The organism is Chryseobacterium sp. AG363 (assembly GCF_003610675.1).
Classification (GTDB): Bacteria; Bacteroidota; Bacteroidia; order Flavobacteriales; family Weeksellaceae; genus Chryseobacterium; species Chryseobacterium cucumeris.
In genome coordinates, this window is sequence record NZ_RAQF01000004.1 from 280300 (window position 1) to 395642 (window position 115343).

The window sequence follows — 115343 nt, forward strand, 5'->3', positions numbered from 1 at the left end:
TTTATTTTCTCACTGTTCTTTCCTGTAGTAGAACTTATTTCTTCACTATTCATCGGTTTTATCCTTTTCTACGGAGGCTATATTACGATCAGTGCCGGTGTGGTGATTGCCTTTATCCAGTATATTTCAATGCTGATCCGTCCTTTGAGACAGATTGCAGACCGTTTTAATAATATCCAGCGAGGAATTGTAGGAGCAGAAAGAGTATTGGGATTAATGGATGAGGAAAACTCAATGCCTAATAACGGAACGGTGAAGAAAGATCATTTTGCCGGAAAAATTGAATTCCAGAAAGTACACTTTGCATATGATGAAAAGCAGGAAGTGCTGAAAGGAATTGATTTCAAAGTAAACCCGGGAGAAACTGTAGCGATTGTAGGAGCAACAGGTGCCGGAAAATCTACTATTATCAGTTTGATTACAAGATTATATGATATCAACTCCGGAAATATTCTGATTGATGATGTGGATTTAAAAGATTATGAGCTTTATAATCTCAGAAGTCATATCGGAGTAGTATTGCAGGATGTATTCCTCTTCCACGGAAGTATTTTTGAAAACCTTGCTTTTGGGGACGACAGTATTACCTTGGAGAAAATAAAAGCAGGAGCCAGAGAAATTGAAGTTGATGATTTCATTCAGCAGCTTCCTGGCGGATATGATTATGTAGTGAGCGAGAGAGGTTCGTCTATTTCTTTAGGACAGAGACAACTCTTGTCTTTTCTGAGAGCCTATTTATCAGATCCGAAAATTTTAATTCTGGATGAAGCTACATCTTCCATTGATCATGAAAGTGAAAAGCTTATTCAGAGAGCAACGGAAAAAATTACTAAAAACAGAACTTCCATTATTATTGCCCACAGACTTTCTACCATTGAAAAAGCTGATAAGATTATTGTAATGGAACATGGTAAAATCGTAGAAGAAGGGAAGCATCTTGAACTTCTGGATAAGAACGGATATTATGCGACGCTTTATAAAGCCCAGCTTCGCCATGAAGTGGAAATGCAAGAAGAAAAAGAGTCATAATCAGAGAGAAACCATTCCTTTGAAATGAGATAAACAAAAAAGAGAGCCAGAAATGACTCTCTTTTTTTTATTTAATTAACTACATACAATTCATTACTGCTTTTTAAAACTGCAGAATACAAAATTTTGAACAGTGTCAAAAGGAGTGGTGTGATCTTCAGTAATACAGTTTACTTTTTTAAAACTTTTTTCAAATTTTTCAGATAATGATTCTTCATCATACTGCTGAATATCCAATCCACTGCATTTGGTGGGACCGTTTTTCGAAAAAGTTCCGAGGATCATAAAGTTATTTACATTCTTTTCTGCAATATCGATGTATTTTGAGACCTGCTCCGAAGTTGTCAGGAAGTGAAAAGCAGCTCTGTCATGCCATATGTCATAGGTTTCTGTAGGTTCGAAGGCCGTAATATCTGTGACAATCCATTTTACTTTAACGGCTGCATCTCCCAGTCTTTTCTTTGCTTTTTCCAGAGATTTGGCAGAGATATCAAGCACTGTAATATTTTCGTATCCTTCTTCAAGAAGAAAATCAACAAGCTTACTGTCTCCACCACCAATATCAATAATGCTGGCATCTTTTCCCAATCCTGAAGAAAGAATAAAGTCAAGCGAGGTCTGTGGTTTTTTCTGGGTCCAGCTTACCTGATCAGGATTTTTGGTTTCATATACATTTTCCCAGTGGTTTTTGTTGTCAGAAGAAATCATGATTCTTTTAATTGATTATTGATCTCTTCAAATTTATTAATTAATTCGTTAAGTTTTCTCTGCTGTTTCTTTATGGTTCGTGGCCTCAGGTAAAACCAGTTGAAAGCGATCCATGCACATGTTATAACATAGGTTAGAATACCAAAACCAAAGGACATCCTCGATGTGTATTCATACATATATAAACAAATTCCCAGAAAGAGCATCATAAAATACAGATTGAGTATCGTAGTCTCTATCCATTTCTGTTTGCTTTTTACCACATATAAACTTTGAAGATATTCACTGTTCGTTTGGGTCTGATCAATCTTATAAAATATCATAAACATTTTGTTATAGGCCAGAAGAAAGATGACCATAGCCAGAATAACAAGTACAATTCCAATTTTTGTAGTGATCATTTGAGGCTGGTAAATGTACCAGATAAAAGCAATTAATATGGAGGTAGTGACTAAAGCTACATTGGCGAGAATCAATTTGCGAAGGTTCTGGTTTCTGAATTTTTTCAGTTTTCCGAGAAGTTCTTCCAGATTGGGTTTGTTTGAAGTTTGCTGCTTCCATATATTTTTGAAATCGATATTAGTATCCATTGTCTTTAAACTTTTGCGTTAGTTTTTCTTTTATCCTGTGAATCTTTACTCTGATATTAGACTCTGAAAGTCCTACTATATGGGCTATTTCAGCCTGCCTTATCTCTTCCAGTTCCAATGAAATAATAATTCTGTCTGTTTCAGGCAACTCTGAAATAAACTGATAGAGCATTTGAATCTGAGGTTCCATAGATTCCTGTTTTTTTTCTTCCAGGTTGATGGGTAAATCTGTTTTGGCAAATTTCTTTTCCTTTTCAATCTGCCGGAGACAGTTGTTAGAAGCTATTCTGAAAATCCATGTCCCTATGCTGGATTCATTCCTAAATTTCGGGAGCTGCTGCCAGACTATAATAAATGTCTCCTGGGCAAGATCCTGAGCGAGTTCAGTATCATTCACATATCCCATACATAACCGGAATATCCTTTGCCAGTAGAATTCGTATATCTCTTCGAAAACCATTATTTCGCAGATAAAAAGTTGTTAAGCTGGCTAAAATACCAATCCTTATCATCGTACATAATGAAATGTAATCCTTTTGAAGCATACTGCATATTGGCATTCTTTAAATTTTTGTATTGCCCTTCAATAGTGGGTTTAAGGTTAACAAAAAAGGATTCCAGAAGAATAAGAGAAGGACATTGGATGGTTTTTATTTTTTCTCTGAGATCGGTATTGTAAAAATCGCAGTACATTTTAGCAAATGTTTTTCGGTCAGATTTCATGCTCCAATTGATCACGGTTTCCTGCATCGAAGTATCTGCTAAGAGACGTGGCATAGCCTGAGCCTGCATTTTTCGGAACTGTTCATCATTCATAGCTGTTAACTGAGTTATAGTAGCCGAGCAGTCATTTTTTTCTTTAGAAGTAAAATTAGGATCAGATAAGGCTGCCAGGCAGGGTAGTGTGTCTACAATAATAATTTTGCCTACAAGTTCGGGATAGTCGGCTGCTATAGCTAAGGCAAGACCGCCTCCCATACTGTGTCCGATGAGAATAGGTTTGTCTATCTTATTATTTTTGATGTAATCAGCTATTTCTTTTTCCCAGTCTTTAAAGCTGGCATCTGCCTGTGGTTTTGTTCCGGCAAATCCAGCCATCGTTAAAGTATAACAGGTGAAATCTTTTTCAAACTTTGCAGTGGTTTCATTCCAAACATCTCCCGAAGATGCAAATCCCGGAATGAATAGTAAAGATTGATTTCCTTTTCCGGTTTTCTTTACTTCAAAAGGATAAGTTGTTTGTTGACCGAATATATTGCATACTGCTAAAAAAAATAACATGATAATCAAAAGGAATGTGAATTTTTTCATGATTTCTAAAGTTTTAAAGTTTATTTGTCTTTTAGAGACGAACCTTAAAAAAATGTTACACAAGATTTAAATTTTTTTTGAAAAAAATATTTCTCCTCCTTCCAACCCCTTTTGTTTAGGGTAAAATCATATGAAATTTATTTTTATAAAAATTGATATCGGTTATTTTTGAATAGTAAAACGTGATGAAATAATGAATACAATATCAGGAAATTATTAATCTAATATCCTTCCATAGAATCTGCTGATGTCAAAATAAAATCCAGGAACTTTGTATTTGCCCTTTTCAAATTCCTGATAGTCACATTTTCCTTTCAGACTTTGTGATTTTGTTTCCATTTGAAATCTGTTTAAAAGGGCATACTCATCTGTTACGGTAATTACATGAAAGCCTGTTTCACAGGTCAATCCATCACCCGAGGTAAGAATGGCATTTAATAATCCGTGGAAATTTCCTGCAATTTTTTCAGCAGTGGCGTCATCATTGTTTAAATGATACAAATAGGCGAGATAATTCATGGCCCTAAGATCCAGCGGATTTTCATCTAGCGCGCCCAAAAATAACTGGATTCCCTTCGAAAGATCTTTTTGTGAAATACCTTCTCCACGATAATATTTGGCAACTTCTTCAGACTTCTTTCCCATTTTATAAGGCTGATACTCTTTTTGGAAGGTATATCCGAAGTAAAGATGACGGTATTGATTGCTGGTAAGAAGGGTATCGTTCTGTTTTAACCTCTTTAAAAGTTTCGGATAATAAAATTCTGAATTTTTATCCTCAATATTTTTTTGAATTTCTACATAATCCGGTGCTTTAAATTCCATTTTCTGACCATGCAGGAAAGTGAGCAGTAGTAAAAAGAATAAAGAGAAAAATGCTTTATTATTCATGGTTTGTATAAGGTTGTTACAATTTTTTTTGAGATTAAAAATACGAAATATGCATCAATCGAATAATATCGACTTACTATTTGTAAAAAAAATAATAAAATATTATCAAAGTGTTACTTTGTGTCAATAAATTTACTAACTTTATTCGGAATTTGAGAGGTTACCCCTAACATTTGAAGGGGTGAATGGAATTTTTAACTAAAAAACTATAAATATTAATGAGCAGTAGTATCCAAGATGAATTTAAAGTCTTCAAAGACGAATTAAGAAAGTTGAATATCGAAGTACAGAAAGTTGTAAAAGTAGGAAACGGTAGTATGGATTTCCACGAGGTTTTCTACAAATCACCGAGGTATGAAGAGGTAAAAAGTATATACGTCCAGCGTCACAATCTGGATAGTATGATTGAAAAATTTAAACAGGCCTATCATTAAAAAATAAAACGAGCGCTACAGAATTTCTGTGGCGCTCGATTTTTATAGTATTTCTGATATTAGTCTTTATCCAGTGTAGAAGTTGTCTTGGTGTCTTTCATTCCAACATAAACAACCAGAGAAAAAAGAATACAACCGGTAATGTACCAGTAAAAATATTCTTCAGATCCAATCTTTTTAAACCAAAGTGCAATATATTCTGCAGTTCCTCCAAATACAGCTACGGTAATGGCATAAGGTAAACCTACACCCAGTGCTCTGATTTCGGAAGGAAACAGCTCAGCTTTTACGACGGCATTAATGGATGTATAGCCGCTGACAATAATTAATGCTGCCATAATCAGGAAAAATGCAGTCCAAATGGACGTCGTTGCACTCAATGCTGTAAGAAGCGGAACGGTGCATAAGGTTCCCAGAATACCAAAACCTAAAAGAAGCGGCCTTCTTCCGATCTTGTCGGATAATCCACCAAATACAGGCTGAAGGCAGGCGAAAATAAATAACGAAATGAAAGAAACTAAAGTAGACTCTTCCTTGGTAAGATGTACCGTATTCACCAGAAATTTCTGCATATAAGTTGTATAGGTGTAAAATGCCAGCGTTCCTCCTAAAGTCAGCCCCACAACGGTAAGCAGAGCTTTTGGATGTTTCAGAAGTTCTTTTACGGTTCCTTTTTTCTTTTCGCTGACTGTCTTTTTATTTTCAAAAGCTTCTGTTTCGTGAAGATTCGCCCGAAGATATAATGCAATAATAGAAAGGAGTGCCCCAATTACAAAAGGAATTCTCCAGCCCCATTCTTCCAGCTGAGCTTCTGTGAGTAATAGTTTTTGTAAAATAAGCTGAATTCCTAATGCTATAAGCTGTCCGCCAATCAAAGTGACATATTGAAAACTTGAATAAAATCCTCTTCTGTCCTGAGTCGCCATTTCGCTGAGGTAAGTTGCGGAAACTCCGTATTCACCACCCACACTTAATCCCTGAAGTAATCTTGCCAGTAAAAGCAATATAGGAGCAAGAATACCTATAGATTGATAAGTAGGAGTAAGGGCAATCAGTAAAGATCCGAAAGACATCAACAAAACAGAAAGTGTCATAGCTTTTTTTCTTCCGATTTTATCTGCAATACTTCCGAACAGCCATCCGCCGATAGGACGCATCAGAAAACCTACGGCAAATATTCCTGCGGTATTCATCAGTTGTGCATTCAAATCAGAATCAGGGAAAAAAGAATGGGAGAAATAAATGGCAAACGCTGCATATGCATACCAGTCATACCATTCAACAAGATTTCCGATAGATCCACCTATAATGGCTTTGATTCTTTGACCTGTGGTAATAGCTGTTGAGTCCATACAATGTTGTTTTCCTGAAAAGTTTTTTAATAATGGGATCCAAGATACAAATTTCAGGAAAAAGCAAACCGCTCTGGAAAAGAGCGGTTTCATAGTGTATAAAAGTGAGTCTTTAAAATCTATATCCAATCGAAAGCCCGCTTCTGAAGCCTGCCCAAGGTCCGTCTACTTTTATTCTGGCGCCATTGGCATTGGTTTCTACCGTATATTTTACAAAAGGAATATCCAGATTTTCAATTTCTTTTTTAAGCTGTGCCTGCATATCCGGGGTTAATACATAATCTGAGGTCATGGTAAAATCTCCTTTTCCGCTTCCGTAGTGGGCGCCTGCGATCCAGAAATCCAATACAAGATTCTTGCTTCTGGTCAGAAAGAACTGTACACCAACCATTAAACCTCCACTATTTCCTTTGGTATCTCCATGTCCTTTAAGTGGGATTGGATAAGTCACTCCATTCGGACCATTATAATCATAATAAAAATCAAAAGTATTGGAAGTCACACTTGAATACCGGTAATAAGGAGCAAAATAAAAACCTTTTCCATAACCTTGTCCAATATAAAACCTTGGCTCTATGGTAAAATTAGTCGCTTTTACTCTTAGATTCTGGAATCTTTTTTCATCTTCATCTTTCAGAAAAGCATTGATAAAAGGTACTTTTCCTTCTGTCATCGTTCCAAAGCCAATGTTCACAGAAAACCATTGGTTGATAGCTCTTTCATAAGACAGATTGATATTTCTGAATGCATATGCCGTGACATTGGTCTTGATGATATTCATCTTTTCTGCCTGGCTGTTCTGAATTTCCTGAGCTCTCAGAAAAGAAAACAGGAAGCATGGAATTAATAGGACTGCTTTTTTCATGACTCTATATTTTGTGATGTAAGAAATACCAGCAAAAAACGGGCTGAATTTAACATAATAATTAAAGTTTTTTAAAGAAAACAGATTGATCATTTTTTGATCGGTTTGCCATTACAAATGTAACAAACATTGAGAATTGATTGTTTTAATTGTATAATTCATCTTCAGATATGAAAAAAACTATATATACCATTTTCTTTCTTTGCGGCGTCTTTATGTTTTCGCAGGAGAAGAAAAATGATACAGTTGATGCAGTGGCTATTAAAGAGATTCAGGAAGTTATTCTGAAATCACAACGTAAAAAACAGTTTGCAGATAAAGCTGTTTATACCTTTGATAAAGAAGCACTGGAAAAAGCACGATACGCAAAAGACTTGCTCCGTACCCTTCCGGAATTACAACTGGATCCGATAGCTAATACCATTACCAGTACGAAAGGGGGAACTACGCTATTTCTTATCAACGGGATTGAAGCTACTGATATGCAGATCCGAAGTATTGCACCCAGTGAGGTTGTAAAGGTAGAGTATTATGATATTCCACCTGCAAGATGGGCAACAAGAGCAGATACGGTAGTGAATATTCTGACAAGGTCTACAGAAACAGGGTATGTGTTCGGAGCTGATGTTTCCACAGCTTTGAATACAGGATTTGTGAATGGTTCTGCCTATGCGGATTATACAAAGGGAAAGAATAATTTCGGACTGGAATATTCCCTGAATCTTAGAGATTATAATGACAGAAGGGTCAATAGTATCTATGATTACCAGCTGAACGGGAAGCATTATCGGTCTGATGAAAATAGAAAAGATCATTTCGGATATACTTTCCAGAATATTGCGTTACGATATACCAGACTTGTTGCTGATGATTACGCTTTTCAGGCTAAACTGAATATGGATGTCTTCAACAGGTTTTCAAAAGGCGTGGGGCAGAGTGTTTTTACTGAGGATAATCTGAAGGAAGAGCACAATATGTTCAAAAATAATGGTTCAGATTATGTGATTCCTAAGCTGGATCTTTATTATTCTAAAAAGATTGGGGAAAAAGATGAGTTGAGTATTAATGTTGTAGGCTCTCATTATACTGCCAATACTACAGAAACGGCCAGAGAATGGATTGTAGGTTCAGGATTATCGGTATATGATAATGATATGGTATTGAAAGCCAAGCAGACGAGTCTGGTAGGAGAACTGGCACATGCTCATGATTTTACTGCAGGAAAACTTTCATCGGGATACCGAATTTCAAGGTCTTCTATTTCCAATGATCTGAATAACCTTGCCGGATATTCCCAATACAGTGTCAGTTATCTGGAACAGTATTTTTACACCGAATTTGCAGGGAAAGCAGACAAATTAAGCTATCGTATTGGCACAGGCCTTACCAATATTCACAACAAAAGTGCAGAAAATACTTTTGATGAATGGACTTTTACTCCAAAGGTTATTTTAGCTTATCAGATTAAAAATAATCAGAACGTTCGTTTTACAGCAAGTTATAATCCTGTAAGTCCCTGGAGTAACGCTTTAAGTAGTAATGTGGTGCAATTGGCTCCTAATATTGTTCAACGGGGAAATCCCTTTTTAAAATCCCAACAAATCTTTTCTAATAATCTGACCTATTCTTTTAATAATAAGTATTTTGATTTTAATGCAGGTTTATTTTACCGATATACCAACAGGGTAATCAACCAGTATTACGTTCAGGATGAGGCATTGAATGGATATGCACTGACTTATGAAAATGGAAAAAACGGACAGCGATATGGAGTACAGCTTACCGGTTCTTATAAACCTTTTGGGAGCAGTTTATTGGTCATAAAAGCAGTGATCACACCTACTTCTGAAACTGTAAGAACAAGTAAAGGTGCTTTGATAAAAAATAATTATTTAGGAAATTATTTCTCGCTTTCTTCAGAATACAAATCTTTTTCCGTTCAGTATCAGTTCAATATCCCGGTATATAGTCTCAATGGCGCATTCCTTAATACGAATGAAAATCAGAATAATATTTTTGTAAGCTATAAACATAAAAACTGGACATTTTCCACAGGAATGTACTGGATAGGAATGCCTTCAGAATACAAAACGAAAAGTTTGCCGGAAAGTCTGGTAGACTATAAAATTCATACACAGATTATGAACAATAAATCGATGTTTGTATTAGGGCTGAGTTATGATTTCTCAAAAGGAAAAAAGACAGAAATTCAACGAAAGCTTAATAACGAAACTGCTCCCGCAGCTACTTTTTAAGAGTTGGTTTTAGGTGGAAAGAGGGAAGCAGGAGGATGGGAGTATATATCCAACCTCCATCCTCCTGCTTCCTTACAAAACAAATCCCCGCTCCAATGAGCGGGGATTTGTTTGTATTATTTCTTGATGAATTTTGTATTCTTTGTTTCTGCGGCATTTTTTCCACTGATCTCAATGAAATAAGATGCTGGAGGAAGATCTGAGATCTGTATGTTTCCAGATTTTACATCTGAAGTTTTAACCAATTTGCCATCCAGACTGTAAATGTTTGCTTTAGAATAATTATCCGTATTTCCTTTGAAACCGATAAAATCCTGAGCAGGGTTTGGATACACCACTAAGTTTTCTTTTTTCACTGCATTGTTCACGGCCAGGAATGCTTCACTTAATGCAAATGTAGTTTTTACATTCTGGTTGATGCTTAATAGTGGAATGCTGATGTTTCCACTTGTAGAATTAAGCAGTGCATATCTGTGAGAAGCATCGTAATAAGAATAGGCTGTATTGACTATTGCTCCGATAGGGTTAGAATAAGTAACATCCAGTGATGAATATAGATTAAGATTCTGTGTGAATTTTACTCTAAGAACATTGCTGTATGTTTGATTACCTATAATTAAAGTTCCGTATGCATCAGCAATGGCAGTCATTGTACCGCTAAACAGTCCACTCGCAGAAGATGAGGAGAAAGTACCTTTGGCAGTATCGTTTTGAGCCGGTCCGTAAGTTGTTGGGTAATTAATATGAGTACCGTTGTCCACACTAAAGTTTAAAGTTGCCTGTGGATTTACCATTCCTGTGATTTCCAGTTTAGCTGAAGAGGCTTTATAGTAAACTGTTGTTGCGCCATCTACCATTTTAAGAGTAGAACCCGGGAAAGTTGCTATTTCAGTGGCAGTAGGAGTTGAATAGGTTGTTTGTGATGCTGCTCCCATCGTAAGACCTCCATTTGAAAATGTTGTGTTTGGTCCTGTTGCAGAGTTGTCTACGGTGCCAGCTGTGTTATTATAATTGACAACGTTTCCTGAAATAGGGTCATTGGCTGTTTTTGTAAGTGTGATCTGCGCAGAAAACATCGCAGATGCTCCTAATAAAAGGAATAAAGATTTTTTCATAGTCAAAATTTTTTGTTAAAAGTAAATAAAAAATAGTATTCAATTATCAAATTAATGAGTTTTTAGTTAAATTTTTAATAAAAACGCCTATTGATCGGATCAACAGGCGGTCTGTGCGTTAAAAATGTTTATGTTTAATTGCTTATTGCCATTTTACGGTAAGCGTAAATATCTTCGATAGTCACTACACTCATCTCTTTTTTGATGGCAAAATCAACAATCTCCGGAAGTCTTGCCATAGAACCGTCTTCATTCGTCAGTTCACAAAGTACAGCATCGTCACCCAGGTTGGCCATTTTTACAAGGTCTACGCTGCCTTCAGTATGGCCGCGTCTTTCAAATACTCCACCTTCTCTTGCAATCAGTGGGAAAACATGTCCGGGGCTTGCAATATGCTCTGCCTGTGCACCTGATGCTACAGCTGTTCTGATTGTTGTTACACGATCTTTTGCAGAAACACCTGATTCCACCCCTTCTCTGGCTTCAATGGAAATGGTGAATGCGGTTTGATTTTTTGAATTGTTGTTTTCCACCATCGGACGAAGGTTGAGGTGCCGGCTTTTTTCCTCAGAAATACACAAGCATACGATACCGCTGCATTCGCGGATAAGAAGTGCCATGTCCTGTTCTGTAATAGTGGAAGCGGGAAAGATGATATCGCCTTCGTTTTCGCGATTTTCGTCATCTACTAAAAGAATACCTTTTCCCTTTTGTAATGTCTGAAGTGCTTTTTCTACACGTTCTCTGGAGGTAGCTCCGAATTGTTCTAATAATTTTTCCATGTTATTTTACTTTTAAAAGTTAAAATACTCTTCGGTACATGGAAATGAAATACAACACAACAAGAGTCCATAAGGAATCTTATTGGTCATCTCATTTTCTTCTCCCATCCAGACTTTAACTGTCGGTTCCGGAATTTCACCAGATCAGTCCTTTCATAAGAAAGGAGTCGCGGACTGTAACCGCCGGTAGGGAATTTCACCCTGCCCCGAAGAAAACTTATACTAAGTTTTGCTGTATGTTCTAATTTAAATTTTTATTTCATTGAATAGTATTTAACGCACAGACCGCTAATTTCGGGAAGTTTTTTGAAATGGGGAAGTGTTTCAGTCATATTTATAAAATGATTCTTTTTGAATTGATATCTTTAGGTTGTTCTTAGTATTTTTTCCATCTTCTTCCCTTTCGCTAATTCATCGATCAGTTTATCCAGATAACGGATATTTCGCATTAGTTCGTTCTCTATTTCTTCCACACGATATCCACAAATGACACCTTTTATCAAAGCTACATTGGGGTTGATCTGTGGAGCCTGCTCAAAGAAAGTTTTAAAATCAGTTTTATTGTTTAATATTTCCTGTAATTCTTTTTCTTGATATCCGGTGAGCCAGAATATGATTTCATGTACCTCTTCTTTGGTACGTCCTTTTTTTTCGGCTTTTTGAATGTAATGGGGATAAACACTGGAGAATGCTGTTGCAAAGATTCTGGTATTCTGCATCTTTAAATATTATATTAGTTTTTGGATAACTCCATCAAGAATAGTATTGAATTCAGCAGGATTTTCCAGCATAGGATAATGTCCAACACCTTCAATGGTCACATAATCATAGTCTTTTAAATATTTGCGGTTAGCTTCAATATCAGTAGGAGAAGCATCGGAATTGATGGCTATAACGGGCACTTGAACCTGTTTTGCAAAAGCTTTGAAGTCTGTTTTATATAAAGGCCGGAGCGCATTGATTGCCAATTCAGGTTCGTTATGAAGAAATTCATGCTGTACCCTTTCTTTTACAGCACTAGGTGTTCCTTCAACAAACAAAAATTGAGGCAAAAAGTTTTCAACAGTGTATTTGAAATCCTTTCTGTATTGGGAAAGTACCTCTTCGGTTTGTTCCTTGGTAAAGGATTCGTCCAGGTTTTTCAATGTATCGATCAGAATTATGGCTTTTACTTTTGGTATTTTCAATGAAGCTTCCAGAACATAAGCTCCGGACATGGAATGTCCTACAAGGATTATTTCATTTGAATCGATAGCATCAGCCACAGCTTTGATGTCGTCTGCATATTTTGCACTCGTCCATTCCTGCCTTGAAGCATCTGATTTTCCATGCCCCGCAAGATCCAATTGTACAATATGATATTGACTGCTGAAATATTTTTGCTGGCCTGCCCACCATTCTGTATTCCCGAGCCATCCGTGGATGAAAATTAACGTAGTACTTCCACTTCCGGATTCTTTATAGTGAATTTTCTGACCGTCCGATGATATTGTGTATTTTTCCATATGAAATTGAGTGTATTGGTCTATTGTATTGTAAAGTCTAATGTACGAAAAGGCTTATAAAGACAATGTTTTTATCAGTCATAAACGACGAATAAGTAAACACTACCATGATGCAGTTTTACCTGATAGTTTATTTTTTCGATTTGATAGTAAAAATAACCACTCCATACGGATTTCCGGAAGTGTCGCTGACCTCACATTTGAAATAAAAAGATTTTTTAAATATCGTTGGTGAAAGACTTCGGTCAGGAAAATGATTCCTGTTGGTAGTGCATTAGAGGCGTACCCTTCAAAACTTTCTATTTCGTATGACATTTCATTACCTAGAAAATTAAATGTTTCATTTAAAATACATTGAGTTATAAACACAAATGGTACAATAGGGTGATTTTCAAAATGCCCTTTGCATTGATTAGGAGTAAAAGGTTCTGTTAAAATCGTAAAATGATGAGGCTTTCTGTATTGATTATTTTACTCTCGGGAAGATTTTTGTCATGATATTCTACCGGAACCGTACTAAGCAGATCTTTATAAAAAAGTTCGAATGCTTCACGGGTGATAATATAGTAATCCAGCTCTGCAGAATAAAGCAGCTCTTTGGAATAGTTGTCTCTTATATGAATGTGAGATTTGCCTTTTCTATCAGATTCAAGAATGCTTTCGCTGGCGATAATTACTGATTTTGGTTCATCATATGATAATTTTCTGATCCTGATTTTTTCGCCAAGGAAATAAATTTTTTCTTTACTCTCATCATTAAGAGCTTTATACAGGCTGAGACTTCCTAATGAAAATAATAATTTGATCAGTTGGGCATAATTTTCATTCTCAAAATTCCATTCACTTATTTCTGTCTCGATCTTATGATTTCTGAAAATACAGTTTTCAGGAATTGAAATGTACGGTGCTGCTTCCCCAAGGTAAGGGATGATGTTTTCCATGATGTCTGTTGTTGTCATTTGAATGAGGGTATTGGGTTATTGTATTTTTCATTGTGGATAACTTTTTCATCATGATGTATAATACTATTTTCATGTTTATACTTTTTTGTGTTTGTTGATTTTTAAGTGAGCATTCAGAAATGGTAGATTATATTTTCATTATATTAATGTTGTTTTTTGTAAATATGTTTTTAATTTACTGAATTTAATTCACTTATGTAAATTATTTCTTTCATTGGTGATTTGTTTATAATGCAATTTATAAAAAAATATTCATAATAATTGATGAATAAATATTTGTTATTTAGAATTATTGAGATGAAATTAATGAAAAGTAAGACCTAAAAATTGTGGATAACTTATCCACAGAACTTATCCACATGGTTTTCTATTGTGGAAACCCCTAAAAAATAAATAAGTATTGTAAATTATAGATATATAGATAGTTATAAGCTTTTTTACTAGCTGAAAAAACTTATCCATACTTTATCCACAAGGGTAAATTGGATTGTTAAAAGTTATCCACAACTATTTAAAGATGTGGACAACTGAATGATATTATTTTAAATTATTTAAAATCAATAATTTAATAGTTGTTCTGTGGATTCTCTGAAATACAGTATAAGACTTATCCACAAAATTTAAAATTCCAATGGATTAATGATTATAAATGATTTTTTATAGACTTGGTAAAAACATCCATTTTCAGTAGGCTGAGCATTTTTAAATTCAGAACTTATTTGACTGAGCTCCCCCGAATGTAGATTCCAGACAAGAAAACTAGTTTTGTCTTTATAGGTTGAATGAAATACAATATTGTCCGCTTTTGCAGATACAGATTGAGCACCTATGCAAACAGATGGAATTTCATAACTGACAAGATTGAAAGTGCTTACATCCAATTCCTGCAAAGAAAAATTTCCATAACCATTAAAAACTATTTTCCCATTTCCCAAATTGGCAACACAATAGCAATCGATAAGCTGGTCTTGTAAATTACTTGAATTAAAACCAAAAACCTGTTTCCCATTAAGATTGAATACAGCCAATGCATCACAGTCAGGTTTATCACCTTGTAAAACACCTTCATCAAAATACGAGACTATTATTTTTTTACCATTTATCTTAATATCGTTAATTGAAGTTCCAATATTAAATTTTACAAAAGGCTTCCCTGTATAATCAATGATTAAAGCATTTTCTATAGAGGTTGGACGATCAAGTACAATTAAAATTTTTTCTTCATCAATGATTCTAGCCATTAAGATATCAACTCCTGGCTCTAATGGTGTTTCTGCGCCAGAGATTATAACTCTGTTCCTGGAGGTGATAGCAATAAAATTTCCGATCTCATTAGTTGAAAGGTGTTTGATGTTCTCCTGAAATAAATCGAGTTCTATGGTTGTAGTGGTCATAATGACGGGGTCAAACTATACATTTTTATCTTTTTAAGTGACAGAAAAGATATAGCTTTATTGTTTGTCTTTATAAATATTCCAGAAATTAAAATCCGTCATAGGAGCATCAGTGATTCCTATATTTCTTCCCATTGTTACGATCTGTCCTCTGTGATACGTTCCGTGAAGAATAGCATGCTGGATATACTCGTATTTCGAAAAATCACACTGAAACCATTGGGATTCTATCTTTACATTTTTTGAAAGATCTTCTTCAGATAAACTTTCCACATAATCTACAAGTTTCTGCGAATTGTTTTTTATGGCATTGAAAACATCCTCTTTGCTGGTAGTTTCTGCTGTTTTTACAAAATCAAAATCATCTTTTTCTGAAATGTGGCTCCACCAATATTCCTGAGTTTGCCAGATGTGGTGTAGTGTTTTTAAAATAGTCGGAAAACTGGAAATAGTTTCCTGGTTAAGCTGCTCATCAGACTTTGTGGATAACCAGTCGATATATTTATTGACTACCCAATTGTTGTACTGCGCACTTTTGCTGACTAATGTTTTTAAGCTCATATTATTAATGTTTAGTTGTGTGTGTAAAGGTGAATGTTATAAACCAAAATGCCTGTCCTGGTCTGAATTTTCAGGATTAATGAGTGCTTTGTTGCTGTATGTCGCTGCTTCGAAATCATTGATATTGACAGAAAGAAAAGAAATATCAGGCAGCAATTCTGAAAGCTGGTTACAGATCTGCTTCGAAAGATCTGCTTTTTGTTCTGTATTGCGCCCCTGCATGATATACCCAAACACATGTAGAAAATTTTTCTTACCTGTGCCTAATTTGTAATACTGATAGGGTTGAAGTCTTACTTTGATGTCATTGGGGGCAAACAATCCTGTTCCGTCTGCCGCTTCATAAACTGCATCCATCAATTCATCGGGTGTTCTCTGCTGAAGAATATCCTGTGAACAATCTATTATAAAATGGGGCATAGATTCTATTTTGTGTTTGATTTTGTGTGAGATAAAAATAATAAAAAATAGTAATGGAAATTAAAAATAAAAACCGTTTTGAAAACAAAACGGCTTTAAAATATGTATTTTTTACTTTGTGAATACTGGTTTTATAGATTTGATTTTTTAATGCTGTATTGTGGTTGTACAGCGTTGGTCATGTCAAGAACAATATCATAAATTCCATCTTCATGGATTGGGAAATCATAAGCATCGAAGGCAATACTTTTATTGTCATTATTCAGACCGAGGTTGTATCCCCAGTCATTATTAAACCTGAATTTTAAATTACCTTTTTTTAATGTATAGTTTTTCAGAAAATAAATATTCGGATTTTTAGGATCTGTTTGTAGCAGTATATCTTTTCCGTCCCAACCATTCGGAGTAGCATTTCCAATAATTCCCCACGCAAGATTATTGGTCTTTCTTTTTGCTGTTTTTACAGTTCCATCCCAGAAATGAATGACAAGAGTATTTATTTTTCCGTCTTGATCCCGTTGAAATGTACAGGTGAATTTTTCATCCAGCTGGAAAGATGTTTTGCTTTTTGGTAACAACGCATTTCTTGGATAGCTGCCCTCTTTGAAAACAAGTTGTCCATCGTTACTGGTGATATAAAAATTTGAATTTTCTGTAGAGTAAACACCTTCCAGCTTTTTTAAATCCTCTGCACTCACTTTTGCAATGGACGGAATGCTATAAGGTTTATTGTACAGTATTTTTTCTACTTGAGGAATAATAAAATCGGAGTGAGAAAGCTCTGAATTGGAAATTAGAATCACACAAATATCATCATCCAGAACTCTGTAATATCGGCTTCTGTAGCCAGGTCCGCCACCATCATGGCCAATCCTTTTTTTATCAAAATCCATAGAGATCTGGAAACCTAAGCCATAATGATCTTTAAGATAAGGTGTAAAAGCTTTGTCTGTGGTCTCTTTTTTAAGAAGGGTATAGTTTTTTAACGCTTCATTAAATTTAAAAATATCTTCCACCGTAGAATACATCGCTCCCGCAGCAAAAGGATGATCGGTTTTGAAACGCAACGCTTCGTTCGACCTTTTAGCTGATAAAAATTCATATCCAAATGCCTTGTTTTCATCCGTTACATTATTGAAGTTGAATCCGCTGTGATTCATTTTCAGAGGTTTCAGGATATTATTTTCTATGACCTGATCATAATTCAGGCCTGTAACTTTCTTAATGATATAGCCGAGAATATAATATCCTGAATTGGAGTAATCCCAATCTTTACCAGGGGAGAAATTCAAAGGTTTTGCAGCAATATATTTTAAAAATGTTTCTTCATTTAGAGTGTATTCAGAGTTGGTATCATTGGGAATTCCTGAAGTATGGGAAAGCAGCTGGGCAATGGTAATGCTGTCACCTTTCGGAAAGTCAGGATAGTATTTGGAAAGTTTGTCATTCAGAGATAATTTTCCCTGTTCTTCCAACTGAAAAATAACAGTTGCCGTGAACATTTTTGTGGTGGAGAAAACTCTGTAAAGACTGTTATTGGTATTTTTCTCTTTTTTAGGAGCATTTCTATAGCCATAGCTACTTTCAAAAATAATTTTTCCTTTTTCGGCAATCAAAACAGAACCACTGAACAATCCTGCTTTTTCATACGTTGAAAATAACTGTTCCAGTTTTTGAGATTTTTGTGAAAAAAGAGGATGTATCGCAAACATTAAAACGATACAGGTGAGAATAGATTTCATGTAATTTTTTTTAAATAAGACACTTTTGAGTGTGATAATATTACATGGAGTTTAAAAAATATTTTTATTGAAGAAGGGTAGAGGATTATTTAATTTGAATTAAAGTCTTAACACCATAAATCTATTATATTTTTTCAAAGTACTTCCCTTTGAACTGATAACGGATTTTCTTTTCTGTAATCTTAGAATCATCAAGAATTAAAGGAATACTGATGATTTTCTTTTTAGGATCATATTGAATATCCAGGTTTTCAAATGTTTTGGTTTTGATTGAATTACTGGTGTTAGAAGAAGCGGTAAAATCTAATTCATAACTTAGCTCATTCTGGATTCCGGAAGCGGTTTTTATAAGTTTAGCATTGCTGTTCAATTTTCCATTGTCAATAGAAAAAACTTTTACTCTATAGTAATAAAGGGCAGTGCTGTATACAGAAATGTTTTGGGCCAGATAATACTTTTTATTCTGTGATACAATATCATTAATCTGATAATAATTGGATTCTGCATTTTGCTCCATATCGCTTTTCAACGTTTCACTCTGTACTTTTTTACCGGATTCATACTGGAAAACACTTCTGTAAAAACGCATTGTTCCTCCGGTTAGCGTATTCCACGAATAGATTCTAAATTTACCATCTTCCGAGGAACTGATAGATAACCCATTTTTCGTAAGTGATTTAAAATCATGTTTTAAGGTTTGAGGATTGGATGATGTATAGTGATGTAATAATTTTTCAAACTTTCTATTGGCTGCGTAAAGAGAGTCCTCGGTGAGGATATTCTTGCGGCTTGTATCATACCAGTATTGAATCCTTTGAAAAGAACGGTTAAGTTTTTTTTCAATGACAGAAATATTTTGTCCGGACATCGTACAGGAAGTCACCAGACAAAAAAAGATTCCTATTATTTTTTTCATGATTTGTTTGATTATTTTTATTTAAACCTCATAAATAAGCTGTACTACACCGGATTTGAAAACATTGGTTTTGACCAATTTTAGATTCAGTCTTTCTTTTAAATCTTCAAAAAGAGGCTTTCCTTTTCCCAGAGCAATTGGGTGAACAGATATTCTGTAGGTATCAATAAGATTCTCCTGAATAAATGTTTTAATAAGACTTGCTCCTCCATACAACCAGATGCCTTTTCCTCCCTGTTTTTTTATTTCTGAAACTTTTTCCACAATATCAGAACTGATAAAAACGGCATTCTCATCTTCTCGGTTCTGACTGGAAAAGACAAATTTATTCTTTGAGTGAACTGCTTCCCAAAGTTTTTGCTCTTCTAAACCTGCATTTTCTTCCGGTTGATAATTTCCCCAAGCGTCATAACTTACTCTTCCGTAGAAAATAGTGTCTATGCCGGAAAGAAACCCATCAAAATCCATATCATCATCCATGATACACCAGTCGGTTTCTCCGTTGGGTCCTTCAATAAATCCGTCTAATGTAGTGGCAAGGTCTAGTATTATTTTTTTCATGTTGAATAAGATTGATTTAGGCGTTGAGTTTCTTAAAATGAGAGGAAAGATAGGTATATTTTACCTCTTCATTATGAAATGAGGATAACTTTTATTTTTTAGATTCCGTGACTCCTATCATTATACCGAAGTTTCCATCTTTCTGGATCCATTTTTTTTCCGGAAGATAAGTTCTTGAAACATATCCATCAAGATATAGAGCGTCTTTACAACCCGAATTTTTGAAAAACTCTGCCAGATTATAAAAATTGATTTCTTTTTTAGACATCACAAAAAGGAGATCCCCATTTTTCAGAATTCCTACGCCGTTTCTGATATTCAGATTTTTAGAATTTTCCTGAAAGATCGGGTTGATTTTTCCATTTGTTATAAGCATGGGGCCAGATTGTGTGGCATATCTGACCTCTTTATTTTGTACGTATTTTTTAGTTTCTACGATTCCTGCCCGGTTATTTCGGGTTAAATAAAATATTCCATTAGGCTTAAGATAAAAGTTCCCGCTGCCCTGCAATGTATCTATGGATTTTAGTATTTTAAAATCTTCAATATAAAGACCTTTTGGAGAGTTGTCGGGTTCAAACATTCCTCCGTTCATAGCGAATACTAATTTTTTATTTTTGTACTGAACATCAGTAATCAGATGATCCAGACTTTTCAGGAGCTCACCTTTGTCATTTTTCCAATACAGCTGTGTGTTTTTTTCTGAGGATTCACCTGATAGGTTATAAAATGACTGTTATCCTTTACTTTTTCTTTACAGCAAAAACTGCAGAAGAGCAAAATGAAAAGAAGAAAATACCAGATTGTTTTTAAACTACTGCGTGGGCTTTTTATTTTGGGAAAGAAAATATTAATCATGATGTAGTTTTCAGAACAAATATATTGCTTTCTTCTTATTGATTTCAATGCTGTGTTTTTCTGCGCAGGAAGATTAGAGTTATAAGAAACATAACGATCACAAAAATAGAAATATAAATAATGATTTTATATCTATTATTTTGTTGGTTGAGTGATGATATTTCTATTTTTTGCTCATTGACCTTTCTATCGGAATAGTTGAAATCATCCACAATCAAATCTGTAAGTTCAGGATTACTGGATGTATCAGAGTTTTCAGATAATTTTTTATACTGAGAACTTAAAGATTCCAGTTCTTTTAATTCTTCCGGAGAAAGCTCATCCAGTTTTTTTTGAATAAAACATTGGTCAGAGTAGAGAAATCCGGTATCTTTTTCATCATATGCAAAAATCAGATATTCCCCTTTCTGGGTAAAAAGAACATCACAGAAATGCAGCGGAGATCCGAAAAGGGTAGCATTGTGTGTATAAAATCCATCATAGGAATCCGATTTGTAGGTCTTATTGATTTTTACTTTACTTAGAATATTCTGGACCGTTTTAAATCCAGATGGAACTTCTGTAATATCATATACTTCCCCAATAAAAACAAAATCAGCATTTTCAAAAGAAGATTTTAAAGTAGGAGTACCATTGCATTTACAGGCAGCAATTTTCACAGAAAATAATACTAGAAAAAGTGAAAAAAGCCTGGATTTTACAAGAATTATAAATTGAAGCTTGTTCATCAGCTTAGCGATAATGCAGATTAATTTCTTCAATTTTTTTTCTCAAATCTCCAATAGTGAAGGTTTCTGAATTACATTGAAATTCAGGAAGGTCATGTTTGGATAGAAAGTCATTTAAATCATCACAGTTTTGCAGAATATTGAATTCTTTATTGTCTAAATCTAAAACAATTCCTTTGGTTTTTCCATTGATAGAGTAGGCTAGAGGAGTTAATGCTCCTAAGAGTGCCTTCGACCATAAGCCTTTCATGTTTTCTTCAAAATAAATGAATCTTCCATAGTTCAAAACTTTGCAAAATCTCGAATACTGGTCAGGATCATATCCATTGTCTTTCTTATTGGTATATTTTCGATAGGTCTGAAAATACATTTCTCCTTTATGCGAAACAGCTAATGGAACTTTTACCCTTTTATTTTTTTGTTTGAAATAAAAGAATGCTTTTTCCGGCATGTCAAGAGAATCACATTTTTCACAGGCTCTGAAATAGACCTCTTCGGTTGAAGATGGTTTTTTATTTAAAACATCTTCCAGAGTCATATAAATGCCTTCCGGAAAATCTCCTTTTTTGATGGATGGATATTCTTTTTCTTGTGCGGTTACTATGCTGGAAATAAAAAGAAGAGCAAATAAAATATACAGTTTCACGGGTGTTGTTAATTTTTTGGCAGAGCAAAAATATAAAAAACTTAATGGGAAATCCTTATTAGAGAGATTTTATTCAATACCATAGAAAATAATTCTCAGTTATATTATTTTCTAAATTGTAATGTCTGAATTGCTTTTAAAAGTTCTACCTGACTTTCTTTCTTCAGATTAATGCCATATAAATTGAACTTGATATTTCCTATTGATTCAGTTTTAAGGCTGTCGATATAAACTCCTGTCATTCCTTTGCCTACTTGTTTGGGCTCTACTATTTTTGCTTTATATCCATCAATTTTTTTATAGGATATTTTACTTTTGATGAAATCTTCTCTACTAGCATTTTTATCAATGACAATAAATTCTGTTGTATCAGCCTTTGGATTCACGGTTAGAAGTTCGTTGAGATCTTTTCTGTTAATAATCGTTACATTTTCTTCTAATGAATAGGAATAAGGTCCGTAATCGTAGAAAATCGAATCATTATTTTTCGTGATGATAATTCCGGCATTACTATCACAAGCTTCCGGTTTCAATTTTTTCCAACTTCCTGGAGCCTTTAATCTAAAATCACCAAAATCTAGTGACCGTATTGAATTCTCGGAACAGCTCAATAGTATAAATGAAGCGAAAATGAATAAAGATGCTTTTTTCATAGCTTTATTGGAACATGTTTTATAAAGGGTTGTTATTCCTTTTTTAGCGGTATTTTATTTTTTGTAAATCCTATTAATACATTGTGTTCAATACTATACCGGGTAGAATCTGTTTTTAAAATTATTTTTCCGTTTTCATAGTTGCAAACTCCTTCCAGAAATGAAGTCGAACTTCCTGGATTTACAGATTCTGTCATCATAAATGTATGATCGGGTTTGTGAATACTAATATTGTAATTTTTTGCATTGTGATGAAAGCTATAGCTGATCCAAATTTGATTTTGGTGTCTTCTGATAGCATTTGGCCAAAGAAAACTGGCGATCGCAACAGAAACAACAGAATTGATGATAAACAACCTAGATAAATTTTTTTTCTTTGTTATCCACAAAATACCTCCGGCCAGCAGATTAATAAAAAATAATAAAGGATACATTATTACAACAGCAATAGAAATACTGGGATCAGGATCAATATCGTAGAACCAGATCCAGATGACTAGAAAATCAATGATGAATAAAATTAAAATTTGCAGGATTCGTTTCATTTTTAAAGATAATATTACTTTTTATTGGACTGTTAGGTTCAGAATGACATACTGAATTTTCCTGTTCTTATAAAGAGTACATAAAAAACTTCCGGTTTTAAAATAAAGGCTCCCCATTCATATCCGTGGTCAGAATTTCACTCATATAATCAAAAAAAGGTCGCATGGCGATTAAAGTCAGGAGGACTTCTTTTTGAAAATTGTCTGATAAAACCTCCGTATCTGTAAATTTCCGCATCACAAGGAATTGTTTTTTCCTGATCAGATCAATAGCCGGATGATTTTTATCAAAACCTCTCGGTGCTGTTTTTACAGAGTCTCCTTTAAGTTCTCCGAAATATTGTATAAAAGTTTTATCAGCAATAATTTTTTCAATTTCTGTGCTGCTGATTTCAAATTCTTTACGGATGCGAAGTAAATCTTTGGCTTCAGGCCCCCAGAATCCACCACCTACAAAACTGTTGCCTGGTTCCAGTTGAATATAATATCCGCCTCTCAACATGGGCTTCGAGCGGGAATATCCAACGCCAAAATTGGTTTTATAAGGCGTTTTGTTTTTGGAAAAACGTACGTCATTGTAAATTCTAAAAATGTGAATTCCTTTAAGCTGATCATACTCCTGAAGTTCCTGATAGATCTGATTAAAAAAAACTTTATTTTCTTTTACAATGATATCGTATTCAGATTTATGCTGAGTAAACCATTCCCGGTTGTTATTTTCTTTTAAATGGGTGAGAAATTCAAATGCTTTTTTCATGTTGTATAGATGTTTTTTACTTCTGAATATTTACAGAAATTTTCCGGCTTCTTGTAATGTAATGATTTGAGTAACTAAGTAGAACTATTGAGTTAAATTACCCAATTTTTTTGTTCCAGAATGAGCTTGTATCAATTTTCTTTTTTTCAGCATGACGAATTGGAAAAATATCTTGTGCAATTCCTTTTGCTAAATTGCCACCCCAGAATATAATGTCACTACCAAACATTGAAAGAACATTTTCTTCATGATCCAGTATTAAAAACCGATGTCCTAAATAGGGGATAATTGGAGGTACACTTTGGTTCTTCATAATATCTTCCGTCACACGGTTGGCTTCCATGGTCAGTTTAATTCTTGCTTTTATAGTGGGAATGTCATCAGGATAGGAATAAAATATAGGACCAAAATCAATTTCTCCTTCACCACCATTATTATCTATTCCCGGTTTATCAAGACCATTCATCGTTCTGTAATAGTTTTTTAATGAGTCCGGAAAGGTGATGTTCAGTTGTTTCTGGAAATCTTCTAATTCAGACTCTGACAATCCTTTTTTCCATTTGCTTCCTTCCTGAATCTGGAATCCCCAGCATTCCATCATATCTACTTTCTGCCAATATCTTTCACTTTTCTTTTTTATCCATTGAAAGCTTGAAATTGAATTGTCCAGTTTTTTAAATTGCCTTTTTTTCATAACATTTCTTCTAATATTGATACAAGGTCCGGGGTTTAGAGCCGTGGGTTATTATTCTTATTATCGATCAATCTTTGTTTTAAACTTTCAGATAATAAATTGTTTTCTAGTAAGTAGTGGGTCATCATTTTCAGAAAATACCGGCATTTCTTTAAATAATCTTTATCCGGTAAAACATTATCGGTGTCATTTAAATAAGTGTTCGCTCTGTTGATAAATACTCCGGCCCCTTCAAATTCTTTGCTGATGAAGAGTGTTCCAATCAGAGAGATGTAAGAAACAAATTTATATTCACTGTGGTTTCTACGTAAATATTGAGGAGGCATCTTTTTATTCATCTCCTGAAAATAGGATATGATTCCAATATCTTTCAGGTATTTTTCCTTCTCAATTACAAACCAGTCGTCCACTATTTCGCCATCAAAATCCATTTCAAGATCATAATACCCGATGGGTTCTAAATTTTCAACATACGTTTCCTTTTCCACACAAAGACTTATTCTTGCCCGGATAATGGGTTCCTGGTATCGCTGTTCAATCAGATATTGGTATCCCTCAAATACAAAAGTAATTTCATGGCGGGCAAAGCCTCCTATCAATTCTTCAGGATCTTCTGAAAGTATTTTTTGGAGCGTGTGAAACGCTTCATTTTTGAGATGAAATTTTTCTGCTCTTTCGGTGAGTAATGTTTGAAGTTCCTGAGCGTTCATAGTATGGTTATTGGTTTTCAAATCTACGAATTAGCATAATATCTTATCCATGCCATGCAGCTTACCTTAATACGGTACATTAGTATGTGAATTGATAGGAAGGGATGTTGCAGAAAAGTATGTAATTGCTGCCTATTTTTACATCATTGGAAGTTATTAAAAATATCCGCCAACCAATTTTACAAATACTTCTCTGTCTCCAATTTTATAAATGGTTAGAATGCTTCCGTCTGAAAGTTGTCTCATTTTTTGACTAAAGTCTGCTCTCGGTCCTTCGGTAACGAGATTTTCAAGTTGTTGTAAAACTTCTCCAGGAGTTAAAACACAAATGGCGGTCTCTTCACTTTTTCCGTCACCACTTTTTTCTATCGTTTGAATGATGAGGTCTTTTTGCTTGGCGCATAATTCTCTTTTTTTATGGTCATCAAGTGCACTATAAATATTCATCATATCATCCAGTAAATCTTTGTTGAGAGGATTGATGGCGTATTTTGATTCTGCTTCAGCCACCATTTTTTCTGCTTTACTTTTTGACAGTCTTTTTTGGGCAGGTTTCCAGAATGTTCCGGATTCACTGTTATAATTTCCAATGGTGTAATCAATTTTTATGAATTTACTTCCGTAATACAATTGATTCAACTGCTCCTGCGTCAGTTCAGAAGGATTTACTTTGAATACGTCTAAAAGTTTATAAAAATTTTCCTGCGGGTTTTCAGAGACATTCTTTTTAATAAGGTCAGTGTTTATCTGTGCGGAGAATGCCTGGAATATTAGAATTAGAATCCCTGAAATAATATGTTTTCTCATTGTTTTTTATTTAAATTTGATTGTCAGCCTGTGTTAGTTATTGTTTTTGTTTATCATAAGGAATTCCATCTTTTCTGATTTTTAATTTTTTATTCGTCTTTTGTTTTCCAAAGTAGTATTTCCATATCATTCAATACTTTATATTGATAATCTATTTCATTCCAGAAGTTGATGATGATATCTTGTTGTTCTTTGTTTTTCAAAACAGCTATAATATGAATTTCTACATCATAGTCTTTAGAATAATACATGTCAAAATCAACACTGGCCCAACCATTAGTTATAATTTGGCATAATCTGTCAACATCATCAGTATTTACATACTTTCTCCTTACAATTCCGGCTTTAATGCTTTCAAAAGTATTGATGATTCTGTATTCATCAAAGAGATTGTCTGGCAAATGTTTGTAATAATGCGCATTGTTTGATCCGGAACCCAAAATGGTATAATTCTTTTGTGATTTATCAAAAACAATAGGTCCGACTCCAATTAACTTTCCTCTTTCATCATCTTTATCATATTTTTTATGCTTCCAGAAAATAAAAATATAAGGATCTGTTTCATAATATTTGAAGATGGTATAATCAGGATGAATTTCATCTTCAATCATTTTTTGTACTAAAATTTCGTCTATCATCAAGTGTTTTTATTTTGAGAATGTTGTGTACTTAATTTTCTTTTGTATCCTGTGCACTTTCAGTAATATCAGCTGCTTGTAAGCTTTTAATAGCTGATTTGGTGGATGACGTTGTACTTCCGCCGATGATGTATAATTTATTGTTATATACCTCTGCAGCAGCATGTCTTCTGGGAATCATATTAGAGGATAACTGATGGAATTTGTTGGTTGTCGTATCAAAATAGGCCAGAAAAGCCTGATTATTATAACCTCCTGCCATAAAAATCTTATCACCGGATACCGCTAATGAATGTCCGGATATTCCGGCAGGCATTATAAATTGATCGGTCCAGCGATTAGTATTGAGATCGAAAACATTGATCAGACGGGATGAAGTACCGTTAAAACCACCAATGACATACAATTTATCATTCACAATTTTACCTTTTGCTTCTCTGGCGTTGGGCATATCCGGTAGTGGATGCCAGGTATTGGAAGCAATATCATAATATTGAAATCTGTTAGAAAATACAGTGGTTGCAGCATTGTTGAGTCCGCTGCCACCGAACACATATATTTTTCCGTTATGGATAGCAGAACCAGCATTTCCAGTATAGGAACGGTTAACAGCTCCCTTCGTTACTTTCTGGGTTTTAAGGTCTACAATTTCAAGATGGCTGTTTCCCCAGCCGTTAAAAATATAAATCTTATGATCGTACGTCTCCGAATTTGCAAATTTTTTGGGACTTAGAGTCGCATTGAGAACACTCCATTTATTATCGGTAATATTATATTTTTCAATAAAATTGGCATTGCCTCCGTTTTGCTGATATCCATTGCTCACATAGATATTATCATCCACGATGACACTTGTTATGGCACCTCTGCCTGCAGACATATTAGCGAGAGTTTTAAACTGAAGCGTTTGTGCATAGATGAACAGTGAGCCCAAAAATGAAAGGAATAATAATTTTGTTTTCAATGGTAGTAAGATTTCGTGTTTGTTTTACCTATTTATAGAAACAAATATATGTAAAAGCTGAATCTGAAGTGGAAGACTTCGAATTTTATTTTTTGATGGCGTCAGGTCTCCCGACTTTGCGGAGCTGGGTACTGATAGTTTTGTCGTCTATGGAGATAACGGGATATTCAGATTGAACATTATTTCATTAATCTCTGCAACTTGTGTACTTTTAATAGAGGAAGAGGGTAGAGTACTTGTATTTCCTCCAATGATATATAATCTGTTGTTATATACTTCTGCAGCTGCGTGTCTTCGGGGACTCATATTGGATGATAGCTGGTAGAATTTATGGGTAGCAGTATCAAAATAGGCCAGAAAATCCTGATTATTATAATCACCTACAATGAAAATCTTATTATCGGCTACTGCCAATGAGTGGCCGGATATCCCAACAGGCATTTTATACTGATCGGTCCAACGATTCGTAGTAAGGTCGTAAACATCGATCAGATTAGAAGAAGCTTCGTTAAAACCACCAATGACATACAGTTTATTATTAACAATTTTACCTTTTGTTTCTTTGGCTATAGGCATATCCGGTAATGGATGCCATGTATCTGAAGCAATGTCGTAATACTGAAATTTATCAGAATATATAGGCGCGCCGTTTAATCCGCTGCCTCCAAACACATATATTTTCCCATTATATATGGCAGAACCGGAACCGCCGGCATAATAAGGATTAATGGCTCCTTCGGTTACGGTATTGGTTGCAAGATCTAAAATTTCAAGATGACAGTTCCCCAAACCGTTAAAAATATAGATCTTATTATGGTAAGCCTCAGAATTAGCAAATCTTTTGGGACTTAGAGTAGCATTGAAAATACTCCAGCTGTCATCGGTAATATTATATTTCTCAATATAATTGGCTTCTTTATCTGCTGTATAGCCATTGGAAACATAAATATTATCATTCACTATTACACTTGCTATGGCCCCTCTGCCTGCAGACATACCGGCGAGCTTTTGAAAATGAAGCGTTTGTGCATGGGCCAGCAAGGAACCCAAAAATGACAGGAATAATAATTTTGTTTTCAATGGTAATAAGTTTTAGTGTTTTTGTTTTATAGGCTTAAAATCAGGAGGTATAAACTTGTGTAAAACTCATCAGGATTTTCCTTCGTTGATATATTCCAGATAATCCTGTTCTAAATTATTAATTTCTTCAATTAGAAAATCGTAAATATTTCCTTCAAATACTTCATAATCTTCCTCATCGTATTTGTCATACTCAATTTTTATGATTCCGTTGTCGGTATAGGCTCTGTAGAGGTTTCCACTGCGTTTAAAAAATAGTTGTCCCAGTGGCTTTTCCTTATATTCAAGGGCTTCCTGATGTTTTTCTTCAAACCCCATCCATGAAGGCATCTCTTCATCCTGCGAAAGTCCGTACACAAAAAAGCCATACCCGAATTTCCAGCTTGGAAGAATGTCAAACTCCTGAGGACGTTTCCAGATCTCTTCCTTGACTTCAAAAAGTAGGGAACCAAATGAGGTCAGAAAATCCTTAACATCTTCACTGAAGGTAAACCCTGTGCTTTCTTCATATTTTTTAATTTGTTCTTCGGTCGCAGGTTTGGCCACAGAGCCCATGACGAAGAAATCATCATTTAATTTCTTTTTCCTGTCCCAGAATTCTTCTTTTGTTGCCATATTTTGTTTTGGTGTTACATCGTCAGCATTGTTCAGATCGTTATTGAAACAAAGATAAGAGAAAGTTTGGGGATAAAAATTAGAGTGTGGGTGGATTTTGTTTTATTTCCCCAAAGTCGGGGGAGTTTGGGGAACGGGGAGAATTTCTAAAATGCTTTTAGTTAAGCAAAGATATTTTTCTACAAAATTATTATCTGCTTGTCTGTCTGCAAAAGATAAGTTGTTTTTTTGGTAAGTTATTGAAAATTAAATACTAAAGTTAGAAGTTTCTTTGAAAAATTACAAAAATGAAACCATGATATTTAACATATCATACAGCGGAGAAAATTGATAAATATCAGCTGTAATAGTATGATGAGGCGGGTGTTTCTTCGCTAACTTTGAGTATGAAAAAGGAATTTATGGTTCGTTTTTCATTGTTAATTTTCACAATAATCTAAACAAAAATGCTATGAAACAAAGAGTTCCAATTTCCCAAATTATGACTAAAGACCTGATTACACTCAATCTTACACAATCATTGTATGAGGCTGAAAATTTATTTAAAAAAAATAAAATCAGGCATATTCCGGTTGTCGAAAATCAAAAGTTATTAGGCGTATTAAGTTATAGTGATTTATTAAAAATCAGCTATGCGGATGTAGAACAATCGGATGATGCGGAGGATGTTCCTGTGTCAGCAGTGGTATACGACGTATTTACTATTTCGCAGGTGATGACAAAAGCCCCTCTCACTGTAAATCCTGAGACCACCATAAAAGAAGTGGCAGAGATTTTATCCGAACATAGTTTTCATTCTGTTCCGGTGGTAGAAAATGGTGACCTAAAAGGTATTGTAACTACTACAGATATTTTAAAGTATTTATTGCAGCAGTATTAAATGGCCCAATATTCACTTTAAATGCCCATTTATACTGAGTTCCTTACATTTTCCAAATTCAGAGTAATTGGAGATTATATACGTATAAGAAACCCGAAGTCTGGACTTCGGGTTTCTTTATTTTTTTAGAGGCTGCTGAATGTCCTCCGATACTGCAAGAATTCTTCTGTGGTTATAATATTATCAATTAAAGATTCTTATAATATAAAATCAAAGCCACAGGATACAATTGTACGGCAGCAGGCGAGGAGCAAAGTCGGGAGACCTTGTGGAGCAAGGTTACTGTCTTCTACAATGGTTAAAACTCACGTTAGCAACAGTTATTATTTTATTTGAATTTCAATCTTTTTATCTTCCATAAATAACTTTATCCAATTCGGAAGTTCATTATTTCCTGGAATGCATTCGATTAAACTTTTATTATTTTTATAATTTTCTATAGCTTTTTTTCCGAACTTGATTTTCATTTCATAAATTTCATTGCCACCATATCCAATCCAGGCTTTTGTTATTATTTGCCTTTTTTTTTCAATATTATGATAAAGTAGAGATTTTGAGTCTTCTGGTAAATGACTTATACCATCACACCAAAAAGACTTAGCATAATATTTTATCTTTTCATTTTCAATGTTTTTAAAATCCAGAGACCATTCTAAATGACTGCAAAATTCTAAATTAAACACGGGTTCATTAAGATTATAATTAAAAGCACCACAATTGGGACATTCAATATATTCTCCATTCAATTTTTCAAACTCACATGCTGCACATCTGCCATTTCTATTGTTTACATGTTGAATAATAATTTTTGCTTCATTTTTGTCTACATTGAATTCGTCAATTAATTTTTTTTCAGCAAATACTTTTAAATCGTTTTGCATCAAAATATAAAGATCAAGTTTTTGTTCTTCAGAAAAGTTTAGAGTAATCACTTCATTTTTACATTTGTTGCAATTCATTTTCATTCTTAATTTGTTTTTTTTGTTACAAACATCCAAATTTAGATATTCAATTAACATTTGAGAACATCTATATGTTCAAATTTAAATAGGGAGCATACAATCGTGCTAGAGGGGATGAAAATATATAAAGTTTTACTTAATATAATCCCCTGCAATAATAGATTTTTCCATTGTACTTACAATCTCAGAAACAGGAATCGTAAATATCCCGGCATTGCCATTATCAAACTCTTTTTTCCAGTAAGAATATCCATCCATTTCAAGGGAGTCCGGTTTTTTGTAGGCTTCCTTTTTCAAGCTGGTTATACTTTTGTTCAAAGCTTCTTCTGATAGGGGAAGATGGCTGAGGTTTTCTGCATAACCAGTAGGGCTGGCAGGGTTTTTCATCTTCAAACCGCTGACAGAAATATGAATTACTTTTCCGGTTTCAGGATATTCTTCAATTTTTAATATGGTAAGGGTAGAACTTTTTTCGGTAGGACGGGTTTTGTAGTTCCATTGCTGGCCGACACTGTATTGGTCTTTTTTTGCACAGCTGAAGGACAGCAAGAATAATACTGCTATGAAAGTATAGAGTTTCATGAAGGGTTGGTTATTAGTTTTGTTTTTTTATTTCTGAATCAACTGTTCCAGTCTGGCCATCATTTCATCTTTTTCTTTCAGCATTCTTTCGTACAACTCCATTTTTTCTTTATGTAGTTCTAATACTTGTTCAAGTGGATGAAAAGTAGGTTTTATATTTGCGGTATAAGCAAAAGCAGAAGAATCATGAAAAGTATTAGCAATAATATTAACTGCTTGTTCTTCATCCATATTCTCAATAGCTTCCACGGGAACTTTCAGAATCTGGGAAATCCTTTCTAAAATATCCTCTTCTACAGTTTCCTTCTGCTCCAAAAGCGAAATCTTCTTCTGGTTCCAGTCTTCCCCAAGATCAAAAGCCAAAGCCTCCTGCTTGATGCCCAACATCTCCCGAAAACGCTTGATATTTCTCCCCTGATGTATTTTTTTGTTTTGCATATTTGTGTACGTTATAGAAACAAATATAAGTAAAAGTTGGGGGATAGGAAATGGGAGAGTGAGGTATTTTAGATGAGGTGAGAATATAAAGAATCCGAAGTGGGAGACTTCGGATTTTGTTTTACTTAAATATTCTAATAGTATGATCTAAAGGCTTATGCCACACGATGCAATCCTTGCGGTAGCGGGGAATTCTTTCAACTATACAATTTGTTTAGTTGGAAGTAATCATATTGAATTTAGACATAGTTAAATGAAAACTCTTAAAAACTAGGCAATTGATTTATCTATTTGTTCAAGATAGGTAAAGCATATCTTAATAAAGTAATCTGTATAAGACATAATCATTTTATCAAAATCGACATTTTTATAGTGTTCTTTAATCTCGGGAGGTTGTCCCGGTGAATCCAGAGGCTTAAATACAATTTGTAGATTTTCTTGTAATGTTTTACCAATTATAAAAAGCATTTCAGATAGTTTTTTATTGTCAGAGCTATTATTGGCAAATGTAATGAATTCTAAATATGCTTGATGAACAAAAGTTAAAGCTTCTATATTAAAGACTTCAAAACTTTTTAATAATGAATTACTCATAGAATTATTTTAGTTATATTTCATGCAAATTAAGGTTTCATAATCTCTCTTCTTTACGGGAAACCATATTTTAATAGAAAAACTGTCACTGCTGCCGCATGAATCCTTTCGTGTGGTTATAATATTATAAATTAAACATTTCAATAATATAATTTAAATCAAAGCCACACGATATAATCGTACGGTAGCGAGGGACTTTTAATATGGGTAATAGATACTAATTCTGTTGATATTTTTTATTTAATTTTTCAAAGGCATTAATAACATTTTGACTATAACTGATACACATTTCTAAGAATTCTTGATAATTTTCTTCTTTCAAAATTTCCGATGGTAGATCACCATAATAATCAGATATATCAAATAGGTTTTTTTCTAATGGTAATTTAGGAATTGAAAATAATTTCTTGTCAATATCTCTTATAAATGGAGCAGGGAAATATGCCACTATTTCAGATAATTCTAAAAGTTTATTCTTAATATTATTATATATTGCTTTGTCTGATGGAGTTAGATCATCAAACCAATCTACCCAATAATAATCTTTGTTAATTCTAAGACCGTTGTTAAGTTCATTGTAAAAATATTTTGAATACCAACTTTCAAAGAAAGTCTCTTGAAAACTTTCCCAGGTTAGTAGAATTAAATTGGTATTTGCAGAGGCTTCTTTTGCTCCAGATTGGAAGTTACTTGTCGTAATTACATATCCAATATTTGCACCAATTTCAGATATTACAGTTCTAAAACCATGAATGGTTGTTTGTGGTATATTTGTGCCCCAATATTTACACTCACATAATATGACATAATTCCTGCCATTTATAATTTCATCGGCATAAACGTCAACTTCTACCGTACCACGTACAGTTTTTATTTTTTTTTCAATTGTGACTTCAAATCCACATCTTTCTAAAATTTGAGCAACTTTTATTTGTAAATCTTGCCAAGAGTTAGGTTTTGTTCTTGTTATTTGCATAAAAATGTAGTTACTTTATAACTGTACTAGGAATTTAATCGTTATTCTGTATACCCAAAATTCTTCTCATTTTTCTAATAGTAGTAATTAGAGTTTATTAATTTTTATATCAAGATCAGATACAAATTTTTCAGTTATGTCAATCAATTCTGTGATGTCATTTTGAGTAATAATTATAAGTTCATTATCCTTTGTAAAGCCATTTCTGTGAACAATATCATGTCTAATTTCTATTGATCTTGTTAATTTTGAGAAATCTGGAAGTGGGATCGCAAAAGTATCCTTAAACATTGCGTTTACTTTATCTAGATTGTGATAAAGTACTTTATGCATCGCTTGTTTTGCAATTTCCTCAGTTTGGTCCTTTAGTTCATATAGTTTTGATAATGTAACTTTTTCTTTTTGAAATTCTAAAAAGGTTTCGTAGAATTTTTTTAGATTTTGAGGCTTTGAAATTACAGTATTAATGTATGCACTCGATAAATAAGCTTCTAGGCATGTAATAACATTTGTATATAATAATTTTCTTAAAGTCTCAATTAGTTCGTCTGGTAGTAACATCCCATAAGCACTAACAAAAGAATCTCGTTCTTTTTTGCTATCCTCTTCAGAAGTTATATTTAGATCATTTAGATCACTGATTTTATTTATTTCATTTTTAAAATTTTCATAAAAGTGATTATTACTTAAAATAGCATCTAATTCATAGTCATAATTCTCTATTATTTCAAGCGGGGTTTCTTCGTCTAATTCTTGTATGTAACCATCCCCCCCAGAAAAAGAAACATAAATGGATATTTCATAATCTTTTTTACATTTAGAGCAAACTGCATAGCCATCTTCGTCGGCTTGGCTCTCTCTTGAAGTATCTGCAGAATAATCTGGTGAAGGAATATATATATTCTCACTTTCTACTTCATTATTACAATCAATACAATTAAATTTTAATTTTATTGATTGGATTCCAAATGGATTAAAATCGAAATATCTCATATTATTTAGTTTATCGGTAAAAATAATGTTTTGGGTAAATAAGATATAATACAATGTCAATAAAAGCTTTATTTATGGATTGATATTTCAATATTTGAATAAACATAATTAATTTTATTTATAGTAATTTTGATTTGTCCTTTGTTAGATTTCAAAATTATTGTTTCACCAACTTTTTTGTTATCAAATATGTTATTTAAATTGTTTCCGTAGCTTATATTTAAATAAGTACCATAATTAACCGAAACGTCTTTTAATCCAATAATTAAATCTAAATCTTTGTTAATGTAACTTTCAGATTTATTTATAATAATTTTTTCTAAATTTGATTTTGCTAGAATGTTTGTTTTCGTTGAATCAATTCTAGATAAAATTGTTTTTTCATATTGCGATTTATAAAAAAGTGTAGGGTTTTCAGACTTAGAGTTCCATTCTTCAAAATCTTTCAATTCAGATTTAAATCTAATATTTTCCTCTTCAAGATACTCAATTCTAGCTTGATATTGACTTATTGTTGCTTGTTTAGTTTCTATTTGACTTTTGTAATTATCAATTTTACTTTCTTCAAATGTAAATTTATAAAATGCCCATGATGCTCCAATTATCAATAACGTATAACCAATAATACTTTTTGTTGGATTATCTTCAAACCAATTTGACATGTTCCTAATATAAAATTTATGTTGTTTCTCAAATATACAAACTCGTAATAAAAATACGCAGATGATAGGTTTGTTTTCTTATTGTTATAATGTTTTGCTAAATTAAAACTTGTAGATAATATATTCTTACGGGAAACCATAAGAACAAAAAAACCGCCCTACAAAAGCAGAGCGGTTTATATATTAAATTTGTCTCAACGACACACTATTATATCATTTCTGGCATTCCACCACCCATTGGCATAGCTGGTTCAGCGCTCTTCACTTCAGTGATTACACATTCTGTTTTAAGAAGCATTCCAGATACAGAAGCTGCATTTTCAAATATATTTCAGCAGATCCTTGTCAAGGTTTTAAACCTTGACAAGGATGCCAATCCAGGTACCTTTGTTTTAAAATTTACAAATAAAAAAACCGCCCTACAAAAGCAGAGCGATTAGTATATTAAATTGTCTCGGTGACATGCTTTTGCATCATTCTTGGTATTCCACTTACAATTGTCGAAGTTGGAAAGAATAATAAAGATTAGTTACCGTATTTATATTGATCATAGCATTGGACCAAGATATCAAAAATAAAAGTAATTTCTTCATCAAAATTTAAGGTTTCAACATTTTCACTTGACAATTGGTATAGAAATTTTTTGTTACCAGCGTCTGAAACAATATCTAGAACAAGGTCTGATTTTTGTTTTTTTGTTGATAAATATAAGATATGAAGTATATTTTCAACAGAGATTCCTATTCTTATTGAGCAAGATTCGTCATCATTAAGTTCAACCCATTCTTCCACAATATTTATGTTTTTATTTGTCCCTTTTTGATATTTAATAAGCCCACCATCTGGTATTTTTCCTTTTTCACCTAATTGCTTCATAAAATTTAAATAAAATTTATGATTTAATTCAAGATATTTATTTCTTCTTTCAACAAAATTAGTTTGTGCGCTTAAAATGTCATTGTATGTTTTCATATTTTTAACTGAATGTTAATGATATTCGATTTACAAATTTAAATTGATTGTACGTTAAGTCCTTACGGGAAACCGTATCCAAACAAAAACCGCCCTACAAAAGTAGAACGGTTAGTATATTAAATTTGTCTCAGCGACACGCTGTTACATCATTCCTGGCATTCCACCACCCATTGGCATAGCTGGTTCAGCGCTCTTTACTTCAGTGATTACACATTCAGTGGTAAGAAGCATTCCAGATACTGAAGCTGCGTTTTCAAGGGCAACTCTTGTTACTTTAGTTGGGTCAATGATCCCTGCTTCAAGCATGTGAACGTACTCATCAGTTTTCGCGTTGTATCCGAAGTCTCCTGAACCTTCTGCTACTTTAGCAACAATTACAGAACCTTCACCACCTGCGTTGGCAACGATTTGTCTTAATGGCTCTTCGATGGCTCTTTTCACGATTTTAATACCTGTAGTTTCGTCAGCGTTAGATCCTGAAAGATTGTCAAGTGCAGAGATGGCTCTTACTAAAGCAACACCACCACCAGCAACGATACCTTCTTCAACAGCAGCTCTTGTAGCGTGTAGAGCATCATCTACTCTGTCTTTTTTCTCTTTCATTTCTACTTCAGAAGCAGCTCCTACGTAAAGAACAGCAACACCACCAGCTAACTTAGCTAATCTTTCCTGAAGTTTCTCTCTGTCGTAGTCAGAAGTTGTTGTTTCCATCTGAGCTTTGATCTGAGCTACTCTTCCTTTGATTTTCGCTTCGTCACCACCACCGTTTACAACTGTAGTGTTGTCTTTGTCGATGGTTACTTTCTCAGCAGTTCCAAGCATATCTAAAGAGATGTTTTCCATAGTGAAACCTTGCTCTTCAGAGATCACTTGTCCACCTGTAAGGATAGCGATATCTTCTAACATTGCTTTTCTTCTGTCTCCGAATCCTGGAGCTTTTACAGCAGCAATTTTAAGAGAACCTCTTAGTTTGTTTACTACCAAAGTAGCTAAAGCTTCACCTTCAACTTCTTCAGAGATGATCAATAAAGACTTACCACCTTGTGCAATTGGCTCAAGAACCGGTAACAATTCTTTCATGGAAGAAATTTTCTTCTCTACTAAAAGGATATACGGGTTTTCTAGTTCAGCTAACATTTTCTCAGGATTCGTCACGAAATATGGTGACTGGTATCCTCTGTCGAACTGCATACCTTCTACAACGTCTACGGTTGTATCAGTACCTTTAGCTTCCTCTACAGTGATTACTCCTTCTTTACCTACTTTTCCGAACGCTTCAGCGATTAAAGAACCGATGGTATCATCGTTGTTAGCAGAGATAGAAGCAACCTGCTTGATTTTTTCTGAAGAATCTCCAACCTCCTGAGATTGAGATTTAAGGTTTTCCACAACAGCCGTTACTGCTTTGTCGATCCCTCTTTTAAGATCCATAGGGTTAGCACCTGCAGCTACGTTCTTAAGACCTTCTCTTACGATAGCCTGTGCCAATACAGTAGCGGTAGTAGTACCGTCTCCTGCGATATCGTTGGTTTTGGAAGCCACTTCTTTTACCATCTGAGCTCCCATGTTTTCTACCTTATCTTCAAGTTCGATTTCTTTTGCTACAGAAACACCGTCCTTAGTTACGTGTGGAGCACCGAACGATTTTTCGATTACTACGTTTCTCCCTTTAGGACCTAAAGTTACTTTTACTGCATTTGCTAATGCATCAACCCCTCTTTTTAGAGCGTCTCTTGATTCAATATCGAATTTTATTTCTTTTGCCATTTTTGATTAGATATTAGATGTTAGATGTCAGATATTAGACAACTAACAAAAGTTTTTTTAATTTGATTTTTAATCTGAAATCTGATGTCTGTGATCTGAAATCTTAGCCAATAATTCCCAATAAATCAGCTTCTCTTACGATCAAATAATCTTTACCTTCCAACTTCAATTCAGAACCTGAATATTTACCATAAAGTACTTTGTCACCTACCTGAACCGTTGTAGGCTCGTCTTTTTTACCAGGACCTACTGCTACTACAGTACCTTCTTGCGGCTTTTCCTTTGCAGTGTCCGGGATAATGATTCCTGAAGCTGTTTTAGTTTCTGCTGCGATTGGCTCTACCAGAACTCTGTCTGCCAATGGTTTAAAGTTTACTGACATAATATATTTAATTTTTTAATTATTTCTGTGTTGTAAGTCTCTAAATGTATGCCATGAGACGCTGATGGCTGAAATGGCAGATTTTTATTTTTGAATGTGAAAATTTGGCAGAAAAATTATTTTTTGCGGGCCGGAAATCCCAAAAGATAACTGGTTGTTACCGGTACTACAAACAACAGAACGGTAATGACGGAAACTAAAATTTCCATGGTATGGCTGCCTAAGAAATGAGCGAATGCGGTAGCAGGGTAGAAGTGCTCGTATAAGGACAGACTTAATTTAATTCCTAAGATGGCAATGACAATAAAAGCTGCCGTTTCCAGGAAAGGAAATACCTGCATCAAACGGACAAACCACTGCGCAATAAATCTCATCGCTAAAATTCCAATAAAAACCCCCAGTGTAATTAAAAGTAAATTATCTGAAAAAGCCACTGCTGCAAAAACATTATCTATAGAAAAAGCAAGATCCATCACTTCCACAATAGCAACCGTTGCCCAGAATTGACCTAGCAATCCGATGGAATTTTTATACAGCCAGCTGGATTCTTTGTTCGGGCTTTCCTCAGGATTTTCTTCATCATTTGTGTTTTTAATTTTTTTGATGAACCAGTCAAAGGAAATATAAATCAGATAGAATCCTCCCAATGGTTTCAGCCACCAGACTGAAATGAGTACGGAGGCAAAAATAAGAGCAAGCCCGCGAAATACATAAGCTCCAAGGATTCCGTATTTCAGGGCTTTTTTTCTTTGTTGTTCGGGCAGGTCCATGACGATGGTTGCCAATACGGCCGCATTGTCTACGGAGAGAAGGCTTTCGATAAGGATCAGATTGCCGATAATGGCTATCGATTTTGCAGGGTTTTCTAATATGTCATTGAAAAGGTGTGTAAAATCAGGAAATATCATTTTTTAAGGGAATAGAATTTTGATTAAGTTTTGAAATAATGGCAGCCGAAACTGAAATGCCGATGAAATTGGTAACCGATCTCGCTTCGTTCATAAAGCGGTCTACACTGTACAACAGCGCAAGATCCGTGGTGGGAATTTTTCCAAACCTGCTTAAGGTAAACATCAGCGCAAGGAAGCCTGATCCTGGAACCCCGGAAGCTGTTTTGGAAGCAATGGAAATCGTGATAAAAAGCCAGAAATAATCCATTGGTGTAAGGGAAATATTGTAAAGCTGAACGAGGAAAATACATGAAATAGAAAGATAAATACAAGCTCCTGCCAGATTGAAATTGTATCCAAGAGGAATAATAAGACGAAGAATTTTCCGGTCATAGCCCTGTGATTCCATTTTGTCAAAGATCATTGGGAATGCCATCTTGGAAGAAGAAGTGGCCACTACAAGAATGATTTCTTCTTTGATGCTGATCAGAAAATCCCAAAGATTAATTTTAAAGTAAGCTGTTATAACACCTAATATACCAAAAATGAAGAATACACTGGTAAGATATACTGTAGCGACAATTTTACTTAATGGCAGTAAAGTATTAATTCCATATACCGAAATGCCATAAGCGATGTTACAGAAAATGACTATTGGCAGAAACAGGTACACATATTTGATGAGCCTGAAAAACAGATTTCTTCCTGCGTCTAAAGCTTTAAAGATGTTATTTCTCTTCTTCGAAATACCAATCACAACTCCCGCAGATATGGATATGAAAAGAAAAAGCACGTAGTTGCTGATATGTAAAGGGTTGGTAGTTGTTGTTAAAAATCTTTCCGGAAGTGCCTTGTGCGAAGAAATAATAATTCCCGTGTTGGCTCCCGGCTTTAAAAGAAGACCGGACCCGATTCCCAATACAATGCTTATGGAAGTGATGATTAAAAAATACAGAACCATCTGGATTACAATTTTAAAAGCATTTTTAGTGCTGAAAATATAGCTTACGCCATAGGTCACCGCAATGAAAATAACAGGAATGATCAACACTTCAAGAAGCATAAAAAAGTAACTGCTTACCTTTTCCAGCTGTTTACCGACTTCCGGAAAATAATAACCCGTTAATGCGCCACAGATAATAGCTGTGAAAACATACAGAGTAAGGTTTCTTAAATACGAGTCTGTAAATGTTTTTTGCTTAACAGTTTTCATCATTCACTTTTTTATAGATAATAAGATTACGAAATTCAAAGATATAACCTTATATAATACCAAGAACCAATGCACTCAGCAACATGATAACTGATGATCCTAAGGCCCACTTTAATGTATATTTCAAATGATCTGAAAACTCCACACCCGCCAGCGATACCAACAGATAAGTAGACGGAACCAATGGACTGAGAAGGTGAGAACCCTGCCCGATAAGACTTGCTCTTCCCAATATTTCCGGTGAAATTCCCAATTGGTGACCGGTAGCAACGATAATGGGCAATATTCCAAAGTAGTAGGCATCATTAGACAGGAAAAAAGTAAACGGGATACTGAATAAGGCTGTCACAATATTCATATAACCGCCCCAGCTCTTAGGAACTATTTCTATCATACTGTTTCCCATTGCCTGCATAATACCCGATCCGTTCAGGATTCCTGTAAAAATTCCGGCCCCAAAGATCATTCCGGCCACTGATAGGGCATTTCCTGCATGTTTGGAAATGATTTTCTGCTGGTCCTTTAATTTGGGATAATTGATGATGGAAGCGATACAGAAAGCAATCATAAAGGCAATCCCTAAAGGAACAATATCAAGAATCATGACTACCAAAAGGGTAATGGTAAGAGCAAGATTGATCAGAATCAGTTTCGGGCGGCGGAGTGAAGGATCTGCTTCGCCAATAATATCATTGCTGTTGTAGCGTGTAAACTTACCATGTTTTGCAATTCGTATTTTTTCTCTTCTGCCCAAAATATAGGCAACAAATATAACCCACAGAATCCCTATAGCCATAATAGGAATCATAGGCACAAATATTTCAGTGTGGCCAAGCTTCAGGGAACTCATTACCCTTGCTGTTGGTCCTCCCCAGGGAAGAATATTCATAATCTGCCCGGCAAGCATAATAATACAGGTAAGAATCAACGGATTCATTCCTTGTTTTTTATACAACGGAAGCATAGCAGCCACGACAATTAAATAGGTGGATGAACCATCACCATCCAATGAAACCAATGCTGTAAGAACAGCAGTTCCTATTGTTGTTTTGATGGGATTGTCTCCAACTGCTTTTAAAATTATATTCACTAGCGGTTCAAAAAGTCCCGTATCTATCATTAAACTGAAATAAAGGATCGCAAAGATCAGCATAACACCGGTCAGAGCTATTTCTTTGACACCGTTTTTCATCATGTCTCCCAACTGAGGACCAAAGCCTGCAAAAAGGGCTATGGTTACCGGCACAATGACCAAAGCGGTGAGAGGAGTCATCTTTTTGTTCATGATGAGAATCATGAAGATGAAAATCATTAAAAAACCAAGAAATGTTAGCATAGTTATCTATAAATATTAATGAGGTTATTGTTGTTTCTTTTTTCTCCAGTCAAAACTGTTTCTGAAGCCTATAAATCCGTAGTTACTTGTTTTTCCGGTTTCCATCTGATTGATAAAGGCCAGTTCCAGAGCAGAATTTTTTCCCACTTTTATTCCAAGGCCTGCGGTAATACGATTACTGTCGAAAGGCTCTGTTTTATCCACATTCATTCTTATTTCATTTTTAAGAATACCATAGAGTTTTTCTTTTTCTCCTTTTTTATTGAAGGGAATACGGACAGAGATCAGATACCGGATTCTTACCTCAAATTCATCGGGATTGCTGAGGAAACGTTCTTCCACTCTAAGGCGGTTAGAGATGGAGGTTCTCCCAATGAAATACTCCGCAGTTACCTGCTGGAAAGGTCTTTTTTCATATCTTATCTTTTTAGAATCGTCGGCATTATAAGATTCGAGGATCAGAAACATAGCTCCTGCTGCAGGTCTAATATTTTCAGCTACTTCATAATCTACATAGGCATTTACCAGAAAAAGTCTTGTATCATAAGCCAGATCGAAGGAACGGTACTGGGTAAGTGCAGTTAAAGTACTTTTATCGGTAAGCTTTGCCGACATCAGGTACTGAAACCACATATTGTAATTATCTTTACTCTGACTATAAAGTCCGTTGAATAAACATAATGATAAAATAAGGGTTAATTTTATATTGATTTTCATATAATATTGGGTTAATATTGTACTTTTTCAAATATATTTATTAGAAAGAGCGGCTCTGGAATTTTTCAATCAATGACAGTTTTTCTCAACGAACTGCATTTTGAGGCAAAAAGATATTTATATTTGAGGCGTTTCAAAATAAGGTATGGACTATGTTTTTAATCATTAATTTTATTATTATATTATTGATTATCAGAATTTTATTTAGTGGTAAGATTCTGGAAAGTCTTATGAAATACCGTTGGAAATTTTTGTTGAGGTTTCAGCACATTTTTTTCCTTTTTATCTTCATTTTGATGACTTATTTCACCGAAAACTACTTCCTGGATTCAAATCAGTTGGTGATAAGTATTATTTTGAACACCATTTTCAATGTGGGAATTTACTATCTGGTGTACTATTATCTGGTTCCCCGGTTCTATTTGTCCAATAAATACCCGGAGTTTATCCTCTATGCTTTGATCCTCTTTCTGGGGTCCAGTCTTTTCAGAATTCTTTGGGAACCTGCCGTTTTTCAGATGGATTTCAGTGGAAAAGGCTACCACGTTGGTTTTTTATATAACGTGTATATCTCACAGGGAATCATCATTCTGGTGGGCTCTTTTTTGGGAATTACCAAAGACAAATTTTTAATAGAACAGGATGTGATCAGCCTTGGAGAAGAAAAAGATCAGCTTTATCTTGATTTGCTGAAGTCTAAACTGAACCCTCATTTTTTGCTGAATACCCTTAATAATATATATGCCAACAGTTTTACCCATTCAGAGAAAACATCTGATTCTATTTTGCAGTTGAGCAAGCTTTTGAAATATATTATTTATGACAGCGGGAAAGAAAAAGTAACCGTTTCTCAGGAATTTTCTTCATTAAAAGCACTTGCTACGTTGTATCAGCTTAAATATAATAATCAGCTTGATATTGTCATGGATATTGAAGATCAGGAAGAATTTGACATTGCGGAAATCCCGTCCGCTATACTCCTTACATTATTTGAAAATGCTTTAAAACATTCAGCAATTGGAGAAGATGCTCACGCTTTTATAAAATTATTCTGTTATATTGAGCGCTCTGAACTGTATTTTGAAATTATAAATTCTGTCGGGAAAGAGAGAACTCTTGTCGCTGAATCTGATTATCACGGGTTGGGAAATGAAGCCATAATTCATATATTGGAAAAATTTTATCCGGATCAGTATGAGTTTTATTCCGGCCCGAAAGAAAATGATCAATATAAAATAGCTTTAACAATTACTATCAATGGCTAATCTGACTATCGTAAATGTAGATGATGAATATCCTGCATTGCAGCTTGTAAAACAATATTGCGATCAGCTTGAAGAGGTTGAACTGCTGGCTTCATTTCAGAAACCGGAAGAAGCACTGGCATTTCTGAAAACCAATAAAGTAGATCTTGTTGTTTTCGATATTAATATGCCTGGGATTAATGGAGTAGAGCTTTTGCAGCAGCTTCCTGATCCGCCGCTATGTATTTTTCTTACGCTGGAAACAAAATATGCAGTGAAAGCCTTTGAGCTGGATGTTGTTCATTACCTTATCAAACCTGTGGATTTTGAAACATTTAAAAAAGCAGTCCATAAAGCAAAGGATTTTGTTCAGTTTAAAAGCTCAGCCAGCAGTCAGCAGCAGGAAGACTTTATTATGTTCAAATCCAATTATGTGATGACTAAAGTTTTTCTAAAAGATATTCTCTGGATACAGGGATTCGGAGAATATATTGTCCTGATGACGCCGTTGAAAAAGTATATGATTCTGGAGAGAATGTCCAATTTTGAAGAGAAGTTTCAACATTTCGGTTTTATCAGAATTCACAAGTCTTATATTGTGTTATCAGAACATATCAATTCATATAATTCCAGCCATGTTTTTTTGAAAAACGGCGATGAGCTTCCGTTAGGGAGAACTTATAAAAAGAATGTAAAAGAACATTTAAGTTAAAAAATAAAGCCGGAATATTTCCAGCTTTATCTTAAATTGTTATCTAAGGATTGGAACTATGGGCAATATTGTCCAGGTCCGATCCACAGGATACATTGTCCTTTGTAATTGTACTCACAGCAAATACGTCCTGCTGCTCCGCCATTGACTGATTTCTGAGCATCTCTGCTTAATAATTTAGCGTTTTTCATAGTTAATAATATTTTGTTTTGTATATCCCTGAACATTTAAAGTCAATCAGGATTTTGACATTTGGTGTAAAAGAAGTGAATCAAAGATAGTATTTTTCTTTATTTTGTGATATATTATAGTTGATTTTTTTATAATAAAATTTTGATTATCAGGTTATAAGTAAAATATATGATAAGAAAAAAGATAAAGCCGGAAATTTCCGGCTTTATAAAAATTGTTATCAGATAACAGAACTAAGGACAGTTTTGTCCAGGTCCGATCCATAAAGTACATTTTCCGTTGTCGTCGCGTTCGCAGCATACGAGTCTGGCAGCAAGCCCGCCATTGATGGTTTTCTGAACATCTCTGCTTAGTAATTTGGCATTTTTCATAAGTAATATTTTGTTTTTTTGAACCCTGAGCATTTATTGTCAATCAGGTTTTTGACATTTGGTGTATGGTGATTCAAATATAAAACTTTTTAAGTCAGGTTGTTATATTTTTTATAGACGAAAGAAAGGTGTTGGTATTGTAAGGTAGTTCAATGGATGAATGAACTTGGGATAAAAAAGGTTTAAACAAAAAAGTACTTCATATTAAAAAGGTTATAAGAAGTATTCTTTGCCCTTTTAATATGAAGTAGTGCTGTATTACTTAAAAGTTACAACCTTTTTTTTAACTTTTTCCTGCGGCCTGCATTGGATTAACCTTTCCAGTTGAACCTCCTCTTACAGAGCCTCTTCCCTGTTTTTGTTTGAAAAGTTGGAATTTTGAAGTTTCAGTACCCGTTCCGGTGCTGCTCCAGAAATTATTGGTTGTATCAATATCAGCAGTTTCTCTCATTGGATCCAGCTGAATAGATTTCAATTTCTTATCAAAATAATACGTCTTGGAAACTTTTTGTTCGTTCAGCCTCCAGATTTGTGCAGCAGATTTATCATACAATTTTGATCCGTCTTCAAACGTGAATTCAAGAATGATAGGCATTACCAGACCGCCTTTATTCACAAAATCGATCTGATATCCTGTAATATTTTTGAATTTCTCTTTATCCTTTGCATCTAAAGGAAGACCTGATTCTGTTTTGATGGTGTATTGCTTATTATTATCAATCTTTTCCTGACCTCTGTCATATTTGTAATAGAAATCCTGAACATCTTTATCACCATCTACATAGAATTTGATATTCTTATCTTCTCTGTTTCTGATTTTTGAAAGATCCTCAAAACTGTTTACCAATGGTTTTTCAACCTGATATTGTACTTCAGCAGCAGCTTTTGGATCACTCTCAAGATTAGGAACAGCAACCGTTACTTTATCAATAGCAATATCTACAGGATCTGTACCGTAGAACCAGCCTCTCCAGAACCAGTCAAGGTCTTCACCACTGGCATCTTCCATGGTACGGAATAAATCTGCGGGTTCAGGATGCTTGAATGCCCATCTTTTGGCATAGGTTTTAAATGCTTTGTCGAAAAGTTCCCTTCCCATGATTGTTTCACGAAGAATATTCAGTCCTGTAGCAGGTTTTGAATAGGCGTTCGGACCATACTGAACAATATTTTCAGAGTTGCTCATGATAGGTTCCAGCTGATCTTTCGGAAGTTTCATATAATCTACGATCGTCCATGCCGGTCCTCTTTTGGATGGGAATTTATTATCCCACTTTTCTTCTGTAAGATATTCTGTGAAGGTATTCAGGCCTTCGTCCATCCATGCCCATTGTCTTTCGTCAGAATTGATGATCATTGGGAAGAAGTTGTGTCCAACTTCATGAATAATTACTCCAATCATTCCGTTTTTGTTTCCTTCAGAATAGGTTCCGTCTTTTTCGGTTCTGCCAAAATTGAAACAGATCATCGGGTATTCCATTCCGTTGGCTGCTTCTACGGATTGTGCTACAGGATATGGATAAGGAATCGTAAATTCTGAATACGTTTTAATGGTATGAGCTACCGCTTTTGTAGAAAACTTTCTGTAAAGGCCGTAAGATTCTTTTGGATAGAAACTCATAGCCATTACTTTATTGTTGTTTTCAGGAATCGTTACACGCATTCCGTCCCAGACAAACTTTCTGGAAGAAGTCCATGCAAAATCACGAACATCTTTCGCTTCGAAAACCCATGTTTTTCTTTGTTTCGAATGATTTTTCTCCGCTTTTTTAGCTTCGTCTAACGTTACAATTTCTATAGGTTCAGAAGCATTTTCTGCTTTTTTGTATCTTGAAAGCTGATCAGAAGTTAATACCTGATCATAATTTTTACATTCTCCTGTTCCGCCAACAATATGATCGGCAGGTACATTCATGGAAACCTTAAAGTCTCCAAAGACCAAGGCAAATTCACCTCTTCCTGTAAACTGGTGGTTTTGCCAGCCCTGGAAGTCACTATACACGCACATTCTTGGGTACCATTGTGCCATAGTATACAGGTCATTGCCATCTTCAGGGAAGTTTTCAAAACCTCCTCGGCCTCCCATTTTAATTCTGTCAGAGATATTGTAGTTCCAGTCTACTTTGAAAACGAATTTCTCTCCCTTTTTCAAAACTTTTGGAAGATCAATACGCATCATCGTTTTGTTCACCGTATACTTCAATGGATTCCCTGAAGCATCTGTTACTTTTTCAAGACTTACACCATAACCGTTATCTTTTACAGGAAGTTCAGAAACTTTAAGCTGCTGGTCCGTAGTGGAAGAACGAAGTACAGATGAAGTGTCATATCCTGCATTTCTGATGCTTGAGTGTTCGTTTTCATCAAGCTGCAGCCAGATATAATCCAACTCATCGGGAGAATTATTGTAGTAAGTCACCGTTTCTGAACCTTTCAGATTTCTTTTATCTTCATCCAGATAAGCAGTGATGTTGTAATCGGCTCTGTTCTGCCAGTATCCGTGACCGGGAGCTCCTGAAGCTGTTCTGTAGATGTTGGGTGTTGGCAGAATAGTTCCCAGCTGCTCAAACTTATTGCCGTGATTGCTGCCCGGGTTATTCTGAATATTTTGTGCGGTGAAACCTGTATATGCAAATACAGAAAGTGAAAGTATACCAACTTTTAGTTTCATAACCGAAATGATTTTTTAATGATCAAAGATAGTAATTACCTGTTGAATTAATGAGAATATTTAACTTTTAAAAAGGAATTCTTTCCAAAGTCATTTTTAAGGATAAAGCAAATACTCCGGAAGAAACAAAGAGTATCCAGTCTTTTTTATTCACTTTAAAAAGATTGAGTGAAATGAACAGGATGATTAAAATCGCAGCAACAATTACAATCTGGCCAAGCTCCAAACCAATATTAAACCCAAGGAGAGGTAACGCAATACTTTGGCTTTTAGCAATCATTACTCTTGCTGTGTTGGCGAATCCCATTCCATGAACCAGGCCGAAGATCAGTGCAAGATAATAATTAGCCCGCATCAAAGTCTGTTTCTGATTTTTCATGATAATATTATCCATGGAAGTAAGAACAATCGTTAAAGGAATTAAAAACTCCACCCAGTCAGAAGGAACTCTGAAAACATCCAGAATGCTTAAAGCTAAGGTAATAGAATGCCCGATTGTAAATGCGGTAACAAGAATCAGGATTTTTTTCCAGTCACTGTAAGAGTACACAGCTATCAAAGCTAAAACAAAAAGCTGGTGATCCAGTGCATCCAGAGAAATAATATGTTCCCATCCAAGGTTTAAATAAAAAATGAAATCCTGCATTTTGATTAAAAAATTTTATATTTTGAATATATTGTTAAAATATTGTTAATTTTATTATTTGATTTAATTTTTACACTTAATCTTTATTGATATTTTGCATTATTTATGTTTTAAATAAAAATTGTATAATTGTATTGCTTGAAAATGAAATATGGATATCAAAAAATTATTTTTTACAAATGTAAACATTTCACGTGGAGGAGCGAAGCTTCTTAGAAATGCTACAGCAGCCTTTTTGGGATTGTATTCCTACGCTTTTTACGGGCAGGTACAGAAACTGGATTCCCGGTTTGATCTTTTATTGAAAAATAAAGAAAGTATTGCTAACGGAAGAGCTGTAAAAGAACTGGAACGTCCTGATATGAAACTTGATCAGCACCTGGTGGTGACTTCAAAAGGAGCACAGACTATGTATTCATGTATAGTTTATACTAAAGAGCCTGAAAAATTAAAAGCAGACGGATTTCTTATACAAAGCCAATTTCCTGCTTTTTCCACAGCTTTGGTTACCATTGAAGATATTGAAAGACTGACTCAGCTTCCGTATGTAACCTCTGTAATGGGACCGGAGTTTGATGCACTTCATAATGATGTGAGCCGAGCTCAGTCCGGAGCAAGTCTTTTGCAGGATGGTGTTTTCAATAACACAGCTTATAATGGAACAGGAGTGTTGGTAGGAATTTATGACAGTGGAATAGACTGGAAACATCCGGATTTCAGAAAATCTGATGATCAGACCAAGAGCAGAATTGTTTCCATTTGGGATCAGACTTTAACTGCCCAGGCGGGAGAAACAGCCCCGGCAGGGTTTGCTACTGGCGTAGAATATACGAAAGCACAGATCGAAGATGAACTGGATGGGACACCCACGGGGTTTGTTCGTGAAAATGATACCAACGGCCATGGAACCCATGTTTCAGGTACAGCAGCTGGAAATGGTTCTGCTTTTACTGATAAAAGACATAAAGGATTTTCATCGGATGCAGATATTGTTTTTGTGAAAGGAGGAAACGGATCTTTTCCTACAACAAATACCATTAATGCTTTAACCTATTTTAAAAATGTGGCAACGGCACTTAATAAACCTATTGTTGTCAATATGAGTATTGGTGGCCAGAGTAGTGCTCATGATGGAACTTCAAGCCATGAAGTAGCGGTTAATAGCTTTACCACTTCAGGAGCGGGAAGAGTTGTTGTGATTTCAGCAGGTAATGATTACGGAGCTAATCTTCACAGAAAAGTTGATATTGCAGCCGGTGCGGCACAGACATATAACTTTACCGTAGCAAGCAACACTTCCGCAGCTTCAGTATTCTCATTCATTATGTATGCCAATGACAATACTCCCGTTACTGCAAAATTAACCACTCCGGACGGACAGCAGTATACACAGAATATAAGTACAAACACCGCTCATACTATATTAGGAGGAGGTCTTACCGCAACCATGTACAACTATTGGAGTAACGACAACAATAAAAGATATGTACAGTTGGTAATTACCAGAACTTCAGGGACCACTAATGTTCAGGGGAATTATTCATTGGAAATTACCAACAACGGAACCCAGCAGATCACAGCCCACGGCTGGCTGTATAGTCAGGGAGTGCAAACCACCTTACAAAACGGAGATAATGAATATATTGTAGGAAGCCCGGGGAATGCTTCCAACGCCATCACGGTAGCTTCTTATATGGGAAGACCAAGTTGGTATAGTACGGGAGCTTATTCTACCACAACCCCACAGGAATCTATCTCTTCATTCAGTTCACAGGGACCAAGAGTGGATGGGGTTCAAAAGCCGGATATCGCAGGTTCAGGCCAGAATGTTATTTCATCAAGATCCAGCAATTCTGCTCCCGCAGCAACAGACATTATTTCAGGCACCAATTATTACGTGAAAAACCAGGGGACAAGTATGTCTTCACCGGGAGTAGCTGGAGCAGTAGGGTTATTACTGCAGGCTAATCCTTCATTGACGGCAGCACAGGTGAAAGCCCGTCTTACAGCTAATGCAAGAATGGATGGTGCCACCGGTGTCGTTCCGAATATGAGATGGGGATATGGTAAATTGGATATCTATAAAGCTGTTACTGATGAAATAGGATGTGTGAAATCCAATTTTGAAACAGTAAGTTACGATGAGCCATACATTGTAGCCAATACAGAATTTAATTATTATTTTGATAATATGGCTCTTGCGGTAAGATATACGCCTACATTAACAGGGAAACTTGGAGGGTTCTCATTTGTATCAGGATCTTCAATTCCTTCAGATATCCCGGTGGATATTCAGATCAGAAAGGTAGATGCTAACGGAAATCCCGGGGATATTATTGCTACTAAAACCATTACTTCATGGCTTAATAATATTCAGAGATATACCTGGAATTACATCAATCTTTCAGATTTGAATGTACAGATGGTAACCGGAAAAGAATTTTATATTGTTGTTAATGGATTAGGAGGAAGAATTGCCATGAAAGCAGAGAATGCTGTACTGAATAGCAGATCTAAAACTTCTACTGACGGTACTACATGGACTTCCAGAACATTTGATCTTAAAATGAGAGCGGTAATCTATGAAAATGTTGCTGAAGTAAAGAATTTAGCAACTTCTAACCAGACGAAAACCAGTACGGTGGCGAATGGCTATAACTACTTTACAAATTCCTGCCAGCTTATCTCAAGGCTAGAAAAAGAAACAGCCAGTACAGTAACAGGAAATGTAACCTCAAAAGTATGGGTAGATAATGCACAGCCAAATTATGTTGCAAGAAGATATGAAATCAATTCAGATGCAAATACTACTACGGCTACCGGAAAAGTAACTTTATATTTCAAGCAGAGTGATTTTGATGCTTATAATCTGACTAATGGAGTGAAATTACCTACTTCACCCACTGATGTTGCTAACAAAGCCAATCTTCTTATTGAAAAATATAGCGGAACAAGTACTACAGGAACCGTAGCTTCTTTTGGAGGAACCGCCACAGTTATTACTCCTGATATAGCAGATATTATCTGGAATGATACCTACCAATACTGGGAAGTGAGTTTTCAGACGACTGGTTTTGGCGGATATTTTGTTAAAACAGGAACAACATTAGGAACAGCGGATGTTAAAATAAATTCAGAAGTGAACATCACTCCGAATCCTGCAAAAGATTTTGTAAACGTGTCGTTAGGCAGATATTCTAAAGGTGCAGTAAGTGTTTATGATGTTTCTGGGAAACTGATTAAAACCGTTAATGTAGATAAGAACTCCGGTAGAATTGATGTTTCAGAATTTGTAAGAGGAACATACCTGTTTACCATTACATTGGAGGATAACACAAAAATCACAAAAAAAGTAATGAAGCAATAAATCTTCATCTATGATATTCAATGAAAAGCAGCAGTTTTTATAATTGCTGCTTTTTTTATATTTGCTGTAAAATAAGATTCATGTCAGGTAAGTTTTTTTGGAGTTTTCTTTTATTATTAACAATGACTTTTCAAAGTTTTACGGAGCGTGGGACTTTTCACCCCTATCACGTAGGATCTGTTGAAATTAATTATAATTCAAAATCCAGAACCTTTGAAGTAACCGGAAGATTCTTTCTTGATGACATGGAAAATGGCCTAGGGAAAAAATATGGAGGTGCTTTTCATTTTAATGACGAAAAATATAAGGCGAAACTGAATGATGCCCTGCAGAAATACTGTTCAGAATATTTCAGGCTAAAGGCTGATAATAAATTTTTAAAAGTAAATTATATCGGTTATGAAGAAGATCAGGAATCTGTAGATATCTTTCTTGAGTCAGAGCCTGTAGCTACTCCTAAAAAAGTAGAAACTGCCGTAAGTTTTCTGTATAATCTTTTTGATGATCAGATCAATATTGTTCATATTATTGTAAACGGACAAAGAAACAGTGAAAAACTTACCTATCCTAACCGCTATCTGTATAAACAGTTCTGAGAATATTAATTTTCCAGCTGAAGCAACATATTAATTCCTTTTGCGTGGGCCAGCAGATCAGGAAAAAAATCATCGTAACACTGCTGAAGATGATCTTTGTTCTTTAAAAAAGCTTCAAAAACGGGAATATCCTTATCGAGGTACTTTGCTTTATTCAAAACATTCTGAATGCTGAATTTAATTCCCCAGTCTTCACGGTAATTATAAAGCCAGTCATCATGCTCCATTTTTACAAGCATCTTTTTGAAATTTTCAGGAAGCCATTGTTCATAGGCATTTAAAACACGATAAACTTTAAGGGAATGCGCTTTCCATTCCGGAAGAGAATTCAGAGAAAGATCCTTGGCTACAAAATGATCCATCGAGACATCTACAAACGCACCTGCATACAGCCTTACCAAAGGAGCGAATACCTTTTTGGCTTCATGAATGGCAGGATGAGAATCAGTGTAAGTATCAATAGCTCTGTGCAGGGTAATTCCGTCCTGAATTTCCTTCGGGAAAGAAAAACGATCTCTGTTGCGGATGAAATCTTCGAGAAATTGCCCCACGATCTGCCCGTCAGTAAAAGAAAGAAAAGAATGAGCCAGATAATTCATAATTTAAAGGTATGAATTAAATGTGGATAGTGAAAGGTGAAAAGTGAATTCGCTTCGCTTGTGAATTTTTTATCGTGATATTAATTGACTATTGACTTGCGAAGCAAAATTGACCATTCACTCTAGAACAGTCTCTCATGAAAATCTTCAATTTTACTCACTTCTTCAATCTTGATTCCAAATTTTCTTTTCGGGATTTTATTAAGATTGGATACAAATATTTTCTCATACCCCAATTTTTCAGCCTCAGTAATTCTCTGCTCAATCTGTGCTACCGGACGGATTTCGCCACTTAATCCGATTTCTCCGGCAAAACAGTAATGTTCAGAAATAGCAATATCTTCATTGGAAGAAAGAACAGAAGCAATGACCGCCAGATCCAGTGCCGGATCATCTGTTTTTATTCCTCCGGTAATATTCAGGAAGACGTCTTTTGCTCCCAATTGAAAACCAGCTCTTTTTTCCAGTACGGCCAAAAGCATATTCAGCCTTTTGGAATCAAAACCGGTGCTGCTTCTTTGAGGAGTACCATAAACGGCAGTACTTACCAATGCCTGTATTTCAAGAAGCATAGGTCTGTTTCCTTCCAGAGTTACCGCAACGGAGTTCCCTGAAAGTTCCTCAAACTTCTTGGTAATCAGTATTTCCGAAGGGTTTTTAATTTCTTTTAATCCCTGAGAAATCATTTCATAAATTCCAATTTCGGAGGTAGAACCAAAACGGTTTTTATTAGCTCTCAATAATCTGAACAGATGATTTCGGTCTCCATCAAAATTCAGAACAACATCTACCATGTGCTCCAGTACTTTTGGTCCGGCAATTTGGCCGTCTTTGGTAATATGTCCTACAAGAAAGACAGGCGTATTGTTTTCTTTGGCATATTTGATGATCTCATTGGAGCATTCCCGGATTTGGGATACGGTTCCCGGGGAACTTTCTATCAATTGAGACTGCAGCGTTTGAATGGAATCAATGATCATGAAATCCGGCTCCAGTTTTTTTGCCTCATGAAGAATTTTTTCCAATGATGTTTCTGTGAAAAGGAAACAGTTCGGATTTTGAATATCCGTAAGTCTGTCTGCTCTCATTTTGATCTGAGAAGCACTTTCTTCACCAGAAACATAGAAAACTTTTTTCTTCATTTTCAAAGCAAGCTGAAGCAGAAGGGTAGATTTTCCGATGCCCGGTTCGCCACCAATCAAAGTTACAGACCCCAAAACGATGCCGCCTCCTAAAACACGGTTCAGTTCTTCAGAAGGGGTTTTTATCCTAGGTTCTTCGCTGGTTTCTACTTCAACAATATTGATAACATGTTGTTTCGTTTTTGAAAAGGGAGGAGTTTTATGAGAAGGTTTCTCTACAACCTCTTCTACTAAAGTGTTCCATTCTCCACAGTTTTTACATTGTCCCAGCCATTGAGGATACTGGGTTCCGCAGTTTTGACAGAAATATGCTGTTTTCAGTTTTGCCATACTGCGAAGTTATAAAAAAGCATTTTTTTTTCAGAATGTAAATGGGTTTAATATAAAAAAACTAATACGTCTGCGATAGAAATATCTTTCATATCTTAGCCTGATTCAATTAAAATATTAATGTAAAATATCATTACAATGAAAAAAGTATTTTTATCTTTCGTGTTTGTGCTGTTAAGTGTTGTAGCTTTTGCACAGGGAACCTGGCAGGTAGACCAGATGCATTCATCGGTTAACTTTAGTATCAAGCATATGGGGATTAGTTTTGTACAGGGAAGGTTTGATAAATTTGACGGAAAAGCAGCCACTGGTGGTGCTAATCTGGATAATGCTGATTTAAACTTTTCTATCAGTGTTCCTAGTATTAATACCGGAGTGGATATGAGGGACAGACATCTTATCAGCGAAGAGTTTTTCGATGTTGCCAAATACCCTACGATTGAATTTAAGAGCTCTTCCGTTACAAAAGATAAAAACAATAACTATATCGTTAAAGGGAAACTAACCATGAAGGGAGTAGAGAAAGAAATCACTGCTCCGGTTACATTGGGTGGGATTACAAAAAATAAAGATGGAAAAGAGGTCATGGGAATTCAGACAAAATTTACAGTAAACCGTCTGGATTATGGAATCAAATATGACCCATCAGGAGCAGGTATCGCGAAAGATGTTGAGGTAACTGCTTATTTTGAGCTTGTAAAGCAATAATATTTCAACGTATAAAATATAAAAGGTTTTCCATGTGAGTGGAAAACCTTTTTTGCTGATAGATGAAAATCCTTTTGGTTATAGCTTTGTTTCATTTGTTTATATCAATCTTAATAAAAATTTTTATCTGGTTTTATAGTTGTTTGAGGGATGTTTTATCATTTTCAAAATGTAAAAGATTGCTTTGTATTTCTTTTTCCCCTAACTTTGCACAAACCTAATCTAATGAGTAAAAAGAATACAAAGTACATCTTTGTGACAGGAGGTGTAACTTCATCTTTGGGAAAGGGAATCGTTTCTGCTTCTCTGGGACTTCTACTAAAATCACGCGGCTTTAATGTAACGATCCAAAAATTAGATCCTTATATCAATATCGACCCAGGAACTTTGAATCCTTATGAGCACGGAGAGTGTTATGTGACTGAAGATGGTGCAGAGACGGATCTGGATTTAGGCCACTATGAGCGTTACCTTGATGCTCCTACATCCCAAAACAATAACGTTACTACAGGAAAAATTTACCAGACTGTAATTGAAAAAGAAAGAAAAGGAGACTTCCTTGGAAAAACAGTTCAGGTAATTCCTCATATTACTAACGAAATCAAACGTAGAATTAAAATCCTTTCAAAACAGAACTACGATATCATTATTACTGAGATCGGAGGAACTGTAGGGGATATCGAATCTTTGCCATACATTGAAACTGTTCGTCAGTTGAAGTGGGAATTGGGAGAGAGCAATTCTATGGTGATTCACCTTACTTTACTGCCTTACCTGGCTTCAAGTGGAGAATTGAAAACAAAACCATCCCAGCATTCCGTTCGTCAGTTGATGGAAAGCGGAATTATGGCTGATGTTTTGGTTTGTAGAACAGAACATAAAATTCCTAAAGATCAGAGAGCAAAATTAGCTCAGTTCTGTAACGTTCCTTTAGATAACGTTATCGAATGTAAAGATCTTGAAACGATTTATGAAGTTCCAATGTATCTTCAGAAGCAGAATTTCGATGATGTAGTTCTGAAAGAGCTGGATCTGAAAAGTGATAAAGATGCTGATCTTAAAGACTGGAAGAGTTTCCTTAAAAAATTCCAGAATCCTAAGAAAACTGTTGAAATTGCATTGGTTGGAAAATATGTTTCCCTTCAGGATTCTTATATCTCTATTGCTGAAGCATTCAAACATGCAGGTGCTGACCTTGAAACTGAAGTAAAAGTAAGATGGGTATACAGTGGAGATATTACGGAAGAAAATATCAAAGATACACTGAAAGGTGTGAATGGTATTCTTGTAGCTCCAGGTTTTGGAGACAGAGGAATTGAAGGAAAAGTTCTTACTGCAAAATATGCAAGAGAAAATAAAATTCCAATGTTGGGAATCTGTTTAGGAATGCAGATTATGACGATTGAATTTGCAAGAAATGTTTTAGGACATACCAAAGCAAACTCTATGGAATTTGATACCGCTACTCCTGATCCTGTAATTTCTTTGATGGAAGAACAGAAAAATGTAGTAGATAAAGGAGGAACAATGCGTCTTGGAGCATGGAAGTGCTCATTGAAAAACGGTTCTAAATTATACGATATCTACGGAAACAAAAATATCTCTGAAAGACACCGTCACCGTTATGAATTCAATAGTGATTATCTTCAGGAATTTGAAAAGAATGGTTTCCTTGCTACAGGTACCAACCCTGAAACAGGTTTGGTAGAAGCGCTGGAACTACCTGATCATCCATTCTATGTGGGAGTTCAGTATCACCCGGAATATAAGAGTACGGTAGCAACACCGCATCCGCTATTCAGAGCTTTCATCAAAGCTTGCGAAAAGAAATAAGGTAAAATTTTATCATAAACGTCTACCCATAAACTCAGGCTGATTATTCTCAGCTTGAGTTTATTATATAGTAACAACGTAAAGCATAGAGTTTTGATAAAAAAACAGTATTTTTGTCAGCTCAAATTATGTACACCCGTACGTACATTTTAAATTTAAAATTTTAATATAAAATAAAATGCAACAAAACAACGGAATCGATAAGAAGCAAATGATTAGTTTCGCGGTTTTATGCCTTGTTCTCTTCGGTTTTATGTTCTATTTCCAGAACAAACAAACAAAAGAAGCGGAGTTGAAAGCTCAGGAGCAGAAAACGGAACAGGCAAAAAATGCCGTAAAGCAAACTCAGGCAAGCAATATCAATCCAAATGTAACTCCTAATGCAATCCAGACAGCAAGTCTTGGAAATAACGAATTAAAACTTGAATTTTCAAGCTTAGGAGGACAGGTTTCCAAAGTAGAACTTTTAAATTATAAAGCCTACAACCACAAAACAGACAATGCAGATCAGCCGCTTTATCTGATCACTAAGAATAACTCAAACTACGGTTTTCAGTTTAAAGATAAAACAGGAAAAATCGTTAATACTAAAGATTTAGTTTTCTCACCAGCTGTTAATGGAAATGCGGTAACCTTAACTGCAGATTACAATGGTGCTGTCATTCAATTCATTTACACGCTATTACCCAAATATACTCTGGATTTTAAAGTAAGAACTCAGGGGCTTTCTAAAATTACTTCTGATAATAAAGCAGATTTTATCTGGGATTATAATGTAAGAAATCTGGAAAAAGGTAGAGCTCAGGAGCAGTCTCACTCAGAATTTTCTTATGCTTTCAATAATTATAAAGATTATGATTATGATGGGAGAACCACAATGGAAGAAGAAAAAGAAACCCTTAACTGGATTGGTGTAAAGCAGCAGTTTTTCTCTTCAGTAATCGAAGCTAAAAACGGATTTACCCAAAGTAAAGGAAACCAGGAAAATGTTGAAGAAGGAGAGTATTTGAAGAAATTCAACTATGAAGGTTTCGTTCAGATGACTGGAAGTGAGCTGAACCAGGATTTCACATGGTATTTTATGCCATTGGATTTGCCATTGCTTAAATCTTACGATAAGAATTTTGATGAAATTCTTCCTTTAGGCTGGTCGTTTATCGGAGCAATGAACCGTTATTTCTTCATGTGGTTATATAGCATTATTGCTGCATGGGGATTATCAGCAGGTTGGGTAATTTTTGTAATGACGATCATTGTGAAACTGATCCTTTCACCAATTATGTATAAGCAGCACAAGCTTAGTGCAATGATGAAGGTGATCCGTCCGGAAATTGACGAAGTGAATGCCAAATTTAAGGATGCAGATCCAATGAAGAAACAGCAGGCCACAATGGAAGTGTACAGAAAAGCCGGAGTGAATCAGATGGCTGGATGTTTACCGGCATTAGTTCAGATTCCTATCTTCTATGCTTTGTTCCGTTTCTTCCCGAACTTTATTGATCTTAGAGGCCAAGGGTTCTGGTTTGCCAAAGATTTGACAGCGTATGATGATTTGATCAAGCTTCCGTTTAAAGTTCCTTTCCTTGGAGACCACTTAAGTATTTTCGCTTTAGCCTGTACAGTTGTTATTTTAATCTATACTGTTATGACTTCAGGAAATATGCAGCAGCCTCAGCAGGAAGGAATGCCAAACATGAAGGTATTAATGTATATCTTCCCGATTACATTCCTGTTCTTCCTTAATACTTCGGCTTCAGGACTTTCATGGTATTATTTTGTATCGAATGCGATTAACATTCTAATCATCCTTGTTATTAAATATTTGATCCTGGATGAAAAGAAAATCCATGCCCAGATTCAGTCTAATAAGGAAAAACCGAAAGCAGAAGGCAAATTCCAGAAGAGAATGAGAGAAATGATGGAGAAGGCTCAGGAGCAGCAAAAAGCTCAGGAACAACAAAGAAATAAGAAGAAATAATTCTTAAACTATAAGCTAAAAAAGAGAAGCAATTTTAATAATTGCTTCTCTTTTTTTTATTTGAAATTTATTTAGAATAGTTTTAAATTCTCAATCAGTGGATGAAAATTTAATAATTGAAAAATCATTTACTTTTAATCATATTTCAGTCTGAAAGACTGTCTGTGATATCGGGTCGGTCCATGTTTAATAAGCGCTTCCTGATGTTTTTTTGTGGCATAGCCAAAATTGGTGTCCCAACCATATTCAGGATGTTCTTGATGAAGTTGAATCATCAACTTGTCTCTATAATTTTTGGCAAGAATAGAGGCTGCAGCAATAGATAAAACCTTGGAGTCTCCTTTGATAATGCATTGATGCGGGATGTAGTTATAAGGATGAAATTTATTTCCATCCACCAAAATAAGCTCAGGAGTTATTGTCAGTTGATCCAAAGCACGGTGCATTGCATGAATACTTGCATTAAGAATATTATGTTCGTCAATAAAGGAAGGTGGTAATTCTGCAATAGCATAGTTTTTCACATTATCTTTGATGTAACTATCCAGTTCCATACGCGTTTTGAACGTTAATTTTTTGGAATCATTCACCAGGTTTTGTTTGAAATCATCATCTAAAATTACCGCTGCAGCTACCACCGGACCACTTAAACATCCTCTTCCTACTTCATCACATCCGGCCTCAATATAAAGATTTGACCAGTTTTTTATTAGCTCCATGAATTGTATCTATACTGCAAAAATATAAATTTTAGAGGAAAGTATTTTATGCGATTTATAATTATCATTATTTCAGTTATTATTTATTTCTATTCGGATTCTGGTAATTAAATATGTTATTTTCTCAATTTCTGGATGATTTATTCTGGTTTTGTGGCAGGAAATATTCTATGTATTGCATTGTATTTTGACTTTTTTTTTTTTTTTTAACTTTTTTATGCTATGTAACTTATTGATAATTATTTGATTGATGTTTTTTATGTGAATTTTTTTATAGATAATATAAATATTTATTATTGTTAATATTTCTTAAAAAAATATAATATCTCAATGTTTTATTTTTGTTAAAAATGTTTTTTTTAACAAAAAATAGTATTTTTTTGTCTGTTTTTTTTGTTTAATATTGAAATATTGACAATTTTTTTGTTTTTTTCTTTGTGTTATTAAGAAAGTTTTACAAATTTGTAGCGTACAAAATTAATTTGATATGAAGAAAATAACAATGAGTCTTCTTGTTGTTGTATTATCTTCTTCCGTTGCGATTGTAAATGCACAGCAGAAGAAAAATGATACAGCTACTCAGACAAAGGAGATTGAAGGTGTGGTGGTAACTGCACTTGGGATTAAAAGAGAAAAAAAATCTTTGGGGTATTCCACACAACAAATTAAGGCAGATGCTATTACTGAAGGAGTAAATACTGGTAATATTGCGAACCAGTTGGTTGGTAAAGCTGCAGGTCTTAATATTTCAACAACAACAAACTTTGGAGGGTCCGCTAACATCGTTATCAGAGGGAATAAGTCAATTGTCTCTAATAACCAGGCGCTGATTGTTGTTGACGGAGTACCGTTGGATAATAGGAATAATTATAGTGACAGATATGATTATGGGAATAACCTATCGGATATAAATCAGGCTGATATCGAAAGTATAAATGTTCTGAAAGGTGCAGCGGCGTCTGCCCTTTATGGTGAAAGAGCTGGAAATGGGGTATTATTGATTACTACCAAAAAAGGTCGTTCAAAACAAGGTAGAGTAGGTGTTACTTTATCTTCTGAAATACAGGTAGGTACTATTGATAAAACTACATTTGCAAAATATCAGGATAAATATGGAGCTGGTTATGGGCAATATTTTGATGAAGATGATGCCGGAAACTTATATGCACCTTTTTATGATGATGCGTCAATAGGGATGCCGTTTGATCCGAAATTAATGGTTTACCAGTGGGATTCATACGATCCTAATTCACCTAACTTTGGAAAAGCATATTCATGGACGGCAGCAAAGCATACCCCTGCATCTTTTTTTGAAACAGCAACAAACTATGTGAATACTGTAAGTTTGGAATCCGGTAGTAACGATTCTAATATTTTAGTTAACTACACCAATTTCCTTTCAAATGGTGTATTACCTAATTCAGAACAAAAGAAGAATACAATTTCTGCAAAATTTAATCATAAATTTAATGATAAGTTTGATGTTACTGCCTATACATCCTTAACGATTCAAAATACAAAAGGTAGAAACTCTACTGGATATGGAGATAATATCATTACTGGATTTAGACAATGGTGGCAGAATAACGTGGATGTTTATTCACTAAGGGACGCTTATCGTAATTCTGGAAGAAATATAACATGGAACAGAACCAGTGCAAATGATGGTAATCCGAAATATTGGAACAACCCATATTTTGACCGTTATGAAAACTACCAAACAGATGATAGAACCCGATTCTTTGGATATGTATTGTTAAACTATAAAGTAAATCCAAACCTTACTATTACCGGTAGAGCTTCTTCTGATTCTTATGATCAAAAGAATCAAACAAGAAAGCAGTTAGGAAGTATGCCAGAATCATTTGGACTTTCAGGAAAATCCGTTTCATCCGGTTATGAGCTTGAAAATCTTAGATCTTCTGAATTAAATTTTGATTTATATGGAGCTTATAACAAAAAATTTGAAAATGAGTTAAGTTTAAATGGATTGTTAGGTGCGAGCTATAGAAGAAATAGTATGGAAGGAGTGCGTAACTCAACTGAAGGAGGGCTAATATTACCCAATGTATGGGCTTTAAATAATACGGCAGAAGCTCCATTGCCTACTCAGGAAGATTTAGCAAAAAGTGTTACAATGGGAGCTTATATCCAGGCTGCCTTAGGATATAAAGACACCTATTTTATTGAAGGGTCATATAGAGTTGACAAATCTTCAAATCTTGGACAAAATAACAATGTATATGGTTATCCTTCTGTTTCTGCATCAATTATTTTATCTAATCTAATTAATCAGGACTGGCTTTCTTTCTTAAAATTAAGAGGAAACTTTGCCAAAGTAGGAAAATCTACAGATAATTACAGATTACAGGACCAATACAGAATCCTAGGTATTTTTGGAAAAATTCCTATGGTTAGTAACAGTACTGTTAAGAATAACCGTGATCTTAAACCTGAATCTTCTAACGAATTTGAAGTAGGTGTAGAAGCAAATTTCTTTAAAAATAGAATTGGCTTTGACGTTGCTTATTATGATACTCGTACTACAGATCAGATTGTAAGAGCTGATGTTTCTACATCTACCGGTTATGCATCAAAATGGATTAATGCTGGAGAAATCCAGAATAAAGGTATTGAAGTTGCCCTTAACGCGACTCCATTCAAATCTGACAATTTTAGCTGGGATATTAATATTAACTGGTCTAAAAACAAGAGTAGTGTATTAAAGCTAACTGAAGGATTAGATAACTTATTATTACAGCAGGTACAAGGAGAGGTTACTTATAATGCATATGTAGGACAGCCTTTTGGAATTATTAAAGGGACTGATTATGTATATGTTAATGGGCAACCTGTTGTAGAAGATGGTGTATATGCAAGAAAAGAAGATCAGGTTATTGGTAATATCAATCCTGATTGGATCGGAGGTATAAGAAATACATTTACATACAAAGGAGTTAGCTTAAGTTTCTTAATAGATGGACAAAAAGGAGGAGATATTTTCTCTACCGACCTTTATTATGGAATGGGTACAGGAATTTATCCTGAAACAGCTTTCCCTGACAGAAATAATATAGTATTAGCGGGAGTGAATCCTAATGGAACACCTAATACAACTCCAATTCCAATAGCAGATACAGGCGAGCTTATGGGAGGAATTTCTGTAATGCCGGCAAAAGCATTTGTTTATGATGCATCATTTATTAAGTTAAGAGAAGCTTCTTTAACATTTAATCTTCCTAAAAAATGGTATGATAGAACATTCATTAATGATATGAAATTCTCTATCATAGGAAGAAACTTATGGATTATCCATAAAAATTTACCATATGCTGATCCAGAGTCTGGATTGAGAGCAGGTTTACTGTCGAGAGGTTACTCGGTGGGAGCAATGCCAACTGTAAGAACGTTTGGATTTAATTTTACGGCTAAATTTTAATAGAAATTATGAAAAAGATATTTTTAATACTTGGAAGTGCTTTATTGATGTTAACTTCTTGCGACGGCGATCTAGAGTCTTTGAATGTTAACCCAAAAGCTCCAATAGACAATCCACCTAGTGGATACTTATTTTCTTCCGGAGTTGTTACTGGGATGAATCAAATGAATACCTTAAATGTTAATAGAAGTGTTTTCAGACATTTGACTCAGCAATTAGCTGATGTAACTTATAGAGAAGGTACAAGAATGAACTTTAGAAGGAGAGATGTTGCAGATGCTCATTGGAATCAGTTATATTATGCATTAAATTCTTTAAATACCTCTAAAATTATAATAGCTAATGAGCCAGTAGATGCTAATGTGAAAAAAAACAGGTTAGCTATGGTAGATGCTATGCAGGTGTATTTCTATCAGATATTAGTTGATAGCTATGGAAACATCCCCTATTCTCAATCATTAAAAGTAGATGAATATCTATCACCAAAATATGATGATGCTAAAACAATTTACTTGGATCTCTTAGCAAGAATTAATGCGGATATTAGTGCTCTTAATACTTCATCCGCAGGATTTGGCTCTGATGATATTATATATGGTGGCGATATTGTTAAATGGAAAAAGTTGATGAATTCTATAAAGCTAAAATTAGGAATGAATTTAGCCGACGTAGATGCTGCACTTTCTAAGAGTACAGTTGAATCTGCTTATAACTCTGGAGTTTTTGCTTCTAATGATGACAGTGCTATAATCAAATACCAGCCTACAGGAGTATTTACATCTCCTCTATATGAAGACCTAGTGCTTTCAGGGCGAGTAGATTTTTGTGCTACAAATACAATTATTACTTATCTGAAAAATAATAATGACCCGCGCATAGGTAAATATTTCACTACTGCAGCTAGTGGTGATAATGCAGGACAATATGTTGGAGGGGTATTTGGATTAAATCCAACTGCAGCCCAAACTTTATCACTGATAAACCCGTCAATATCTGTAGCAGATGGCTTAGGATATTTAACTGATTATGTTGAAATCAAATTTTTATTAGCTGAAGCGGCTGCTAGAGGATATGCGGTGGGAACAGCAGCTATGCATTTTGATCAAGGTATTGCTGCATCAATGGATCATTGGAAAGTAAATACTGTGGATAAAACAGCTTATTTAGCTACACATAATTATTCTGTCCAATCGGCTAGCGGTCAGCCATGGAAAAAAATTATTGGAAATGAAGCTTGGATAGCAATGTATAACAGAGGATTTGAAGCTTGGACTTTTAACAGAAGACTTGATAATATGGCCTATTCACCTCTTCCTCCAGTTAGAGTTCTATACCCTATTAAAGAATATTCTATTAATAGTACAAATGTTGCGGAAGCGGCAACTGCAATAGGGGGTGATAAACAAACTGTAAAACTTTTCTGGGATAAGAATTAAAACGTATTAACAACATTCATATTATACCGCCTTCGGGCGGTTTTTTAATTTCCGTATATTTGTACTTCAAAATTTTGAAATGAAATACGGGCTATCGCATGTGGCCTTTGAAAAAATAAGTATGAACACATGAATATTAAAGATATTATAGAACAAAAACTTTCGGAGGTTATTTTAAATGTATATCAGTTAAAAGACATCAAGCTGGAAGTTCAGGAAAATAAAACGGAATTTGAGGGTGATTTTACCATTGTTACCTTTCCGTTGGTAAAACAATTGAAGAAAAACCCTGAAAGCATTGGGGTTGAATTGGGTGAAGCTTTGACAGAAACGGATCTTTTTGAAAGCTTTAACGTAGTAAAAGGCTTCCTTAATGTGAAGGTGAAAAATCAATTGTTTGTGGATAACTTCAGATCTGTAAGCAAGAATTTCTCCACTATAGAAAAGAAAAATGCTACGGTAATGGTAGAATATTCTTCACCGAATACCAACAAACCATTGCACTTGGGACATATAAGAAATAATTTATTAGGATTCTCAGTTGCTCAAATTTTAAAAGAAGCTGGATATGATGTAATCAAAACTCAGATCATCAATGATAGAGGTATTCATATCTGTAAGTCTATGCTGGCTTGGGAGAAATTCGGGAAAGGAGAAACTCCTGAAACTACCAATACAAAAGGAGACAAATTTGTTGGAAACTACTATGTAGAATTTGACAAAAACTATAAAAAAGAAATTGCAGAGCTTGTAGAACAAGGGGTAGGAGAAGAGCAGGCTAAAAAGGACGCTCCGGTAATGAAGGAAGCTCAGAAGATGCTGTTGGATTGGGAAAATGGAGATGAAACAGTAAGAGCACTTTGGGCAGAAATGAACTCATGGGTTTACAAAGGATTCAATGAAACGTATAAGAGATTAGGTGTTGACTTTGACCAGGTTCAGTATGAAAGCAATACTTATATTTTAGGAAAAGATCTTATTCAGGCTGGGTTGGATAAAGGCGTTCTGTATCAGAAAGAAGACGGTTCTGTTTGGTGTGACCTTACAGATGAAGGGCTTGATCAGAAGCTGTTACTTCGTTCAGACGGTACTTCAGTCTATATGACTCAGGATCTTGGAACGGCAGTTGAGCGTTTTAAGCAAAATGATATTCAGAAACTGATCTATACTGTAGGAAACGAACAGGATTATCATTTTCAGGTTTTATTTAAAATCCTGAAAAAATTAGGATATGAATGGGCAGATCAGTTGTTCCACCTTTCTTACGGAATGGTTGAATTGCCTGAAGGTAAAATGAAATCCCGTGAAGGAACTGTAGTAGATGCAGACGACCTGATGCAGGAAATGTATGAAACAGCAAAATCTAAAGCTCAGGAATTAGGAAAACTAGAAAACCTTTCAGAAGAAGATAAAGAAGTATCTTATGAAACGGTAGGACTGGGAGCATTAAAATATTTCATGCTTAAAGTAGATCCTAAGAAAAAAATGCTTTTCAACCCTGCAGAAAGTATTGATTTCAATGGAAATACAGGTCCGTTTATTCAGTATACCTATGCACGTATTCAGTCATTATTGTCAAAAGCAGGTGCTTTACAGTCCGAAACTGCTGATATTGAATTGAATCAATCTGAAAAAGAATTGATTATGCAGTTGACCAACTTTAAAACTGTAGTGGCTAAATCAGCGGAAACATTAAGTCCTGCTTTAGTTGCCAACTATGTTTATGACCTTGTGAAAGCATACAACTCTTTCTATCAGAATAATCCAATCCTGAATCAGGAAGATGAAAATGTAAAACAATTCCGTTTGAATATTTCAGATATCACAGCAAAGACGATCAAAAAATCGTTAGAATTGCTGGGAATCGGAACCGTAAACAGAATGTAAAAATAGAAAGCCTCCTGAATTTTTCCAGGAGGTTTTTTTATATCAATAATCACGTATCAGGAATATCTCAAAAATCTCGAAGCCCGCAACCCGAATCTACTTTTTATCATTACTTTCACCGTGCATCTGTTTCAAACTATCCGCATACAACTTAGCAGGAGTCCAACGTGCATGTTTGGAAAGAACTACTTTATATCCCTTTTTGTAAGTATATACTTTAGTAAATTCTGCGCCGAAGAATATTAGCATACAGGAATAATTGATCCACATCATAATCAGAATAACTGTTCCGGCAGCACCAAAGGCTGAAGTAGGTTTTACCTGATTGAAATAAAGACTTAATAAAAATTTTCCAAGGGTAAATAAAACAGTAGTTAGAAAAGCTCCTTTCCATACCGGTTTCCAGCTGACCAAAACATCAGGCAGAACTTTAAACATTAAAGCAAATAAGAGCATGACAAGTCCAAAGCCTACAGCGAAATTCACGGTTTCTACCAACATATAGGTTTCAAAGCCAAAATATTGGGTGATAATCGTATTAAACAGACTGATCAGAGAAGATAAAATCATGGTAATCATCAGAAGAAATCCCAGGATAAGAATCATCCCTAAAGAATTGGCTCTGTCCAGTAAAAATTTGAGTAATGCTTTTTTGGGTGCAGCTTCTACTTCCCAAAGTGTATTTAATGAATGCTGAAGCTGAAAGAAGAGCGTAGTAGAACCGAAAACCAATGATCCGACTCCAACCGCCTTCATAAAAATATTCTTTTTATCAATAAGAGCACCAGCGAGCATACCTTCAATGCTTTTCGCTACATCCGGTCCCATAATACCACTGATCTGGCTACTGATTTGCCCACGAATGGCTTCTTCCCCAAAGAAATTTCCAAGAACCCAGATAATAATGATCAATAATCCCGGGATAGAAAAGATGGCATAATACGCAAGACTTGCTGAATCTTTTGATGCAGTAGAATTGTTCCATTCAGTGAATGTGTCTTTCAGAACTTCCCAGAAAAATTTAGCAGTATTGATCATATTAAAATGGATATCCGATGGCAATATTTAAAACAAGATTATCTTTTCTCCAGCTTGAGTCTCCGAAATTGATTTTATCGAAGGCCCATCTGTCTCCTTTCTGATAGTAAGGAACTCTCAGTGGCATTGCAAGATCCAGTCTTAGAATCAGGATTGAAAAATCCAGTCTCAGACCTACTCCGGCACCCACCGCAATTTCATTTAAAAAGTCTTTTGAAAATTTAGCGCCCGGTCTGTCTTTGTCATCGTGAAGCAGCCAGATATTTCCGGCGTCTACAAAAACGGCAGCATTTAAAAATTTATAAAGATTGGCTCTGTACTCAGCATTTAATTCCAATTTGATATCTCCAGACTGGTCAAAATAAGTACCAGGCTCCAGAGTTCTCGGATCAAAACTTCCCGGGCCTAATGTTCTTGCGCGGAATGCTCTGATACTGTTGCTTCCTCCTGAGAAAAATTGTTTAGAGAAAGGAACAAATTCTGAATTTCCGTATGGATAGGCGATTCCTCCGATAAATCTTGTAGCCAATGAAGATTTTTCAGTGAACTTATGATAGAATCTGAAATCATTTTCCATCTTTACATACTGGCTGAAAGGAATACCAAATATTTTCTTTTCCTTATCTTTTTTTACATCTGCTCCTGTTACCAAACCTGTAATATTTCCTGCAAGATCAAGCGTCCCTTTATAATAAATGGTATTGGTCTTTGGCAGCATGGTATTGGTATAGGTATAAGAATACGTTGGTCCAAAAATTAGCTGTTTATCAACAATTCGCTGCATAGCTGGATTTTTGGAAGATTTAACTTTATATTCATCGGTAACATTTGCCGGAGATACCAATGTAATATCAATCACTTTCAGATCATGTTCTTTTCTCGCATTTTCTTTCCATAGATATCCGAATGATCCGGTGAAGTTATTTAAGGTATAATATTTTGTTCTGTTCTGGAATTCATAGCCCAAAGTAATATTCGTTCTCGGAACAAACTCACTTGAAGAATGAAAACGGAAAGGTGCCACAATTCTTGGAATGGAAAGTTGTGCATTCGCTCCAGCACGGAAAATATTATTGGCATCCTGAGCACCTCCCATCTGGAAATCAAAAGCTCCGAAGATCGCTGCTTTGAATTGTTCTGCGCCTCTGAAGAAGTTTCGGTGGGTCCAGTTCAGATTCAGCTCACTACCTGCATAGTTGGCAGAATTGGTTCTTCCCAATGCTTCCAGACGAAGCGACTGGATTTGTCTTGGCGTTAATAAATAATACGCATCAAACTTATGACTTAACGAATCTGATACAATGAATTCATTTTTTACAAACTTGAAAACACCAAGGCTGATCAGTCGGTTTAGCGTAAGATTGTGATTGGAACGGTTGTACAGATCACCTTTTTTGAAATATAATGCTCTGTCAAAAATTTTCGGTTTGAATTTATGCTGAGGATCAATAACGTAAATATCATCAAAAGCATATTTGGAAAGAGAATCTTTATCCATTGGGATACTGTATTTTCCCTCTTTTACATCCTGGATATTATAATTAGGAAATACAATAACGTTATTAATGCTGAATTGCTGCGTTGCTAAATCCGGAGTATTGTCTTTCAGTTTTACGTTAAGCTCTACCTTATGATCTTTGCTTACTGTACTGTCTGCCTGCACGATAATATTATCAGGATGGAAGTAATAAAAACCTCTTTCCTTTAAACCATTATCAATTCTTTCTCTTTCTGCTTTGATGACATCAAGATCAAATGGTCTTCCGTTTTTAAGTAACGTTCTTTTTGTTAGACCCTGAATTTCCTGGTTCACCAATGTAGAATCTTTCTGGAACTTTACCCCGTCAATCAGATATCTGGAACCTGGTCTTAAGGTATAAATAACCTGAGCTTTTTTATTTTTTGAAACCGTATCATAAGAAGCTTTAGCATTGAAATACCCTTTGTTTTCAGAATAATTGACAATGATATCTTTATTGAACTCACGGTCTACATCACCTAACAATACAGGCTTTTCACCTATTTTATATTTAAGCCAGTAATTAAAACCTTTATCCTTTTTCGGCTCTTTAGCGATATTATAAAAATACAGCTTGGGACGCATCCCCAAAAATGTAGAATTGGGTTTTGGCGTAAGGCTCTCTTCCAGCGCCGTCTGAAGATCTTTTTTTTCTTTTTTGGAAATCGTGTCGTTTTCAATCTTTACTTTGGCGCCTGTGTACAGCATCTGGCCTTCTTTCAAAAACCTGGTGTTGCTGCACGAGACTATCGTGGATGCCATTCCGGAAACCAACAGATACTTACAATATATATGGAACTTCTTACTCATTATTTAAATTCTACCACTTGGTTATTTTGATTTTTTTTCGGCTTTTTCTCTTTTGATTTCTGGAAAATCTCCCGGAACTTGTCATAATCCAATGTAATAATGAATCCTACTCCGGTCTCTATGATCTGTCCTTGAAGAGCTACCTGATATTCATCTTTACGGTAAGCACGAAGCATATACCTTCCGTCTTTGGAAAGGCTGTAATCTACAGAAACATTCCCTGCAATATTCGTCATGTTTTCATTCTGACGAGCCTGGCCTTCCAGTCCGAAATTACTTCCTACCGTCACTTTCAGGCGATCGTTCAATAATTTTTTGCTGATATCTACATTCAGATCGGTTCTGGTATTTTTCTCTCCAGTGGAATAATCTTCCGTAGAATCAAGACCGAAGTTAAGATCTACTCCTTTAATCAGTCCGGAAGCAAGGTTATTCAGCTGTTGAGAAAGAATTTTACTTACACTCTGTCTTGCCATAGTCTCCGCAGACATTCCGGCACCGCTTTCAAATGGATTTTCCCCGATAAAACGGTTCAGAAGCAATAAGGCAAATACCTGTTTGTTCATTTCAGACTCCTGGGTTCTGAGCTGGGCAAGTTTCTGATCGACAACATCTTTTACATTCGTGGATACGGAATTATTCTTTTCTTCCGTAGTAATGTCAAACGTAAGCTGAGGTTTCAGAAGCTCTCCTTTCATTTTCAATAAAGCATTGAATGGTATTCTCTGTTTAAATTGATTCATGAGAGAAGTTCCGCCATTTTCTGTGCCCACCTGTTGTTCTACAAGATCAATAGGTGCTGCTTCCGTTTTATAAACTGCTGTAATATCCATTTGGGCCATCGTTGGCTCACCAGTCCAGGTGATCGTACTGCCTTTCTGAATATCGAATTTACGTTTAAGCAAACTTACAGAAAGATCGTAGCTTCCTTTTTCAACTTCATAAACGCCTACTAATGTCATTTTTCCTGAAGGATCAATTCCACCGGTCAATTCTGCTTCTCCCTGAAGTTTGACAAAATCACCGTTTACTTTATCAATAATAATAGAAAGTTTGGCTTCTCTGCTGACTTCAATGTTGACATTCACATCCATTCCTTTGATGCGGCTTTTGGAGTCAAGAGAATCTGCTTTAATTGTTTTATTTAAAACTACCTGATCCTGATCCACAAATTCTACAATTCCATCTCTTTCCTGTAAAGATGGGGAAGATTGAGGAAGTACGAACGTGAAGTCTGTGTTGTCTGCCACATTCAGTTTTCCGTCTACTTTAGGGAGATCCAGATTTCCACGGATATGAAGGCCGGCATCAATAGCCAGAATACCATACATCATCGCGTCATTGGTCTTTTCTGAATTGACAACTTTAAAGTCTTTGGCATTTACATCCAGATTAAAAGCGAAATCTCTGTACGTTTGGGTAAGAACCTGCCCGTCCACAACAAGAGCATTTCCGTCTTTATCTTTGACCTTGAATTGATCAAACTCAATTCCACGGCTGGTAAAATCTATTTCATCACTCAGATGTCTGAAATCACTTCCTGTTTTGGCAATTTCCAACCCTGCATCATTGAATTTTACTTTTCCTAAAATATTTGGTTTATCTGTAGTTCCGGTGATCTTTAAGTTTCCTGAAAGATAACCTTCCGTATTGGTAATGGCATTCATAGAAAACCCTTGGATACTCTTCATCTGAAGCTGGTTGATCGCCATATTCAGGTCGAAAGTACTGGACGAAGTATTGTAATCTCCAAGGATTTTTACGTCATTGTTATTTCCGGAAAGAGCAATATCTGCATTTAAAATCTTCGGTGAGGCATTATTCACTTTTACCGCAAGATTTCCGACAGGACTTCCATACACAATTAAGTCCGAAATATTCAGGTCGGAAGTGAATGTCATATTTCTAGTAACATCACGAAGCTGCGCTGTTCCGTTAATGGTTCCTCTTGCCAGAACCGTATCTTTTTTAATCAGTTCCGTAATGGTTTCGATTTTAAAATCTTTCAACGAAATATTCAAAGGACTGCTTGGATTACTGCTTTCAGACTGAACCGCAATTTGGCTGTTTCCATTGGAGAGAATGAAGTTATCTGCCAGAATACCTTTGTTGCTGACCTGGATTTTATTATTCTCTGCAACATTCCAATCTGTATAATTCAGTTTCAATCCGTTCGGGTTCAGAGATATTTCAGTAATATCATTCAACGATTTTGCACTTCCTGCAATCAGGAACTGGGTAGCATCTTTTTCGTCTTTTGTGGTGACGTTGTATCGGATGGTATTGTCTGCAACATCTCCGTCAATATTGATTTTGTTTAAAGAAAAACTTGAGCTTTTCAAGGCAGCAACATTCAGGCTGTATTGTAATGCCTGATTTTCATTCGTTACTTTTAAAGCCCCTTTTTCAATGGTATTTTCACCATATAATAATCGTGGAATTTGTCCGTCAATTTCAATTTTCTGAGAATCTGCATCATAATTCCCGACAATATTGATGGTTTCAAAATCTTTCAGATCCGGCACAAACTTTCTGATCAGATCATCATTTTTAATTTTTGCTGTAAAAGTAAAATGTTGCCCAGGATCAATCTTCTGTTTTTTATCCGGTTTCTGGAACTGGTAATACTGATTCACGGTTTTCGTTAAAGCACCAAAAATCTGAGTCAATTTATATTTACCTTTCAACTCCACATCTGCAATCTGAGAATTGAAAATAATCTGAGTAGAATCTGTAGTAGAGGAAGCTTTCAGATTGACTTCCTGTACGGGATAAACCTCTTTGTTATCTGAGAAAGCAAAATCTTGAAGGTTTAAATATCCATTCAGATTATTGGGATCTAAGCTGGTGAAATCTCCATCAATTTTTCCGGCAATAATCATCGGTTTTTCGTAGAAGCCAAGTTTGTTGACATCCAGTTTGATAACTTCTCCATTCACTTTTACCGTAGGATTTTTTTCATCATAAACGCCCGAAGCGGTCAATTGTAAACTGGCATTCGGGTCTTTTGAATCCACAATCACATGATAAGCTCCTTTTTTGATCTTTCCGGTAAGGTTCATATTTTGATAACGATATCCTTTGTAAACTGCGGAAGCAACATGACCTTTTAAGTCTGCATTGGCATTTTTAAAATCAAAGCTTTCTCCTTTCGCAGCAATTTGGGCTGTGAGAGGACCAATATCTTTATTCTGAATAATTTTTCCAACCTGTATACCCTGAAGATTGGCTTTTACATCATACAATTCATGATTTTTTCTTCGCATGTCTACCTGTGCGATGATCGCAGCGTTCCCCAAAGTAGAGTAGAGGTTGAGATCTGTATTCACTACTTTCGTTGTTCCTTTCGCATTTCCTTTAATGCTGAAATGGGAAGGAAGGGAAATATTGGAAGGAATTGTATTTTTAGGGATAAGATTAAATATCGTTTTGGCATTGGAAGAAAATTCCCCGATTCTCAAATCATAATACAACTGATCAGGATTCATCGCATTCTTGATTTTTCCGGAAGCCATTACTCTCAGCTGATCAAGCCCGGAAACCTTAAGATCCTGAATTAGAAGATCATTAACACTTCCTTTTACATTTGCATTGACATTGAGAATAGCGTTCGGATATTTGTTGAACGGAACCGTATTTTTTAAAGTCGGAGCCAGATTCAGAATGTCAGAAAACCCTATTTTTGAATCTTTAATATTGGCTGAAATCTTGACTGCACCTAAGTTTTTGCTAAGTTGATCAATGGAGTTATAGTTTAAAATAACCTCATCACGCAATAGCGTTTTAGGAGTTTGAAGATAAAGATCTTTGAGATAGGCTTCTTTTTCTGCGTACACAAAATCCGTATTGAATTTCTGGATATCCAGTCCTCTGCCTTCTTTAATTTCTGCAGAATTCACGGTTCCTGCAAAGGTGTTGTTCTCCATTTTGAAGCTTCTTACCTCAATATTCATTTTTGAAAAATTGAGGTGATTGAAGTCCATTCCCTGTTTAGTTGGAGCAATGGCAGTATTGTTATAATTGACTTTTACATCGTTCAAAACAAGTTTTCCTAAGAGAAGTTTCATGGCTTTATCCTTATCAGAGGTTTTGGAAACTTCAGGTTCTTTTGTTGTTTTAGGATTGGCATTCTGAGCCGGAAGATAAAGGTTGGCATTAATATCTGCGCCGGAAAGGAATACATTGGCTACATTGTAAGCATTGTTTTCAAGATCCAGTTTATTGACCTTTGTACTCAGTTCTTTGAAGATAACTTTTGCAAATGTTTTGGTATTTTCATCACCGTAATCAATGTCGAAATGAGTAAGTTTTATTCCTCTTAAGCCAATATTCATAGGCTTCTTTTCATTGAGAGAATCTACTTTTTTCTCTACCTTTTCTGCAACTTCTTCTACCAGTCCCTGCTTTAACTTTAATTTTAATCCGTCAAGGTTGATATCATTAACGGCATATTTGTTTTTGCTGAGATCAAAAGTTTTGACTCTGGTATCAAACGATTTAAAATAAAGTTGAATATCATTCTTAGATTGCTGGTCGTTAAATGTTACCCCAACATCTTTTAAATTGATTTTATCAAGAGAAATGATAAATGGCTTAGAAGGACTTTCTTCCTTATCGCTGGACGCAAAAGCATCAATGATATAATCAAAATTGAATTTCCCATCCGGTTTCCGTACTACATTAGCACGTGCACCTTCCATATTGACTGAAGTAATATCTGCTGTAGAATTAAGAAGCTTCATCATGTGCAGTCCTACATCCAGCTTTTTGACGGCCAGAAGAGTGTCTACATCCTGTCCTTTGAGGTAGAGGTTTTCCATGACAAGGCTGTTGGGAAATCCTATGTAAACCCTTTCAAGGCTTACAGGAGTTTTGATTTTTTTCTCCAGATAAACAATGAGCTTGTCTTTGATGAAATTTTGGACGGCAGGAAGCCTTAAGCTTAGGATCAACAGGGTAAGAAGAACCAATATTGAAATAAAGGTTATTGCAATACGCCTTAAAAGTTTGGTGGTGTTGATTTTCAGTTTCAAATGCGATGAGGTTTCTAACAAAGATAATAATACTATTTTATTTGGTCTTTGTTGTGGTACCCTTTTGCGAATGCAAAAATCCTGCCTTGGCTGTCTTTTTATGGAATTTCTAGTTTGTAGTTGTCAAGTGAATAGTTGAGTAAGACAGCCAAAGTTAGGATTGTTATTTGTAAAAAACGCCCCCTTTTATCATTTTTTTAATGTTGAAAAGGTTAGTTAGCAAAAATGAAATTCAAATGTTAGTAGTGTTGAAGGGGGCGTGGCATGGTTTATATGATAGATAATAATAATTTAGTTGTTTCCGTTTTCCCATTTCACTTCTTCCCCCTGAGGAGCGGCACCGCCTTGTGCTGTAGTGATAGGAGCAGTTTCCTGGTTGATGTGATAAATATAAGCGGCAATCTTTTCAGCATCTCTTCCGGTAATGGTTCCTTCCTTGATGAAAGGTCTCATGGTAGGGTTATTTGGTGAGCCGTTTTCAAGCATCCAGAATACATTTTTAAATAAGCTTTTTTCTTTAATATTAATCCAGTGGGTATCGGTAAGGTTAGGACCTATACCACCTTTTCCTCCGTCACCGTGGCAGGTAACGCAATTTGTTTTAAACAATTCTTGTCCTTCTGCAATATTATCAGCACTGTATTTCGCAGATTCCAGATTGATTTGAGGTGCAGTTTTCTCATACTCAGCAATGGAAGCTAACATCGTTTTTGTCTCTTTGGTGTATTCTGCTTCCGGATGAGCATAATCTGTGAAAGAAAAAGCAAACAGGTACACGGCACAGAAAATACATCCGAACCAGAACAGACCGATCCACCATTTCGGAAGGGAGTTGTCAAGTTCTGTAATGCCATCAAAACCATGGTCGATAAGAATATCTTTTTCTTCCGTAGCGGTTTGTTTTTTGAAGGCTGAATTCCATAATTTCTGGTAATAAGGAACTTTCTTTTCTTCCAGATATTGTTTCTTTTCTTCCTCGGATAATCTGTTGAAACTTTCATTTTCTACCAGGTCTCTAATAGAGTTCATAATCAGCAATAGGATAGTGGCAATTAATATCAGCGCCCAGAAAAAAGGAGAAGAAAAATATCCTGAATCTCCGGCGAACATTTCAAAGGCCATGATCGTTAAACCTATCGTAGTTGCGATATATATTGAAATGGGGGTTCTCGTTTTCATTGCAGTTTAATTTTAAATGTTACTCTACGCTTGCGGTTTGTACCTGTGTTGTTTTAATGTCTGTACCTAATCTTTGCAGGTAAGCAATCATTGCCACAATTTCTCTTTGTTCAAGTGGTACATAGGCAGAACCTTTTGCTGTTTTTTCTTTTACCATCTGATCTTTTACGTCTGTTGCTTCAGCGTAAATTCTCTGTACAATTGCTTTTGACTGGTTATCTGCCCATTGGTTAGCAGAATCAATCTGAGCTTTTGTATAAGGGACACCGAAGGCATTTTTCATCAGTTTCATTTTGTCCACCATTTGGGTTTTGTCCAGCTTATTGGTGATTAACCATGGGAAACGAGGCATAATAGAACCTGCAGAAGTAATTCTTGGGTTATACATATGTTTGAAGTGCCATGAATCCGGGTTTCTTCCTCCTTCTCTGTGAAGATCCGGTCCTGTTCTTTTAGATCCCCATAAGAATGGTCTGTCGTATACGAATTCTCCCGCTTTGGAATACTGTCCGTTTTTTCCTTCAAATCTTACAACCTCATCACGGAACGGTCTGATCATTTGTGAGTGGCATGAGTTACATCCCTCGCGGATATATAAATCTCTTCCTTCCAGTTCTAATGGTGTATAAGGTTTTACTGCGGTAATTGTCGGAACACTCTGCTTCAGTGACAGGGTAGGAACAATTTCCACCAATCCACCAATTGCTATAGTGATGAAAGCTAATACAGAAAGGAGAGTAGGCGTTCTTTCCAACCAAAGGTGTACGCCTTCGCCTTCTTTTCTTGTGCTTCCAATGTTGGCTAATGCCGGTGCTTCTGCAGGAACGTTTTTCTGGAATGAACCAGCTTTAATTGTTTTGATAACATTAACTACCATTAAAATTGCCCCAGATAAATAAAGAACACCTCCAAGGAATCTCATTTTAAAGTATGGAATAATTGCAGTTACTGTATCCAGCCAGTTTTTCCATAATAAAGTTCCGTCCGGATTGAATTGCTTCCACATTAATCCCTGTGTAAATCCTGAAATATACATAGGTACTGCATAGAAGATGATCCCTAAAGTTCCTAACCAGAAGTGCCAGTTGGCTAATTTTTTAGACCAAAGGGATGTTCTCCACATGATCGGAACCAGATAATATACCACTCCGAATGCCATGAAACCATTCCATCCAAGAGCTCCTAAGTGTACGTGGCCGATAACCCAGTCGGTATAGTGACCTATTTTATTTAATGATTTTGTTGCTAATAAAGGTCCTTCGAAAGTAGCCATACCATAACATGTAACTGCTACTACAAAGAATTTAAGAATCGGATTTTCTCTTACTTTATCCCAGGCTCCTCTTAATGTTAGAAGACCATTCAGCATTCCTCCCCATGATGGAGCTATCAGCATGATAGAGAATCCTGTTCCTACCGCCTGAGCCCATGCCGGTAAAGCTGTATATTGCAGGTGGTGAGGCCCGGCCCAAAGATATACGAAGATCAGCGACCAGAAGTGAATAATGGATAATTTGTATGAGAAGACCGGTCGTTGAGCTGCTTTTGGCATAAAGTAATACATCAGACCTAATACAGGGGTGGTTAATACGAATGCTACCGCATTGTGCCCATACCACCATTGTACTAATGCATCTTTTACACCTGCATATACAGAATAAGATTTCCAGCTTGTGAAAGATAACGGAACTTCAAGATTATTGAAGATGTGAAGCATTGCCACAGCAATCCAGGTTGCCAGATAGAACCAGATCGCCACATATAAATGTCTTACTCTTCTCTTAGCAATAGTTCCGAACATATTGATTCCGAAAATGATCCATGAGAATGCAATTAAGATATCGATTGGCCATTCATGTTCGGCATATTCTTTAGAAGTATTGATTCCCATAAGGAAAGTAATAACAACGCTCACAATCATCAACTGCCATGACCAGAAGTGAATCCATGAAAGGGTATCACTGTACATTCTGGTTTTAAGAAGTCTCTGCATACTGTAGTAAGCACCGCAGAAAAAAGAGTTACATACGAAAGCAAAAATTACCGCACTGGTATGAAGCATTCTGATTCTTCCGAAGCCCATGGCTCCCTGAGTATTGATCAGCCCCTGAATATTACCCGAAGCTAAGCTTTTAATAGTTGTATCATCCGTACCGAATAAAAATTCAGGTAATTCAGGATAAAAAAGCATCAATGCAGCTGTAAGCCCCAGCAGAAATCCTACAAGTCCGAATGCGATAGTCGCATAGAGGAATGCTCTGACAATATTATTGTCATAATTAAATTTTTGCGTCTCCATAAATTCCAATAGTGTTTACCGAAGTGATATTTTCTCTGAAAAAAGGCGTATTTTTAAGTCTTTTTTATGCCGAAAATAAATATCATGTAACGTGTGTAATGTTTTGCCAAAGGTATTTATTAACTTTGTTAGAGGCTAATAGCTAATCTTCTAAAATATACCGAAAACTACTAAAACAAAAACGATGAAAGTATGTGGACAAAATATCAGGAAAATACGTAGGAGCAGAGATCTTACGCAGGAGTACATGGCCTTTGAAATGGGCATTTCCCAAAAGGCATATTCCGATATTGAGAATTCCAAGGTGAAGATCAACCTGGAGATACTGACTAAAATATCCGATATTTTAGATATCAGGCCATCAGACATCTGTAGTATTTCGCATAAGTGTGGAAATGATGAATATGAAGATAAATACCAAAACCTTTTGGAATACATGAAAAAGAATAATATTTCTGTTCCGAAAGAATTTTTATAGCCTATAAGAATTTCACTTTTACTTACATATTAACTATCATAGAATAATGATCTCCCCGGACAGAAGGAGATCATTTTTTTGTGAACAAAAAAGACTGTGTTTTCAGTATGCCTGATGACCATGACATTGATGAGGGAACAAATGTTTGGTTTTTCAAATTTATTATAATGAATACATTATTCATATCTAATTATGTAGAAAAAAATTCACATAATTGTGGATAAATGTTTACAATAAATTTAATTTTCTATAATATATTTGCCTTAAATATAACGCTGCCCTACTGAATGAAGCTTCTCTACTTTATTTCATTTCTGTTTTTTCTAAGTGTCAACGGGCAAAACTATACTACCCAATGGTATAACACGGATAATGGCCTTCCTCAAAACAGTATCAAGGATATTGTAAAAGATAAATATGGATTCATCTGGCTTTCTATGGAAGGTAGAATTGTACGGTATGATGGAAGCAACTTTGTTCAGTATAATAATTTCAAACTTAAAAATTTAAGCTTCGGTGATTTTTTCGGAAATATAAAAAAGGATAGTATTGCCGTTTTTAATGCTTCCGAAAAAGATCTTCTTCTGGTTTCTCAAAGAAAACCGATGGCAGTATCATCCGTTCAGATTACTAAGCCTGGGGGAACAGCCAATCAGAAAGTCTATAAACAACTTGTTAAAAATAATTTTACTGTAAGATTTATTTCTTACGTCGATTCTTATTTTATCAGGATGAAAAGTGGCTCTTACTATTTTGAAGATAACGGAATTACTTATGTTGATAAGAAAAGTAAGAAAAGTAAGAAAATTAATCTGAATTTTCCCCGTAGTAAACTAAGAAGGTTATTCATTCATGGAGATTACGTTTTTGTTGCTGATGCTGAGAATAAAAAAATACTTCAGTTGTATCAAGGAAAATATTCCTATATCAGTACTCCGTTAATGTATACTGATGCTGATACTAAAATCTATTGGCAGCAGATCACCGGACAGGTATTCATAATCAGTCATGGTAAAATATACAGAAGTGAGTTTTTAGATAAAAAGTTAAAGCTTACTTACCTGTTGGATTATAAGGATATTGATAAAGAAATTTCCGGAGCGATGTTTTATGATGAAGCAATGAACAAATTATACCTCGGGAGTTCTATTAATGGTCTTAAAATCTTAAGTCTGTCCGATTTCTCTGTTTCCAGGAAAAAATTACCGTATCAGGATGAGGTCTGTTATGCAGGGATTTCTTATGGTGGTAATTCCGTTCTGACTCAGGAAGGGATCAGATACTATTCCAATACTTCAGAAAGAATATTTCCGGCTTCTCAATCTTATGATAAGCGCTACATTTTGCAGGATAACACCGGAAATCTGATTTATCGGGAGAATAATACCATTCATATAAGGTATAAGAATACAGGATTTACAAAGTACGATTCCATTTCTTTTCAAAATAAGGAAATTGATGGCCTGTATAAAAGTGGAGGGCTGTATATGGCATCACTGGTCAGTGGAAAAGAATCTTATCTCTATCTGTTTAAGCAGGATCGTTTTAAAGAAATCGAACGAATTATTCCTTGTAAAGATAATATTGATTCTGTTTTAAGATATAACAAAGATCTGCTTTACCTGGGAAGCAGCGGCGGAATCTATGTTTATTCTCTTATCGGAAATAAAACAGAGAAACTGATTGGGAAAGGCCTTCCTGTAAAACAAATCATCCGGACCAAAGATGGGAATATCTGGTTTACGACATACAACAGAGGACTTTACTTGATAAAAGATCAAAAAGCGGTCAGAGTTCCATCCGATAAAAATGATTTTCTGGCGAATGCTCACTCTTTGATGGAGGATAGGAATTCCAATTTATGGATTTCTTCCAATAATGGGTTATTTAAAGTCAATAAAAATATTCTTTTGCAACACATGAAAACTCCGAAAGGAGACATTACTTATTACCGTTATACCAAAAAGCAGGGACTGTCGAATAATGAGTTCAACGGAAGTGCGAATCCCTCTGCTCATGAGCTGAAAGATGGGCAGCTTGTATTTCCTTCCATGGAAGGTTTTGTGTTTTTTTATCCTGAAAATATCAAAACCTATTATCCCGGAAGTGAGGATTTTTATCTGGAAAGGGCAAGAGTAAAAGGGAAGATGATTCAGCTGAAAAATAGTCTGTTTCTTGAATGCGGTTATAAAAACGCAGAAGTTTATATAGACATTCCTTACTATTCAGATCTGGAAAATGTCTATTTACAGGCTAAACTTGATACTGAAGACAGTTCATGGGTAAATATCAAAAATGATAAAACATTCCGGATAGCTACTATTGAACCTGGTACTTATAATCTTCTCGTTAGATTTTTATCTTCCGAAACCGGGAAATTCGTTTATAAAACATTCCCTGTAGAAGTGGAAGCCTATTTCTATCAAACTTTATTCTTTAAAATCCTGATTACAGGGAGTATCATTTTTATTATTCTGGTGATTGTTCAGATGAGGACAAATTTTTTAAGACTAAAAAATAAAGTCCTGAAAAATACCCTTGATCATAAAGATAAAGAACTGCTTGAAACTAATAATAAACTGAAAAATGAATCCGATTATCAAAAAAAGCTGGTCGAAAGCATCAGCCATGACATTACCACCCCTGTAAAATTTATTGCCCTTCTTTCACAGGAACTCAATCAGTCTGAAGATCCCAAAACTCAGAAAAAATATTTTGACAGCATTTATAAAACTTCAGAACAGCTGTATAAATTTACATTGAGTCTTAAAGAATATACAGAATTATACAAACAACAAAATAGTGCGGAAGAAGAGTATTCCATTTATGATCTTATTGAAACCAAAAGATTATTATTCGAAGAAATTGCAGCTCAGAAAAATACATTTATCTACAATTTTTGTGACCATCAACTTAAGATTAAACTTAATAAGAATGTTCTCCTCGCAGTTTTCCACAACATCATAGATAATGCAGTAAAGAATACTTCAAATGGAGAAATTACCATCACATCAGCTTTTACAGGATCATATGTAGAAATCCATATTGCTGATACCGGTACCGGAATGTCCGATGAACAGATGATGTATTATTCCGGGTTATTTAAGAAAAAAGAGAATGAGCATATGATTTTTAAAAATTATGGTTTAGGTCTTCATATGGTTGTTCAGCTGCTCATAAAGATGAATTCCGAAATGACTTTTCATCAAAATACTCCGCATGGAACCCTCATTAAAATCCTTATTAAAATATGACAAAAAAAATACTCATTGCAGATGACCATCATGTGGTAAGAATCGGAACAGCTATGATTCTGGAGAAGAACTTTACTCACCTTGAAGTTGATTTTGCAGAAACTTATAGCGAAGCAAAACAGAAAATTGAATCCGAAAAATATGATCTGGTCATTCTTGATATTGAACTTCCGGGAAGTCTTTTCAAATCAATGGTCAAAGAGATCAAAGGAATCTCTGAGGATACTCTTATCCTCATATTCACTTCTTACAAAGAAAATATTGCACTGCAATACATTGAAGAAGGAGCCAATGGATTTCTGAATAAGCAGAGTGATCCCAAAAATTTTGTCAAAGTGGTGGAAGCTCTTTTCAAAGACGGCCATTATTACACACCGGAGATCATGAATGAATTGCTCAAAGGAAATAAAAAGCGAAAAGCAATTGAAAATCTATCCGAGAGAGAGCTGCAGGTTTTTAATCTTCTGGCAAAAGGAAATGGAAACCTTGAGATTGCAAATGCTCTTGACATTGAGGAGTCTACCGTAGGAACTTATAAAAGAAGGGTTTATCATAAATTAAAAATTACCAATTTGGTTGAACTGCTGGAGATCTACAGTGAAATTCATTAATACCATCTCTTTAAAGTCATAACATCATTACAATGCTGTGGAAAAATACCTACAGCATATGTTCGTTAAGTAGTTGTTTTTAGCGGTAAGTTAGCATCTCATTAACTTCTGTTAAACAGAAGAAGCTAATAGAAAAGTACTTTCAAACTAAGATAACAATTCAGAAAATATCATTTATGCAGTACCAACAAACTAAACAATTGATACTGATTTAAAAGCTCTTCCAGAAGTAGATCAATGATTTTATTATTTATGTGCAGAAAAAGCCTTAGTAAATTGTTAAGGTTTTTCTTGTCTGCTTAATAGCAGATTCTCAATTTACCCCATGGAATGTGAATTTCTCTGAAAAGTTTTTATATATTTAGCGACCGAATAATTCATTCAATGAGCAACGAAAATAAAACAGGACAAAACGAGACTTTAGTTAGAGGATTAACAAATCGACATATACAATTAATTGCGCTTGGTGGTGCCATAGGAACAGGGTTGTTTCTGGGAATTGGACCCGCTGCGGTACTGGCAGGACCCTCTGTAATCTTAGGCTATGCTTTGGCAGGAATTATTGCCTTTTTTATTATGCGTCAGCTGGGTGAAATGGTAGTTCAGGAACCTGTTTCGGGAAGTTTTAGCTACTTCGCCTACAAATATTGGGGGAATTTTCCAGGATTTGCTTCCGGCTGGAATTACTGGATTCTCTATATTCTGGTAAGTATGGCGGAACTTACCGCTATTGGACATTATATTCATTTTTGGTGGCCGGAAATACCACTCTGGGTTTCCAGTTTATTCTTCTTTATAGTCATTAATGCACTTAACCTGGCTTCTGTAAAGGTTTACGGAGAAACAGAATTCTGGTTTTCCATTATCAAAGTGGTGGCTATTATTGCCATGATTATTTTCGGAGTCTATCTTTTGATAAGTGGTACAGGAGGAGAAAAAGCGACAATTACCAATCTGTGGAATGACGGAGGTTTTTTTCCAAAAGGATTATTTAACAAAACAGAAAACGGATATTCAGGACTATTTGCAGCCATGGCAATGATCATGTTCTCATTCGGAGGCCTTGAACTTATCGGAATAACAGCTGCAGAAGCAAAAAATCCAGAGAAAACGATTCCACAGGCAACCAACCAGGTAATCTACAGAATCCTTATTTTCTATGTAGGAGCTTTGGTTATTCTATTTTCATTAAGTCCCTGGAGAGATATTACGGAAGGATCAAGCCCGTTTGTAATGGTATTTCAAAATCTGAATGGTCTTGAATTCAGCCTTTTTGGTAAAGTCATTCAGTTCAATACATTGATCGCAAATGTGCTTAACCTGATTGTTTTAACAGCTGCTTTATCAGTGTACAACAGTAGTGTTTACAGTAACAGTAGAATGCTTTTCGGATTGGCTCAGCAGGGAAATGCTCCAAAATTTCTCAAAAAACTGAATAAAAACTCAGTGCCTACCAATGCAATCATTATATCTTCATGCTTTGCAGGGATCTGTATTATCATCAATAAATTAGTTCCGGAAAAAGCTTTTGAATATCTGATGGCTTTAGTAGTATCCACACTGATCATCAACTGGCTGATGATATGCTACACCCATTTAAAGTTTAAAAAATCAATTAATGCAGAAGGAATTCAATCAAAATTCCCGTCTATATTTTACCCGATATCCAACTATATCTGTATTGCATTCTTAATCCTGATCTTAGGATTGATGAGCATTACAGGAATGGAGATTCAGGTGATTCTGATTCCTATATGGATTGGATTTTTGTTCGTAATGTACAAATTGTACAAACCGAAGTAACAATATTAAAACATATTTCAACATGTTTTGGAAAGGTGAAAATCAAATGGTTTTCACCTTTTTTTGTTTCTTCATAGGATAGATGCTTCAGATTTTCGCTTATTTTTCGTATATTAGTAAGAGGTTATATTTCAAATTAAGGTGAGAATTACAATCTGTTTGCAATACCTGCGGAGAAGCCGAAAACCGTTATAAAAAAGTAGGCATTATCAAAAAAGACACCTATGGCCAATTTATTTCAAACCCTTACCAATACCGTAAAACATTGGTATATTCCATTAATCTTTGGAATTCTTTTCCTTATCTGTGGTTTTTACGTATTCAGCGTACCACTGGCAACGTATGTTACACTTTCCATTTTTTTCAGTGTTTCCTTTTTATTTTCAGGAATTACAGAGATATTCTTTTCTTTACAAAACAGTAAATCCCTGCAGGGCTGGGGCTGGTTTCTTGTGAGTGGATTATTAACCACTGCAATAGGAATTTATCTTATCGCAAATCCTCAGATTTCCATGGCGGTACTTCCGTTTGTAATCGGATTTACCTTGCTGTTCCGTTCTTTTCAGCTATTAGGTTTTGCCTTTGACCTGAAAAGTATGAGAATAATGAGCTGGGGAAATGTTGCCCTTGCCAGTGTCGGAGGAATTATCTTTTCTCTACTGCTGATATTTAATCCGGTATTTACAGGATTCTCACTGGTTACCCTTACCGGTGTTGCTTTTATCTTCATGGGAATTGCTTCTATTATGCTGGCCTTAGATTTAAGAAAAGTCAAAAAGATTCCGGGGAAAATAAGTCAGGAATTGAGAGACAGGATCAAATCTATACAGGAAGAAATTGATGAGCTAAAAAAATAAAGAATAGCAGTATTTTAAATATAGAAGGCCTTGAAAAAGGTCTTTTTTGTTTACTATTTTAAAGGAGTGATTAAATAATTATAATTATATTCGCCTGAATTTTATTACGACAAGTCCTGTCGTTTTGTACCAATATCTTTGTATACAAGTGATAAAATTCATGACCAGCCATGAACATTTTGCAGAAGTAGGAATTATTCATATGAATAGAAGATTATATGATCATTACTAAGAAGATTCTTAAATGCAGATGAAAATATTCAGGATCCAACCAATACTCAGAATTATAATAAATATGGGTATGTGATGAATAATCCTCTCATGTTTAATGATCCAACTGGAGAGGAACCTTTTACATTAGCTGCTATTACTGTAGCTGCTCTTGTAAAAGCTGTAATTATTGGTGCTGCTGTAGGATTAGCTGCTTATACATTAAGTCTGGCAGTAACGGGTAATTTTGACCAGTGGAATTTATTGGGAGCCTTTAAAGCAACCTTTACAGGTGCTGTTTCAGGAGCTGTTACTTTTGGGATAGGAAGTTTGTTTACTGTGGCTGGACAAGCAGCGACAACGTTAACTGCTCTTGGTAATAGTATTAAAGAAGCTGTAGGAGGATTTGGCTTGGCAGTAGTACAGGCGGGTACTCATGCTATATCTCAAGGAATATTGAGTATAGTACAAGGAAATACTTTCTTAAGTGGGGCAGCAGGAGGCTTCTTTGGTAGCTTAGGAGCTGCCGCCTTTTGGAGAGATTGTAAAAACGGGTACCGCTAGAGTAATAGGAACTTTAGTTTTAGGATCTCTTTCAGGAGGTATTGGAGCTGAATTTGCTGGAGGAAACTTCTGGCAAGGTGCAGTGATTGGGGGAGTTGTTGCAGGATTAAATCATTTAGCACATGCTTCATATGGTCCTGGAGATGATCCCAAATCTAAGAATAATGTGAAAAAAAGGCAGCTACAACAAAGAATATACAGCCGTTAGTGAAAAAAGCTGCACAAGTAGCAACTGTAATTGATGTTGTAGGTGATATGCCAGGAGGTGGAAAACTATTAAAATTGACTGGTAAGTCCGCAGGTAAAGCATTCCCGGTATTAGAAACAACATCAAATGTAATGGAATATTCAAATGGAGATATAAGTGGTCAGCGTTTATCATATAGATCTGTAGGCGTAGGGACCTCGATAGTAGTTGGAGCAGAAGTAGGTTCTATATTTCCTTGATACGGTTCTGCAGCAGGTGCAGTTGTAGGTGGAATATTTGGGACAGCGGAATTACTATACGATCAGTTTAATCAATATGTTAAACCAGTTATGCAACAAAAGGTGAATAATTTTAGTAATCAACTTAAATTTGCGAGATAGTCTAATGATGCAATTTCTTTTTAAAAATAAAATTTCTACATTGGGAACATTTTTAATTGTAGGATCAATTAGTTTAATATTTTATAATATTTATAAGTTTAAAAATATTAGTATAATAACTGATAGCAGTCAAAATGTTTATATTGAGAAAGAGAAACAAAAAGGTGAATTCAAATATGGTGAAACAAATTTAAATGTTTTATACCTGTATATTGAACTGAAATCAATCAGTAAAAGATTTTATATATATGAAAATGTAGGAAATGATAATGACAGTTCTTATTTGAATAATATCAAGGATAATATTTTAAAAGGAACTAAAATAAAAATTTGGGTTGATAACGATGAATTTAAAAATTATAAAGATGTAGAAATACAAAAATTAGAAATAGGAAGTACGATATTTCATAGTTTTTTTAATTATAAATATATTTTTATTGCAATTATTAGTGGTATTATATTATTGATTATTAGTAAAAAATATTCAAATTCCTAGAAGAAAAGGTAAGTTGTCCTACCATGTATTACACATAGACTTTTTTCATCAAATAAGATAAGAGTGGAAGAAATTCCACTCTTATTTTTTTCATTTTATAGTTTTTTGCCTACTGAAAATGAAACTTCAACTTTATAATCTTAATTTAAAAGATAGATTATTAAACTAGAAAACGCTTTCCCCTGCGATCTAGTTCAGAAGAGGTGAAAGACGGAACATTTTTCTTTTCAGATCAGTTAAACTTTTTGTTTAACCTCCAACTTTTGCGATTGATTTTAAAAAAAACAAAAACCACCCTTAAAAAAGAGTGGTTTGTAGACTCACAGGGATTCGAACCCCAGATGACTGAACCAAAATCAGTAGTGTTACCGCTACACCATGAGTCTGTGTTTGTTTTAGTGGTGCAAATTTACAGCTTTTTTCTTTACATACAAGAATTTTTTGAATTTTTTTTTAAATTTACTGTAGAATTTATTCACGGAAAATATGCTGATAGACTTCAATAATCTCAATATTAATCAATTATCATTCGATACTGAATTTGAAAAGAAAGTAAAAATTTTTCTGGAAGAATGGTTTTCAGAAAAAACAGGAGTAAATGTCCAGACATCTGGTTCTACAGGAGTGCCGAAAATTTTTGAAATTGAAAAAAAGAAAATGGTCAATTCAGCAGTGATGACCTGTAATTTTTTAGGATTAAAAGAAGGAGATACGGCATTGCTTTGCCTGCCTGTAGAATACATTTCCGGTAAAATGATGGTTGTCCGTTCTATAGAAAGAAAATTAAAATTAATAATTACCAATCCTTCTCTAAACCCTGTTGAAAATCTGGAAGAAGAAATAGACTTTTGTGCCATGACGCCTCTTCAGGTAGAAAACTCACTGGAAAAACTTCACCTGATTAAAAACCTGATTATTGGTGGTGCCGCCGTTTCAGAAAGTCTGAAAAGTAAAATTCTGCAGATGAACCTTAGTCCTTCCAACCGGATTTTTGAAACCTATGGAATGTCTGAAACCCTTTCTCATATTGGTTTGAAACAATTGATGCCTGAGCAGGAAGATTATTTTACCGTTTTTGAAAATGTATCTATTTCTTTGGATGAGAGAGGTTGTCTGAAGATCTTTGCTCCGAATATAAATGCTGAAGAATTGCAAACTAATGACTTAGTTAACATTAAGAATGAAAAACAGTTTAAATTTCTCGGAAGAATTGACAATGTGATTAATTCCGGTGGTGCAAAGATTTTTCCTGAAGCCCTTGAAGCTTTGGTAAAAAAAGAACTCCCGAACGAAGCCATATTTTTAGGGCTGCCGGATGAAAGTTTGGGTCAGAAATTGATATTGATTATAGAAGGAGATGAATCTGATGAGGTGAAAAGGAAAGTTTCAGAAGTACCATTTGAGAAAAATTTCCACAGGCCGAAAGACATTATTTTCATCAGGGAAATTCCGAGAACTCCCAACGGGAAGGTAAACAGATTGGATTTGTATAAAAATTTAAATAGAGATCTCTAGTTGATTCTGGTATCTCAAAATCTTAAAAAAATGAAAGACTTTTCAAAAGAGCTCAGTTTCAAAACTTCACGCAGCAGCGGTGCAGGAGGACAAAACGTCAATAAAGTGGAGACTGCCGTTACCGTACTTTGGAAAGTAGATGCATCAGAATTTTTTAATGAAGACGAAAAAGTATTGATTCAGCTTAAACTGAAAAACAGAATCAATGCAGACGGTTTTTTATTCCTCTCAGTATCTGAAAGCAGAACACAACTGATGAACAAAAATAAAGCCATTGAAAAAATACTTGAAATGGTAAACAAAGCACTCATTGTTCCGAAAAAAAGAACAGCGACCAAGCCTTCAAAAGGGCAGAAACAAAAAAGACTGGATAATAAGAAAAAACTTTCTGACAAAAAAGAAAACAGACGTTTCAGGTTTTAATTGGTTTCTTCTGTAGAAAATTTTATTTTTGCTGAAAACTTTAAAACCATGATAAAAAAATTAATCGTAGCTGGAGTGTTCTCAATCTCCGCCATGTCTTTCGCTCAGAAATTTTCTATCAGACCTTCCGTAGGATACGCATGGAGAACAGCAAAAACAATTTCCGGACTTAGCAAGGAAGAAAAAGACTATGTAAAAGGCCTTAAAAACGGACTGAACTTTGATATAGCTGCCCATTATGAGGTAAATAACGGTTTTGGACTTGGGCTAAAATACTCTCATTATAGTGCATCCAGTGACGGGTTTTTGCTTGGCTATGTAAATGGAATGCCTGTATCTGTTCCTGTGACTACAAAGGATAATATTACATTTTTTGGAGTTTCCGGACTTATTTCAAATGATAATTCGACTACCAGACATAAAGTATTTGCAGATATTGCATTGGGAGTACTTTCTTATACTACCAAAACTGGAGATGTAAAAGGCACAGGAAGTACTTTCGGGGCAGAAATTGATTTTGGTTACCGATATCAGATCAGTAAAAATTTCCTTATTGGACCAAAAGTTGGTTTAAGTGGTGGTACTCTGAACAAAATGAAGTTTAACGGAGTAACCTATAAATTTGATGATGACCAAAAAGAAGGTTTACATAGGGTTTCTTTAAGTGCAGCCGCTACATTCCGTTTTTAAGCTGTATCTTTGTTTGAATTAATAATAATTGATAATGACAGCAACAATCTTTTTATCTGCAGAACACCGCCGGCCAGGATTGCTGCTGTCTTTACTTTACCTTCATACAGATTCTTTTCTGAAAAGTTCTAAGGACTTCATTATCTAAGCCCTGTCAGGATCCAAGACAGGGAATCAATCCGGATTTTATATATCACTTTTTTGCAGTTTTCTAGAGAAGAAGGCTGTCATACGTCTGTATTCTACATTGGATCGTCAGAGAATAACTGCATTTTAATTTAAAAAAATAATGAAAAATGTCCAATCATATTATTGTAACTACCGGAATTTATGATGCTATAAAAGATACACTCAGAAGAAAAAAAGTGAGTAGCGGAGAAGAGAAAAGATTAGCTGAAGAGCTTAGAAAGGCAAAACAAGTGCTGAGAAGAGATCTTCCTGCCGATATTGTAACGGTTGAAAGAAAAGTAACATTAAAAGATCATACATTAGATTTTGAGCACGAATATATTTTTGTGGCATCTACCAAAGAAAAGCTTAAAAAAAATAAACATTCCATCCTGTCGGATATTGCGCTTGCAGTAGTAGGGTATAAAGTAGGAGATATTATCAACTGGCCTTTCAAAGACGGAGAAAGAAAAATTGAGATCCTGAAAGTGGAACGCTGGGAAGGATAAATCTCTGTGAATATTATTAAGTTCAATGATAATGAAAGCGTGGCTCAATTTGGGCTGCGCATTTTTTTGAATACTATATGTTATAAGGAGCAAATATTTGATCTGCGGGAATATTTCAATAAAAATTAAACTTCATCCTTGCTGAACATTTAATATTGCTCGAATTTGAATGCTCTTGCGCATTTATGTATCCAACAAAACAGCTTTAGGATTTAACAAATGATAAAAAATACTCCTCTATCACACTTTCTTCAAGTGCTTTGATTACATTCCGTTTTTAAGTTTTATCTTTGCAAAAATTTAAAAAATGAGCAAACCGATAACTGAATTCATAGAAAAGTATTACCTGCACTTCAACGCAGCTGCATTGGTGGATGCTTCTAAAGGATATGTTGCACATCTTAAAGATGGCGGAAAAATGATGATTACTTTGGCTGGAGCAATGTCTACTGCTGAATTAGGGAAGATTCTTGCTGAAATGATCCGTCAGGGAAAAGTAGATTTTATCTCTTGTACAGGTGCTAACCTTGAAGAAGATTTAATGAATCTTGTAGCACACTCTCACTATGAAAGAGTTCCTCATTATAGAGATTTAACAGCTCAGGATGAGTGGGATCTTTTGGAAAGAGGTCTTAACAGAGTTACAGATACTTGTATCCCTGAAGAAGAAGCTTTCAGAAGATTACAAAAACATATCGTAGAAATCTGGAAAGATGCAGAAGCTAAAGGAGAAAGATATTTTCCTCACGAATTCATGTACAAAATGATCCTTTCAGGAGTATTGGAGCAGTACTATGAAATTCCTAGAGAAAACTCCTGGATGATTGCAGCTGCAGAAGCTAACTTACCAATCGTAGTTCCGGGATGGGAAGATTCTACAATGGGTAATATCTTCGCTTCTTACTGTATCAAAGGAGAGCTTAAAGCTACTACAATGAAATCAGGAATCGAATATATGACTTACCTTGCTGACTGGTATACTAAAAACTCAGGAGGAAAAGGAGTTGGATTCTTCCAGATTGGTGGAGGTATTGCAGGTGATTTCCCAATTTGTGTTGTTCCGATGTTGTATCAGGATATGGAAATGCATGACATTCCTTTCTGGTCTTATTTCTGCCAGATTTCTGACTCTACTACATCTTACGGTTCATATTCAGGAGCTGTTCCAAATGAAAAAATCACTTGGGGTAAACTGGATATCACTACACCGAAATTTATCGTTGAAAGTGATGCTACCATCTGTGCACCATTGATGTTCTCTTATATCTTAGAAAACGCTTAAGAATAAACATCTCCTAAGAGATTACAATATCAGCGCTTCAATTTAATTGGAGCGCTTTTTTATTTTAGAAGTGAAACATAGATATGTTTTAAAAACTAAAAACAATTAAGATTATTTGTGGAAATCTGTGGAATCTGCATAAAAATAAGTCAATCTAATGAATTCACCAGTACAAAATAACGATACGCCAGAATTCCCTTTTCCATCTTAGTCAGATGATTAGGATCTTTATGACTCAGTTTTGGAAGAACTTTTTTATTAACTGCATTCAACAGCCTGAAAAATGATTTTTTCATATCTTTATCTTTTAATGAAACATCATCGAGTTTGATAGAATTCAAAAATGATGCAAAAATATAGAAAACAAATATGGACGAGATTTTTAAACAACAGGTCTACGAAGTGGCAAGACTTATTCCCAAAGGAAGAATATCCACTTATGGCGCTATAGCAAAGGCTGTTGGCTACCCTAATCATTCCAGACATGTAGGAAAAGCTATGGGAGGATGTCCGAAGGATGTTCCAGCTCACCGGGTAATTTCCAGTTCAGGAGTTCTGTCTGTTCCGGAATTTCAGTCTAAGCTGGAAGCTGAAGGGATCACTGTGGAAAATCTCAGAATAAAAAATTTCAAAAAACTGTTCTGGGATCCATTGGAGGAATTGTAATTTGATGAAATTTAATCTCATTATAAAAAAATGTCACTCCATACATTAATATGAAGTGACATCAATATTTTCTACAGTTTGAAACTGTATTATTTTCTTCCTCTTGGGAGACCTTTCAGTTCTTCTTTCAGTCTTTCATTTTCCTCTTTTAACAGAGCAATATAGCCTTGAAGATTTTCAATGATAGCTCCCGGAATATTATCATAATTATTCTGGTTAGTAATTACTCCCGCAGAAGATGATCTGTCATTAAATACAGGATGATCATTATTGATAATTACTGCAGGTTCATCCTCTTCATAAATGTCCTCAAATGGTACATCCAGAAAACGGGCAAGTTTGTCCCATTCATCTTTTACAATTCTTACATCACCGCTTTCTTTTCTGCTATAATTGGAAACATCTGTTGCGATAAAGTCAGCTACCTGTTGCTGAGTATAGCCTTTTTGCTTTCTGATGACGCGTAATTTTTCTTTTTGCATGACCGACATTTTATACAAAAATGGCAAAAAAGCAGAAGCTATACAATAGAAAGTAGAAAAAAATATGTGATAAAGAATAAGATTAATGATAAAAGGAAACCAGACTTAAAAAGACCAATATTATCTGATGTAATTGTTGAAAATTTTCTTAGTGCTAGCCGTTTATTTCACAATAACTTCCGATTGATTAAAGATTATGGAAGAGTTGGTATTTAAACCTTATAGGTTTCTAAATCCAATAAGTTTTGGATTAGCAGCACACAATTTTGTCAAAAACAAAATCCTTACGTCCTAAAATATTTAGTATTCAAAAAAACAGCACCCTTGCGTTTTTCCAATCTTTCTTCAGATAAAAAAAGACTGCTTCAAAATGAAACAGTCTCTTGTAAATTATTTTTCAAGTTGCTTATAGCTTCTCTGTATAAAATCTGTCAGGTCTTTTCCTTTCAGTAAGTTTTGTGAAAGCTTGGCAAGATCCAGAGCATATTTGATTAAACTTTCCTTCTCTTCAGCATTCTCAGTCTTTAAGATCTGACTGGAAAGCTCACTGTTGGAGTTCACCACAAGATTATACATCTCCGGGAAACCTTCCATTCCGAACATACCGCCTCCGCCTGTAGCCTGCATTTCCTTCATTCTTCTCATGAATTCAGGCTGGGTAATAGTGAACGGAGCATCATTGCTGTCAAGATCTTCAAGCTGTACCGTAAATTTTGAATCCTGAATAGCTTCTTCTACGTTCTTTTTCAATGATTCTTTTTCCGTTTCATTCAATTTTGAAATTACCGGCTCGTCTTTTTTGATCAAATTATTAACATGATCAGCATCTACTCTTGCAAACGAAATATTTTCTTTTGAAGTTTCCAACTTCTGAATCACATGCGAAATAATAGGAGAATCTAATAACAGAACTTCATATCCTTTATCTCTCGCAGACTGGATGTAGCTATGCTGTTCATCTGCATTGGTAGCGTATAGTACAACCAGTTTGTTATCCTTATCGGTTTGGCTAGGTTTGATTTTCTCTACCAATTCATCCCAAAGGAAATATTTGCCATCTGTGGTAGGATACAATGTGAATTTGTCTGCCTTTTCAGCAAATTTTTCTTCAGTAACGATTCCGTATTCAATAACTACCTTGATGTCGTTCCATTTTTGTTCATAATCTTCACGGTTTTCGTTAATCAGAGAAGACATTTTATCGGCTACTTTTTTCGTGATGTAAGATGAAATTTTCTTTACAGCACCGTCTGCCTGAAGATAAGAACGGGAAACGTTCAATGGGATATCCGGAGAATCAATTACACCTCTCAGCAACATCAGGAAGTCTGGAACAATCCCTTTTACTTCATCCGTTACAAATACCTGGTTTTGATATAATTGAATTTTATCCTTATCAATATTCAAATTGTTGCTCAGTTTCGGGAAGAATAAAATTCCGGTAAGGTTGAAAGGGTAATCAACATTCAGGTGGATGTTGAATAAGGGTTCTTCAAACTGCATCGGATAAAGCTCGTGGTAGAACTTCATATAATCCTCATTGGTCAGTTCGCTTGGAGCAATCGTCCATGCCGGTACCGGATTGTTAATGATATTGTCTACCTCTTCTGTTTCAGCCACAGCATCTTCAGGAGCATCTTCAGGTAATGGAAGTGTATGGGTTTTAGTCCCGAATTTAATCGGAACAGGCATAAACTTGTTATATTTTAATAACAATTCACGGATTTTTGCTTCTTCTAAAAATTCTACAGAATCTTCTGCAATATGAAGAATGATTTCCGTTCCTCTGTCTGTTTTATCTGTTGTTTCTTCAAGAGTAAATTCCGGGCTTCCATCGCAGATCCAACGTACTGCCGGTTCATCTTTGTAAGACTTTGTAAGAATTTCTACCTTTTCTGCCACCATAAATGCAGAGTAAAATCCAAGACCAAAATGTCCGATAATCCCGGAATCTTTTGCAGAATCCTTATATTTTTCCAAAAACTCTTCAGCACCTGAGAAAGCAACCTGGTTGATATATTTTTCAACTTCTTCAGCCGTCATACCAATTCCCTGGTCGATGATGCGTAGAGTTTTCTGGTCTTTGTCGATCTTAACTTCAAGTTTTGGATTTCCATATTCCACTTTTGCTTCCCCAATGCTTGTTAAATGCTTCAGTTTTAGAGTAGCATCCGTTGCGTTAGAGATTAATTCTCTTAAGAATATTTCGTGGTCACTGTAAAGAAATTTTTTAATAAGCGGGAAAATGTTTTCCACAGATACATTAATATTTCCTTTAGTCATCATATTTTATAATTTTTAATTTTCAAATATTTCTCAAAAAAAATACCATCCGGAGGAATGTGACAGATTGACATTTTTTCCAATTTATAGCCCAATAGGGATATCCTATGGATTTTTCAAAGAAATACCTTATTTTTAATTCTTAAAATATTTTAAAAATGAAGTTGAAATGTACAGTTTTTATTCTGCTCATCATGACTTGTTTCGTGTATGCGCAGAAAAAGCCTTTAGACCATTCTGTTTATGACAGTTGGCAAAATATCGGCTCGAGAAAAATCTCAAATGATGGTAAATGGGTTGCCCATTCTGTGGATGCTCAGGAAGGAAATTCTATCCTTTCTTTATTTTCTGTGAAAAATAAAACAACAAAGAAGTTTGAAAGAGCTACAAAAGTAGATTTTACCAATGATTCCAGGTTTGCTGTGTTTCAAATCAGACCTCAGTATAAAGATATAAAAGCGGTAAAAGATAAAAAATTAAAGAAAAATAAATTAACGAAAGACAGTCTGGCTATTGTTGATTTCGTCAATGATAAAACAGAGAAAATTCCTAATGTAAAGGGATTTAAAATTCCCGAAAAAGCGGGTTCTTATGTTGCTTATCTTTTGGAAAATATAAAAGACAAATCTTCGGATGATGCTTCTGATAAAGAAGACGGAGACGAAAATAAAGACGAAGACAAAAATGTAAAACCTTTACAGCTTGTAGTGCGAAATCTATTGGATGGAAAAAGTACAACCTATGATAATGTTGTACGCTACGAGTTCAGTAAAAATGGAAAGCAGCTTGTTTTTGTGACAAAAAAGCCAGACGAAAAAAAGGATAAAAAAGAAGGAAAAGAATCAACAGATGAAAAATCTGCGGATAAAAAAGATACTGACAAATCAAAGCCGAAGAAATATGCATTGCAAACCGTACAGGTAGTAGATCTGCAAAAAGGAACTGTAAATAAAATTTCTGAAATGGAAGGTGACTTTTCCCAGTTATCTTTTGACGAAGATGGAAATCAGTTGGCCTATGTAGGTACTTCTTCTGCACAGAATGATTTGGTGAAATTGTATCAGTTGTATTACTTTAATTTTAAAGGAAACAAAAAAGAAATTGTCACCAATGAGAATGCTCAGATGAAAAAGAATTGGGTGATTTCTGAAAATCGATTACCCCTATTCAGTAAAAATGGAAAACAGCTGTATTTTGGTGTTGCTCCAAAACCTGTTGCAAAAGATACGGCATTGATTGCGAATGACCATGCTGTAGTAGATGTCTGGAACTATAGAGATGACTATTTGCAAACAGTACAGCTAAAAGAATTAAAAAATGATCTGAAGAAATCATATGCAGCAGTAATGCAAACAGAAAAACCGGATTTCTTCAGAAATATTGATGGTGAAGACTTAGATACTTTACGATTGGTGAATGAAGGAAATGCAGAATTTGCATTGGGAATTACCAGTATCAACAACCGGATTTCTTCACAATGGGAAGGGGCAACAAAGAAAACGTATTTTCTGATCGATAATAAAACGGGAGACAGAACCGAAATTATTCAAAACCTGAATGGAACAGCAGCTGTATCTCCGCTTGGTAAATTTGTTGTGATCTTTGACAGAGAAAAAGGGAAATGGTTGAGCTATAATGTGAAGACAAAACAAACCCTGCCATTGAATACAGGCCTACCTGTTTCCTTCGTTGATGAAGAATTTGATATGCCGGATTTTCCAAATTCTTACGGGATTGCATCCTGGACAGATAATGATGAATCTGTAATTATCAGAGACCGTTATGATCTTTGGGAATTTTTCCTGGATGGTTCAAAAAAGCCAAGAAATATTACCAATGGATTTGGACGTAAGAATAAGATAACATTCGATACTTACGATTTGGATAAAGATATTAAAAGCTTAAACCGAAAATCGACTATTTATTTATCAGCGTTTGATAATACAACTAAGGCGAACGGTATTTTTAAAACATCCATTCAGAAGAATTCTGATCCTGTAAAAATTCAGATGGAAAATGTCTGGGGGTACAGAACCCTTCAAAAAGCAAAAAATGCTGAGGAATATATTTTGGTAAAAGAATCGTACACAGATTCTCCCAATATTTTTGCAACATCAGATTTCTCAGAACAACAAAAACTAAGCAATACCAATCCTCAGCAAAATCAATATAACTGGGGAACAGATGAATTGGTAAACTGGACAACACCAAAAGGAAATACTTCCACAGGAGTTTTATACAAGCCGGAAGATTTCAATCCAAATAAAAAATATCCGATGATTGTTTATTTCTACGAAAAACTTTCGGACAATCTGAACCGTTATGTTGCACCAGCTCCCACGCCTTCAAGATTAAATATTTCTTATTTTGTGAGCAACGGATATCTGGTTTTCACACCTGATATTTCATATACAGATGGTTTTCCTGGAGAATCTGCGATGGAATACATTAATTCAGGAGTTGAAAAGCTAAAGCAAAATTCCTGGGTAGATGGTACTAAAATCGGAATACAGGGACAAAGCTGGGGAGGTTATCAGGTAGCCTATCTTATTGCTCACACCAATATGTATGCGGCTGCATGGAGTGGGGCTCCTGTTGTTAACATGACTTCTGCCTATGGAGGAATCCGATGGACTTCAGGAATGAACAGACAGTTCCAGTATGAGAAATCACAAAGCAGATTGGGCAAAAACTTATGGGAAGCACCGGATCTTTATATTAAAAATTCACCGCTTTTTACCATTGATAAAGTTCAGACTCCGGTAGTTATTATGAGTAATGATAAAGATGGAGCTGTGCCATGGTATCAGGGGATTGAAATGTTTACCGCACTACGCCGTCTCGGAAAACCGGTATGGCTTCTGAATTATAATGGTGATGATCATAACCTTATGAAACGCCAGAACAGAAAAGATATTCAAATCCGGGAACAGCAGTTTTTTGATTACTATCTTAAAGGTGCTAAAGCTCCGGTCTGGATGACAAAAGGAATCCCAGCGACCCAAAAAGGAAAAGATTGGGGATTTGAGCTTACAGATGATAAACCTAATTAATAAAATTCCGGCGGAGCCAAAGGCTCCGCCGGAATTTTTTATTCTCAAAACAATAAAGAGCACACTGACACAATGGCATTTTTTTATGTTGGGTCTGTTGAGCACTTTTATTATATTTACCGCCAATTATAAATAACAGTATGGGAATCTTTGATTTTTTTAAGAAGAAAAATAACAGTCAGGAAAATGTAAGTACTCCGGTTCAGGAAATGGAAATGCCGGAAGAAAAAGTAGTAGAGGAAGTGGTGGAAGAAGTTGTGCAAACAATACCGGAAGTCTCTTCGCAGCCGGTAGAAGAACCGAAAGTAAATGAAGAATATGAAAAAATCAGGATTTATAATGATTATATCGTGTATTCTATTGCCCTTCAGCTAAGAGGAGAGTATACGCCTATTTCTGCTTTTGAAAAAGAAAACGGGGAGGTAGAAGGTTTTGCCTATATGGTTACTGAAGATGCTTATGCACTTTCTCCACAACAGGCGATTGCACAAATGGAAGAAAAGTTCGAAAGTGAACTTCAGGAAGGAAAGATTAAATCTTATGTTATCCTGTATCATTCTCAGTTTGATCATAACGGTAATCACACTCCGGCCATTCAGGAAGGGGAGTTCAAGGGAATTTCACTTGCGTATCACTTTGCGGGTGATGAAAAGAAGAAAACAGGGTTGCCTTATATTTTCGAAAACCAGAATATTACTTACAAAGGTTTTGCAGAGTTTTCTCATGAAGAAAATAATGCAATCATGAATCATCAATTGATTGAGGGACAAAATTATTTCCAGAATACAGAAGGAATTGCAGCTCCTGAAATGACGAATGAAGCAGGAATCATCATCAGAAAATCGAACGTTCATAACATGATGAATACATGGAGTGGAATTTTTGGTCATCAGAATTTCCAGACTAAAGATTACGGTCAGTATCTGAATGCTATTCTTACACAGTCTGAATCTTCTGATCCACCAGTGGATATTAAGAGCAAAACAGAATTTGATGGGGTAACATTTAAAACTACTTTAACGGAGGAATTAAGCATTATCATTCCGGAAGTAACAACGGATTATACATTGGATTTTGAAACAAGATCAATCAGGGAATGGGAAAATGCCTTGAATTTACAGGCGATTGTAGCAGGACCTGCCAGAGAAACCTTTGGTGTTTGGTTCTTTGCGACAGATTATGCTGAAAACAAAAATACCTACATGACACAGCCTCATCTGAAGGTAAATATCAGTGGAATTGTTTTCATCCTTGATATTCATACCAATACAGATTTACCTGACGGGACGAAAATGAGTGAAGATTTCACAACCTATGCACCAAGTCAGGATCTTCCTAATTATGCATGTTTTGATTTTATTGGTCAGGTGGTAGACTTTAAGGAAACTGAATTGCTTGAAGATAGAAGTGTTAAAGGATATATTTTGAAGTTGAAGCTGATTACCAATGAAGAGAATGAAGATTTCTTCACCATTGATGCTTTTGTGAACAAAGAGAACATGAGAATGGAAACGCTTACAAAAGGAATGAAAGTGACCGGAGCACTTCAGCTGCAGGGTAAAATTGCTGAATAATTTTTTGAAAATATAAAATCTCAAAGAGGTTGTTCTACGGAATGACCTCTTTTTTTTATTTTCTGATCCTTCATTTAATTTAATCACAAAGAGTATATGATTCGAAGGTGGTTATAGGGGGATCAAAAGATTGCGACTTTGTTGCTAAAGGAGTGAGGCGTTTGCTTAGTACGAATCAATGAAATTGATTCCACTCTTTGCTCCCCTAAAAGTATTACAACAGCATACAGATGAAACCTTTGCGTTAAACAATCTTGATTTTGAAAACAAAAAAGGCAATCCGAAGACTGCCTTTTCTATATTTTTATGAAAAATTATTTGTTTTTCATTTCTTCCTTGATCTTAGCTTCCAATTCTTCAGCAAGATCCGGATTGTCTCTTAAAACATCTTTTACAGCATCACGTCCCTGACCCAATTTAGTCTCTTCGTAGCTGAACCAAGAACCACTTTTCTTCACAATTCCCATATCTACAGCAGTATCAAGAATTTCTCCTACTTTAGAAACTCCTTCTCCATACATGATATCGAATTCTGCCTGCTTGAAAGGAGGTGCTACTTTGTTTTTCACAATTTTCACTTTCACACGGCTACCGATAGCTTCATCACCTTGTTTAATAGGTGCGCTTGCTTTTCTGATATCAATTCTTACAGAAGCGTAGAACTTAAGGGCGTTACCTCCGGTAGTCGTTTCAGGGTTTCCGAACATAACACCGATTTTTTCTCTCAACTGGTTGATGAAGATTACAGTACATTTTGTTCTTGAAATTGTAGCGGTAAGCTTTCTTAATGCCTGAGACATCAATCTTGCATGAAGACCCATTTTGGAATCCCCCATTTCACCTTCAATCTCTGCTTTTGGTGTAAGAGCAGCAACAGAGTCAATTACAACGATATCAATAGCTCCTGAACGGATTAAGTTATCTGCAATTTCCAAAGCCTGCTCACCGTTGTCCGGCTGAGAAATGATCAGGTTTTCAAGATCAATTCCTAATTTCGCAGCATACGTTCTGTCGAAAGCGTGTTCAGCATCAATGAATGCTGCAATACCACCTGCTTTTTGAGCCTCAGCAATAGCATGAAGGGTCAACGTTGTTTTACCTGAAGATTCCGGACCATATATCTCAATGATTCTTCCTTTTGGGTATCCGCCTATTCCTAAAGCAATATCTAAACCTAAAGAACCGGAAGGAATTACTTCGATAGTATTGTCTATAGATTCATCACCTAAAGTCATTACTGTTCCCTTTCCATATGTTTTATCTAGCTTGTCAAGCACTAAAGCGAGTGCTTTTTTCTTATCATCAATGTTACTCATCTCTATTAAAATAATTTCTCAAAAATACATAATTTATATATCAAAAGCTAATATTATTTATTCCTGAAAGCTGTTTTTAGAGTTAAAAAATGATAAATTTTTACGGCTGATCTCATTCATAACGAAGCACATGCGGAATGTAATATCTAAAGTGTTTTTAAATGTTTTTTACTTAAGTAAGATAAGTTGTTTTTATTTGAAATCGCAAAGGCGCCATTCTTTTAATATAGATTATGCTTTAAGGCGCAAGGATTTTATCCCCGATAAAATTGAGTAGTGTATATGTTTTTTACCTCACGCTGATTTTGCTGATTACGCAGATACTCATAAAAATCTGCACTATCTGTTTGATCTGAGAGAATATTCTAAAAAATGAACTTTCTCCTTCCTGAAAATCTAATATTGAGCGAGTCGAAATGTTCTTGTGCCTTAAAAGTTTCCATAATGCATGAAAACTCTTTGCGCCTTCAAACCAAATAACATTTTAATGAAAATTTGAACCTTTGGTAATTGCAAGATAATCTTCCAGTACTTTCATCTGGTCCTTGTTTCCTCTTTTTATTCTCGATTCTCGACTGACCAGTTGATCATAAATTGTATTGAAAAGTATTTTTGATTTTGGAAACAGATTTCTGTAAGGAACTTCCGGAATTTGTAATCTTTTACACACTTCGTCATCCAAAAGAAACCAGGTACAGCAGACGTGTAGATATTTTAAATTTTTTCTTTGAAATTCAAATTTTAAAATGGGATTTTCCAGTGATTCATCCAGTAGAGAATGAGCCAGAAGAACAGAATCTTTATCTGAAGGGGCCTGAACAGAAGTCCATAAATAAAAATATTCCGTTGCCTGTTTTTTATCGTCAGGAAGAAGCTGCTCCGGAATTCCCAAAAGATAACCTACGTATTTCCAGAGATGAAAAATTCCCTGTTCTTCTTCGATGGAAAAACGATTTCCCAATTTCTGAAGACTATGAAGAAATACCAGACTGAACCCGATATACGTTGCCATCATATCCCATGAATTGATAGGCTCACCCCAGTTTTCTGTATCCCAGTCTTTATAATGTTTTTTAATGGAAAGTCTTGCGTAGGAATGGATCAGACGGGTTTTTATCGCAAATTCATATCCTTTTGCATGAACTTCCAGCGCACTGTATCGGGTAGCATTCACCCAAAAGTCCAATGTTTCAGAAAGCCTTTTCACAGCTCCTTTCTTCAAAGCTTCTGTAACAATTAAAGGTTTGTTGAGGTAGGCATAATCATAACCACCAATCAGACAATAATCCCTTAATGAAATTAATGAATCAAGATTGCTTCTCATGCAGAGTTCAGCTCCGCTTTTAAGCAGGTTATAATCCAGCCAGTTCGGAACTTTTTGAGTTTGGCTGAACATTTTTTTTACACTTTCAGGAACATCATCAGTTTCTGAAACCCCATTTCTGATGTAATGTTCAATTTCTCTGGAAGCCTCCTGGAATTTTTTAGTGAAATAAACATCTTTTACCACCTCGTCACCGATCTCATCCGTATGATGAAAATAGGGAGCAAATTTTTCAAATTTTTCAAAACTCACTTCTGCTCCGGAAAATTCTATAAGTTGCTTTCCATTGCCATGTTCCCAAAAGTTCCTGAAATGGGGAGCGTCTTTAAAACGGGGTTGTATCATGTTCATTCCTTTCCCTATAAAAGTACAAGTTTTATGCTGAAATGTTTTGGTGAGATTTGTCAGCTATCTAGGAAAAACTTTTATGAAAAATACCACAAACGGGTAATTTACTTGTGTTTATATAATTTGAAACTTTGTGTAAAACAAAATTAATAACCATGAAAACTTATTTATTACTACTATTTCTGCTTGGGTGTGTGGGAATGGTAACTGGGCAGAAAAATATTGTTAAAACAGATTTAGAAAAACTATCTGAACGATTAGATGAATTAATAAGAATAGATAAAGAATATACAAAGGAAAGATTAAATGATGCTAATAATGATAGAGGAGCTTTAGTAAGCTCTTATACATTTACTCAACTTGTCAAGAAAGATTTTTCTATGCTAATTACGGGATCTTCGGAAAATGCTCAAGTTGGAAATTATGCAGCTCTTTCTGTAGATAAGGAAGAACAAAGCTTTTCATTTAGTCCAATTAATTATATTATCAATGGAAATGATGGTACAAAGAAATTTAAGCATATGTTAGGGATAAACACAAGTGGAAAACTTAATAATGATGGCTTTTTTGATTTTTCAAATAGAAAAAAATTACAAGTAGGAGGGAGTTGGACTGCTCTTTGGTTTTCAAAATACTACCATACATTCCCACGCAAACAAGAAAAGTATTCAAAAATTTATGATTTAGCAAAAGCAAATGTCATGAAGAAAGTTAATAATATTAACGGACTAAAAATTGAGAGTAGTACAATAGATATTAAAAGTTATGAGGAATTATATCACCAAGAAGTTGAGAGATATGAGTTAGAAGCATATAAAAATGTATGGAGTGCAAAGTTTCTTGCTTGGACGAAACTTGATGTTGGATATGCTGAAGATAAATTAAAAATAATAGATAGCATTAATATTCAAAATTCAGTTTTAGAACCTATTAATAAAAATATTAGAGGTGGTTATTTCTCATTGTCAGGAAGTGTTTTTTATGGTTTGAGAAATGGATGGGGATTTTACTTGAACGCCCAACTTTCATATTCAAGAAAAACTTCTCTGTCAGAGATCTTTTCAACAGTAGATTGGAATAAGATTCAATATGGTAGTGGAACAAATAATACAGTGTATTATGATATAGGGGAACAGAGTGTTTATATTGCAGATCTTACTAAATTTGAAAAACAATATAAAAAAGATGTATCAATACAAATGTTATGTTTTGTTCCTATAGGTCAAAGAAATTTAGTAGGTTTAGATTTAGCATATCAAAATAAAGAATTTATCACTCCAGGCACTAAAACTTTTACAAGTAATAAAAATATTTATAGTGTTGGAATTATGTTCCCATTAAGAGATAAAGAAGGTAAAACTACTATAAATATTGAACCTTTTTGGAGATCAACATCTTTTGATAATTATGATACAGGACTAGATGAAAGTTTTTGGGGTGTAAAATTTGGAGTTCCGCTTAACCAATTATTTTAAAGATAACAAAAAAACCTTCCCATCGGGAAGGTTTTATATTATTTATCGCTTATTACTTATTATAAAGAAGCAGCGTGTACAAGCATATCAACTAACTTGTTAGAGTAACCCATTTCGTTGTCATACCAGGAAACAAGTTTTACGAAGTTAGGAGAAAGCATGATACCAGCATCTTTGTCGAAGATAGAAGTTCTCTTATCTCCTACGAAGTCCTGAGATACTACAGCCTCTTCAGTATATCCTAGGATACCTTTCAATTCACCTTCAGAAGCAGCTTTGATAACTGAACAGATTTCTTCATAAGAAGCAGCCTTTTCAATTCTCACTGTTAAATCTACCACAGAAACGTCAACAGTTGGTACTCTGAAAGACATACCCGTTAATTTTCCGTTTAGTGAAGGGATTACTTTTCCTACCGCTTTAGCAGCACCTGTAGAAGAAGGGATGATATTGTTCAGAGCAGCTCTACCACCTCTCCAGTCTTTCATTGAAGGACCGTCAACAGTTTTCTGAGTAGCTGTTGTAGCGTGTACAGTAGTCATCAAACCTTCTACGATTCCGAAGTTATCGTGGATTACTTTAGCTAAAGGAGCTAAACAGTTTGTAGTACAAGAAGCATTTGATAAGATTTTGATATCATCAGTAAGTTCCTTGTGGTTTACACCCATTACGAACATTGGAGTATCATCTTTAGACGGAGCAGAAAGGATTACTTTCTTAGCACCTGCAGTAATGTGTTTTGCAGCGCTTTCTTTATCTAAGAATAAACCAGTAGATTCTACTACGTAATCTGCGCCGATTTCATTCCACTTTAGGTTGCTTGGATCTTTTTCAGCAGTTACTCTGATTTTTTTCCCGTTTACTACAAGGTCATTTCCTTCTACAGAAACTTCACCTGGGAAAATACCGTGTACAGAGTCATATTTTAACATGTAAGCCATGTATTCTGCATTGATTAGGTCATTGATTCCTACAACTTCAATGTTGTCTCTTTCAGTCATTGCTCTGAAAACAAGACGTCCAATTCTACCAAAACCGTTGATACCTACTTTAATTGTTGACATAATAGTTTGTTTTTATTAGATTATAAAAATAATTAGATTGCTAAAATTTCTGAAATCAGTAAAAGATCTTTATTGATTTCATTATGTTTTTTAATGGCTTCTTCAATTGGCGTATACGTCAGATCGTTGGAACGCATTCCTGCCATTACATTGGTTTGTCCTTCCATTAATCCGGTTACAGCACCATAACCCAGTCTGCTGGCCAAAACTCTGTCTGCACAGCTTGGAGAGCCTCCTCTCTGCATATGTCCCAAAATCGCTACACGAATGTCATAATCAGGGAAGGTTTGTTTGGTTTTTTCTGCAAGCTCATAAACGTTGGCTAGTTTTTCACCTTCTGCAACCACCACAATACTTGATGCCTTTCCGGTTTTTTCAGCATCCCTGAATTTTGTGAAAAGCTCATCAATACTGTCTTTTTTCTCAGGAATTAAGATATCCAGAGCTCCTGTTGCCAATCCACTGTTTAAAGCAATAAAACCAGCATCACGACCCATTACTTCCACAAAGAAAACCCTGTTGTGGGAAGTTGCTGTGTCACGGATTTTGTCAATGGCATCCATTGCAGTATTCAAAGCAGTGTCGTAACCTATGGTATTGTCTGTACCGAAAATATCGTTATCAATAGTTCCCGGGATACCGATTACTCTGATTCCGAACTCTTCATTAAAGATTTTGGCACCAGTAAATGTTCCGTCACCTCCGATACATACCAATCCGTCAATTCCCAGCTTTATACAGTTGTCGTAAGCTTTCTGACGGCCTTCTTTAGTTCTGAACTCAGCAGATCTGGCAGACTTTAGAATCGTTCCACCCTGGTTGATTATATTTTTTACGGAACGAGCTCCCATTTTCAGGAAATCATTGTTGATAAGACCATTGTAGCCTTCTCTTACTCCGTAGCATTCGATATTATAATAATTGGCGGTTCTTACTACCGCTCTTAATGCCGCATTCATACCCGGAGAGTCACCTCCTGAAGTAAGAACTGCAATTTTTTTTACAGCACTCTCTTTCATCAAGTAAAAAATTTCGAACACAAATTTACAAAAACAAGTTCAGATTATCGTAGTAAGTTGCCAATAGTTTTGAATATAAATTATTAAAAGCTTCTGAAGTTTGTAGGTTTAAAAAAATATCGTGCAGTTTTCGTCTCCTCAGCATGGATATCAAGGTCGTACCAGGGTGTAAAATAGGGATTAAACGGATTTGAAAGTACATGAACGGATTGCGCCGGGGTGAATCCTTCACTTAATAAGAATAATCTTTTTCCTTCCTTATTCCGGCAGACACCGGAAATAAAAACAATGTGTCCGGGACTTCCCGGTGTGATTAAAATATCTCCTGTTTTCAGATCTGAATTTTTTGTGACCGGTTTGGTTTCCTTATTTAATGAAATTGTTCCTGCATAATTGAAAATCAGGTCCAGATAATTTCTGAAACTTTGGTAAGAATCATCAAAAGGCATGGTTTTTCTAAAGCTGACTGAATTTCCGCTTACAAAAGCTCTCGTTCCGTTTTTATAATCATTCCAGCTGAAAAGATCACCGCTTGTAAAATGAAATTTAATTTCGTTAAATTTTTTTGCCTTATAAAGATATTCAGCTCTCATTCGGATGGCGGCATCAGCACATTGCTGCAAATCTTTATTTCCGGTATCAATATCAAAAACTGCTTCATGGAGATGCTGGGTGGAGATAGGCGTTCCATCGTATTTTAAAATCCGACTTCCGTAAGGTTTCAGTGTGAAATTTTCAATAAAATGACCGAAAGAACCAGGTTTTTCTTCTATCCACTCATACCCTTCCGGGGGAGAAAATCTTTCCCGAATTGTATTTTTATTTTTATTGATTTTTAAAGCATTTTCAGCAATTAAATGCTCATTTTTATCTGGTTCAGGTAATAAACGGTCTGATATTTTTTCTTTTGTACAGCCTATGTAAATGAGAATAACAATGATTCCTGTGATAACTTTTTTCATGCGTTTTAGTGAGCACAAATATCATTTTTTTTCACCTATCTGCCAATATCTTATTTGAAAATTTATCGGTTCAACGACTCCTCTTTTTCAGGAATCAATAATTTTCCCCAATCATTCAGCTGCCAGAGGATTTTCACCAGTTTTTCCCCAAGTTCTGTCAAAGTATATTCTACTCTTGGAGGAAGTTCATTGAAAGACTGTTTCGTTAAAATACCATCTTCCACCATTTCACTCAGCTGCTGATTGAGAACCCTGCGGTCCACTTTAGCAATACCTCGTAAAAATTCACTGGGACGTTTTTTTCCTTCATTGATCTGCCAGACAATAGGAATTTTCCATTTTCCACTGATGGTATTAACAGCAACTTCCAACGGACATATTTTATTTTCTTCAGCTCTTTCCTTTGTTTCCATAAAATTGACTTTTTTATCCCAATGGGGGAAAAATGTGCGGTATTGTTTTTCTCCACCCACTTTCAGACTTTTGTAAAGGTAATCATTAAATAGTATGACAGAAAAACGAAAAGGAGCCCTCTGCATCAAAGATATTCCAACGGATATTCTGGAACAGCTGAACAGAGGAGAAATTGAAACCGCCAATCTTACGGAATGGCTGGCAGTAGATCAAAGGCTGCTGTTGGAAAATCTGCTTTTACAGAATGATCGTAAGGAATATTTGACACCCGTTTTAGAAAATGTAAACCAGCTGAAAAAGCAAACTGTCAATACCATTAATGAAACAATAGGAATTGGCTTACTTAATCTGGCTGTGAAAAATAAGGATAACGAATTTCTTTTGAAATTGTCAGTTCATCCCGCAGATCTGGTACGTTGCTGGGCAGCTTATACGATTGGAAGAAATAACGATTTACAACTTAAGGAAAAATTAAACAAAATTCAGCCATTTGCTTCTGACTCTCATTTTGGAGTGAGGGAAATCTGCTGGATGACGGTGCGTCCGGATATTTCCAAAAACCTGGACGAAAGTTTATCTATATTAACAAAGTGGACCGCGCATGATAATGAGAATGTAAGACGTTTTGCCAGCGAATCCACAAGGCCAAGAGGTGTGTGGTGTGAACATATCGATGCTTTAAAACAGAATCCAGGGCTTGGACTGGAAATACTGGAATCTTTACGATCTGATTCCTCCAGATATGTGCAGGATAGTGTAGGCAACTGGCTGAATGATGCCAGCAAATCTCAACCCGAATTTGTAGTGGAAATCTGTGATGAATGGCTTCGGGAAAGTCCGACAAAAGAAACACAGTATATCGTAAAGAAAGCTCTGCGAACTCTTAAAAAGTAAGAGTTATCCACAAAATAAAAATGTTGATTTAGTTTTTGATCATATAGGTCACAGATTTACATGGCTTTACGTCATATTTATATATTCTTTTTTCCCGGGAAGTGCCTTTATTTGCTTAATTTCTGTATGAAAAAGAACACTGATATATTTTCAATGTTAACTATATGTTAACTGGAAAAAGTTATCCACAATATGAGTTTTCAATTAATGTGGATTCTATCTCCCATAAAATGAACAGATTAAAAAATATGGGTCAAAAAAGAATTTGGAATCGCAGCTTTTATCATCCAAATAAAAAGTTATCCACAATATGGAATTCCGGCTACCATTTTTCAGTCAGATATTTCCAGTACCTTTTCGGAACATGCTGAATATGCAGTTTCATATTTTTTCTTTCCACAATATTGGTTTTCGTGAAATAACGCTGCCAAAGTAGCTGATAGCTCTTTTCCTCATCATGGAACTTCTGTTGATAATGGTTAAGATCAAGTTTTTCATCAGGGTAGAAAAATTCACAATCGTTCAGATTATATAAAAGGCCATAGTTTCTTCGAAGATCGTAGATCATCCATTTCTGATCCTGATATCGGTCTTTAAAATGTTTTCTGATTAAAGGAAGAACATTGAAATCGGGATCTATTTTGGAGAAAAAAACACCATCCTGCATTTTTTCAAAGCGGACAAATGCAGTCATCCTATGCCTTTCCCTGTCTACCGATTTGCAGATTTTTGAAATTTTTAAAACATCAGAATCGGCAAAGTTTTCAAGAATATTAATTTCAGGTTTTTTCACCGACTGCCTTACTGCGGATAAGATGAGGTTTTCCAGATCCGGATCTTCCGATAAAAAAACTTTTAAAAGTTTGTAAACGCCCTGTTTACCAATATTCTGCTCCAGTTTATTCAAAACCCTTTCAGACTTGTCTGGTTGAGTAATTACTTCGTGAATTTCTGCAAAAATGTTTTCCTGATGAAATCTTTCACTGCTTGCAATCTCCACATCTTTATAACGGTATTCGAAAACTTCAAATATTGCAGTGAAAAGACCATCGAAACTTCCATCGTAGAGTAGGGTTGTCATGTGTTGAATTAAAATTTGCATGTGCTTGTCATTCTGAACGAAATAAAATGAAGTGAAGAATCTAGAGATTCTTCCTTCGTCAGAATGACAGTCGTGCTGTATTATAAATTAGTGTCCATTTGTGAAAATATTGGTGTCATTTGTGTTTAAAATCAAAACAAAGTCAGCTGTTGCGAAAACTGGTTATGAAATTTGGATGAGCTTCCGCCTATGAGCAGCTTTCTGAAATTTTTATCCGTCAAATATTTCAGGTAGGCATTTCCCGCAGTAAAATCAATAAAATATTTTGCCCGGTTCACAGCTGCTCCGAGTTTTTTCAAATGATCCATGGTCAAAATCTGAAAACGTCTTGCACTCACAATTTTCTGAGCTGTTTTCACTCCGATTCCGGGAATTCTTAAAATCATCCGGTATTCGGCAGTCTGGAGATTCACCGGGAACTGATCCAGATTCCGCAATGCCCAGCTTAATTTAGGATCCATTTCCAGATCAAGAAAAGGAACATTCGGATCTAAAATTTCTTCCGCTTTAAAACCATAAAATCTCATCAGCCAGTCCGACTGATACAGTCGGTTTTCCCGAAGCATTGGAACTTCCGTCGTTAAAGAAGGCAGTCTCTGATCTTCCAACACCGGAACATATCCGGAATAATACACCCTTTTCAGATTAAAATTTTTATAAAAATGATCGGCAACTTTGATGATCTGCAGGTCGTTTTCATTGGTTGCTCCTACGATCATCTGTGTAGATTGTCCGGCAGGCGCAAACTTGGGAACTTTTTTCAGAATTTTCTTTTCATCCTTATACTGAATAATTCCTTTTTGGATATATCGCATCGGGCTGATCATATCCTGTCTGTTTTTTTCAGGGGCCAGCAATTTTAATCCACTTTCTGTAGGAATTTCAATATTTACGGATAACCGATCTGCGTACAAAGCAGCTTCCTGCATCAGATCATCACTTGCCCCGGGAATAGATTTTAAATGAATATACCCGTTAAAGTTCTCTTCCAAACGTAGCTTTTTGGCAACTCTTACAAGCCTTTCCATGGTTGTATCTGCATTTTTGAAAATTCCTGAGCTTAGAAATAACCCTTCAATATAATTTCGACGGTAAAAATTGATGGTAAGATCTACCACTTCTTCTACCGTAAAAGCAGCTCTTTTGATATCATTGGAACTTCTGGAAACACAGTAAGCACAATCATAAATACAGTGATTGGTCAATAAGATTTTAAGCAAAGAAACACATCTGCCGTCTTCTGTATAGGTATGACAGATCCCGCTTGCAGAACTATCTCCTAATGCTCCTTTTTTATTTTTTCTTGTACCTCCGCTTGATGAACAGGAAACATCATATTTCGCTGCATCAGCAAGGATTTCAAGCTTTTCTTTAAGACGGTCAAAATTCATATTTAAAATGCTTTGATATGTTTTGTATCTGGATTGTAATTTAATTTTATTCAAATTTAGTTCCAAAATTGATAAAAGTCAATCTTTTTTCATATAAGTTATCAACAAAAAAGAGTCTCAAAATCATTATATTTACGGCTCATTAAAGTTTATATCATGAATCATAAACCAATCGAAGGTTTTTCCAAGCTTCCTAAGCAGGGGAAAATCGAATGGCTCGTAAACGAATATCTTGAAGGAAACCAGGAATATCAAAATATATTAAAACAATACTGGAATGATGATGCAGATCTTCAGAAGCTTCACGAAGAATTTTCTGAAAATACCATCTCCAATTTTTATATGCCGTATGGAATTGCTCCAAACTTTTTAATCGATGGAAAACTGTTGGCGCTTCCAATGGCTGTTGAAGAAAGTTCAGTAGTAGCGGCTGCTTCCAAAGCTGCCAAATTCTGGATCGATAAAGGAGGTTTTAAAACAACGATTATCAATACTGAAAAACTGGGGCATACCCACTTTATTTTTAATGTAGAACCTCACAAATTATTACATTTCTTTAATTTCAGTTTAAAGAAAAAATTATTTGAAGCCACAGAAGATATCACCGCGAATATGAGAAAACGCGGTGGAGGTATTTTAAATATCAGCCTGGTGGATAAAACAGCAGAAATGCCGAATTATTACCAGCTGAAAGCAAGCTTCGATACCGTAGATTCAATGGGAGCGAACTTTATCAATTCATGTCTTGAGCAGTTCGGAAAGACTTTGAGACAGGAAGTTGCTACCAGTGAAGATTTTACTCAGGAAGAAAAGAATTCACTACAGATTGTGATGAATATTCTTTCCAACTTTACGCCTGACTGTATCGTAAGAGCTGAGGTTTCGTGTAAAATGGAAGATTTAAAAGATGACAGTGGAATTTCTCCGGAAGAATTTGCTTCTAAATTCAAACAGGCCGTTACCATTGCAGAAATAGAACCTTACCGTGCGACTACTCATAATAAAGGAGTAATGAATGGAGTAGATGCTGTTGTAATCGCTACCGGAAATGATTTCCGAGCTACGGAAGCCTGTGCACATGCGTATGCTGCAAGAGACGGACAATACAGATCTTTGACTCACTGTACAACAGATAACGGAATTTTCAGATTCTGGATTGATCTTCCTATTTCTGTTGGAGTTGTGGGAGGACTTACCAATCTTCACCCTTTGGTAAAATTCTCTCTGGCACTTCTTGGGAAACCTTCCGCACAGGAGTTGATGAGCATCCTGGCAGTTTCAGGTCTTGCACAAAACTTTGGAGCTTTACGTTCTCTGGTAACCACTGGAATTCAGAAAGGACATATGAAAATGCACTTATTGAACATTCTGAATCAATTGGGAGCCACTGAAGAAGAAAAACAGCATTTTGTCACGTATTTTAAAGATAAAACGGTGAGCCACCATGAGGTGATCAACGAGTTTAACAGAATGAGAGGAAACTAATGTTACAGATCATTTTGCCCATAGTATTTCTTCTTTTTGGATTTTTTCTAAAGAAAACAAACCATGAAGGTTTCAGAAGTTCCAAGAGATTTGCCAATATGTTTATCATACTGGGGATTTCTACATTGGTGGCCAAGTTCATTTTAATGTACTTAAAATCAAAATAGTGAAAAGGAGTATTGTATTTTTTTTATTGATTTCGGGGTTAAGTTTTTCACAACAGCAAAAAGTGAAAATAAGTAATCTGCAGCCTAAAACTGAAGATGCCGTTTTTCCGGTTGTTTCTTATTCTGAAAATCCTCGGGTAGAAAATAAAATCAATACATTTCTCCAGGTAGATCAGCTGGAATATGTTCCGGGATCTGGCGGAAATCCTTTTAAACTGGCTTCTACAGCCACCAATTCCTATTCAAACTATCTTTATTTTTATAGTTGGGATAAGATTGAAACGCCTAAGAATATTCTGAGTATTGCCATAGATGGTGAAGCTTCGGGCGCTTATCTGGAGGGTTTTCTGATCTGGAAGAATTTTGATCTGAGAACAGGAAACTTTATCAATGCCAAAGATTTATTTCAACCGGGTTCAGTGAAAACTGTTGAGGGAATTATTCAGAAAAGAGTAAAGAAAAGAATTTCTGATTTTCTTGTTACGCTGAAAGCTGAGAAAAATCCGGCAGAGGAAACTCAAGATCAGATCGCTATGTATGAAGACTGTTTTACGGAACATACTTTGGACGGTATCCGATATTTCTTTGGGAAAGACAAGCTGACTTTTGTTGCCGGAAGATGTTCCAACCATGCCATGAGAGCTTTGGATGACCTGGGCAGTCATGAAATAGAATTTTCCTACAAAGAGCTGGAAAAATACTGGAGTCCTTATGTGAGAAATTTAATTTCCGGTTCTGAAAAAACAGAGATGACCAGTCTTACTAATAAATTGTATAAGGGGAAGATTGCTGGAAAGTACCCCATTACTGTTTTGATCAATGAGGTATATGATGATGGTTCATTTTCTGCAAAATACTGGTATGATAAAAATAAAAAACTGATTGAGTGGAACGGAAAGATAAAAGGTAATCATATCTCCATCATAGAAAACGATTATTATAGTGAAGAAACCAACCAATGGATTTTCAAAGCCTTGGTGGAAGCAGATTTGCAAGGCAGGAAAATTATAGGAACCTGGCAGGATCATAAAACAAAAAAATATTTAACCCTAGAATTAGAAGAGTTATAAAATGAAAACAATTACTTTAGTTTTTGGAGCAGTTTACGGAATGGTTTCTGTAATCCTTGGTGCATTCGGAGCACACGCTTTAAAGAAAATATTAGCTGTGGAAAGACTGGAAAGTTTTGAAACAGGAGTAAGATACCAGATGTATGCAGCTTTTTTCCTGCTGATCATCGGATATATCTTAAAATTTGAAACTTCCGCTGAAAAATGGACTTCCATTTTAATGATTGCAGGAACATTTTTATTCTCAGTAAGTATCTATTTCTTAAGCATGCAGGATTATCTGGGAATGAATCTTAAATTCTTAGGCCCTATCACTCCGCTTGGAGGTCTGATGATGATCTTGAGCTGGGGAATGCTGATCTTATATTTTGCCAAAAACAGAATATAAGAATGAAGATTAACAGAAGAAAAAGGTTAATACGAACATTCAATCTCTTAGATTAACCTATCAGATTCAATCCGTTTGTATTCAGCCGCACTTTTTTATGTGGGCTGTGACTGGTCTGGTGGGCGGTAATAGTAATATTGACTTATAAAACAATTTCTGGTGTATTTTTAGACCAGAATATCAATAAAAAAGTTCAGGGAGTTTCCTGAACTTTTTTGGTTTTATAAAGAGAAATTTTCATTCATCCATTTAAGTTTATTAAAGCTTTTAAGAAATTTCGCTTTGATGGAAATGAATTTTTCCTGTGCTTCAATCATTTTATTTTCCCTTGAATTGATCAGGAAAAGAGAACTCTCACCGTTCGCATACTTTATTTCTTCTGCAGTAAGAAGTTGCTGGTAATTCACAAGATTATTTTGTGAAAGGGCTATCTGGGTATGGTAATTTAAAAGTTCGTTTTTATAGGTTTCAATTTTCGTGGTAAGCTCTCTTTTCTTGAATTCAGTATCAAGTTTATTTTGTTCTATTTTAATTTTGGCCATTTGATAACTGGCTTTGGCTTCCCTTTGAAATACCGGTATTTCAAGTTTTAATCCATATTGAAAATTATTGTCAAAAAGAGGAAGGTAATCTGACTGATAATTCTCTTTGTTGAAGAAATTATAAGTAAAATCAAACTTGGGAAGAAAGCTCTGCCATTTCAGCTTCCGTTCACTTTCTAAAATATGATGTTTCTGAGTATAATACTGTACAGACCAATGGTTGGTGGTTTCTTTTGTTTTAATTTCCTGCAGAAGAAATTCAAAATCTGAGTAGGCGGTATGATCTGAAAGATGATCTGCAGGATAAATAAGTTGTGAGATTTCATAAATTTCACGATTATCTTTCCATAAAAATAACTGCAGCTGCTGGGTGTTTTTAACAAAATTTAAATAGGCTTCTTTCTGCTGAAGTTCAAAGCTCTGTAGCTGAGAAGCTGCTTCAACAGTATCGATAGCTGCTCTTTCTCCATATTCAAAAGTTTTCCGGGTGAGCTGCAGACGTTTTTTGCTGACCTCAATCGCTTTGTTTTGCAACTTGTAAATTTCGAAACTTTGTACCCATTCCCAATAGGTGTTTTCTGCTTCAAGAAGAAGTTCATTGGTAAGTACAGTCTGTTCAGCTTCCGTCATTTTCGAGGCAAATTTCGCCTGATCCAATGCTGCTCTTCGTTTA

General features: G+C 35.3%; 104 protein-coding genes, 1 tRNA gene and 1 riboswitch (2 of these 106 only partly in view). Of the genes, 35 read left to right on the forward strand and 70 right to left on the reverse strand.

Translation table 11 applies throughout. The features are described 5' to 3' along the window. Positions 1-1029 carry the 3' portion of an ABC transporter ATP-binding protein gene (locus DEU39_RS17565; RefSeq protein WP_120232806.1) on the forward strand. 729 nt of this gene lie to the left of the window's left edge, so 1029 of the gene's 1758 nt are visible here — the last part of the coding sequence; the start codon falls outside the window, past its left edge; it ends in the stop codon at positions 1027-1029. 93 nt (positions 1030-1122) lie between these two features. Here the strand turns inward: DEU39_RS17565 and DEU39_RS17570 are convergent, their stop codons facing one another. The 5 genes from DEU39_RS17570 to DEU39_RS17590 all read right to left on the reverse strand — a co-directional run bounded on the left by DEU39_RS17570 (position 1123) and on the right by DEU39_RS17590 (position 4529). Further along, positions 1123-1737 (reverse strand): class I SAM-dependent methyltransferase, encoded by a 615-nt coding sequence (locus DEU39_RS17570; RefSeq protein ID WP_120232807.1) that lies wholly within the window; start codon positions 1735-1737, stop codon positions 1123-1125. After that, positions 1734-2327: a hypothetical protein gene (locus DEU39_RS17575; protein WP_062675850.1), complete on the reverse strand. Its 594-nt coding sequence runs from the start codon at positions 2325-2327 to the stop codon at positions 1734-1736. Before DEU39_RS17575 ends, DEU39_RS17570 begins: the two co-directional genes overlap by 4 nt. After that, a complete protein-coding gene (locus DEU39_RS17580) occupies positions 2317-2787 on the reverse strand; it encodes an RNA polymerase sigma factor (protein WP_120232808.1) in 471 nt (156 codons plus the stop codon). The genes DEU39_RS17575 and DEU39_RS17580 overlap by 11 nt, the downstream gene beginning before the upstream one ends. Next, complete coding sequence (locus tag DEU39_RS17585) at positions 2787-3638, reverse strand: alpha/beta fold hydrolase (RefSeq protein WP_120232809.1); 852 nt, start codon at positions 3636-3638, stop codon at positions 2787-2789. Before DEU39_RS17585 ends, DEU39_RS17580 begins: the two co-directional genes overlap by 1 nt. A 216-nt stretch (positions 3639-3854) precedes the next feature. Beyond that, the gene (locus tag DEU39_RS17590) at positions 3855-4529 is read right to left on the reverse strand and encodes a DUF4919 domain-containing protein (protein WP_120232810.1); all 675 of its coding nucleotides are present in this window, start codon (positions 4527-4529) and stop codon (positions 3855-3857) included. A gap of 218 nt (positions 4530-4747) precedes the next feature. Between DEU39_RS17590 and DEU39_RS17595 the strand changes: the two genes are divergently transcribed. Further along, positions 4748-4963, forward strand: a complete 216-nt coding sequence (locus DEU39_RS17595; protein ID WP_034696179.1) for a hypothetical protein — start codon at positions 4748-4750, stop codon at positions 4961-4963. Between the two features lie 59 nt (positions 4964-5022). Here DEU39_RS17595 and DEU39_RS17600 read toward each other — a convergent pair whose 3' ends face one another. Then, positions 5023-6315 carry an MFS transporter gene (locus tag DEU39_RS17600; protein WP_120232929.1) on the reverse strand — a complete coding sequence of 431 codons (1293 nt, stop codon included), beginning with the start codon at positions 6313-6315 and terminating at the stop codon, positions 5023-5025. A 112-nt stretch (positions 6316-6427) separates the two neighbouring features. Further along, positions 6428-7180, reverse strand: a complete 753-nt coding sequence (locus tag DEU39_RS17605) for a hypothetical protein (protein WP_062675924.1) — start codon at positions 7178-7180, stop codon at positions 6428-6430. A gap of 170 nt (positions 7181-7350) precedes the next feature. Between DEU39_RS17605 and DEU39_RS17610 the strand changes: the two genes are divergently transcribed. Then, positions 7351-9435, forward strand: a complete 2085-nt coding sequence (locus DEU39_RS17610; protein WP_120232811.1) for an outer membrane beta-barrel protein — start codon at positions 7351-7353, stop codon at positions 9433-9435. A 116-nt stretch (positions 9436-9551) separates the two neighbouring features. Here DEU39_RS17610 and DEU39_RS17615 read toward each other — a convergent pair whose 3' ends face one another. The 24 genes from DEU39_RS17615 to DEU39_RS17735 all read right to left on the reverse strand — a co-directional run bounded on the left by DEU39_RS17615 (position 9552) and on the right by DEU39_RS17735 (position 29088). Further along, positions 9552-10550, reverse strand: a complete 999-nt coding sequence (locus tag DEU39_RS17615) for a T9SS type A sorting domain-containing protein (RefSeq protein ID WP_120232812.1) — start codon at positions 10548-10550, stop codon at positions 9552-9554. Between the two features lie 134 nt (positions 10551-10684). Continuing rightward, positions 10685-11332 carry a 3,4-dihydroxy-2-butanone-4-phosphate synthase gene (ribB, locus tag DEU39_RS17620; protein WP_120232813.1) on the reverse strand — a complete coding sequence of 216 codons (648 nt, stop codon included), beginning with the start codon at positions 11330-11332 and terminating at the stop codon, positions 10685-10687. 92 nt (positions 11333-11424) lie between these two features. Further along, positions 11425-11550: riboswitch (FMN riboswitch) on the reverse strand. Between the two features lie 147 nt (positions 11551-11697). Further along, positions 11698-12051, reverse strand: coding sequence for a DUF2200 domain-containing protein (locus DEU39_RS17625; RefSeq protein WP_120232814.1), 354 nt, complete (start codon positions 12049-12051; stop codon positions 11698-11700). 9 nt (positions 12052-12060) lie between these two features. Further along, positions 12061-12837 (reverse strand): alpha/beta fold hydrolase, encoded by a 777-nt coding sequence (locus DEU39_RS17630; protein ID WP_120232815.1) that lies wholly within the window; start codon positions 12835-12837, stop codon positions 12061-12063. A gap of 431 nt (positions 12838-13268) precedes the next feature. Further along, on the reverse strand, positions 13269-13796 hold the full coding sequence (locus DEU39_RS17640; RefSeq protein ID WP_147367607.1) for a hypothetical protein: 528 nt from the start codon (positions 13794-13796) through the stop codon (positions 13269-13271). Positions 13797-14419: 623 nt separating this feature from the next. Then, positions 14420-15193 (reverse strand): hypothetical protein, encoded by a 774-nt coding sequence (locus DEU39_RS17645; protein WP_120232818.1) that lies wholly within the window; start codon positions 15191-15193, stop codon positions 14420-14422. A 57-nt stretch (positions 15194-15250) separates the two neighbouring features. Then, the gene (locus tag DEU39_RS17650) at positions 15251-15754 is read right to left on the reverse strand and encodes a DinB family protein (RefSeq protein WP_062675861.1); all 504 of its coding nucleotides are present in this window, start codon (positions 15752-15754) and stop codon (positions 15251-15253) included. 36 nt (positions 15755-15790) lie between these two features. Beyond that, a complete protein-coding gene (locus DEU39_RS17655) occupies positions 15791-16174 on the reverse strand; it encodes a 5-carboxymethyl-2-hydroxymuconate Delta-isomerase (RefSeq protein ID WP_062675862.1) in 384 nt (127 codons plus the stop codon). 131 nt (positions 16175-16305) lie between these two features. Then, positions 16306-17916: a serine hydrolase gene (locus tag DEU39_RS17660; RefSeq protein ID WP_062675863.1), complete on the reverse strand. Its 1611-nt coding sequence runs from the start codon at positions 17914-17916 to the stop codon at positions 16306-16308. A gap of 124 nt (positions 17917-18040) precedes the next feature. After that, on the reverse strand, positions 18041-18832 hold the full coding sequence (locus DEU39_RS17665) for a hypothetical protein (protein ID WP_147367608.1): 792 nt from the start codon (positions 18830-18832) through the stop codon (positions 18041-18043). A gap of 21 nt (positions 18833-18853) precedes the next feature. After that, complete coding sequence (locus tag DEU39_RS17670) at positions 18854-19393, reverse strand: dihydrofolate reductase family protein (RefSeq protein ID WP_120232820.1); 540 nt, start codon at positions 19391-19393, stop codon at positions 18854-18856. A 91-nt stretch (positions 19394-19484) separates the two neighbouring features. Continuing rightward, the gene (locus DEU39_RS17675; protein WP_228436826.1) at positions 19485-19988 is read right to left on the reverse strand and encodes a phosphodiester glycosidase family protein; all 504 of its coding nucleotides are present in this window, start codon (positions 19986-19988) and stop codon (positions 19485-19487) included. A 307-nt stretch (positions 19989-20295) separates the two neighbouring features. Then, positions 20296-21012, reverse strand: coding sequence for a hypothetical protein (locus DEU39_RS17680; protein WP_147367609.1), 717 nt, complete (start codon positions 21010-21012; stop codon positions 20296-20298). Further along, a complete protein-coding gene (locus DEU39_RS17685; RefSeq protein ID WP_120232822.1) occupies positions 20984-21625 on the reverse strand; it encodes a hypothetical protein in 642 nt (213 codons plus the stop codon). The genes DEU39_RS17680 and DEU39_RS17685 overlap by 29 nt, the downstream gene beginning before the upstream one ends. 104 nt (positions 21626-21729) lie before the next feature. Then, positions 21730-22278 carry a hypothetical protein gene (locus tag DEU39_RS17690; RefSeq protein ID WP_120232823.1) on the reverse strand — a complete coding sequence of 183 codons (549 nt, stop codon included), beginning with the start codon at positions 22276-22278 and terminating at the stop codon, positions 21730-21732. Positions 22279-22310: 32 nt separating this feature from the next. Beyond that, the gene (locus tag DEU39_RS17695; RefSeq protein WP_120232824.1) at positions 22311-22823 is read right to left on the reverse strand and encodes a hypothetical protein; all 513 of its coding nucleotides are present in this window, start codon (positions 22821-22823) and stop codon (positions 22311-22313) included. 97 nt (positions 22824-22920) lie between these two features. Further along, on the reverse strand, positions 22921-23580 hold the full coding sequence (locus DEU39_RS17700) for a DUF2461 domain-containing protein (RefSeq protein ID WP_120232825.1): 660 nt from the start codon (positions 23578-23580) through the stop codon (positions 22921-22923). A 97-nt stretch (positions 23581-23677) separates the two neighbouring features. Further along, on the reverse strand, positions 23678-24274 hold the full coding sequence (locus DEU39_RS17705) for an SMI1/KNR4 family protein (protein ID WP_120232826.1): 597 nt from the start codon (positions 24272-24274) through the stop codon (positions 23678-23680). 35 nt (positions 24275-24309) lie between these two features. Further along, positions 24310-24984, reverse strand: a complete 675-nt coding sequence (locus DEU39_RS17710; protein ID WP_120232827.1) for a hypothetical protein — start codon at positions 24982-24984, stop codon at positions 24310-24312. A 156-nt stretch (positions 24985-25140) separates the two neighbouring features. Then, positions 25141-25791: a DUF4919 domain-containing protein gene (locus tag DEU39_RS17715; RefSeq protein WP_120232828.1), complete on the reverse strand. Its 651-nt coding sequence runs from the start codon at positions 25789-25791 to the stop codon at positions 25141-25143. Positions 25792-25880: 89 nt separating this feature from the next. After that, positions 25881-26429, reverse strand: coding sequence for a hypothetical protein (locus DEU39_RS17720; protein WP_120232829.1), 549 nt, complete (start codon positions 26427-26429; stop codon positions 25881-25883). A 31-nt stretch (positions 26430-26460) separates the two neighbouring features. After that, a complete protein-coding gene (locus tag DEU39_RS17725; protein ID WP_147367611.1) occupies positions 26461-27393 on the reverse strand; it encodes a Kelch repeat-containing protein in 933 nt (310 codons plus the stop codon). Positions 27394-27540: 147 nt separating this feature from the next. Continuing rightward, positions 27541-28473, reverse strand: coding sequence for a Kelch repeat-containing protein (locus tag DEU39_RS17730; RefSeq protein ID WP_147367612.1), 933 nt, complete (start codon positions 28471-28473; stop codon positions 27541-27543). A gap of 69 nt (positions 28474-28542) precedes the next feature. Continuing rightward, complete coding sequence (locus tag DEU39_RS17735; RefSeq protein WP_120232831.1) at positions 28543-29088, reverse strand: hypothetical protein; 546 nt, start codon at positions 29086-29088, stop codon at positions 28543-28545. Positions 29089-29539: 451 nt separating this feature from the next. Between DEU39_RS17735 and DEU39_RS17740 the strand changes: the two genes are divergently transcribed. Further along, positions 29540-29968, forward strand: coding sequence for a CBS domain-containing protein (locus DEU39_RS17740; protein ID WP_062675879.1), 429 nt, complete (start codon positions 29540-29542; stop codon positions 29966-29968). A gap of 323 nt (positions 29969-30291) precedes the next feature. On the opposite strand, the gene DEU39_RS17745 is transcribed toward DEU39_RS17740, so the two are convergent. The 14 genes from DEU39_RS17745 to DEU39_RS17810 form a co-directional block, all read right to left on the reverse strand. Continuing rightward, positions 30292-30933: a hypothetical protein gene (locus DEU39_RS17745; RefSeq protein WP_147367613.1), complete on the reverse strand. Its 642-nt coding sequence runs from the start codon at positions 30931-30933 to the stop codon at positions 30292-30294. Positions 30934-31062: 129 nt separating this feature from the next. Next, positions 31063-31512, reverse strand: a complete 450-nt coding sequence (locus DEU39_RS17750; RefSeq protein WP_120232833.1) for a hypothetical protein — start codon at positions 31510-31512, stop codon at positions 31063-31065. A gap of 27 nt (positions 31513-31539) precedes the next feature. Beyond that, complete coding sequence (locus DEU39_RS17755) at positions 31540-31950, reverse strand: helix-turn-helix domain-containing protein (protein ID WP_088584448.1); 411 nt, start codon at positions 31948-31950, stop codon at positions 31540-31542. Positions 31951-32220: 270 nt separating this feature from the next. Then, positions 32221-32544 (reverse strand): hypothetical protein, encoded by a 324-nt coding sequence (locus tag DEU39_RS17760; RefSeq protein WP_120232834.1) that lies wholly within the window; start codon positions 32542-32544, stop codon positions 32221-32223. Positions 32545-32761: 217 nt separating this feature from the next. Next, entirely contained in the window at positions 32762-33520 is a 759-nt protein-coding gene (locus DEU39_RS17765; protein WP_120232835.1) for a restriction endonuclease, read from the reverse strand. A gap of 87 nt (positions 33521-33607) precedes the next feature. Further along, on the reverse strand, positions 33608-34513 hold the full coding sequence (locus DEU39_RS17770) for a hypothetical protein (protein WP_120232836.1): 906 nt from the start codon (positions 34511-34513) through the stop codon (positions 33608-33610). 68 nt (positions 34514-34581) lie between these two features. Continuing rightward, on the reverse strand, positions 34582-35175 hold the full coding sequence (locus DEU39_RS17775; RefSeq protein WP_120232837.1) for a hypothetical protein: 594 nt from the start codon (positions 35173-35175) through the stop codon (positions 34582-34584). A gap of 525 nt (positions 35176-35700) precedes the next feature. Beyond that, entirely contained in the window at positions 35701-36147 is a 447-nt protein-coding gene (locus DEU39_RS17780) for a hypothetical protein (RefSeq protein ID WP_120232838.1), read from the reverse strand. Between the two features lie 144 nt (positions 36148-36291). After that, complete coding sequence (gene groL, locus DEU39_RS17785) at positions 36292-37917, reverse strand: chaperonin GroEL (RefSeq protein WP_062675889.1); 1626 nt, start codon at positions 37915-37917, stop codon at positions 36292-36294. Positions 37918-38020: 103 nt separating this feature from the next. Continuing rightward, the gene (groES, locus tag DEU39_RS17790) at positions 38021-38299 is read right to left on the reverse strand and encodes a co-chaperone GroES (protein ID WP_002976538.1); all 279 of its coding nucleotides are present in this window, start codon (positions 38297-38299) and stop codon (positions 38021-38023) included. 116 nt (positions 38300-38415) lie between these two features. Further along, positions 38416-39207: a TerC family protein gene (locus tag DEU39_RS17795; RefSeq protein ID WP_120232839.1), complete on the reverse strand. Its 792-nt coding sequence runs from the start codon at positions 39205-39207 to the stop codon at positions 38416-38418. Beyond that, positions 39194-40405, reverse strand: a complete 1212-nt coding sequence (locus DEU39_RS17800; RefSeq protein WP_228436828.1) for a cation:dicarboxylate symporter family transporter — start codon at positions 40403-40405, stop codon at positions 39194-39196. The genes DEU39_RS17795 and DEU39_RS17800 overlap by 14 nt, the downstream gene beginning before the upstream one ends. 46 nt (positions 40406-40451) lie before the next feature. Continuing rightward, the gene (locus tag DEU39_RS17805) at positions 40452-41738 is read right to left on the reverse strand and encodes a CitMHS family transporter (protein WP_062675892.1); all 1287 of its coding nucleotides are present in this window, start codon (positions 41736-41738) and stop codon (positions 40452-40454) included. 24 nt (positions 41739-41762) lie between these two features. Beyond that, positions 41763-42455, reverse strand: coding sequence for a DUF2490 domain-containing protein (locus tag DEU39_RS17810; protein ID WP_120232840.1), 693 nt, complete (start codon positions 42453-42455; stop codon positions 41763-41765). Between the two features lie 296 nt (positions 42456-42751). On the opposite strand from DEU39_RS17810, the gene DEU39_RS17815 reads away from it, so the two are divergent. Together DEU39_RS17815 and DEU39_RS17820 are read left to right on the forward strand one after the other, a co-directional pair. Then, positions 42752-43720 carry a sensor histidine kinase gene (locus DEU39_RS17815; protein WP_228436830.1) on the forward strand — a complete coding sequence of 323 codons (969 nt, stop codon included), beginning with the start codon at positions 42752-42754 and terminating at the stop codon, positions 43718-43720. After that, on the forward strand, positions 43713-44411 hold the full coding sequence (locus DEU39_RS17820; protein ID WP_120232841.1) for a LytR/AlgR family response regulator transcription factor: 699 nt from the start codon (positions 43713-43715) through the stop codon (positions 44409-44411). The genes DEU39_RS17815 and DEU39_RS17820 overlap by 8 nt, the downstream gene beginning before the upstream one ends. Before the next feature lie 56 nt (positions 44412-44467). Here DEU39_RS17820 and DEU39_RS24790 read toward each other — a convergent pair whose 3' ends face one another. The 4 genes from DEU39_RS24790 to DEU39_RS17830 all read right to left on the reverse strand — a co-directional run bounded on the left by DEU39_RS24790 (position 44468) and on the right by DEU39_RS17830 (position 48291). Beyond that, entirely contained in the window at positions 44468-44602 is a 135-nt protein-coding gene (locus tag DEU39_RS24790; protein ID WP_262486832.1) for a hypothetical protein, read from the reverse strand. 234 nt (positions 44603-44836) lie between these two features. Further along, positions 44837-44974 (reverse strand): hypothetical protein, encoded by a 138-nt coding sequence (locus DEU39_RS24465; RefSeq protein WP_183037438.1) that lies wholly within the window; start codon positions 44972-44974, stop codon positions 44837-44839. A 283-nt stretch (positions 44975-45257) separates the two neighbouring features. Next, complete coding sequence (locus tag DEU39_RS17825; RefSeq protein WP_120232842.1) at positions 45258-47645, reverse strand: M1 family metallopeptidase; 2388 nt, start codon at positions 47643-47645, stop codon at positions 45258-45260. Positions 47646-47712: 67 nt separating this feature from the next. Continuing rightward, on the reverse strand, positions 47713-48291 hold the full coding sequence (locus DEU39_RS17830) for a HupE/UreJ family protein (protein WP_120232843.1): 579 nt from the start codon (positions 48289-48291) through the stop codon (positions 47713-47715). Between the two features lie 151 nt (positions 48292-48442). On the opposite strand from DEU39_RS17830, the gene DEU39_RS17835 reads away from it, so the two are divergent. Then, on the forward strand, positions 48443-51658 hold the full coding sequence (locus DEU39_RS17835; protein ID WP_120232844.1) for a S8/S53 family peptidase: 3216 nt from the start codon (positions 48443-48445) through the stop codon (positions 51656-51658). Between the two features lie 122 nt (positions 51659-51780). Continuing rightward, the gene (locus DEU39_RS17840) at positions 51781-52254 is read left to right on the forward strand and encodes a DUF6702 family protein (RefSeq protein WP_228436832.1); all 474 of its coding nucleotides are present in this window, start codon (positions 51781-51783) and stop codon (positions 52252-52254) included. A 5-nt stretch (positions 52255-52259) separates the two neighbouring features. Here the strand turns inward: DEU39_RS17840 and DEU39_RS17845 are convergent, their stop codons facing one another. Both DEU39_RS17845 and radA read right to left on the reverse strand, forming a co-directional pair. Continuing rightward, the gene (locus DEU39_RS17845) at positions 52260-52853 is read right to left on the reverse strand and encodes an ACP phosphodiesterase (RefSeq protein WP_120232845.1); all 594 of its coding nucleotides are present in this window, start codon (positions 52851-52853) and stop codon (positions 52260-52262) included. Between the two features lie 122 nt (positions 52854-52975). Continuing rightward, on the reverse strand, positions 52976-54325 hold the full coding sequence (gene radA / locus DEU39_RS17850; RefSeq protein WP_062675900.1) for a DNA repair protein RadA: 1350 nt from the start codon (positions 54323-54325) through the stop codon (positions 52976-52978). Positions 54326-54463: 138 nt separating this feature from the next. On the opposite strand from radA, the gene DEU39_RS17855 reads away from it, so the two are divergent. The 3 genes from DEU39_RS17855 (at position 54464) to yidC (ending at position 58844) form a co-directional block, all read left to right on the forward strand. Next, positions 54464-55033, forward strand: coding sequence for a YceI family protein (locus DEU39_RS17855; RefSeq protein ID WP_120232846.1), 570 nt, complete (start codon positions 54464-54466; stop codon positions 55031-55033). 225 nt (positions 55034-55258) lie between these two features. Next, the gene (locus DEU39_RS17860) at positions 55259-56866 is read left to right on the forward strand and encodes a CTP synthase (protein ID WP_110008139.1); all 1608 of its coding nucleotides are present in this window, start codon (positions 55259-55261) and stop codon (positions 56864-56866) included. Between the two features lie 178 nt (positions 56867-57044). Continuing rightward, a complete protein-coding gene (gene yidC, locus DEU39_RS17865; protein WP_062675903.1) occupies positions 57045-58844 on the forward strand; it encodes a membrane protein insertase YidC in 1800 nt (599 codons plus the stop codon). A 134-nt stretch (positions 58845-58978) separates the two neighbouring features. Here the strand turns inward: yidC and DEU39_RS17870 are convergent, their stop codons facing one another. After that, on the reverse strand, positions 58979-59563 hold the full coding sequence (locus DEU39_RS17870) for a ribonuclease HII (protein ID WP_120232847.1): 585 nt from the start codon (positions 59561-59563) through the stop codon (positions 58979-58981). A gap of 487 nt (positions 59564-60050) precedes the next feature. Here DEU39_RS17870 and DEU39_RS17875 point away from each other — a divergent pair, with 487 nt between their 5' ends. From DEU39_RS17875 to argS, 3 genes are all read left to right on the forward strand, one after another. Next, complete coding sequence (locus DEU39_RS17875; RefSeq protein WP_120232848.1) at positions 60051-63002, forward strand: SusC/RagA family TonB-linked outer membrane protein; 2952 nt, start codon at positions 60051-60053, stop codon at positions 63000-63002. A gap of 8 nt (positions 63003-63010) precedes the next feature. Further along, complete coding sequence (locus DEU39_RS17880; protein ID WP_120232849.1) at positions 63011-64438, forward strand: SusD/RagB family nutrient-binding outer membrane lipoprotein; 1428 nt, start codon at positions 63011-63013, stop codon at positions 64436-64438. Positions 64439-64567: 129 nt separating this feature from the next. Beyond that, on the forward strand, positions 64568-66325 hold the full coding sequence (argS, locus tag DEU39_RS17885) for an arginine--tRNA ligase (protein ID WP_062672545.1): 1758 nt from the start codon (positions 64568-64570) through the stop codon (positions 66323-66325). Positions 66326-66421: 96 nt separating this feature from the next. Here the strand turns inward: argS and DEU39_RS17890 are convergent, their stop codons facing one another. The 5 genes from DEU39_RS17890 to ccoN all read right to left on the reverse strand — a co-directional run bounded on the left by DEU39_RS17890 (position 66422) and on the right by ccoN (position 78203). Beyond that, positions 66422-67363, reverse strand: coding sequence for a YihY/virulence factor BrkB family protein (locus tag DEU39_RS17890; protein ID WP_120232850.1), 942 nt, complete (start codon positions 67361-67363; stop codon positions 66422-66424). A 1-nt stretch (position 67364) separates the two neighbouring features. Continuing rightward, positions 67365-69692, reverse strand: coding sequence for a BamA/TamA family outer membrane protein (locus DEU39_RS17895; RefSeq protein WP_120232851.1), 2328 nt, complete (start codon positions 69690-69692; stop codon positions 67365-67367). Next, positions 69692-74725: a translocation/assembly module TamB gene (locus DEU39_RS17900; protein ID WP_120232852.1), complete on the reverse strand. Its 5034-nt coding sequence runs from the start codon at positions 74723-74725 to the stop codon at positions 69692-69694. The genes DEU39_RS17895 and DEU39_RS17900 overlap by 1 nt, the downstream gene beginning before the upstream one ends. 291 nt (positions 74726-75016) lie before the next feature. Then, complete coding sequence (locus DEU39_RS17905) at positions 75017-75904, reverse strand: cbb3-type cytochrome c oxidase N-terminal domain-containing protein (protein ID WP_120232853.1); 888 nt, start codon at positions 75902-75904, stop codon at positions 75017-75019. Between the two features lie 19 nt (positions 75905-75923). Further along, positions 75924-78203, reverse strand: coding sequence for a cytochrome-c oxidase, cbb3-type subunit I (ccoN, locus tag DEU39_RS17910; RefSeq protein WP_120232932.1), 2280 nt, complete (start codon positions 78201-78203; stop codon positions 75924-75926). A 184-nt stretch (positions 78204-78387) separates the two neighbouring features. On the opposite strand from ccoN, the gene DEU39_RS17915 reads away from it, so the two are divergent. From DEU39_RS17915 to DEU39_RS17950, 8 genes are all read left to right on the forward strand, one after another. Continuing rightward, positions 78388-78681 carry a helix-turn-helix domain-containing protein gene (locus tag DEU39_RS17915; RefSeq protein WP_062672554.1) on the forward strand — a complete coding sequence of 98 codons (294 nt, stop codon included), beginning with the start codon at positions 78388-78390 and terminating at the stop codon, positions 78679-78681. Positions 78682-78968: 287 nt separating this feature from the next. Continuing rightward, entirely contained in the window at positions 78969-81935 is a 2967-nt protein-coding gene (locus tag DEU39_RS17920) for a sensor histidine kinase (RefSeq protein WP_120232854.1), read from the forward strand. Then, positions 81932-82546: a response regulator transcription factor gene (locus DEU39_RS17925; RefSeq protein ID WP_120232855.1), complete on the forward strand. Its 615-nt coding sequence runs from the start codon at positions 81932-81934 to the stop codon at positions 82544-82546. The genes DEU39_RS17920 and DEU39_RS17925 overlap by 4 nt, the downstream gene beginning before the upstream one ends. A gap of 384 nt (positions 82547-82930) precedes the next feature. Next, positions 82931-84349, forward strand: coding sequence for an amino acid permease (locus DEU39_RS17930; RefSeq protein WP_034696101.1), 1419 nt, complete (start codon positions 82931-82933; stop codon positions 84347-84349). Positions 84350-84573: 224 nt separating this feature from the next. After that, a complete protein-coding gene (locus tag DEU39_RS17935; RefSeq protein ID WP_062672539.1) occupies positions 84574-85206 on the forward strand; it encodes an HdeD family acid-resistance protein in 633 nt (210 codons plus the stop codon). Positions 85207-85512: 306 nt separating this feature from the next. Then, positions 85513-85980 (forward strand): hypothetical protein, encoded by a 468-nt coding sequence (locus DEU39_RS24470; protein WP_183037439.1) that lies wholly within the window; start codon positions 85513-85515, stop codon positions 85978-85980. Between the two features lie 207 nt (positions 85981-86187). Further along, entirely contained in the window at positions 86188-86427 is a 240-nt protein-coding gene (locus DEU39_RS17945) for a hypothetical protein (RefSeq protein WP_120232856.1), read from the forward strand. 145 nt (positions 86428-86572) lie between these two features. Continuing rightward, positions 86573-87064 (forward strand): hypothetical protein, encoded by a 492-nt coding sequence (locus tag DEU39_RS17950; protein WP_062672529.1) that lies wholly within the window; start codon positions 86573-86575, stop codon positions 87062-87064. Between the two features lie 315 nt (positions 87065-87379). On the opposite strand, the gene DEU39_RS17955 is transcribed toward DEU39_RS17950, so the two are convergent. After that, positions 87380-87450, reverse strand: a tRNA-Gln gene (locus DEU39_RS17955). A gap of 100 nt (positions 87451-87550) precedes the next feature. On the opposite strand from DEU39_RS17955, the gene DEU39_RS17960 reads away from it, so the two are divergent. From DEU39_RS17960 to DEU39_RS17980, 5 genes are all read left to right on the forward strand, one after another. After that, positions 87551-88579, forward strand: coding sequence for an AMP-binding protein (locus tag DEU39_RS17960; RefSeq protein ID WP_120232858.1), 1029 nt, complete (start codon positions 87551-87553; stop codon positions 88577-88579). Between the two features lie 30 nt (positions 88580-88609). Next, positions 88610-89002 (forward strand): alternative ribosome rescue aminoacyl-tRNA hydrolase ArfB, encoded by a 393-nt coding sequence (gene arfB / locus DEU39_RS17965; protein ID WP_120232933.1) that lies wholly within the window; start codon positions 88610-88612, stop codon positions 89000-89002. A gap of 48 nt (positions 89003-89050) precedes the next feature. Then, entirely contained in the window at positions 89051-89692 is a 642-nt protein-coding gene (locus DEU39_RS17970) for an outer membrane beta-barrel protein (protein WP_147367615.1), read from the forward strand. Between the two features lie 296 nt (positions 89693-89988). Next, positions 89989-90369 (forward strand): GreA/GreB family elongation factor, encoded by a 381-nt coding sequence (locus DEU39_RS17975; protein ID WP_062676294.1) that lies wholly within the window; start codon positions 89989-89991, stop codon positions 90367-90369. A gap of 307 nt (positions 90370-90676) precedes the next feature. After that, entirely contained in the window at positions 90677-91651 is a 975-nt protein-coding gene (locus tag DEU39_RS17980) for a deoxyhypusine synthase family protein (protein ID WP_047097747.1), read from the forward strand. 149 nt (positions 91652-91800) lie between these two features. Here DEU39_RS17980 and DEU39_RS24475 read toward each other — a convergent pair whose 3' ends face one another. Then, entirely contained in the window at positions 91801-91947 is a 147-nt protein-coding gene (locus DEU39_RS24475) for a hypothetical protein (protein WP_183037440.1), read from the reverse strand. Between the two features lie 73 nt (positions 91948-92020). On the opposite strand from DEU39_RS24475, the gene DEU39_RS17990 reads away from it, so the two are divergent. Then, positions 92021-92317: an MGMT family protein gene (locus DEU39_RS17990; RefSeq protein ID WP_062676292.1), complete on the forward strand. Its 297-nt coding sequence runs from the start codon at positions 92021-92023 to the stop codon at positions 92315-92317. Positions 92318-92406: 89 nt separating this feature from the next. On the opposite strand, the gene DEU39_RS17995 is transcribed toward DEU39_RS17990, so the two are convergent. Both DEU39_RS17995 and htpG read right to left on the reverse strand, forming a co-directional pair. Continuing rightward, positions 92407-92799, reverse strand: coding sequence for a helix-turn-helix transcriptional regulator (locus tag DEU39_RS17995; protein WP_120232861.1), 393 nt, complete (start codon positions 92797-92799; stop codon positions 92407-92409). Between the two features lie 390 nt (positions 92800-93189). Then, complete coding sequence (htpG, locus tag DEU39_RS18005; RefSeq protein ID WP_120232934.1) at positions 93190-95082, reverse strand: molecular chaperone HtpG; 1893 nt, start codon at positions 95080-95082, stop codon at positions 93190-93192. 158 nt (positions 95083-95240) lie between these two features. On the opposite strand from htpG, the gene DEU39_RS18010 reads away from it, so the two are divergent. Together DEU39_RS18010 and DEU39_RS18015 are read left to right on the forward strand one after the other, a co-directional pair. Then, positions 95241-98135, forward strand: a complete 2895-nt coding sequence (locus DEU39_RS18010; RefSeq protein ID WP_120232862.1) for a prolyl oligopeptidase family serine peptidase — start codon at positions 95241-95243, stop codon at positions 98133-98135. A gap of 140 nt (positions 98136-98275) precedes the next feature. Beyond that, positions 98276-99709: a hypothetical protein gene (locus DEU39_RS18015; RefSeq protein ID WP_120232863.1), complete on the forward strand. Its 1434-nt coding sequence runs from the start codon at positions 98276-98278 to the stop codon at positions 99707-99709. A gap of 314 nt (positions 99710-100023) precedes the next feature. Here DEU39_RS18015 and recA read toward each other — a convergent pair whose 3' ends face one another. Beyond that, positions 100024-101025 (reverse strand): recombinase RecA, encoded by a 1002-nt coding sequence (gene recA, locus DEU39_RS18020; protein ID WP_062676286.1) that lies wholly within the window; start codon positions 101023-101025, stop codon positions 100024-100026. A gap of 484 nt (positions 101026-101509) precedes the next feature. Then, positions 101510-102700 carry an oxygenase MpaB family protein gene (locus tag DEU39_RS18025; protein WP_228436834.1) on the reverse strand — a complete coding sequence of 397 codons (1191 nt, stop codon included), beginning with the start codon at positions 102698-102700 and terminating at the stop codon, positions 101510-101512. Positions 102701-102852: 152 nt separating this feature from the next. Here DEU39_RS18025 and DEU39_RS18030 point away from each other — a divergent pair, with 152 nt between their 5' ends. Continuing rightward, the gene (locus DEU39_RS18030) at positions 102853-104172 is read left to right on the forward strand and encodes a hypothetical protein (protein WP_120232865.1); all 1320 of its coding nucleotides are present in this window, start codon (positions 102853-102855) and stop codon (positions 104170-104172) included. A gap of 59 nt (positions 104173-104231) precedes the next feature. On the opposite strand, the gene gap is transcribed toward DEU39_RS18030, so the two are convergent. The 4 genes from gap to DEU39_RS18050 form a co-directional block, all read right to left on the reverse strand. Further along, a complete protein-coding gene (gap, locus tag DEU39_RS18035; RefSeq protein ID WP_047096698.1) occupies positions 104232-105236 on the reverse strand; it encodes a type I glyceraldehyde-3-phosphate dehydrogenase in 1005 nt (334 codons plus the stop codon). A gap of 32 nt (positions 105237-105268) precedes the next feature. After that, a complete protein-coding gene (pfkA, locus tag DEU39_RS18040) occupies positions 105269-106255 on the reverse strand; it encodes a 6-phosphofructokinase (RefSeq protein WP_120232866.1) in 987 nt (328 codons plus the stop codon). 83 nt (positions 106256-106338) lie between these two features. Beyond that, complete coding sequence (locus tag DEU39_RS18045; protein WP_120232867.1) at positions 106339-107217, reverse strand: DUF4846 domain-containing protein; 879 nt, start codon at positions 107215-107217, stop codon at positions 106339-106341. 62 nt (positions 107218-107279) lie between these two features. Next, positions 107280-107630, reverse strand: coding sequence for a winged helix-turn-helix transcriptional regulator (locus tag DEU39_RS18050; protein ID WP_120232868.1), 351 nt, complete (start codon positions 107628-107630; stop codon positions 107280-107282). A gap of 94 nt (positions 107631-107724) precedes the next feature. On the opposite strand from DEU39_RS18050, the gene DEU39_RS18055 reads away from it, so the two are divergent. Next, positions 107725-108525 carry a DNA alkylation repair protein gene (locus DEU39_RS18055; protein WP_120232869.1) on the forward strand — a complete coding sequence of 267 codons (801 nt, stop codon included), beginning with the start codon at positions 107725-107727 and terminating at the stop codon, positions 108523-108525. A 322-nt stretch (positions 108526-108847) separates the two neighbouring features. Here DEU39_RS18055 and DEU39_RS18060 read toward each other — a convergent pair whose 3' ends face one another. Together DEU39_RS18060 and DEU39_RS18065 are read right to left on the reverse strand one after the other, a co-directional pair. After that, positions 108848-109606 (reverse strand): TIGR03915 family putative DNA repair protein, encoded by a 759-nt coding sequence (locus tag DEU39_RS18060; RefSeq protein WP_120232870.1) that lies wholly within the window; start codon positions 109604-109606, stop codon positions 108848-108850. Positions 109607-109758: 152 nt separating this feature from the next. Beyond that, complete coding sequence (locus tag DEU39_RS18065; RefSeq protein ID WP_120232871.1) at positions 109759-111018, reverse strand: putative DNA modification/repair radical SAM protein; 1260 nt, start codon at positions 111016-111018, stop codon at positions 109759-109761. Positions 111019-111174: 156 nt separating this feature from the next. On the opposite strand from DEU39_RS18065, the gene DEU39_RS18070 reads away from it, so the two are divergent. The 3 genes from DEU39_RS18070 (at position 111175) to DEU39_RS18080 (ending at position 114128) form a co-directional block, all read left to right on the forward strand. Further along, a complete protein-coding gene (locus tag DEU39_RS18070) occupies positions 111175-112503 on the forward strand; it encodes a hydroxymethylglutaryl-CoA reductase, degradative (protein WP_062676276.1) in 1329 nt (442 codons plus the stop codon). 229 nt (positions 112504-112732) lie between these two features. Next, on the forward strand, positions 112733-113740 hold the full coding sequence (locus DEU39_RS18075; RefSeq protein WP_228436836.1) for a hypothetical protein: 1008 nt from the start codon (positions 112733-112735) through the stop codon (positions 113738-113740). 1 nt (position 113741) lies between these two features. Beyond that, complete coding sequence (locus DEU39_RS18080) at positions 113742-114128, forward strand: DUF423 domain-containing protein (RefSeq protein WP_062676274.1); 387 nt, start codon at positions 113742-113744, stop codon at positions 114126-114128. A gap of 221 nt (positions 114129-114349) precedes the next feature. Here DEU39_RS18080 and DEU39_RS18085 read toward each other — a convergent pair whose 3' ends face one another. Continuing rightward, positions 114350-115343: the 3' portion of a TolC family protein gene (locus DEU39_RS18085; protein WP_183037441.1), read on the reverse strand. 410 nt of this gene lie beyond the right edge of the window; 994 of the gene's 1404 nt are visible here — the last part of the coding sequence; its start codon lies beyond the right edge, outside the window; it ends in the stop codon at positions 114350-114352.

Bases quoted from the DNA above. Each gene is read 5' to 3' on its own strand.
- DEU39_RS17580 (WP_120232808.1), bottom strand. From the start codon at position 2,787: ATGGTTTTCGAAGAGATATACGAATTCTACTGGCAAAGGATATTCCGG.
- DEU39_RS17840 (WP_228436832.1), top strand. From the start codon at position 51,781: ATGACTTTTCAAAGTTTTACGGAGCGTGGGACTTTTCACCCCTATCAC.
- DEU39_RS17990 (WP_062676292.1), top strand. From the start codon at position 92,021: ATGGACGAGATTTTTAAACAACAGGTCTACGAAGTGGCAAGACTTATT.
- DEU39_RS17735 (WP_120232831.1), bottom strand. From the start codon at position 29,088: ATGGCAACAAAAGAAGAATTCTGGGACAGGAAAAAGAAATTAAATGAT.
- recA (WP_062676286.1), bottom strand. From the start codon at position 101,025: ATGAGTAACATTGATGATAAGAAAAAAGCACTCGCTTTAGTGCTTGAC.
- DEU39_RS17690 (WP_120232823.1), bottom strand. From the start codon at position 22,278: ATGAAAAAAGCATCTTTATTCATTTTCGCTTCATTTATACTATTGAGC.
- DEU39_RS18070 (WP_062676276.1), top strand. From the start codon at position 111,175: ATGAATCATAAACCAATCGAAGGTTTTTCCAAGCTTCCTAAGCAGGGG.
- DEU39_RS17970 (WP_147367615.1), top strand. From the start codon at position 89,051: ATGATAAAAAAATTAATCGTAGCTGGAGTGTTCTCAATCTCCGCCATG.
- DEU39_RS17600 (WP_120232929.1), bottom strand. From the start codon at position 6,315: ATGGACTCAACAGCTATTACCACAGGTCAAAGAATCAAAGCCATTATA.
- ribB (WP_120232813.1), bottom strand. From the start codon at position 11,332: ATGGAAAAATTATTAGAACAATTCGGAGCTACCTCCAGAGAACGTGTA.
- DEU39_RS17570 (WP_120232807.1), bottom strand. From the start codon at position 1,737: ATGATTTCTTCTGACAACAAAAACCACTGGGAAAATGTATATGAAACC.
- DEU39_RS17810 (WP_120232840.1), bottom strand. From the start codon at position 42,455: ATGAAAATCAATATAAAATTAACCCTTATTTTATCATTATGTTTATTC.
- htpG (WP_120232934.1), bottom strand. From the start codon at position 95,082: ATGACTAAAGGAAATATTAATGTATCTGTGGAAAACATTTTCCCGCTT.
- DEU39_RS17960 (WP_120232858.1), top strand. From the start codon at position 87,551: ATGCTGATAGACTTCAATAATCTCAATATTAATCAATTATCATTCGAT.
- DEU39_RS24465 (WP_183037438.1), bottom strand. From the start codon at position 44,974: ATGAAAAATGCCAAATTACTAAGCAGAGATGTTCAGAAAACCATCAAT.
- groL (WP_062675889.1), bottom strand. From the start codon at position 37,917: ATGGCAAAAGAAATAAAATTCGATATTGAATCAAGAGACGCTCTAAAA.
- DEU39_RS17705 (WP_120232826.1), bottom strand. From the start codon at position 24,274: ATGAAAAAAAGGCAATTTAAAAAACTGGACAATTCAATTTCAAGCTTT.
- DEU39_RS17755 (WP_088584448.1), bottom strand. From the start codon at position 31,950: ATGCAAAACAAAAAAATACATCAGGGGAGAAATATCAAGCGTTTTCGG.
- DEU39_RS24475 (WP_183037440.1), bottom strand. From the start codon at position 91,947: ATGAAAAAATCATTTTTCAGGCTGTTGAATGCAGTTAATAAAAAAGTT.
- DEU39_RS17645 (WP_120232818.1), bottom strand. From the start codon at position 15,193: ATGACCACTACAACCATAGAACTCGATTTATTTCAGGAGAACATCAAA.
- DEU39_RS17715 (WP_120232828.1), bottom strand. From the start codon at position 25,791: ATGAGAAAACATATTATTTCAGGGATTCTAATTCTAATATTCCAGGCA.
- DEU39_RS17640 (WP_147367607.1), bottom strand. From the start codon at position 13,796: ATGACAACAACAGACATCATGGAAAACATCATCCCTTACCTTGGGGAA.
- DEU39_RS17655 (WP_062675862.1), bottom strand. From the start codon at position 16,174: ATGCCCCATTTTATAATAGATTGTTCACAGGATATTCTTCAGCAGAGA.
- DEU39_RS17575 (WP_062675850.1), bottom strand. From the start codon at position 2,327: ATGGATACTAATATCGATTTCAAAAATATATGGAAGCAGCAAACTTCA.
- DEU39_RS17845 (WP_120232845.1), bottom strand. From the start codon at position 52,853: ATGAATTATCTGGCTCATTCTTTTCTTTCTTTTACTGACGGGCAGATC.
- DEU39_RS17650 (WP_062675861.1), bottom strand. From the start codon at position 15,754: ATGAGCTTAAAAACATTAGTCAGCAAAAGTGCGCAGTACAACAATTGG.
- DEU39_RS17875 (WP_120232848.1), top strand. From the start codon at position 60,051: ATGAAGAAAATAACAATGAGTCTTCTTGTTGTTGTATTATCTTCTTCC.
- DEU39_RS17820 (WP_120232841.1), top strand. From the start codon at position 43,713: ATGGCTAATCTGACTATCGTAAATGTAGATGATGAATATCCTGCATTG.
- DEU39_RS17920 (WP_120232854.1), top strand. From the start codon at position 78,969: ATGAAGCTTCTCTACTTTATTTCATTTCTGTTTTTTCTAAGTGTCAAC.
- DEU39_RS17890 (WP_120232850.1), bottom strand. From the start codon at position 67,363: ATGATCAATACTGCTAAATTTTTCTGGGAAGTTCTGAAAGACACATTC.
- DEU39_RS17780 (WP_120232838.1), bottom strand. From the start codon at position 36,147: ATGAAAACATACAATGACATTTTAAGCGCACAAACTAATTTTGTTGAA.
- DEU39_RS17695 (WP_120232824.1), bottom strand. From the start codon at position 22,823: ATGAAACGAATCCTGCAAATTTTAATTTTATTCATCATTGATTTTCTA.
- DEU39_RS17935 (WP_062672539.1), top strand. From the start codon at position 84,574: ATGGCCAATTTATTTCAAACCCTTACCAATACCGTAAAACATTGGTAT.
- DEU39_RS17830 (WP_120232843.1), bottom strand. From the start codon at position 48,291: ATGCAGGATTTCATTTTTTATTTAAACCTTGGATGGGAACATATTATT.
- DEU39_RS17605 (WP_062675924.1), bottom strand. From the start codon at position 7,180: ATGAAAAAAGCAGTCCTATTAATTCCATGCTTCCTGTTTTCTTTTCTG.
- DEU39_RS18015 (WP_120232863.1), top strand. From the start codon at position 98,276: ATGGGAATCTTTGATTTTTTTAAGAAGAAAAATAACAGTCAGGAAAAT.
- DEU39_RS17700 (WP_120232825.1), bottom strand. From the start codon at position 23,580: ATGAAAAAAGCATTTGAATTTCTCACCCATTTAAAAGAAAATAACAAC.
- DEU39_RS17710 (WP_120232827.1), bottom strand. From the start codon at position 24,984: ATGAACGCTCAGGAACTTCAAACATTACTCACCGAAAGAGCAGAAAAA.
- DEU39_RS17915 (WP_062672554.1), top strand. From the start codon at position 78,388: ATGAAAGTATGTGGACAAAATATCAGGAAAATACGTAGGAGCAGAGAT.
- DEU39_RS17740 (WP_062675879.1), top strand. From the start codon at position 29,540: ATGAAACAAAGAGTTCCAATTTCCCAAATTATGACTAAAGACCTGATT.
- DEU39_RS17855 (WP_120232846.1), top strand. From the start codon at position 54,464: ATGAAAAAAGTATTTTTATCTTTCGTGTTTGTGCTGTTAAGTGTTGTA.
- DEU39_RS17765 (WP_120232835.1), bottom strand. From the start codon at position 33,520: ATGCAAATAACAAGAACAAAACCTAACTCTTGGCAAGATTTACAAATA.
- DEU39_RS17670 (WP_120232820.1), bottom strand. From the start codon at position 19,393: ATGAAAAAAATAATACTAGACCTTGCCACTACATTAGACGGATTTATT.
- DEU39_RS18010 (WP_120232862.1), top strand. From the start codon at position 95,241: ATGAAGTTGAAATGTACAGTTTTTATTCTGCTCATCATGACTTGTTTC.
- ccoN (WP_120232932.1), bottom strand. From the start codon at position 78,203: ATGGAGACGCAAAAATTTAATTATGACAATAATATTGTCAGAGCATTC.
- DEU39_RS17800 (WP_228436828.1), bottom strand. From the start codon at position 40,405: ATGATGAAAACTGTTAAGCAAAAAACATTTACAGACTCGTATTTAAGA.
- DEU39_RS17595 (WP_034696179.1), top strand. From the start codon at position 4,748: ATGAGCAGTAGTATCCAAGATGAATTTAAAGTCTTCAAAGACGAATTA.
- DEU39_RS17660 (WP_062675863.1), bottom strand. From the start codon at position 17,916: ATGAAATCTATTCTCACCTGTATCGTTTTAATGTTTGCGATACATCCT.
- DEU39_RS17995 (WP_120232861.1), bottom strand. From the start codon at position 92,799: ATGCAAAAAGAAAAATTACGCGTCATCAGAAAGCAAAAAGGCTATACT.
- DEU39_RS17880 (WP_120232849.1), top strand. From the start codon at position 63,011: ATGAAAAAGATATTTTTAATACTTGGAAGTGCTTTATTGATGTTAACT.
- DEU39_RS17770 (WP_120232836.1), bottom strand. From the start codon at position 34,513: ATGAGATATTTCGATTTTAATCCATTTGGAATCCAATCAATAAAATTA.
- DEU39_RS17745 (WP_147367613.1), bottom strand. From the start codon at position 30,933: ATGAAAATGAATTGCAACAAATGTAAAAATGAAGTGATTACTCTAAAC.
- DEU39_RS17590 (WP_120232810.1), bottom strand. From the start codon at position 4,529: ATGAATAATAAAGCATTTTTCTCTTTATTCTTTTTACTACTGCTCACT.
- DEU39_RS17675 (WP_228436826.1), bottom strand. From the start codon at position 19,988: ATGAACGGAGGAATGTTTGAACCCGACAACTCTCCAAAAGGTCTTTAT.
- DEU39_RS17585 (WP_120232809.1), bottom strand. From the start codon at position 3,638: ATGAAAAAATTCACATTCCTTTTGATTATCATGTTATTTTTTTTAGCA.
- DEU39_RS17610 (WP_120232811.1), top strand. From the start codon at position 7,351: ATGAAAAAAACTATATATACCATTTTCTTTCTTTGCGGCGTCTTTATG.
- DEU39_RS24790 (WP_262486832.1), bottom strand. From the start codon at position 44,602: ATGAAAAACGCTAAATTATTAAGCAGAGATGCTCAGAAATCAGTCAAT.
- DEU39_RS24470 (WP_183037439.1), top strand. From the start codon at position 85,513: ATGAATAATCCTCTCATGTTTAATGATCCAACTGGAGAGGAACCTTTT.
- argS (WP_062672545.1), top strand. From the start codon at position 64,568: ATGAATATTAAAGATATTATAGAACAAAAACTTTCGGAGGTTATTTTA.
- DEU39_RS17720 (WP_120232829.1), bottom strand. From the start codon at position 26,429: ATGATAGACGAAATTTTAGTACAAAAAATGATTGAAGATGAAATTCAT.
- DEU39_RS18025 (WP_228436834.1), bottom strand. From the start codon at position 102,700: ATGAACATGATACAACCCCGTTTTAAAGACGCTCCCCATTTCAGGAAC.
- DEU39_RS17930 (WP_034696101.1), top strand. From the start codon at position 82,931: ATGAGCAACGAAAATAAAACAGGACAAAACGAGACTTTAGTTAGAGGA.
- DEU39_RS17630 (WP_120232815.1), bottom strand. From the start codon at position 12,837: ATGGAAAAATACACAATATCATCGGACGGTCAGAAAATTCACTATAAA.
- pfkA (WP_120232866.1), bottom strand. From the start codon at position 106,255: ATGAAAGAGAGTGCTGTAAAAAAAATTGCAGTTCTTACTTCAGGAGGT.
- yidC (WP_062675903.1), top strand. From the start codon at position 57,045: ATGCAACAAAACAACGGAATCGATAAGAAGCAAATGATTAGTTTCGCG.
- DEU39_RS17975 (WP_062676294.1), top strand. From the start codon at position 89,989: ATGTCCAATCATATTATTGTAACTACCGGAATTTATGATGCTATAAAA.
- DEU39_RS17925 (WP_120232855.1), top strand. From the start codon at position 81,932: ATGACAAAAAAAATACTCATTGCAGATGACCATCATGTGGTAAGAATC.
- DEU39_RS17825 (WP_120232842.1), bottom strand. From the start codon at position 47,645: ATGAAACTAAAAGTTGGTATACTTTCACTTTCTGTATTTGCATATACA.
- DEU39_RS17760 (WP_120232834.1), bottom strand. From the start codon at position 32,544: ATGAGTAATTCATTATTAAAAAGTTTTGAAGTCTTTAATATAGAAGCT.
- DEU39_RS18050 (WP_120232868.1), bottom strand. From the start codon at position 107,630: ATGGAAACAAAGGAAAGAGCTGAAGAAAATAAAATATGTCCGTTGGAA.
- DEU39_RS18055 (WP_120232869.1), top strand. From the start codon at position 107,725: ATGACAGAAAAACGAAAAGGAGCCCTCTGCATCAAAGATATTCCAACG.
- DEU39_RS17750 (WP_120232833.1), bottom strand. From the start codon at position 31,512: ATGAAACTCTATACTTTCATAGCAGTATTATTCTTGCTGTCCTTCAGC.
- DEU39_RS17895 (WP_120232851.1), bottom strand. From the start codon at position 69,692: ATGAGTAAGAAGTTCCATATATATTGTAAGTATCTGTTGGTTTCCGGA.
- DEU39_RS17905 (WP_120232853.1), bottom strand. From the start codon at position 75,904: ATGAAAACGAGAACCCCCATTTCAATATATATCGCAACTACGATAGGT.
- gap (WP_047096698.1), bottom strand. From the start codon at position 105,236: ATGTCAACAATTAAAGTAGGTATCAACGGTTTTGGTAGAATTGGACGT.
- DEU39_RS17815 (WP_228436830.1), top strand. From the start codon at position 42,752: ATGACTTATTTCACCGAAAACTACTTCCTGGATTCAAATCAGTTGGTG.
- DEU39_RS17795 (WP_120232839.1), bottom strand. From the start codon at position 39,207: ATGATATTTCCTGATTTTACACACCTTTTCAATGACATATTAGAAAAC.
- DEU39_RS18065 (WP_120232871.1), bottom strand. From the start codon at position 111,018: ATGAATTTTGACCGTCTTAAAGAAAAGCTTGAAATCCTTGCTGATGCA.
- radA (WP_062675900.1), bottom strand. From the start codon at position 54,325: ATGGCAAAACTGAAAACAGCATATTTCTGTCAAAACTGCGGAACCCAG.
- groES (WP_002976538.1), bottom strand. From the start codon at position 38,299: ATGTCAGTAAACTTTAAACCATTGGCAGACAGAGTTCTGGTAGAGCCA.
- DEU39_RS17615 (WP_120232812.1), bottom strand. From the start codon at position 10,550: ATGAAAAAATCTTTATTCCTTTTATTAGGAGCATCTGCGATGTTTTCT.
- DEU39_RS17775 (WP_120232837.1), bottom strand. From the start codon at position 35,175: ATGTCAAATTGGTTTGAAGATAATCCAACAAAAAGTATTATTGGTTAT.
- DEU39_RS17625 (WP_120232814.1), bottom strand. From the start codon at position 12,051: ATGCAGAATACCAGAATCTTTGCAACAGCATTCTCCAGTGTTTATCCC.
- DEU39_RS18080 (WP_062676274.1), top strand. From the start codon at position 113,742: ATGAAAACAATTACTTTAGTTTTTGGAGCAGTTTACGGAATGGTTTCT.
- DEU39_RS17950 (WP_062672529.1), top strand. From the start codon at position 86,573: ATGATGCAATTTCTTTTTAAAAATAAAATTTCTACATTGGGAACATTT.
- DEU39_RS17980 (WP_047097747.1), top strand. From the start codon at position 90,677: ATGAGCAAACCGATAACTGAATTCATAGAAAAGTATTACCTGCACTTC.
- DEU39_RS18045 (WP_120232867.1), bottom strand. From the start codon at position 107,217: ATGAAAAAAGTTATCACAGGAATCATTGTTATTCTCATTTACATAGGC.
- DEU39_RS18030 (WP_120232865.1), top strand. From the start codon at position 102,853: ATGAAAACTTATTTATTACTACTATTTCTGCTTGGGTGTGTGGGAATG.
- DEU39_RS17870 (WP_120232847.1), bottom strand. From the start codon at position 59,563: ATGGAGCTAATAAAAAACTGGTCAAATCTTTATATTGAGGCCGGATGT.
- DEU39_RS17665 (WP_147367608.1), bottom strand. From the start codon at position 18,832: ATGAAAAAAATAATAGGAATCTTTTTTTGTCTGGTGACTTCCTGTACG.
- DEU39_RS17860 (WP_110008139.1), top strand. From the start codon at position 55,259: ATGAGTAAAAAGAATACAAAGTACATCTTTGTGACAGGAGGTGTAACT.
- DEU39_RS17805 (WP_062675892.1), bottom strand. From the start codon at position 41,738: ATGCTAACATTTCTTGGTTTTTTAATGATTTTCATCTTCATGATTCTC.
- DEU39_RS18060 (WP_120232870.1), bottom strand. From the start codon at position 109,606: ATGACAACCCTACTCTACGATGGAAGTTTCGATGGTCTTTTCACTGCA.
- DEU39_RS17835 (WP_120232844.1), top strand. From the start codon at position 48,443: ATGGATATCAAAAAATTATTTTTTACAAATGTAAACATTTCACGTGGA.
- arfB (WP_120232933.1), top strand. From the start codon at position 88,610: ATGAAAGACTTTTCAAAAGAGCTCAGTTTCAAAACTTCACGCAGCAGC.